The organism is Streptomyces sp. NPDC087845 (genome assembly GCF_044742755.1).
GTDB lineage: Bacteria > Actinomycetota > Actinomycetes > Streptomycetales > Streptomycetaceae > Streptomyces.
On sequence record NZ_JBIUVC010000018.1, the window covers coordinates 1 to 113,447 of the forward strand.

The window sequence follows — 113,447 nt, forward strand, 5'->3', positions numbered from 1 at the left end:
GGTTGCTTTCCAGTTCTTCGCTTTCGCGTTTCCCTTTCCGGCGAGTCCGACTCTATCAGATCCTTTCGGGCCTGATTCCCAGTCAGCGGGATTTGTCTTCCCGGCCGTTGGGCCGTTCCGACGAGTGAGACTTTAGCGGAATCCTGGGCCCCGACGCTAATCGGGGTCGCGCTCCTTCGAACGCGGATTCCTCATTTCGCAAATACGCACAGAAAGTCGGGCGACAGATGTCGCTGACCAGACGTGGTTGTTGCGGAATGGCTGTCCGGGGACCGACCGGGGTCGGCGCTCACGTCGGACAACTCGGAGAACCTTACGGATGTGGGCGTGTCGTGTCAACCTCCGGCCGGGCAGCCGTCAGCCGTTGCCGGTGGCGAGTTCGCGGCTGCGGTCGCGGGCGGCTTCGAGGGCGGCGATGAGAGCGGCTCGTACGCCGTGGTTCTCCAGCTCGCGGATGGCGCTGATGGTGGTGCCGGCCGGGCTGGTGACGGCCTCGCGGAGCTTGACCGGGTGTTCGCCGCTGTCGCGGAGCATCACGGCGGCGCCGATGGCGGCCTGGACGATCAGTTCGTGGGCCTGGGCGCGGGGCAGGCCGAGCAGGATGCCCGCATCGGTCATCGCCTCGACGAGGAAGTAGAAGTACGCCGGGCCCGAGCCGGAGAGGGCGGTCGCCGCGTCCTGCTGGGACTCGGGCACGCGCAGGGTCTTGCCGACGCCGCCGAAGATCGCCTCGGCGGTGGCGAGGTGTTCGGTGGTGGCGTGGCTGCCCGCGGAGATGACGGACATGCCCTCGTCGACGAGGACGGGGGTGTTCGGCATGACGCGCACGACCGGGGTGCCCGCGGTGAGGCGGTCCTCGATGAAGGCGGTCGTGATGCCCGCGGCGGCGCTGATGACCAGGCGGTCGGCGGTGACGTGTGCGGCGAGCTCGTCGAGGAGCCGGCCCATGTCCTGGGGCTTGACCGCGAGGATGAGGATGCCGGCGCGCTTGGCGGCCTCGGCGTTGGTGACGGATTCGACGCCGTAGCGGCTGTGGAGTTCCTCGGCGCGCTCGGAGCGGCGGGTGGTGACCAGCAGGTCCGCCGGACGCCAGCCTGCCCGGATCATTCCGCTGAGCAGGGCCTCGCCGATCTTCCCGGTGCCGAGGACTGCAACTGTCTGGGTCATGCGGTTCACCCTCCGGGCGGTGCTCTCGGTGCGTCGTGCTGACGGTGCTCGGTGCTCGTGTCCGTCATCCTCGCACCGGGGCCGGTCAGGCGGTACGTCGGCGGAGCGTGGCCGCACCGAGGGCGAGGACGAGGAGCGCGCAGCCCGCGACGACCAGGATGTCCCGGACGAAGTCGCCGGTGACGTCGGTGTGGTGGAGGACCTCGTTCATGCCGTCGACCGCGTACGACATGGGCAGGACGTTCGAGATCGCTTCGAGTGCGGGTGCCATCCGGTCGCGTGCGATGAACAGTCCGCAGAGCAGGAGCTGCGGGAAGATCACGGCCGGCATGAACTGGACGGCCTGGAACTCGGATGCGGCGAAGGCGGAGACGAAGAGGCCCAGTGCCGTGCCGAGCAGCGCGTCGAGCAGGGCGACGAGGAGCAGCAGCCACGGGGAGCCGGTGACGTCCAGGCCGAGTACCCGGACCGAGAGCGCGGTGGCCAGGAGGGACTGGACGACGGCGACGGCGCCGAAGGCGAGGGCGTAGCCGCCGATCAGGTCGCCCTTGCCGAGCGGCATGGCGAGAAGGCGTTCGAGGGTGCCCGAGGTGCGTTCGCGCAAGGTGGCGATCGAGGTCACCAGGAACATCGTGATCAGCGGGAAGATGCCGAGGAGCGAGGCGCCGATGGCGTCGAAGGTGCGGGGGCTGCCGTCGAACACGTACCGGAGCAGCGTGATCATCACGACCGGGATCAGGAGGAGCAGCGCGACGGTGCGCGGGTCGTGGGTCAGCTGGCGCAGGACGCGGGCGGCGGTGGCGAGGGTGCGGGCCGGGCTCAGGGGTGGCGCGGCGGCCGGGCGGGAGAGGGGGGCGGGGGTCGCGTGCGTGTTCGGGGAGTCGGGGGTCGCGTGCGTGCTCATCGGGCGGGCTCCTGACGGACGGCGGCCTGGTCGACGGCCTGGTCGACCAGGTGGAGGAATGCCTCTTCGACGGTCGTGGCGCGGGTGGCGGTGCGCAGGGCCTCGGGAGTGTCGTCGGCGAGGATCTCGCCCCCGCGGATGAGGAGCAGGCGGTGGCAGCGCTCGGCCTCGTCCATGACGTGCGAGGAGACGAGGAGTGTGGTGCCGCGGTCGGCCGCGAGGGAGTGGAAGAGGTTCCACAGGTCGCGGCGGAGCACCGGGTCCAGGCCGACGGTCGGTTCGTCGAGGACCAGCAGCTCGGGGGTGCCGAGCAGAGCCACGGCGAGGGAGACCCGGGTGAGCTGGCCGCCGGAGAGGGTGCCGGTGAGGGCGTCGGCGTGGTCGGCCAGGTCGACCTCGGTGATCGCGCGGGTGACGGCGGCCCGGCGTGCGTCGCGGAGTCGGCGGCCCGGTCGGAGGATCGCCGCGAAGTAGTCGAGGTTCTGCCGGACCGTCAGGTCGGTGTAGACGGACGGTGCCTGGGTCACGTACCCGATCCGTGGGCGGAGGGTGGGGTGGCCCGCGGGGCTGCCGAGCACGTCGAGGGTGCCGGTGACCTTGGCCTGGGTGCCCACGACGGCTCGCATCAGGGTGGATTTGCCGCAGCCGGAGGGGCCCAGGAGGCCGGTGATTCTGCCGGGTTCGACGGTGAAGTCGAGGTCGCGCAGGACGGTGCGGTTGCCTCGTACGACGGTGAGGCCGCGGGCCTCGACGGCGGGGCCCGAGGAATTCATCATGCGATGAATTTTGGTGCCGGCGTGTTCCTCCGTCAAGGGGCGCGGGTGGCGGGGGGCGTGATCGGACGGGGGCGTTCCACCTCTTTGCGCTTCCGTGACCCTCAGTCGGTTCCGGATCCGGGCCGGGTATTCAACTTCCGTAAAGGACAATGAATTTCACCGTCCCTCGGTATCCGCGCATCTCCCTGTCCATGACGTGTCCGTCAGTCGATGGAGGTGCTTCCTGTGCGTCATTTTCCGAACTGCCGCCCGAGCTTCCGGCCCTTTCCGGTTTCGCGGGCCGACCTGGCCGCTTCGCTCGTCGTCTTCCTGGTCGCCCTGCCGCTGTGCGTAGGGGTGGCCGTCGCCTCCGGCGTGCCGGCCGAACTGGGGCTGATCACCGGGATAGTCGGCGGGCTCGTCGCGGGCCTGCTCCCAGGCAGCAGTCTGCAGGTCAGTGGGCCCGCCGCCGGACTGACCGTGCTCGTCTACGAGGCGGTGCACAGCTATGGGGTCGGCACCTTGGGGGTGCTGGTGCTGGCCGCCGGGCTGGTGCAGGCAGGGCTGGGGGTACTGCGGCTCGGGCGGTGGTTCCGGGCCGTGTCCGTGGCCGTGGTGCAGGGGATGCTCGCCGGGATCGGCCTGGTGCTGGTCGTGGGGCAGCTGTACGTCCTCGCCGACGTGACGGCGCCCGGGACCATGGGGCAGAAGCTCGGCGGGCTGCCGCGGCTGGCGCTCGGTACGGGAGTGACGGGCAGTGCGGTCGCCGTCGGGGCCGGGGCGCTCCTCGTGCTCACGCTGTGGCCGAAGTGGCGGCGGGCCGCCCGGCTGGTGCCCGCGCCCCTGGTGGCGGTGGGCCTGGCGGCCGGGGCGGCCTGGCTGCTCGACCTGCCCGTACGGCGGGTCGCGGTGAGCGGGCTGCTGGACGCCGTGCGGCCACCGGGGCCCGGGGACTGGGCACGGCTCACGGAAGTGGGCGTCGTCGGCACCGTCGTCGCGTTCGCGCTGATCGCGTCGGCCGAATCGCTGTTCAGCGCGGCGGCCGTGGACCGGCTGCACGACGGCAGGCGGACGGACTACGACAAGGAGCTGATCGCGCAGGGGGCCGGCAACGCGGTGTGCGGGCTGCTCGGCGCGCTGCCGATGACCGCGGTGATCGTGCGCAGCGCGGCGAATGTCCGGGCCGGGGCGAAAACGAAGGCGTCGCGGGTGCTGCACGGGGTGTGGCTGCTGCTCTTCACGGCTGTGCTGCCGGGCGTGCTCGGGGTGATTCCGGTGGCGGCGCTGGCGGCGGTACTGCTGCATGCGGGCCTCAAGCTCGTTCCCGTACGGGCACTGGTGCCGCTGTGGCGTGAGCATCGCGGGGAGGCGGTGGTGCTGGCGGTGACGGCGGGGACGATCGTGGCGACGAGTCTCTTCGAGGGGGTGCTGGTGGGGTTGTTGCTGGCCGTCGCCAAGACCGCCTGGGACATCTCCCATGTGCACATCGAGACGCAGGAGCAGGCGCACGAGCAGGGTGGCGACGCGGTGTTGCGGGTGCGGGTCGCGGGCCACGCCACATTCCTGCGGCTGCCGAAACTGCTGGACGCTCTGGACGGCCTGCCGCACGACCGGGTCGTGGTGCTCGACCTCAGCGGGCTGCACCACACCGACCACGCGTGCGCCGCGGCCTTGGAGGGCTGGGCCGCGGAACGTGAGGCACGCGAGGCGCTTCGGCGTGCGGATCGGGAGCGGGACGGGGGCGAGGGCGGGGCCGGAGCCGGGCCGGGACGGATCACCACGCTCAGGCCGACCACGTAACCCACCGCGGCCGTGCCGGGGGTGTTTGCGGGGCGGCCGCGCTCGTGGAGCTCGTGGAGCTCGTGGAGGTCTACTTGCGCTTGGGGCGCTTGCCCTTCGTGGCCCTGCGGGCGGCCGGGTTCCCGGTGCGGGCCGACCGGCGCTTCGCGTAGCGGGCCAGAGCCGTCTCGTACTCCGTGCGGCGCAGCTGCTCGCCCGGTGCCTCCTTGAACGTGCGGAGGAAGTACGCGATCAGCGAGCCGACGAAGCCGATCGTCTTGAGGCCGCGCAGGTTCGCCTCGCGCACCGGATCGGCCGGGCGGCGGCTGAATCCTTCCCATGTCTTGCGGAAGGCGACGGCACTGCAGATGGCGAACATCAGGACGACCAGGATCCCGACGAGGTTGCCGACGTCGGCGATCTCCAGCCCCTGGAAGGCGAAGCGGAGGACGAAGCAGGCGGCGACCGCGGCGGCGAGGGAGCCGATCGCGGCCCCGGCGCGTCGCAGCCCGTAGCCCCCGTCGTGGTCGACCCAGGTCGTACCGAAGAAGAGCAGGGGCTCGGGCTGCGGACCGGGCGTGGTGGAGCCGGGCGGGTCGCTGCCGGACGGATCGCCGGCGCCGGGGGCTTCGCTGTTCTCGCTCACGAAGTCGATTATCCCCGGGCGGGTCAAGGACCCGGTCGCGGTCCCGCCACGGCTCCGGTCACCGCCGCGGCTCCCGTCACCTCGCCGTGCCGGTCACCTCGCCGTGCCGGTCACCTCGCCGTGCCGGTCAGTCGCAGCGCGGGGCGATGTAGCCGTCGCTGCCCGTGTGGACGTAGACGTCCGCCACGAACTGGCCGTTGGCGATGTTGTCCCAGACGTTCGAGGTGCCGTACGGGCCGGTGACCCGCTCCCCCGGCTTCTGGCAGTAGACCGGAACCTTCATCCCGTACGGCAGTGTCCTGACGATGCCGTACTTGGTGCCCGGCCCCGTGCGGACGTTGACGCGGTAGCCCGGTGCGATGGGGTACCTGGTGACGTCGTCGGAACCGGCGAGCGCGGCGACGCCCTCGGCCGCGTCAGCGGTGTGCGTGGCGCTGTCGGTGTGCTCTTCCATGGCCATGGAGGCCCTCCCCCGTTGAGAGACGGTGTGTACGACGCGCAGGCTACAAGCCCCCTCCGTATCGCACGCACCATCGACTAGGCTCCGTGCGTCGCGCTTGCGGACGAACACACGGGGGTGGGCGATGCCGCCGCTGCGAGGTACCGGAGCCAATCCGGAAGCGGAGCATCCGGAGTACGCCGGTCAGTACCGCCTTGAGGCATGTCTCGGCGCGGGCGGCATGGGTGTCGTGCACCTGGCGCGATCCACGTCGGGGCTGCAGCTCGCCGTCAAGGTGGTGCATCGGCATTACTCCCAGGACCCCGAGTTCAGGGCCCGTTTCCGGCAGGAGGTCGGGGCCGCGAGGCGGGTCAGCGGAGCCTTCACGGCATCGGTCGTCGATGCCGACCCGGACGCGGCACGACCGTGGATGGCCACCCTGTACGTACCCGGCCCCACACTCTCCGACCAGGTGAAGCGGAACGGGCCGCTGGCTCCCGCCGAACTCCGCAGGCTGACGGCGGGACTTGCCGAGGCACTGCGCGACATCCACCGGGCCGGGGTCATCCACCGCGACCTCAAGCCGAGCAATGTGCTGCTCTCCGACTCCGGGCCCAAGGTCATCGACTTCGGGATCTCCCGGCCGTACGACAGCGATCTGCGCACCGAGACGGGCAAGCTGATCGGCTCGCCGCCGTACATGGCTCCCGAGCAGTTCCAGCGGCCGCGCGAGGTCGGGCCCGCCGCGGATGTGTTCGCCCTGGGCGCCGTGCTCGTCCACGCGGCGACCGGCCGGGGCCCCTTCGACTCGGACAGCCCGTACGTCGTGGCCTACCAGGTGGTGCACGACGAGGCGGATCTGGCGGGCGTGCCGACGGATCTCGCGCCGCTGATCGGGCAGTGCCTGGCGAAGGACCCGGCGGAGCGGCCCACTCCGGACGACGTCATGGCGGCGCTGCGCCCTCCTTCGTACGACGCCGCCGCGTTCATACCGTCGCAGCGGAGGCCGGGCGCCGTCGAGGCCGAAGCCGCGGCGGTGCCGGGGGCCGGGCGGAAGCCTGGGACGGGCACGGAGCCGGAGCCGGAGCCGGGAATCGCGGCTCGGGCGGATGCGGACACGCATGTGCGCGCGGGTGCGGTGGCGGGGGCCGGGCGGGCGACCGCGGACCGGCGCGGCAAGCGGCGGTGGGCGGCAGCCGCTGCCGCGCTGCTCGTCATGGGCGCCGGTGGTGTGTGGGCGGCCGGTGTGGTGGGCGATTCGGGTGAGCCGGGAGGCTCCGGTGGGTCGGGCGGTTCCGGTGGGCCGGGCGGGGCGAAGGGTCCGGTGGAAGCGGTCGCGCCGTGGCGTACGGCACTCCTGTCGTCGGGCACCTCGACGCCGGCCTGCTTCTCGGCGGGCGGTGGCGGCGAAGGAGCGTCCGGCCGGTCCGGTGCGCTGTACTGCACCGCGTCCGGTATCGGTGCCGCCCGGTTGGACCCCGCGGACGGCCGGGTGCTGTGGTCCCGCCGCGGCGCCGCCGGGAAGGCCCCGCCGGCCGGCGTGGTGTCGGTCTCCGGCGACCTGGTGCAGACGGCGGTGCCGGGCGGGAAGCTCCGGGCGTACGACCCCGCCAAGGGCGAGCAGGTCTGGCAGGCGGATCTCTCCCCGTACCTCGGCACCCCCTTCGCCGCGGGTGGCACGCTGCTGCTGGTCGCCGAGGACGGCACGACCGAAGCGCTCGACGCGGGGACCGGCGTCTCCCGCTGGCGGCATGCGCTCGCCGGGCACCGGCGCCCGGACTTCGCGCTGTACGACGACGCCTCGGGGCTGGCCTACGCGTTCGAGCACTCGGCCTACGGGTCCACCACGCTGGTCACGGCCGTCGACCCGGCGACCGGGCGGGTGGCCTGGCAGCGGCGGCTGGACGGGATGCTCACCCCGGTGGGGACCTCGGACGGTGCACTCGTCCTGACGTCCATGAACGGGGACACCCAGACCGTCGGGCTCGTCCGCTACGACCCGGAGCGGGGGCGCGTCGCCCGGGTGGCGCTGCCGTTCCGGATGAACGAACCGGAGGTCGTGGTGGGCGGGGACACCGCCTATCTGCTGGCGCACGGCGGGACGCTGGTCGCCGTCGACACGCGTCCGGCCGGCGGCGAAGCCGTTCTCTGGCAGCTGGAGACCGCTGCCGGACGGACGTCGGCACCCGTCCTCGCCGGTGGAAACCGGCTGTACTTCTCGGCGGCGGACGGGCGGCTGCTCGCCGTGGACACGGCGCGCGGAAAGCTGCTGGGGCAGACGAGTCCCCGGCTCCGGGACGGGAAGCTCACGTACGCCTCGACGCTCCCCGCCCCTGTCGCCGCGGGCCGGACCGTCTTCGGGACCGCGCCCGACGGGTCCGTGTTCGCCGTCGACGGGCAGGACCCCGCTCACTGGTGAGAGCGGGGTCCGCCCGGGGCTCCTCGGCCGGGGGCCCGGGGCTCCTCGCTCAGGTCCGCCCGGGACCTCTCGGCCGGTTCCGCCCAGGGCTTCCCGCCCGGGGCCGCCCGGCGCTCCTCGCCCGGGTCGTCCCGTTCGGCCGCTGGTCACGCGTGGTTCGGCCGAGCGGCCGGGCCCGGTTCAGCCGAGCTTGGACACGTCCCGCACCGCGCCCCGGTCCGCGCTCGTCGCCATCGCCGCGTACGCGCGCAGCGCCGCGCTGACCTTGCGGTCGCGGTTCTTCGGCGCGTAGACGCCGTTCAGCGCCTCACGGCGGGCGGTCAGCTCGGCCTCGGGGACGAGCAGCTCGATCGAACGGTTCGGGATGTCGATCCTGATCCGGTCACCGTCCTCGACCAGCGCGATCGTGCCGCCCGACGCGGCCTCCGGCGAGGCGTGGCCGATGGACAGTCCCGACGTACCGCCGGAGAAGCGGCCGTCGGTCACCAGGGCGCAGCTCTTGCCGAGGCCGCGGCCCTTGAGGAAGGACGTGGGGTAGAGCATCTCCTGCATGCCGGGGCCGCCGCGCGGGCCCTCGTAGCGGATGACGACGACGTCGCCCTCCTTGATCTCCTTGCGGAGGATCTTGTCGACGGCCTCCTCCTGCGACTCGCAGACGACCGCCGGGCCCTCGAAGGTCCAGATCGACTCGTCGACGCCCGCCGTCTTCACGACGCAGCCGTCCACGGCGAGGTTCCCCTTGAGGACCGCGAGGCCGCCGTCCTTGGAGTACGCGTGCGCCACGTCGCGGATGCAGCCGCCGGCCGCGTCCAGGTCGAGGGTCTCCCAGCGCTCGGACTGCGAGAAGGCGGTCGCGGAACGGACGCATCCGGGGGCCGCGTGCCACAGCTCGACGGCCTCCGGGGACGGGGAGCCGCCGCGGACGTCCCAGTTCTTCAGCCACTCGGCGAGGGAGCCGGAGTGCACCGCGTGCACGCCTTCGTCGAGCAGGCCGCCGCGGTGCAGCTCGCCGAGGATGGCGGGGATGCCGCCGGCCCGGTGCACGTCCTCCATGTAGTACGTGCCGCCGGGGGCCACGTTGGGCGCGACCTTCGACAGGCAGGGGACGCGGCGCGAGACCTCGTTGATGTCGTCGAGGTCGTAGGAGAGCTCGGCCTCCTGCGCCGCGGCGAGCAGGTGCAGGATCGTGTTGGTCGAGCCGCCCATGGCGATGTCGAGCGCCATGGCGTTGTCGAACGCGGCGCGGGTGCCGATGGAGCGCGGCAGGACCGTCGCGTCGTCCTGCTCGTAGTAGCGCCTGGTGATCTCGACGACCGTGCGGCCGGCCTCCTCGTACAGCGCCTTGCGGGCGGTGTGCGTGGCGAGGACGGAGCCGTTGCCGGGCAGGGAGAGGCCGAGGACCTCGGTCAGGCAGTTCATCGAGTTGGCGGTGAACATGCCGGAACAGCTGCCGCAGGTGGGACAGGCGTTCTCCTCGATGCGGAGGATGTCCTCGTCCGAGACCTTCTCGTTGACGGCGTCGCTGATCGCGTTGATCAGGTCGAGCTTGCGGACCGTGCCGTCGACGAGGGTGGCCTTGCCGGCCTCCATCGGGCCGCCGGAGACGAAGACCGTGGGGATGTTGAGGCGCATCGCGGCCATCAGCATGCCGGGGGTGATCTTGTCGCAGTTGGAGATGCAGATCAGCGCGTCCGCGCAGTGCGCCTCGACCATGTACTCGACGGAGTCGGCGATCAGGTCGCGGGAGGGGAGGCTGTACAGCATCCCGGCGTGGCCCATCGCGATGCCGTCGTCGACGGCGATCGTGTTGAACTCGCGCGGCACGGCGCCCGCGGCCTTGACGGCGTCGGAGACGATCCGGCCGACCGGGGCCAGGTGGGTGTGGCCGGGGACGAACTCGGTGAAGGAGTTGGCGACCGCGATGATCGGCTTGCCGATGTCCTCGCTCGCTACGCCCGACGCCCGCATAAGGGCGCGGGCGCCCGCCATGTTGCGGCCGTGGGTGACAGTGCGGGACCTCAGCTGGGGCATCGTCTCTCGCTCCTTCGACATAGAAGACTGTCTCCGAGCCTACGCCTCCGGCTCCAAGATCTGGACACCGTGTCCGGTATGCGGGACGGGGTGCTCGCTGGGTGGGCCGGGCGGAGGGCGGGCACGGGCAGTGCCGCGCGGGGGCTGCGCGGGGGCGGGGCGACGGGGCGGTCAGGGTTCCGTCAGGTAGCGCTGCAACGTCGGTGCCACCATCTCGACGATCTTCTCGGGGGGCGCCGAGGCCAGTGGTTCCGCTCGCACGACGTAGCGCAGCATCGCGATCCCGAGCATGTGCGAGGCGGCCAGTTCCGCGCGGAACGTCGCGTCCGGTACGTCCAGTGCCTCCGCGACGCGTTCCAGGAGGCGGCGCAGGACGAAGCCGCGGAGGACGTTCGCCGCCGCCTCGTGCGTCAGCGCGGAGCGCATGACCGCCAGCAGGGGGGCCCTGGACGCCGGATTCTCCCATACGGCGATGAAGTAGCCGGCCAGCCGCTCCCCCAGGCCGTCCGTGCCGCCGCCGAGAACGGCCGGGATCACCAGGGCCGGCTCGAAGGAGAGCTCGACGGCCGCCGCGAAGACCTCGTCCTTCGTACCGAAGTAGTGGTGGACGAGTGCGGAGTCGACGCCCGCCGCCTTGGCGATGCCCCTGATCGACGTCTTGTCGTAGCCGCGCTCCGCGAACTCGGTGCGGGCCGCCTCCAGGATCCGGGCGCGGGCGTCGGGGCCGGTGGTCCCGGCCTTGCGGGAGGGGCGGCCGCGGCGCCTGGGTGCGGGGTCCGCGGGGGCCTCGTCGTCGGTGCGGCCGCCGGTCACGGACGCGGTGCCCCGGCGGAGGACGACGCCAGGTGGAGCCGGGTGAAGGCCAGCGCCTCCGCCAGGTCGGCCTCGCGTTCGGCGGTGGACATGGCGCGACGGGTGTTGACCTCGATGACGACATGGCCGTCGAAGCCGGTACGGGCCAGGTGTTCCAGGAGTTCGGCGCAGGGCTGGTCGCCGCGGCCGGGCACCAGGTGCTCGTCCTTGTTGGAGCCCTTGCCGTCGGCGAGGTGGATGTGGGCGAGCCGGTCGCCCATCCGGTCCACCATCGCCATGCCGTCCGTGCGGGCCGTCGCGGTGTGCGAGAGGTCCACGGTGAAGTGCCGGTAGTCGTCGTTGGTGACGTCCCAGTCGGGGGCGTACGCCAGCATCTCGCGGTCCCGGTAGCGCCAGGGGTACATGTTCTCGACGGCGAACCGCACATCGGTCTCGTCCGCCATGCGCCAGATCCCGGTGACGAAGTCGCGCGCGTAGTTGCGCTGCCAACGGAACGGCGGGTGGACGACGACGGTCGTCGCCCCGAGCTTCTCCGCGGCGGCACGGGCCCGCTGGAGCTTCACCCACGGATCGGTGGACCAGACGCGCTGGGTGATCAGCAGACAGGGCGCGTGGACGGCGAGGATCGGCACCTGGTGATGGTCCGAGAGCCGTCTCAGGGCCTCGATGTCCTGGCTGACGGGGTCGGTCCACACCATGATCTCGACACCGTCGTAACCAAGACGCGCGGCGATCTCGAAGGCCGTCGACGTCGACTCCGGGTAGACGGAAGCCGTCGACAGGGCGACCTTCGCATCCGGGATGCGCACCACTGGTTCTGCCACTGGGACAGCGTACGGGCAGTGGTACGCCCCGCCGAGAGCCCCGGGCGGAAAGTGAGAAGGGCCATGGCGGGCTTCCGGCCACCTCCGCGGGGCGGTCCGGGGCGGAATGCCCCCTCGGCGGGGCTGCTTGCGCGCGGCACGGGCGCTCCCCGGCTGCCGCATCGGCCGCAGCCGGTTCAGAGGCTGCTTCCGCGCGGCACGGGCGCTCCCCCTGCGCGGGTGCCTCCCCCTCGCGCGCTCAGCGCGACGCGGCCCGCTCCGTGGGCTCCGCCGGCAGATGGTCCAGACGGCGCAGGATGACGCCCTCGCGCAGCGCCCAGGGGCAGATCTCCAGTTCGTCGACCCCGAACAGATCCATGGCCCCCTCCGCGACCAGCGCCCCGGCCAGCAGCTGCGCGGCCCGGCCCTCGGAGACGCCGGGCAGGGTGACCCGCTGCTCGACGGTCATCGCGGCCAGCTTCGGCACCCACTCCTCCAGCGCCTTGCGGGTGAGGCCGCGCTGCACGTACAGGCCGTCGGTGGAGCGTGCGGCGCCCGCGATCCTGGCGAGCTGCTTGAAGGTCTTGGAGGTACCGACGACATGGTCGGGGCGCCCGAGGCGGGTGAACTCCCCGACGCTCCGGGCGATCCGGGCCCGGACATGGCGGCGCAGCGCCTTCACGTCCGCCGGGTCCGGCGGATCGCCCGGCAGCCACCCGGCGGTCAGCCGGCCGGCCCCGAGCGGCAGCGACACCGCCGCGTCCGGCTCCTCGTCCATGCCGTACGCGACCTCCAGCGAGCCGCCCCCGATGTCCAGCACCAGCAGCCGCCCCGCCGACCAGCCGAACCAGCGGCGGGCGGCGAGGAAGGTGAGCCGGGCCTCCTCCGCGCCGCTGAGGACGGCGAGGTCGATGCCCGTCTCGTCGCGCACCCGGGCCAGCACCTGGTCGGCGTTGTCGGCCTCCCGCACGGCGGACGTGGCGAAGGGCAGGACGTCCTCGCACCCCTTGTCCTCGGCGGCCTGGAGCGCATCGGCGAGCGTCTCCACGAGCCGGTCCACACCGTGGGGGCCGATCGCACCGTCCTCGTCGAGGAGTTCGGCCAGGCGCAGCTCGGCCTTGTGCGAGTGCGCGGGCAGCGGCCGGGCGCCCGGGTGCGCATCCACCACCAGCAGATGCACTGTGTTCGAACCCACGTCGAGGACTCCGAGTCTCATACCCGGAACGCTACCGGGGCGGCGGACTTACCCTTGGCGCGTGCCAAAGACGAAAAAGGCGAAGCCGGGCAAAATCACGAAGAAGCAGAGAACGAAGCAGGAGATGCAGCAACAGGAAGCGAACGGACCGATCCGGTCCGAAGACGAAACGGGAATCGACTTCGCACGCGCCTGGGTCGAGTTCCCCGACCCCGCGGACGACGAGCAGGTCTTCCGCTGCGACCTGACCTGGCTGACCTCCAGGTGGACCTGCATCTTCGGCAGCGGCTGCCAGGGCATCCAGGCGGGGCGTGCGGACGACGGGTGCTGCACGCTGGGCGCGCACTTCTCGGACGAGGACGACGAGGAGCGGGTGGCGGGCCACGTCGAGCGGCTGACTCCCGAGCTGTGGCAGTTCCACGACGTCGGTACGGAGACGGGCTGGGTCGAGGTCGACGAAGACGGGGAACGCCAGACGCGGCGCTGGCAGGGTTCGTGCATCTTCCAGAACCGTCCCGGGTTCGCGGCGGGCGCGGGCTGCTCGCTGCACATCCTGGCGCTGCGGGAGGGCAAGGAGCCCCTGGAGACCAAGCCGGACGTCTGCTGGCAGCTGCCGATCCGGCGTACGTACGACTGGATCGACCGGCCCGACGACACGCGCGTGCTCCAGGTCTCGATCGGCGAGTACGACCGCAGGGGCTGGGGTCCGGGCGGTCACGACCTGCACTGGTGGTGCACGTCGGCGACGTCCGCGCACGGGGCCGGGGAGCCGGTGTACGTCTCGTACCGGCCGGAACTCGTCGAGCTGATGGGCAAGAAGGGGTACGACCGGCTGGTCGAGCTGTGCGAGGAGCGCCTGTCCTCGCTGCTGCCGATGGCACCGCACCCGGCGGATCCGGCGTGACGGCTGCGGCGGCGTGACGGCTACCGCGGCGGGGTGGCTGCCGCGGTGTGACGGCTGCCGCGGCGGGGTGACGGCTGCCGCGGCGGGGTGGCTGCCGCGGCGGGGTGGCTGCCGCGGCGGGGTGGCGGCGCCCGCCCCGCGCGGGGAGACCCTCCTGCACGTCGCCCGTCGGCGCGGGACGCGGCACCGGCCGGGCGCCCCGTGGCCGCCGGGCGCCGCCGGGCGGCGCCGGGCGCCGCCGGTCCTGCGGACGTTCTGCTCCGGCCTTCAGCCCCTCGGTGGGGAACCGCCCGTACCCGCGCCCGGGTCGGTGGGCGTCGACGGGCCGGTCGGGTCCGGGGACGGTGTCGGACCGGTCGGCGTCGGCGCGGGGTCAGTGGAGCCCGTCGGGTCGGGGGTCGGGTCGGCCGGCCGGGTGGGGCCCGGCGAGGACGACGGCTGCGACGGTACGGACGGACCCGAAGGGGCGGGCGGACCCGAATGCCCCGGGCCGCCGGGGGACGGTGCCGCCGCCCCGGGCCCCCGGACCGCCACGACCGACCCCGACGGGGCCAGGGCGATGCGCGCGCTCCAGGGACCGGCGGGTTCCCGCAGACGGTCCACGAGGACGCGGATCGTGGTGCTCCCGCCCGCGGCGAGCGTTCCCGAGGTGCTGCTGAGGCGCAGCCAGGACGTGTCCGCCCGGGCCGACCACGCGACCGGTGCGCCGCCCGGGGCGGTCAGGCGGACCAGTGCCGTGCCGCCGGACGAGCGGGCCTCGACGGCGAGCCCGCCGATGCCGCCCCGCACCGGCCCGAAGCTGATCACCTCGGCCGAGACGTCCGGGCCGCGGCCGTCCTCGAAGGGGGCGCCGGGCTGGGGACGGGCGTTGCCCGCGTTCTCGTAATGGCCGTCCGGGGCGCCGTCGGGGCCGTGGCCCGTGTCCGTCTCCGTCTCCGTCGCGGTGACCGAGGAGCCCTCGTGGCCCTCGCCGGTCTGCGGCGCGCCGCGGTAGGCGGTCCACAGCGCGATCACCGGGGCCGCGACGACCGTCGCCACCACCGTCGTCGTCACGACCCTGGCGCGCAGCCGGTCCCGGCGCGCGGCGCGGTCCTTCGGGTCCATGGGGAAGCCTGCCCGGTCGAAGCGCGGGCCGCCGGACCGGTTCCGCCGGGCGTGCGCCATCGCGACGTACGCGGACGGCCGGGGCGCCGCGACGACCGGCAGCGCGGCGGCCGGGTTGACGGCCGCGCCCGGCCACGGGCCCTGGGCGCCGGCCCGCTCGGCGGCCCGGCGGCAGCGGGGGCAGTCGTCGACATGGCGGACGAGTTCGCGGCGCAGGGTGGCGGAGAGCAGGACGCGGCGGTCACCGGTGAGCCGGGCGATGGTGGGGCAGTTGCCGGTCTCGACGACGGCGAGGGCGGCGCGGGTGCGTTCCACTTCGCAGGCCGCGGCGGCCAGGAGCTCGCGGGCGGTCGCGGGTTCGAGGCCCAGGACGGAGGCGACGGCGCGCGGGGCGAGACGGTGGCGCACGGCGAGTTCGAGCGCCTCGCGCTGTTCGGGGGTGGTGCCCGCGGCCTCCGGCCAGGCCAGCTGGGCGAGTTCGCGGCGGTGCGCCTCGGCGGCGGCCCCGGGCTCATGGGTGGGGGCGGGGGGCCGGCCCGCCGGGGCGCCGCCCGGCGTGAAGCCGGCCGACGGCTTGACGACGGCGGCGGGGGGCGTACGGCGTCCCGCGCGCGCCCCCTGGGTGGCCGGCCCGCTCGGCTGCTTGCCCGGAGGACCGCCCGCCGCCCGCTTCTTCTCCCGTTCCCGCTGGGCCGGCTGGTGTCCCGGCTGCTTGGCCTGCTGCCCTGCCGGCAGCTTCCCCCCGGCCTTGCGGCGGTGCGCCCGACGGCCCTGCCCCTGCTCGGCGAGCCTGCGCAGACACATCCATCTGGCCAGCGCGTACAGCCAGGATTTACGTTCCTCCTCGCCCTCCGGGCACCGGCCGTCCTGCCGTTCCGCGATCGCGAGCACACCGCCGAGCGCCTCGGTGGCGGCCTCGTGGTCGCAGAGCACGGAGAGGCAGTAGGTGAAGAGGCCGTCGAGGTGCGGCTCGTCACGTGCGGGAGGCTGCCGCGGCGAAGGCTGCGTCGAGGAGTGGGGCGCACGGCGCCGCGTCCGGTGTGCGCCGGTGGTGTGCGTGGGGTGCTCCAGTCTGCTGCTCGTCACCCGGCGACCGTAGGCAGCGCAGAGCACGCCTTTAGCGCCCCTCCAACACATTTAATCCTTACGGGTGAACGTATCGCTCAAAAGGGGACAGGAATCCCGGATTCACAGGGTCGGAATCCCTGGTTCCGGCGGATGTGTCCGGTCCGTCGGCGGACGTCGGCGCGCGCCGGGCGCCGCCCGCGGACCGCGCCCGGCGGCACTGTCGGTCCCCACCTATACGGTTGCGCCATGGCTGCCCGTACGAAATCCGCGAAGGACCGGCCGTCCTACCGCTGCACCGAATGCGGCTGGACGACCGCCAAGTGGCTCGGCCGCTGCCCCGAATGCCAGGCGTGGGGGACGGTCGAGGAGTTCGGCGGCGCCCCCGCCGTGCGGACCACCGCGGCCGGCCGGGTCAGCAGCGCCGCGCTCCCCATCGGCCAGGTCGACAGCCGGCAGGCCACCGCCCGGTCGACCGGCGTCGGCGAGCTGGACCGGGTGCTCGGCGGCGGTCTCGTCCCCGGTGCCGTCGTGCTGCTCGCGGGCGAGCCGGGCGTCGGGAAGTCGACGCTGCTGCTGGACGTGGCCGCCAAGGCGGCGAGCGACGACCACCGCACGCTCTACGTCACCGCCGAGGAGTCCGCCAGCCAGGTACGCCTGCGCGCCGACCGGATCCGGGCGATCAACGACCATCTGTATCTCGCCGCCGAGACCGACCTGTCCGCGGTCCTCGGCCATCTGGACGCCGTCAAGCCGTCGCTCCTGGTCCTCGACTCCGTGCAGACCGTCGCCTCGCCCGAGATCGACGGGGCGCCCGGCGGCATGGCACAGGTCCGGGAGGTCGCTGGCGCCCTCATCCGGGCCTCCAAGGAGCGCGGCATGTCGACGCTCCTGGTCGGCCATGTCACCAAGGACGGGGCGATCGCCGGGCCGCGGCTGCTGGAGCATCTCGTCGATGTGGTGCTGTCCTTCGAGGGCGACCGCCACGCCCGCCTCCGGCTCGTACGGGGAGTCAAGAACAGGTACGGCGCGACCGACGAGGTCGGCTGTTTCGAGCTGCACGACGAGGGCATCACCGGCCTCGCCGACCCGTCCGGGCTGTTCCTCACCCGGCGCGACGAGCCCGTGCCCGGCACCTGCCTGACCGTCACCCTGGAGGGCAAGCGCCCGCTCGTCGCCGAGGTGCAGGCGCTGACGGTCGATTCCCAGATCCCTTCGCCCCGGCGCACCACCTCGGGGCTGGAGACGTCCCGGGTGTCGATGATGCTGGCCGTTCTGGAGCAGCGCGGCCGGATCAGCTCGCTCGGCAAGCGGGACATCTACAGCGCGACCGTCGGCGGGGTGAAGCTCTCCGAGCCCGCCGCGGATCTCGCGGTCGCGCTGGCACTGGCCAGCGCCGCCAGTGACACACCCCTGCCCAAGAACCTGGTGGCGATCGGCGAGGTGGGCCTCGCGGGCGAGGTCAGACGGGTCACGGGGGTCCAGCGCAGGCTGGCCGAGGCGCACCGTCTGGGCTTCACGCACGCGCTGGTTCCGGCCGACCCGGGGAAGATCCCGGCCGGTATGAAGGTCACAGAAGTCGCCAACATGGGCGATGCTCTGAGCGTGCTCCCGCGCCGGTCTCGCGCACAGGCCCCACAGGAGGAGAGCGCGCGCCGGTAGACTTTGCCCTGGTCTCGCCCGTCCGTACGAACGGTATGAGTGACGTAAGGGCACCGCAAACCTGTGACCGGAGGAGTGCAGTGGCAGCCAGCGACCGGGCAGCATCGCCCGGAAAGTCCGGCCAAGGCACCGGTAACGAGGCGCTGATGCGCGCCTCGTTGAGCGCCGTCGCGCCCGGAATGGCGCTGCGGGACGGCCTGGAGCGCATTCTCCGCGGCAACACCGGCGGACTGATCGTGCTCGGCATGGACAAGACCGTGGAGTCGATGTGCACCGGCGGATTCGTGCTGGACGTGGAGTTCACCGCGACGCGCCTGCGTGAGCTGGCCAAGCTCGACGGGGCGCTGATCCTCGACAAGGACATGACCAAGATCCTGCGGGCCGGCGTGCAGCTGGTCCCGGACGCCTCCATCCCCACCGAGGAGACCGGCACCCGCCACCGCACGGCGGACCGGGTCTCCAAGCAGTGCAACTTCCCGGTCGTCTCCGTCTCCCAGTCGATGCGTCTGATCGCGCTGTACGTGGACGGGGAGCGCCGGGTCCTGGAGGAGTCCGCCGCGATCCTCTCCCGCGCCAATCAGGCGCTCGCCACCCTGGAGCGGTACAAGCTCCGGCTCGACGAGGTCGCGGGCACGCTCTCGGCGCTGGAGATCGAGGACCTGGTGACGGTCCGGGACGTGACGGCCGTCGCGCAGCGGCTGGAGATGGTCCGCCGGATCGCGACCGAGATCGCGGAGTACGTGGTGGAGCTGGGCACCGACGGCCGGCTTCTCTCCCTCCAGCTCGACGAGTTGATCGCGGGCGTCGAGCCGGAGCGTGAGCTGGTCGTGCGCGACTACGTGCCGGAGCCGACCGCCAAGCGGTCCCGCACGGTCGCCGAGGCGCTGACCGAACTGGACGCGCTCTCCCACACCGAACTGCTCGAACTCCCGGTGGTGGCAAGGGCGCTGGGGTACAGCGGCTCGCCGGAAACACTGGATTCGGCGGTCTCGCCGCGCGGCTTCAGGCTGCTGGCGAAGGTGCCCCGGCTGCCCGGGGCGATCATCGACCGGCTGGTGGAGCACTTCGGTGGCCTGCAGAAGCTCCTCGCCGCCAGCGTGGACGACCTCCAGACGGTCGACGGGGTCGGCGAGGCGCGGGCGCGGAGCGTACGCGAGGGCCTGTCGCGGCTGGCCGAGTCGTCGATTCTCGAACGCTACGTGTAGCCGTACCGCGCGGGGCCCGGGAGACCGGGCCCCGCGGCGTTTCCGGGACCGCCCTCGGCCCCCCGCCCGCCGGCCCGCCCCCTCGGCCCTTCGCGATTCGCCCCTCCGTGACGCGGCCCTTCGCGACTCGGCCCTTCGCGGGTCAGCCGTCCGTGACTCAGCCCTTCGCGATTCGACCCCTCACGACTCGGCCCCTCACCGCTCGGCCCTTCGCGGCTCAGTCCTTCGCGAGGACGAACGAGGCCCGCTGCACCGGCTCGCCCGGCGCCTTCGCCTCGACCAGGTACGTACCGGGCCCGGCGGTTCCCGACGGCGGCGTCGCGCATTTCGGGACGCTCTTCTTCCGGTCCCACTCCACGGTGTGGACGACGGTCGCACCCGCGGGGACCTTCAGCAGCAGGCTGCCGGCGTTGCGCGGGCAGTCCTTGGAGGACCACACCTGGTTGTCGTCGCCCCCCGCCTCGGTGATGGTGAGCACCGCGCTCTTCGGCCCGAAGTCGGCCTTGCAGGTGGTGGACGAGGTGTTCCTGGCGACCAACCGGAACTTCGGCTTCTCGCCGGGGCTGTAGCTGAGCTCGGTCTTCAGGCTCAACTGGAGTGCGTCGGCGGCGCAGTTGGGGAGCGGCGAGTCCGCCGGGACCTGCTGACCGGTCGCCGCACCGGCGCCGCTCGCGCCACCTGCTCCGGCGCCCGTACCGCTGCCGGTGTCCGTACCGTCGCTGCCACCGCTCGCGCCGCCGGAGCCCGCGCCCGTACCGGTGGCGTCTCCGTCGCTCCCGCCCGAGTCGTCCGACTCGTCGCGCCCGCCCGGCTGTTGGCCGATGGCCGGGCCGGACGGGGTGGGGCCGGGGGTGATCTCGCGCACGGGACCCGATCCGCCGGGCCGGGAGTCGTCCGTGTTCGCCTTGCCACCGCCGGAGGTGACGGCCCATACGATCAGCAACACGAGCAGCGCGACCAGCGTCGCCGCTACCGCCCTCCGTCGCCAGTAGATGGTGGAGGGAAGCGGCCCGATCGGATTACGCAAAGATCCCACAGCGCAAACTGTACGAGAGATCGGCGCCGACTCCCGCCCCACCCGCCGCCCGAACCCGAAGTTTTGCGGATCATCATCCCGGTTCGGCCTGTTCGGGCCCGTACTTCCGCCGGATCGGGCCCCTGGACCGCCGAAGATGACCACTGGATTTCGTTGACTACCCTCTGTCACATGGATAGTTCAGCTACTGCGCCGCTCTACCGGGACATCACCGACTTCGCTCATGACATGCCGTCATGGGTGCAACACGTGGCCGAGACATGGACGGAGCTCGGTCTCCTGGTCTTCGGCGTTCTTTTCATCACCGGGTGGTGGCGTGCCCGCCGGGCGGACGAGGCCGCCCTGGCGCTGGCGGTGCTCGCGCCCCTCGCGACGGCCTTCGCCTATGTGGGCAGCGAGGTGCTCAAGTCGATGGTGGACGAGGAGCGGCCGTGCCGGACGGTCGTCGGGGCGGCGGCCTCGCTGGTGCCGTGTCCGCCGACGGGCGACTGGTCGTTCCCCAGCAACCACTCCGCGATCGCCGGAGCGGCAGCCGTCGCCCTGGCGATCGCCCGGCCCCGGCTGGCCTGGCTCACCGTGCCCCTGGCCCTGCTGATGGCCTTCTCCCGGGTCTTCGTCGGGGTGCACTACCCGCACGACGTGGCGGTCGGCCTGCTGCTGGGTGCCGCGGTGTCGGCCGCGGCGGTCGCCGTGCTGTACCGGCCGACCCGGTCGCTCGCCCAAACGGTACGGGGCAGCGGGGCGCCGGTGGCGGCCCTGGTGTCGGGGCCGGGGCCGAGTACGGGGACGGCGGTCCGGTCCCGGCGGCGGAGCGGGGGATCCCGGCGGCGGCACGGACGGCACTGACGCCCCCGGGGGGAGCCCCCTTGGGCCGGTTGCCGGATTCCGGGGGGACAGACGGGTGGCATTATCACTCCAAGGGCCCCCAGGAGGAGCGACACCACCGTGCGCGGAGCCCTCGTCTGCGCTTCCGTGCCAGGATCGTGGGTGCGATGACTGCCATGACTGCGACACAGACGCCCCCCGCCTCCCTCCATGCTCCCGTCATCGGGTGGTTCGAACAGCACGCCCGCGATCTGCCCTGGCGCCGTCCCGAAGCGGGCGCCTGGGGTGTGATGGTGAGCGAGTTCATGCTGCAGCAGACCCCCGTCAGCCGGGTCCTTCCGGTGTACGAACAGTGGATGGCCCGCTGGCCGCGCCCGGCGGACCTGGCTGCCGAGCCGCCCGGTGAGGCGGTCCGTGCCTGGGGCCGGCTCGGCTACCCGCGCCGCGCGCTCCGCCTGCACGGAGCCGCGCAGGCAATAACGGAACGGCACGGCGGCGACGTACCGAGCGAGCACGGTCAGCTGCTCGCCCTGCCCGGGATCGGTGAGTACACCGCGGCGGCGGTGGCCTCGTTCGCGTACGGGCAGCGCCATGCCGTACTCGACACGAACGTCCGCCGGGTGTTCGCCCGGGCCGCGACCGGCATCCAGTACCCGCCGAACGCGACCACCGCCGCCGAGCGCAAGCTCGCCCGCGCGCTGCTCCCCGAGGAGGACGAGCGGGCCGCCCGCTGGGCCGCCGCGACGATGGAGCTCGGCGCCCTCGTCTGCACCGCCAAGAACGAGGACTGCACCCAGTGTCCGATCGCCGGGCAGTGTGCCTGGCGGCTGGCCGGGAAGCCCGCCCACCAGGGGCCCCCGCGGCGTGGTCAGACCTACGCCGGCACCGACCGGCAGGTGCGCGGGCGGCTGCTCGCCGTGCTGCGCGACGCCGTGACGCCGGTGCCGCAGTCGGCACTGGACGCGGTGTGGGACGAGCCGGTGCAACGGGCTCGCGCACTGGACGGACTGGTCGCGGACGGCCTCGTCGAACCGCTGGCCGACGGCCATTACCGGCTGCCGCTGAGCTGACCCCGCGGCTCCTGGCTCCGCCGCTGTTACACAACTGATGGACAGCCGTGCGTCGGCGTATGGCTGCTCCGCACAGCCCCGTGACAACAGCTCCGTACCGTCATCGACGTCAGCCCGACCGATCGATGGCTGGCGGCGGTTCTACGGGGTTCTACGGGGACGGAGGCGGTTGGAATGGCGCAGGGCGAGGTGCTCGAATTCGAGGAGTACGTACGCACTCGGCAGGAGGCACTGCTGCGCAGTGCACGCCGACTGGTTCCGGACCCGGTGGACGCGCAGGACCTGCTGCAGACCGCCCTGGTCCGTACGTACGGCCGCTGGGACGGCATCGCCGACAAGTCCCTCGCCGACGCCTATCTGCGTCGCGTCATGATCAACACCCGGACCGAGTGGTGGCGGGCCCGCAAGCTGGACGAGGTCCCCACCGAGCAGCTGCCCGACGCGAGCGTCGAGGACGGCAGCGAGCAGCGCGCCGACCGCGCCCTGCTGATGGACGTGCTGGGCGTCCTGGCTCCCAAGCAGCGCAGCGTCGTCGTGCTGCGACACTGGGAGCAGATGAGCACGGAGGAGACGGCGGCGGCGCTCGGCATGTCGACCGGTACGGTGAAGAGCACGCTGCACCGCGCGCTGGCGCGCTTGCGCGAGGAGCTGGAGAGCCGTGAGGCGGCGAGCACGGAGGCCCGGCTCCGCGAGGAGCAGGGACCGACCGCGGCCGGCCGTGTTCCGGCCGTCGGCGCCCCGGCGCGTACGCGGGCGACGGCGCGGGTACGGGCGCAGGCGGGTGGGCGTATGGACGAACGGGGGCGGGAGCGGTGCGCGGCCTGACAGCCAGCGGTGACAGCGGCAGCGGCGACGACCGCGGCGGCGGAAGGGACGACGGCGGCCGCGAGGCCGCCGGAGGGCGTGGCCGGGCCCTGACCGGCTGGGCGGCGAGCACCACGACTCTGGTCGGGCTCGCCGCCTTCGGGCTGCTCGCGGCCGGCTGCGCCACCGGCGGGACCGGCACCCGTGACGAGGGCCCGGCGGGCACCGAGCCGGCCGCCCAGGTCACGCCGAGCGTCCATCCGCCGTCCACGGCGAAGCCCACGCCCCGGGTCGATCCCGTGTCGCTGCTCAAGGGCGACCCCAAGGTCGGCGAGCGGGTCAGGACGGACCTGAAGCCCTGCAGCGGTTCCGAGTACCCGGTGGACTCCTCGTACGGCACCCTGACCGGCGCCTCCTCGCCCGACGTCGTGGTCAACGTGATGACCTGCGGCGACTCGGTGGGCGTCGGCACCTATGTGTACCGCCCGCGGAGCAACGGCACGTACGAGAACGTGTTCGCCATCGAGCAGCCCGCGGTGTACGGCACCATCGACCGCGGTGATCTGGTGGTGACGGCCCAGGTGTACGGGAAGAAGGACTCGGTCGCGTACCCCTCCGGCGAGGAAGTGATCACCTACCACTGGGCGAACAACCGGTTCAGCGAGCACGACCGGGTGCACAACGACTTCAACCGAGCCGTCGGTGACGGAGAGGCCGGTCTTCCGGGATCCGCTCAGCCGGCGGAGAACTGAGAGCAGTCCGATGGCCGAGACCCACGTCCTGTTCGTCGAGGACGACGACGTCATCCGCGAGGCCACCCAGCTGGCGCTGGAGCGCGACGGCTTCGCGGTGACCGCGATGCCCGACGGCCTGTCGGGCCTGGAGGCGTTCCGGGCCGACCGTCCCGACATCGCCCTGCTCGATGTGATGGTGCCGGGCCTCGACGGGGTCAGCCTCTGCCGCCGTATCCGCGACGAGTCGACCGTCCCCGTGATCATGCTGTCGGCACGGGCCGACTCGATCGATGTGGTGCTCGGCCTGGAGGCCGGTGCCGACGACTACGTCACCAAGCCCTTCGACGGGGCGGTCCTGGTCGCCCGGATCCGCGCCGTGCTGCGGCGCTTCGGCCATGCGTCGGGCGGGCAGCCGGGCAACGGGGAGCCGGAGCCGCAGCACGTCGGCGGGGTGCTGGCCTTCGGCGACCTGGAGGTCGACACCGAGGGCATGGAGGTCCACCGGGCCGGCGAACAGGTGGCGCTGACCCCGACCGAGATGCGGCTGCTGCTGGAGTTCTCCGCCGCGCCCGGCACGGTGCTCTCCCGCGACAAGCTCCTGGAGCGGGTCTGGGACTACGGGTGGGGCGGTGACACCCGGGTCGTGGATGTCCATGTGCAGCGCCTGCGCACCAAGATCGGCCAGGACCGGATCGAGACGGTCCGCGGCTTCGGCTACAAACTCAGGCCATGAAGCGGCTCGCCCTGCGGACGGGTGTCCGCTGGAAGATCAGCATCGCCATCGCCGCGGTCGGTGCGCTGACCGCGGTCGCGCTCAGCTTCGTCGTCCACAACGCCGCCCGGGTCTCGATGCTGGAGAACGCGCGCGAGGTCCAGCTGGAACGGCTGAAGTACGCGCAGCTGCTGTACGAGGCGAAGAAGACGCAGAAGGCCGATCCCCGGTTCGGCGCCAAGCTCAACGACCCGACGATGCCGCGCAGCCTGCGCGCGGAGACCAGCCGGAACCGGCGTGCCACGCATGTCCAGGAGCTCAAGAACGGGGTGCCCGACGTGTGGGCGGCCGTGCCGGTCGGCAACGGCAATGTCCTCTCGCTGCACACCCCTTTCGCCGACCGCACCGCCACGGTGATGGGGGACCTCGACCGGGCACTGATCATCGGCTCGGTCTCGGTGGTGTTCGGCGGCTGTGCGCTGGGCGTGCTGATCGGCGGGCAGCTGTCGCGCCGGCTGCGCAAGGCGGCTGCCGCGGCGGGCAGGGTCGCGCAGGGCCAGACGGATGTACGGGTACGGGAGGCCGTCGGCGGCGTGGTCCAGGACGAGACCGACGAGCTGGCCCGCGCGGTGGACGCGCTGACGGACGCGCTGCACGAACGGATCGAGGCGGAGCGCCGGGTCACCGCGGACATCGCGCACGAGCTGCGTACGCCGGTGACGGGTCTGCTGACGGCGGCCGAGCTGCTGCCTCCGGGCCGCCCCACCGAGCTCGTACGGGACCGGGCGCAGGCGATGCGCACCCTGGTCGAGGACGTGCTGGAGGTGGCGCGGCTGGACAGCGCGTCGGAACGGGCCGAGCTGCAGGAGATCGCGCTGGGCGAGTTCGTCAGCCGGCGGGTCGCGCTGCTGGACCCGGATGTGCGGGTGCAGGTCGTGCACGAGTCCTGGGTCAGCACCGATCCGCGCCGGCTGGAGCGGATCCTCGGCAATCTGCTGGGCAATGCCGCCAAGCACGGTGCCACGCCGGTGGAGGTCACGGTCGAGGGCCGGGTGGTGCGGATCCGCGATCACGGTGCCGGGTTCCCGGCGGCGCTGCTGCGTGAGGGCCCGAGCCGGTTCCGTACCGGAAGCAGCGACCGGGCCGGGCACGGGCACGGTCTCGGACTGACGATCGCCGCCGGTCAGGCCCGGGTCCTGGGGGCCCGGCTGACCTTCCGCAACGCGGGGCCCGACGGGGCGGCGAAGGGCACGGGCGGGGCGATCGCCGTGCTGTGGCTGCCCGAGCACGCGCCGACGAACACCGGCAGCTTCCCTGTCCTGCGCCTGTCCGAACAGCGCACACCGGACAGCGGCGACGGGGAGAGCGCGGGGACCGGCCGCAGACGGACCGGCGGCTGAACCGGATACAGGAGGAGGCTCCCGGGGCGCGCCCCGGGAGCCTCCTCGTACGCGGGCTCGTGCACAGCCCGTACGCCGTCGGCGCGGTGAGCCGCTCGCACGCGGGCCCGTCCGTACGAGCAGCTCGTGCGCGGGCCCGTACGCCGTGGGCCACTCGGTACGCGGGCTCGTCCGTACGCCGCTCGTACGCGGGCTCGTACGCCGTGGGCCACTCGGTACGCCAGCCCGTACGCCGTGCGCCGCTCCTGCGCCGCTCGTGTGCCGTGAACGGTCAGACGGTCTCGGACTGCCTGGCCTCACCGGCCGCGGCCGGTGTCTCCGTGCTGTCCGGTGACGTGACCTCCGGGGCCGCTCCCCGCAGCGGGACCTCCTTGACGAACACCGATGCGAGCAGGGCCACGACGCCCACCGAGGCGCCCACCAGGAACGCGATGTGCGTACCGGACGACACCGCGAACTGGTACGCCTCACGCACCGCGTCCGGCAGCTTCGCCAGGCTCGCCGCGTCCAGCTGCGCGGACTTCGCCGTGGCTCCCCCGCCACCGCGGGCCGCCATCTCGTCCTGCACCCGCCCGGTGAACAGCGCCCCCATGATCGCGACGCCGAAGGAGCTGCCGAGCGTGCGGAAGAGGGTGGTCGCGGAGGAGGCGACTCCCATGTCCCTCATGTCCACGCTGTTCTGCGCGACGAGCATCGTGATCTGCATCAGGAAGCCCATGCCCGCGCCGAGCACCGCCATGTAGATGCCCGAGGTGAGGCGGGTGGTGCCGGTGTCCATCTGCGAGAGCAGGAACAGACCGGTCACCATCAGGGCCGAGCCCACGACGGGGAAGATCTTGTACCTGCCGGTGCTGGTGGTGACCCGTCCGGCGATCAGCGACACGGCCATCATCGACAGCAGCATCGGCAGGAGCAGCAGCCCCGAGTTGGTCGCCGACGCACCCTGGACGGACTGCTGGTACAGCGGCAGGAAGAGCACCGCGCCGAACATCACGAAGCCCGACATGAAACCGACGACGGACATCAGGGTGAAGTTGCGGTTGCGGAAGATGTGCAGCGGGATGATCGGTTCTGCGGCCTTCGTCTCGACGAAGAGGAAACCGACGAGCGCGGCGGCACCGATCGCGATGAGCTCCATGATCACGGCGGAGTTCCAGTCGTACTCCGAACCGCCCCAGGTGGTGACCAGCACGATCGCGGTGATGCCGAGGGTCAGCAGCCCGGCGCCGAGGTAGTCGACCTTCGCCTCGGTGCGCCCCCGCTTCGGCAGGTGCAGCACGGCGGTGACCATGGCCAGGGCGATCGCGCCCAGCGGCAGGTTGATGTAGAAGCTCCAGCGCCAGCCGAGGTGGTCGGTGATGGTGCCGCCGACCAGCGGTCCGCCGATCATGGCGACGGCCATGACACCGGCCATCATGCCCTGGTACTTGCCGCGCTCACGGGGCGGCACCAGGTCGCCGATGATCGCCATGACGCCGACCATCAGTCCGCCCGCACCGAGCCCCTGGACCGCCCGGAAGCCGATCAGCTGGCCCATGTCCTGGGCCATTCCGCTCAGCACCGAGCCGATCAGGAAGAGCACGATGGACGTGAGGAACACGCCCTTGCGCCCGTACATGTCACCGAGCTTGCCCCAGATGGGGGTGGAGGCCGCAGTGGCCAGCGTGTACGCGGTGACGACCCAGGACAGGTGCTCCAGGCCGCCGAGGTCACCGACGATCGTCGGCATGGCCGTACCGACGATCAGGTTGTCCAGCATGGCGAGCAGCATCGTGATCATCAGGGCCAGCATCACCACCCGTACGCTGCGCTGCTGCTTCCCGGGTATTCCGGCGGGCAGGTCGCCCGCCTCCCCGCCTGCTGCCTTCTTCACATCGGACATTGGTCCCCACTCCCCTGTTCCCCGGTGCACACCGGGGACTTACTTGCCGCCCGGCTAGTTGACTACACTGGGCAAAGTAGACGGGTAACTAGCCGGTCGTCAAGTAAGCTTCGAGGAGAGCGTCATGGGCAGCACGCCGCAGCCACGCCGGGGCAACACGCGCCAGCGGATCCAGGACGTCGCCCTGGAGCTCTTCGCCGAACAGGGCTACGAGAAGACCTCCCTGCGCGAAATCTCCGAGCGGCTGGATGTCACCAAGGCCGCGCTGTATTACCACTTCAAGACCAAGGAAGACATCCTGGTCAGCATCTTCGACGACCGGAACCGGCCGATCGAGGAGCTGATCGCATGGGGCAGGGAGCAGCCCCGCACCCTGGAGACGAAGCAGGAGCTCCTGCACCGCTACAGCGAGGCCCTGGCATCGACCGCCCCGCTCTTCCGGTTCATGCAGGAGAACCAGGCGACCGTACGGGATCTCAGCATCGGGGGCACCATCAAGGACCGCCTCCTCGCCGTGATCGACCTGATCAAGGAACCCGAGGCACCCCTGACCGACCAGGTGCGCTGCGTCACCGCGCTCTTCGCGATGCACGCCGGCATGTTCGCCCTCAAGGACCTCGAAGGCGACCCCGAGGACAAGCGCAAGGCCGTCCTCGAAGTCGCCTGCGAGCTGGTCACCCGGGCGCACAGCCCGGGTTCCGGGGAGTAGCGGGGGCCCGCCCGTCCGGGTCAGACCCGGACGCCCTCCTTGTACAGGAACGAGACCGGGTTGACCGCGGAACCGTAGTCGGCGGTGTGGCGGATCTCGAAGTGCAGGTGCGGACCGCTGGAGTTGCCGGTGTTGCCGGAGAGGGCGATCTTCTCGCCCGTCTTCACGGTCTCGCCGATGCGTACGTCGATCCGCGACAGGTGGGCGTACTGCGAGTACATGCCGTTGGCATGCTTGATCACAACGGCGTTGCCGTACGCGGGACCGTCGCCGCCGCCGTTCGGCCCGGCCTTCACGACGGTGCCGCTGTGCGCGGCCGCGACCCTGGTGCCGATCGGCACGGCGAAGTCCTGGCCGGAGTGCTTGTGGGCCCAGCGGCTGCCGTCGTTGCCGAAGCTCGCGCTCAGCTCGTAGCGGTTCACCGGGGCCGCCCAGCCGGCGGCCTTCTTCGCGGCCGCCTTCTCGGCCGCGGCGCGTTCCGCCTTGGCCGCCTCGGCCGCCTTGCCCTGCACGGCCGCCTGCTCGGCGACCGATCGGGCCGCGACGCTGTCGATCAGGCTCGCGGTGCCGGAGACGCCCGTCGTGCCGGCCGCGAACGCAGCACCCGCGCCGAGAACCATCGATGTCCCCAGGCCGGCTGCCACCACGGCGCCACGGACACGGGACAGCGACGGGCGGCGGGAGTGCTGGAACGAAACGCGCTTCGACATAAGCGAAAATCCTCCGGAGATGACTGGACCCGGCGCTCCGGCCGGGCTGGCCATCCCTTGGTAACCCGCACCCCCCGCCGTGCTCAAACACCCCATCTACGAACAAAAGCCGTATCAAGCACCTCGGGAATTCACTGCCGACGGCTTCGCCCACTCGACATCCCGACGCGTCGAAACTCTTTTTTCGGACAGGTTTAACCCCAGTTACAAACCGGTCGAACCGTACTGAACCTAGTAATTCAGGCTCCTCTCTCCACGCCCTCGAAAGCCACACCCCACGCCGGGGCCGGGGCCCCTGACGCGACCACGGCACCCTCCCCTATCACCCCTAGTAGGCCCCGGAAGGGCTGTGTGCCTTGTCACCGCCGCCGGGACGAAAGGCCGTCCGATTCGGGACCTTCGGCCCGCGACCTGGCTACGCTGACACGGCGACCAGCTCAGCTCCCGGGGGGACAGGCCATGGCCAGTGACACCGCAGGCACCAGCGACATGGACGGCATCGAACTCGCCGACGCCGTCGAGTCGATCCGCAACCAGCTCATCGACGCCGCAGGCCGCGCGACCGGCCGCCCCGTGGCCTTCGAGGTCGGCGACATCCAGATGGAGTTCACCCTCGAACTCCGCAAGGAGGTCAAGGGCGGCACCAAGGTGAAGGCCTGGGTGGTCGAAGCGGGCGCCGATGCCTCCCGCGCGACCGGCCGCACGCACAAGGTCGCCTTCACCCTGAAACCGCGCGACGCCACGACCGGCGAGCCCTGGCGGATCGGCCACGAGGACGAGGGCAGCACAGCGCACTTCGGCCGCGGGGCGACGCGGCCGTGAGCACCGCACCACCCACGGCCGCCGTGCCGCCCGCGGCACGCACGGTCGTGGTCCTCGGCACCGGGGCCGGGGCCGCCCAGGGCAGCGGAGCCCTGCTCACCGACCGGCTCGTGCTGACCTGTGCCCACGTGGTGAAGGGCGGCGGCCGGGCCGCCGTCGCCCACCCCGGCCTTCCGGACCGCACACCGGCCACGGTCGCCTGGATCGACCACGACCTCGACGCCGCGCTCCTGCTGACCGCGGTCCCGGTGCTCCCGGTCGCCCCCGTACGGCTCGGCGTCCTCCACAGCGACCAGGCGCTCCCCGGCTGCGAGATCATCGGCTTCCCCGACATCCAGCGGTACGGCCCCGAGCAGCGTCTGGAGGCCGACCAGTACACGGCCACCGCCCTGCCCATGGCCGGCCACCTGCGCGGTCTGCTCGTCTGCGAGCTGGACGGCCCGCCCGCCGCCCGGACGGACCACGAGCCCCCGGCCCTGCGGGGCATGTCCGGCGGCCCGGTCTTCGCCGGGAACGTCCTGCTCGGCATCGCCCGGCAGATCCCCCGGCAGCGCGGCGGCCGGCGCGTGGAGTGCGTACCGCTCGCCCCGCTCCTCGCCGCGCCGCCGTTCGAGCTCGTCTACCGGCAGTCCGGCACGGCGCTGCGCCACGAGCGGGTCCACGGCCACTTCCCCAGGGACATGCGGTACGAGGAGGAGTACGCGACCGCGGTCGGTGCCGCGTACCGGCGTACGAAGATCTTCGGGCTGGACGAGCTGGGCCGGCGCGATTCCGAGTGGGATCTGGACACCGCGTATCTGAGCCTGGAGGCCCAGCAGAACCCCACCGGCCCGGCCCCGCAGACCCTCCGGTCGCCCCAGCGGATCGACGCGCTGCTCTCCGACCGCCCCCGGGTACTGCTGCGCGGCGACGCGGGCGCCGGGAAGACCACGCTGCTGTGGTGGCTGGCCGCACACGCCTCGGCGCGCACGCTGGGTTCGCGGCTGGCCGCGCTCAACGGCCTGGTGCCGTTCGTCGTCCCGCTGCGCACGCTGCGCGCCCAGGGCGGCACGTTCCCCGCCCCCGCGCAGCTGCCCGCGGCGGCCCGGCTGGTGATCGACGAGGCCCCGGAGGGCTGGGTCGGCCGGGTCCTGGAGTCCGGCCGGGCACTGCTGCTGGTCGACGGACTGGACGAGGTCCCGCAGGACGACCGCGAGCAGGCGCACGACTGGCTGTCCCGTCTCCTCGACCGGTACCCGGGCATCCGCTGCGTGGCGACGGTGCGCCCGCTCGCCGTCGAGCCGGACTGGCTGATGTCGCAGGGCTTCGAGGAGCTGCGGCTGCTGCCCATGCGGAACGAGGACGTCGAGGCATTCGTCGCCGCCTGGCACCGGGCCGCCCGGCTGGACGACGACGACCACGAGACCCTCGAACGCCTCGAACGGGATCTGACCCAGCAGTTCGCCCAGAACACCGCGCTGCGCAATCTGGCCCGTACCCCGCTGCTCTGCGCGGTGATCTGCGCCCTGCACCGACGCCGTCAGGGCATCCTGCCGGAGACCCGCTGGAGCCTGTACGACTCGGCGCTCACCATGCTCCTGGGCGACCGCGACAAACAGCGCAGGATCGAGGCCCCCGAAGGCATCACGATGAATGTGGAGGAGCAGGCCCAGCTCCTCCAGCGCATCGCGATCTGGCTGGTGCGGGGCGGCCAGTCGGAGCTCCAGCGCCCCCAGGCGCTGCGCCAGCTGGAACGGGCCCTGCCGGGCATGGAGCAGGTACGGCAGCAGGGTTCGGCCGAGGACGTCCTGACGCATCTCCTCAACCGCAGCGGGGTCCTCCAGGAACGCGCCGACGGCGTCTACCAGTTCGCCCACCGCACCTTCCAGGACTTCCTCGCCGCCAAGGAGTTCGTCGAGGGCGACCAGTTGAACGAACTGCTCGGCCGGGCGGGCGCGCAGCAGTGGCACGACGTCATCCTGCTGGCGGCCGGCCACTGCGGCCGCCGCGAACACCCCGCTCTGGTCAACGGGTTGCTGGACGTGGAGCCGGGACCGGCCGACACCGTCTACCGGGAGGAGATCACGGTGCTGGCCGCGCTCTGCGCCCAGCACGCGACCTGGCTGGACGAGACGACACGCGCCAGGGTCCGCACCGCCGTGGACGCGCTGTTCCCGCCGAGGTCCGACCGGGACGTACGGCTGCTCTCCCGCCTGGGGCCGGCCGCCCTGGACCACCTCCCCGACCCGGCGTCCGCCGCGGTCACCCCGGAGGACGCCCGCACCGTCGCGGAACTGATCAACGAGATCGGCGGCGCGAAGGCCGTGCCGTACGCCCGCCGATGGGCCCTGGCCCATCAGCACCTCAGCTATGCCTTCCGGGAGAACTGGCACAGATACCCGGTGGCCGCGTACGCCGAACAGGTCCTCGCCACCTTCGACCTGGAGTACCACCTCCTGAAGATCACCTCCAGGGAGCAGCTGGCCGCCCTGCGCCATCTGCCGGAGGCCCGCAATCTGCGGATCACCGGCGGGTTCACCTCGTCCGAACTCCAGGCGGCGCTGCGCGGCAGGCAGTGGACCGACCTCGCCATCGGGGAGAACCCCTGTGTGACGGACCTGTCGTTCCTGACGGGCTGCGGGGAACGGCTCATGGACCTCTTCCTCCACAACTGCCCGGCCGTGCGGGACCTCGGCCCGCTCGCCGGGCTCCGTGCACTGAGGTCGCTCCAGCTGGACATGAGCCATCTGCCGGACGCCGCGCTCTCCGTGCTGGCTTCCGCTTCGGGCCGGCTGAGCTACCTGGACCTCAGGAACGTGACGGCCGAGCAGCTGCCCCGGCTGCCCCCGCTGCCCCGGGTACGCTCGCTGAGCATCCGCGGCGCGGTCCCGCTGGAGATCGACTCGCTCGACGGCTGGTCACTCCTGGACAGCCTCCGGCTGGAATCCCTCACACCGGTGCGGCCCCTGCTCGCGACCCTGCGGCGGACCCCGAGGGTCACCGACGTCACCGTGCGCGTGGTGTCCCTGACGGAATTCGACAGCGAGGCGGCCGTCCCGTCCGTCAGGGAACTGGTGCTCCGCTGCGACACGGAACCCGTCGGCGGGTTCGAGCGGATCCCCCAGGTCTTCCCCTCGCTGAAGTCGTTCCTGTTCACCCCTCCCACGTACGGGGGGCACATCGATCTGACCCCGCTCGAAGTCCTGCCCGGACTCCGCGTCGCCATCACCGGCAGCCATCAGGTCGTCGGCGGCGAAGGGCTCGACGTACGCCGCTGACGACAGCACAGCGGCCCGGCGGACTCGCCGGACTCGCGGACCCGGCGGACCCGGCAAAAAGGGGCTGCCCCGGACCGTTTCCACGGTTCCGGGGCAGCCCCTGCGGATGCTCAGGCGCCAGGACGCGTCCTCACACGTCCTTCGACATGTTCGGTCCCGCGCCGCCCGCCGCCTGCTCGATCGGGGGGACGTCGGGCAGAGCCGACTTCTCCTCGCCGCGGAAGGTGAACGTCTTCTCCTCACCCTCGCCCTCGGTGCCGACGACGACGATGTGACCGGGGCGCAGCTCACCGAAGAGGATCTTCTCGGAGAGGATGTCCTCGATCTCGCGCTGGATCGTCCGGCGCAGCGGCCGGGCGCCCATCACGGGGTCGTAGCCCTTCTTCGCCAGGAGCGACTTGGCTTCCGAGCTCAGCTCGATGCCCATGTCGCGGTCCTTCAGGCGCTCGTCCACCTTGGCGAGCATGAGGTCGACGATCTGGATGATGTCTTCCTCGGTGAGCTGGTGGAAGACGACCGTGTCGTCGACACGGTTGAGGAACTCGGGGCGGAAGTGCTGCTTGAGCTCTTCGTTGACCTTGTTCTTCATCCGCTCGTAGCCGGTCTTGACGTCGCCCTGGGCGGCGAAGCCCAGGTTGAAGCCCTTGGAGATGTCCCGGGTCCCGAGGTTGGTCGTCATGATGATGACCGTGTTCTTGAAGTCCACGACCCGGCCCTGGGAGTCGGTCAGACGACCGTCTTCCAGAATCTGGAGCAGGGAATTGAAGATATCGGGGTGGGCCTTCTCGACCTCGTCGAAGAGAACGACGGAGAACGGCTTGCGGCGCACCTTCTCGGTGAGCTGGCCGCCCTCTTCGTAACCCACGTAACCGGGGGGAGAACCGAAGAGGCGGGAAACCGTGTGCTTCTCGCTGAACTCCGACATGTCGAGCGCGATCAGCGCGTCCTCGTCGCCGAAGAGGAATTCGGCGAGCGTCTTGGACAGCTCCGTCTTACCGACACCGGACGGACCGGCGAAGATGAACGAACCACCGGGGCGCTTCGGGTCCTTCAGACCGGCTCGCGTACGGCGGATCGCCTGCGAGAGGGCCTTGATGGCGTCCTTCTGGCCGATGACGCGCTTGTGGAGCTCGTCCTCCATGCGCAGCAGCCGGGAGGACTCCTCCTCCGTCAGCTTGAAGACCGGGATGCCGGTCGCGGTGGCCAGGACCTCGGCGATCAGCTCGCCGTCGACCTCGGCCACGACGTCCATGTCGCCGGCCTTCCACTCCTTCTCGCGCTTGGTCTTCGCGGCGAGGAGCTGCTTCTCCTTGTCGCGCAGGGACGCGGCCTTCTCGAAGTCCTGCGAGTCGATCGCGGACTCCTTGTCGCGGCGGACGCCCGCGATCTTCTCGTCGAACTCGCGGAGGTCCGGCGGCGCGGTCATCCGGCGGATGCGCATCCGGGAACCGGCCTCGTCGATCAGGTCGATCGCCTTGTCCGGCAGGAAGCGGTCCGAGATGTACCGGTCCGCCAGCGTCGCGGCCTGGACCAGCGCCTCGTCCGTGATGGAGACGCGGTGGTGGGCCTCGTAGCGGTCGCGCAGACCCTTGAGGATCTCGATGGTGTGCGGCAGCGACGGCTCCGCGACCTGGATGGGCTGGAAGCGGCGCTCCAGCGCGGCGTCCTTCTCCAGGTGCTTGCGGTACTCGTCGAGCGTCGTCGCACCGATGGTCTGCAGCTCGCCGCGGGCCAGCATCGGCTTGAGGATGCTGGCGGCGTCGATCGCGCCCTCGGCGGCGCCCGCACCCACCAGGGTGTGGAGCTCGTCGATGAACAGGATGATGTCGCCGCGGGTGCGGATCTCCTTGAGGACCTTCTTCAGGCGCTCCTCGAAGTCACCGCGGTAGCGGGAGCCGGCGACCAGCGCGCCGAGGTCGAGGGTGTAGAGGTGCTTGTCCTTGAGGGTCTCGGGCACCTCGCCCTTGACGATGGCCTGCGCCAGCCCCTCGACGACCGCCGTCTTGCCGACGCCGGGCTCGCCGATGAGAACCGGGTTGTTCTTGGTACGGCGGGACAGCACCTGCATGACCCGCTCGATCTCCTTCTCGCGCCCGATGACCGGGTCGAGCTTGGATTCGCGAGCGGCCTGGGTGAGATTCCGGCCGAACTGGTCGAGCACCAGGGAAGTGGAGGGCGTGCCTTCCGCGGGGCCACCCGCGGTTGCCGCCTCCTTGCCGCCCGAGTACCCGGAGAGCAGCTGGATGACCTGCTGCCGCACCCGGTTCAGGTCGGCACCCAGCTTCACGAGGACCTGGGCGGCGACACCCTCGCCCTCGCGGATCAGGCCGAGCAGGATGTGCTCGGTGCCGATGTAGTTGTGGCCGAGCTGGAGGGCCTCGCGGAGCGACAGCTCCAGGACCTTCTTGGCCCGGGGCGTGAAGGGGATGTGCCCGGACGGAGCCTGCTGGCCCTGACCGATGATCTCCTCAACCTGCTGGCGGACCGCCTCGAGCGAAATCCCGAGGCTCTCCAGGGCCTTAGCGGCGACACCCTCACCCTCGTGGATAAGGCCCAGGAGGATGTGCTCGGTGCCGATGTAGTTGTGGTTGAGCATCCGGGCTTCTTCCTGAGCCAGGACGACAACCCGCCGCGCGCGGTCGGTGAACCTCTCGAACATCGTTAATCGCTCCTCAGAGCGGTCAGGCAGTAAGGGGTCGGTCCCCTCCCTGTCCTTCCGCAGCTTAGTCCCGCAAGCGGGGACCGCTCATTCCAACTGCCGACACCGTCCTTGGCCTCCTGCCCCGAACGCCGACATCTGCTCCAACCCGATGGTGCGAGACGATGTTCCCGCAGGCCAGGCAGATACGCCTTTCGCCAGTACGCCGATGGCGAACGTGAGATGCCCGGGCCTGCGTGTCGCCCCTCCCCACTAGGGATGTCTTACCCGCAATTACAGACAGTCCATGCGGCGCGCGCCGGTTCCCTCCGCTACGGGCGAACATATTTGCGCTCCCGAATACGCCTCTACGCCCCCATCCCGGACACAATGCGCACCCGGTCGCGGACTCTACGTAACCCCTGGGGTGGCTCGGCCGTTCTCCCGGCATGGCCCTCACCGTCCCGCCCGCCCCGCCGTCGTTCGCCGACGACCGGAGGGGCCGCGACGAGTGCGCGGGGTGGGCGCGGTGGTACGAGCGCGAGCTCGGCTGGGCAACAGAGGGCACCGCGCCGGTGCGGTTGGTGACCGGGCTGCGGTTCGATGTCCTGGAGGTGCCCGCGGTGGCCGGCCGTGCGGCGCTGCGGCGGGTGGGTCGCAGCGGGCCGGTGGCACTGGCGGGCGCACGGATGAGCCTGCTGGTGGCGGCGGGAAGCGCCGACGAACTGCCCGGACTGCTCGACTGGCTGGAGTGGGGCGGGGTCGCCCTCTCACTGACCGCCGTCGGTACGGACGGCCGGATCACCGCGCCGGTGCCGCCCGGCGGGGTGCCGAGCCGGTCGGGGGCCGCCGTATGGCTGCGACCCCCCGGGCCGCGGCAGGAGGGGGAGCCGGAACTCCCGGCCCTCGTCGGCCTCGGGAGCAGGGGTGGGGGTGCTCCCGATCTTGTACGGCTCGTGGACGCGGTGGCGACGGAATGCCACCGGGTCCGGTTGATGCGCGCCCGGACGGGGCGGTCGACCGATGGGTCGACAGCTCAGCCGTTGGCCTTCTCGTAAGCCTCGCGGATCTCCGCGGGAACACGGCCGCGGTCATTCACATTGTGGCCGTTCTCGCGCGCCCACTTACGGATCTCCGCGGTGTCCTTGTTGCCACCCGCGACGGCGCGGCCCTTGCCACGGCCGGCCGCTGCACGGCCACCCGTACGCCGGCCACCCTTGGTGTACGGCTCAAGAAGACCACGGAGCTTGTCGGCGTTGCTCGTGGTGAGGTCGATCTCGTACGTCTTGCCATCCAGAGCGAACGTGACGGTCTCGTCCGCCTCGCCACCGTCGAGGTCATCGACAAGAAGGACCTGAACCTTCTGTGCCACCGGATTTCCTTTCATCGAAAATGCAGTACGCGGAAAGGAAACCGCTTTTCTTCGAAAAACACAAACCCTCGGGAGAGGTTCAGGATCGCAAGAAGACGGGAAACATGCGCGATTCGGACATAGAGCTACGGCTTCTTGTGTCGGTCACAGGTGCAGAAGCATCCGGCTGTTGCCCAAGGTGTTCGGCTTCACCCGTTCGAGACCCAGGAACTCCGCTACACCCTCGTCATAGGAACGCAGCAGCTCGCTGTAGACATCTCCGTCGACCGGCGTCTCTCCGATCTCCACGAAGCCGTGCTTCGCGAAGAAGTCGACTTCGAAGGTGAGACAGAAAACCCGCCGTACGCCCAGCCAGCGGGCGGTCTGCAACAACTTGTCCAGTACTTGATGTCCGACTCCGGCCCCCCTGATGCTGTGGTCGACCGCGAGAGTGCGCACTTCGGCCAGGTCTTCCCACATCACATGCAGTGCGCCGCAGCCGATGACCCGGGCGTCCTCGTCACGTTCCGCGATCCAGAACTCCTGGATGTCCTCGTAAAGCGTCACCGTCGCTTTGTCGAGCAGGATGCCTTCACGTACGTACCCGTCGAGGAGACGGCGGACCGAGGGCACATCGCTGGTCCTGGCACGGCGGACAGTGATGGCCACGTTTATAACCGACGGTTCGGTACGGAAATCGGTATGCGGAAGCTCTGAGGACATACCCAGACGCTATCGCCCGGCCTCCGGGCCCGCGCCATCGACCGGATCTCCGGCCTGTTCACCGGCCGGTCCGTCCGCGCCTTCGTCGACCAGCCCGTCCGCTCCTTCATCGGCCGCCTCCCGCGCCGGGGGCCCGGCGGCTCCGGGCAGATCGGGCCGGACGATCCGCATCGCGTCCCGGAGGGCCTCGCGCTGCTCGGGGGACATCATGCCGAAGAACGCGACAAGAGCCGCGGCGGGGTTGTCACTGCGCGACCAGGCCTCGTTCATCAGTGCGGCCGAGTAGGCGGCGCGGGTGGAGACCGCCGTATATCGATATGCGCGGCCGTCGACTTCCCTGCGGACCCAGCCCTTCTGATGGAGATTGTCCATTACCGTCATGACGGTGGTGTAGGCGATGGAGCGTTCCTGCTGGAGGTCCTCAAGGACTTCGCGCACGGTGACCGGACGGTTCCATTGCCAGACCCGTGTCATCACGGCGTCTTCCAGATCTCCCAATTGGCGGGGCACAATGTCACTTTAGTGCCAGATGCCGGGAATGCTCGGTTATTTACGCAGCGAAAGGGCGCACGACTCCCGGGGAGTCGTGCGCCCTTTGCGTGCTGCGGGATGCGGAGGGTCAGACGCCGCCGGTCCGCGGGGCCTGCTGGACCGACTCGGCGCGGCCGAGCGCCGTGTCCACGGCCGCGTCCTCCTTGGCCTTGTTGGGACCGCCCTGGCTCTTGACGATCGTCACGACGAGGCCGATGAAGAAGGCGGCCATCACCACGGGGGGTACGAGCGCGGATACGTAGTCCATGGCGTCCAGAGTAGCGAGGCCGGTACGGACTTCCACGCACCCCCTCCACGTTGCGGCCGGCTATCCCGCGGCGCGCTGCTGCGGCGGCGGGGCCGGGCGGCGGCGGGGCGGGAAGACCTCGGAGGGCTTGGGTGCCGGGCGTCCGGGTGGCGGGGTCGGCCGGGGCGGGGCCACCGGCGTCTTCGGCCGTTCGGGTTCGGCCTCGTCGGCCGACCGGCCACCGGGCAGGGCGAGAAGCCTGCTGCGGGGCGCGGGGGCCGCCGCCGGTACGGCACGTCCGGCGAGGCGGGCCCGCACCGACCGCTCCGCGAGCACCTGGCAGCGCTCTAGGAGGGCCGCGGCCACCGGCCTGTGGCGCAGGGCGCGCAGCGCGGCGAGGTCGTCGGGACGGGGGTCGTATCCGCCCGCCAGGGCGTCCTGGAGCAGCTCCAGGTAGCCGCTGACGGAGCCGGGCAGGGCGTTGCGGTAGCGGACGAGGTCGGCGAGGAGGAACGTGCGCAGCCGTCCCGCCTCGCCGACCGCCTCGTCCACGGCGCCCGCCAGTCGCAAGCAGTCCTGGACGTCCTCGTCGGGCAGGGGCGTGGGGTGAAGGGCGATGGCGAGGGCGCGTCGGAGCACACGCAGCTCATCCGCGCTGAACGCCATACCGCCGCGTGATCCGTAAGGCGTGGGCATGACGCGACCATACGTGCTAAATGGACAAAATCCGCTTAACGGGTCGTCTCGGCGCGGCGGCAACCACCGGTCCGCCGCGCCGTTCCCGCAGGTACGCCCCGTATCCACTACATCCGGGAGACGTTCCGCTCGTACACCAGGCGAAGGCCGATGAGGGTGAGCCAGGGTTCGTGCTCGTCGATCACGGAGGACTCGCCCAACACCATCGGCGCAAGGCCGCCCGTCGCGATGACGGTGACGTCGTCGGGGTCGGCGGCGAGCTCCTTCTTCATCCGCGCGACGACGCCGTCGACCTGGCCGGCGAAGCCGTAGATGATGCCCGACTGCATCGCCTCGACCGTGTTCTTGCCGATCACGCTGCGCGGCCGGGCCAGCTCGATCTTGCGGAGCTGGGCGCCCTTGACACCGAGCGCCTCGACCGAGATCTCGATGCCGGGGGCGATGACACCTCCGGTGTACTCGCCCCGGGCGGAGACCGCGTCGAAGGTGGTGGCCGTACCGAAGTCGACGACGATCGCCGGACCGCCGTACAGGTCGACGGCGGCGGCCGCGTTGATGATGCGGTCCGTGCCGACCTCCTTCGGGTTGTCCATCAGGATCGGCACCCCGGTCTTGATGCCCGGCTCGACGAGGACCGCGGGGACGTCGCCGTAGTAGCGGCGGGTCACCTCGCGCAGCTCGTGCAGGACGGCCGGGACCGTGGAGCAGATCGCGATGCCCTCGATGCCGTCGCCCAGCTCCATGCCCAGCAGCGGGTGCATGCCCATCAGGCCCTGGAGCAGCACGGCGAGCTCGTCGGCGGTGCGGCGGGGATCGGTGGAGATCCGCCAGTGCTCGACGATCTCCTCGCCGTCGAACAGGCCGAGGACGGTGTGGGTGTTGCCGACGTCGATGGTGAGCAGCATCAGGCGTCGGCCCCGTCGGTGTTGCGGAAGTCCAGGCCGATGTCGAGGATCGGCGAGGAGTGGGTGAGCGCGCCGACGGCCAGGTAGTCGACGCCCGCCTCCGCGTAGGCGCGTGCGGTGTCCAGGGAGAGCCGGCCGGAGGACTCCAGGACCGCGCGGCCGCCGACCAGGGCGACCGCCTCGGCGGTCTGCAGCGGGGTGAAGTTGTCCAGCAGGATCAGATCGGCGCCCGCGTCGATGACCTCGCGGACCTGCTGCAGGGTGTCGACCTCGACCTCGATCGGTACGTCCGGGAACTCGTCGCGCACCCGCTTGAAGGCCTCGGCCACGCCGCCGGCCGCGACCACGTGGTTGTCCTTGACCAGCGCCGCGTCCGACAGCGACATGCGGTGGTTGACACCGCCGCCGCAGCGCACCGCGTACTTCTCCATGGCGCGCAGGCCGGGGGTGGTCTTGCGGGTGTCGCGGACCCTGGCCTTCGTGCCTTCGAGGACATCGGCCCAGGCGCGGGTGGCGGTCGCGATGCCGGAGAGCCGGCAGAGCAGGTTGAGCGCGCTGCGCTCACCGGTGAGCAGGTCGCGGGTGCGGGTGGTGACGGTCAGCAGCTTCTGGCCGGGGGCGACGCGGTCGCCGTCCTCGACATGGCGCTCGACCGCGAACTCGTCCGTGCAGACGATGGACAGGACGGCCTCGGCGACGCGCAGACCGGCCACGACGCCCGCCTCGCGGGCGGTGAAGTCGCCGGTGGCCACGGCGTCCTCGGCGACGGTCGCGACGGTCGTGACGTCGACACCGCCGTCGAGGTCCTCCTCGATGGCGACGTGCGCGACGTCCTCGACCTGGACCGGGTCCAGTCCCGCGTCGGCCAGCAGCTGGGCGAGGTCGGGGTCGAGGCCGCACTCCAGGGGGTTGAGCTCGTAGAACTCGTCCGCGCCGCAGCCGCAGCCGTCCCCGCAGCCGCCCTCGGACGGTGCGGGCGCGCCGATCTGGATCAGCGGTACGTCCACGGGTGTGGGGCGCGGATTCTCTTCGGGCGTGCTCACGGTTACGGCTCCTCGGTGACGTCGGCGGGGTGGATCGGGGGTGCTGTTGCTGCGCAGTCTGGTGCCTGGGCCGGGCGTACGGGCCCGAATGCCTCGGTCTCCGTCCGACGGAGGACCGGTTGACGCTCCGGGGTGAGCCGGACGACGAGGTGGCGGCGCCAGTTCTCGTCGTCGCGCTCGGGCCGGTCCTCGCGCCAGTGGCAGCCGCGGGTCTCCTCGCGTCGGCGGGCGGCGGCGACCAGGACGCGCGAGACGAGCAGCAGATTGGTGGCCTCCCACGCCTCGACGCCGGGCACCGCGACCTTGGGCTCGGCCGTCCCGGCGGCCTCGGCGGCGCGGTTGTGCAGGGCCTCCAGCTCGTCGGCGGCGGCGGCCAGGCTCTCGGCGGAGCGGAGGACTCCGGCGCCCCTGGTCATGATCCGTTGGATCGCGCCGCGGGCTTCGGGGGCGAGCAGCGGTGAGGGGGCGGGAAGCGGGCCGTCCGTCGCGGCGTCCGCGCGGGGCCGGTCCTCGACGATGTCCGCCGCGATGCGCTCGGCGAAGACGAGGCCCTCCAGGAGGGAGTTGGACGCCAGCCGGTTCGCACCGTGCACGCCGGTGCAGGCGACCTCGCCGCAGGCGTACAGGCCGGGCACGGTCGTGCGTCCGCGCAGGTCGGTGCGGATGCCGCCGGAGGCGTAGTGCGCGGCGGGGGCGACCGGGATCGGCTCGGTGACCGGGTCGATGCCGTGGGCGCGGCAGGCCGCCAGGATCGTGGGGAAGCGCTGCTCCCACATCTCGGCGCCGAAGTGGCGGGCGTCGAGATACATGTGCTCGGTGCCGTGCAGCTGCATCTGGCGGGTGACGGCCTTGGCGACGATGTCGCGCGGGGCCAGTTCCGCCAGTTCGTGCTGCCCCACCATGAAGCGCGTGCCGGACGCGTCGACGAGATGGGCGCCCTCGCCCCGTACCGCTTCCGACACGAGGGGCTGCTGGCCCTCGGAGTCGGCGCCGAGGAAGAGGACCGTCGGGTGGAACTGGACGAATTCGAGGTCGGAGACCTCCGCACCGGCCCGCAGGGCCAGAGCCACGCCGTCCCCGGTGGAGACCGCCGGGTTGGTGGTGGCGGAGAAGACCTGGCCCATGCCGCCGGTCGCGAGGACCACCGCGGGGGCCCGGACCGCGCCGACGCCGTCGTGCTGGCCCTCGCCCATGACGTGCAGGGTGACGCCCGCGGTGCGGCCCTCCCCGTCGGTGAGGAGGTCGAGGACGAGGGCGTTCTCGACGGTGTGCAGGGCGGCCTCGCGGACCGCCTCGACCAGGGCGCGGGAGATCTCGGCGCCCGTCGCGTCCCCGCCCGCGTGGGCGATGCGGCGGCGGTGGTGGCCGCCCTCGCGGGTCAGCGCGATGTCGCCGCTGTCGGTGGTGTCGAAGTGGGCGCCGGTCCCGATCAGCCGGCGTACGGCGTCGGGGCCCTCGGTGACCAGGGTCCGTACCGCTGCCTCGTCGCACAGGCCCGCGCCCGCGACCAGGGTGTCGTCCAGGTGCTGCTCGGGGGTGTCGCCCTCGCCGAGGGCCGCGGCGATGCCGCCCTGCGCCCAGCGGGTGGAGCCGTCGTCGAGGCGGGCCTTGGTGACGACGACGGTGGCGAGACCCGCGGCGGCGCAGCGCAGCGCGGTGGTGAGACCGGCCACGCCGGATCCGACGACCACGACGTCGGCGTCGATGGACCAGCCGGGGGCGGGGGCGGTCAGCCGTATTCCGGTCACGTGGTGGCTCCGAAGGTCAGCGGGATGTTGTCGATGAGGCGGGTCCTGCCGACCTTCGCGGCGACGGCGAGGATCGCGTCACCGGTGGTGCGGTCGTCGGGGATCTCGGTGAAGTCGGCCGGGTCCACGAGCGCCAGGTAGTCCAGGGCGAGCGGCGGCTGTTCGCGGGCCGCGTCGTCGAGGATCAGCCGGGCGGCGGCGCGCACCGCCGCGGGCCCGTCGACGGGGCGGGCCAGGGCCACCGCCTGGGTGTCGGCGGCCGCGCGGGTCTCGCCGAGCGCGGTGAGCGCGGCGGCCCGGCCGGTGGTCGCCGCGGTGGCCTGCGCGCGGGCGTGCAACGCCTGCTGGGCGGCGAGCCTGTCGCGCGCCGCGAACAGGGCCCGGGACAGAGCGAGGGCGGTGCGCCGCTCCCCGGCGTCCAGGAAGCGGTTGCGGCTGGAGAGCGCGAGGCCGTCCGGTTCGCGGACCGTCTCCGCGCCGACGATCTCGACGGGGAAGTTCAGATCGCGCACCATGCGGCGGATCAGCGCCAGCTGCTGGGCGTCCTTCTGCCCGTAGAACGCGGCGTCGGGGCGGGTGAGGTGCAGGAGCTTGGCGACGACGGTGAGCATCCCGTCGAAGTGCCCGGGGCGGGACGCCCCTTCGAGCCGCTCGCCCATGGGGCCCGCCGAGATCCGGACCTGCGGTTCGCCGCCGGGGTAGACCTCCTCGACGGAGGGCGCGAAGACCGCGTCCGCCCCGGCGGCGCCCGCCACGGCGAGGTCGGCTTCGAGGGTGCGGGGGTAGCGCTCCAGGTCGGCGGCCTCGCCGAACTGGAGCGGGTTGACGAAGACGGTCACGACGACCTGGCCGTCCGGGCCCGCGGCGGCCCGCGCGGTACGGATCAGGGTGGCGTGGCCCTCGTGCAGGGCGCCCATGGTCATGACGACGGCCCGCGGCCCCTTGAGGGGGGCGAACGCGGCGAGCTCGCCGGCCGTACGCAGCAGGGCGGCGGCAGGGGCGGCGCCGGAGGTGTGCGGCGGGGCGGCGGGGCGTGCGGCGCCGGGGGTGTGCGGCGTGCCGGGTTCGTGCGAGGCGCCGGGGGTGTGCGGCGTGCCGGGTTCGTGCGAGGCGCTGGGGGTGTGCGGTGTGCCGGGCGCACCGGTTGTGTCGGTCATCGGGGCTCCTGTGATCCGGTGCCGCCCGTGGTGCCGGCGCTGTCGGCCAGGACGCCGAGCAGGTCCTCGGCCAGCTCCGGCTTGAGCATGCCGTGGGCGAGCGCCCGGTCGGCGGTGGCGCGGGCCATCGCGAGATAGCCGGCCACGGCCTGCGGTGCGTGCCGGCGCAGCTCGCTTATGTGCGCGGCGACCGTGCCCGCGTCACCGCGGGCCACGGGGCCGGTCAGGGCGGCGTCGCCCGAGCGCAGGGCGTTGTCGAGTGCCGCGCCGAGAAGGGGGCCGAGCATCCGGTCGGGGGCGGCGACCCCGGCCGTGCGCAGCAGCTCCATCGACTGGGCGACCAGGGTGACCAGGTGGTTCGCGCCGAGGGCGAGCGCCGCGTGGTAGAGCGGACGGGACTCCTCCGCGATCCATTCCGGCTCGCCGCCCATCTCGATGACCAACGCCTCGGCGGCGAGCCGCAGCTCCTCGGGAGCGGTCACGCCGAAGGAGCAGCCGGCCAGCCGCTGGACGTCGACGGAGGTGCCGGTGAACGTCATCACCGGGTGCAGGGCGAGCGGCAGGGCGCCGGCCCGCAGGGCCGGGTCCAGCACCCGCGTCCCGTACCGCCCCGACGTGTGGACGAGCAGTTGTCCCGGCCGCACCGCACCCGTCTCGGCGAGGCCCTCGACCAGGCCGGGCAGGGCGTCGTCCGGAACGGTCAGCAGCACCAGTTCGGCACGCGCGAACACTTCGGCGGGCGGCACCAGCGGTACGTCGGGGAGCAGGGCGGCCGCCCGGCGCACCGACGCGTCGGAGACACCCGACACAGCGACCGGCCGGTGCCCGGCGAGCTGCAGGGACGCGGCGAGAGCGGGGCCGACGCGGCCCGCGCCCACGACGCCGACGGTGAGCCGGGCGGGGCGGTCCCTCGCGTCGAGGGGCTCCTTGGGGGTTGTTGCATTCACGCGGCGATGGCCTTCCGTTCCAGTCCGCGGGGGGTACCGGACGATTTCTCTGCATGCTACGCCAGCGTTTCGTCCGGACTCCCGGCTTGTCCACAGCCTGTGGGAAAAGTCCGCGCGGAACGCGGCCCGGCGTCCCGGCGGGCCCGAAAATCGTGCGGGCCCCGGCTGCGCTCTGCGTGATGATCGTCCCATGACAGACAGGGCGGGCACGGATCAGCAGGCACGGCACCCGGAGGAGGACGCGCAGGAAAAGTCGCAGTCGCAGTCGCAGTCGCAGTCGCAGTCGCAGTCGCAGTCGCAGTCGCAGGGGAACGCGCAGGGGAACGCGCAGGCGCAGGAGAACACTCAGGAGAACGCGCGGGCGCAGGACGACGCGCAGCGGCTGCGCAGGTGGAACGCCTGGCGGGCGGCCGAGCGGGTCCTGTCCAGGCCGCCCATGCACCTCCCGCTCGGTGAACGGCTGGCCGCGCTGGCGGCAGGGGCCGGGGCGGTCACCGACCTCGGCCGCCCCGCGGACATCTACGGCAACGGCGTCGTCGCCGAGCTGGAGCGGCGGGTCGCGGACCTGCTGGGCATGGAGGCCGCCGCGTTCTTCCCGACCGGGACGATGGCGCAGCAGGTCGCGCTGCGGTGCTGGGCCGGGCGGACCGGCAATTCCACCGTGGCACTGCATCCGCTGGCCCACCCCGAGATGCACGAGCGCGGCGCGCTGGAGGCGGTGAGCGGGCTGCGTACCGTCCATCCGACGTCCGAGCCCCGGCTGCCCACGGCCCAGGAGATCCGCGACTTCGCCGAGCCGTTCGGCACGATGATGCTGGAGCTGCCGTTGCGCGACGCCGGTTTCGTCCTGCCGACGTGGGAGGAGCTGGAGGCCGTGGTGGCGGCCGCCCGGGAACGCGATGCGGTGGTGCATCTCGACGGCGCGCGGCTGTGGGAATGCGCCCCCCACTTCGGACGGGGGCTGCCGGAGATCGCGGCGCTCGCGGACAGTGTGTACGTCTCGTTCTACAAGACCCTCGGCGGGATCTCCGGGGCCGCACTGGCCGGTCCCGAGTCCCTGATCGAGGAGGCCCGCACCTGGCGCCACCGGTACGGCGGCCAGCTCTTCCAGCAGTTCCCGGCAGCACTCGCCGCCCTGATCGGCCTGGAGCAGGAGCTGCCGTCGCTGCCCTCGTACGTGGCCCACGCGAAGGTGGTGGCCGGGGCGCTGGCCGAAGGCTTCCGGGCGGCCGGCGCCGGGTGGTTCGGGGTGCATCCGGAACCGCCGCACACGCACCAGTTCCAGGTGTGGCTGCCGTACGGGGCGGACGTTCTGACGGAGGCGGCGGTGCGACAGGCGGAGGAGACGGGCGTGTCGCTCTTCAGGGACTGGCACCCCGCGGCCGCCGGGCCGCCCGGGGTGTCGTTCACCGAGGTCACGGTGGACCGGGAAGGGCTGAAGTGGACCGCGGAGGACGTACGGGAGGCGGTGGCGGAGTTCATGAACCGGGTGGTGGCTCAGGTCCGGTCGTCGGACTGACGTCCGTCGGGCCGGACGGACCCGTTCCCGCGGCGGGAGCGCCGGAAGTGGTCACGGACGGCCCGCAGCACCGACCGGTCGTGCCGGCCCGGCGGGGGCGGCGGCTGTTCCCCCCGCTGAGCTGCGCGGTAGCTGTCGAGCATGTGCTGCTGTAGGGCGTTCATGGCCTCAGCTTGGGCCGGTCCCCGCTCGTGCGGCCCGTCGATTGACGAGCACCGTCAAGTGGGGCGCGGCCTCCGCGCGCACCCCGCACCATGGAGGGGTGAGCGTGCACATCGACATCGCCGGGCTCGCGCCCGAGAACATCGTCTTCGAGACCTCCCCCCTCGCCGAGCTGGGGCTGGCCCTGCATGCCCTCTCCGAGCCCGGCCACCATCCGGGACTGCACGGCTGGGCGACGGCGACCGCCAGTGCGCTGGAGCCCGACCTCGCCGACCGGCTGCACGAGGCCGAGTTCCTGTGGCGCAACACGTTCTCGGACGTCTTCATGCCGTTCGCCGGAGTCCGTGGCGGCAACGGCAGGACGGGCGCGAACCTCGCCGAGGACCTGGACATCCTCGACCGGCTGGACGACGAGCGGTTCGTCGCCGCCGCCCTGGAGTTCACCTGCTCCAGCCTGTACGGGATCGGCGCGCCCTCCCCGCTCAGCGACGCGCTGATGCGGGCCCGCGCCCTGGAGATGGCGGCGGCACGCGGCCCCCAGCAGGCGGAGTTCGCCCAGCAGCTGCTGGCCGACCCCGCGCCCGTACGCCGCTGGATCCGCCGCCTGTTCGAGGACTGCGACCAGGCGTTCTTCGCCGACACCTGGCGCCGGGTGCAGGTCCAGCTGGTCGCCGACGTCCGGCACAAGACCGATCTGCTGCGGCGCAAGGGGCTCGGCGAGGCGATAGGCGCGGTGTCCACGGCGCTGTCGCTCGACGAGACGGGGACCCGGATCAGCGCCGACAAGCTGACCGAGGGCCGGGCCGACGCCACCGTCCCGGCGGTCGGCCGCCCCGGGCTCACCCTCGTCCCGTCCGCCTTCGGCTGGCCGCACCTGAACCTGCTGCACGCGCCCGGCTGGCGCCCGGTGATCCACTACCCGGTGCACCGCCCCGAGCTGCCTTCTCCCGCCTCCGTGGAACTGCTCCAGCTGCGCATGGAGGCGCTGGCCCACCCGATGCGGATGCGCCTGTGCCGCCACCTCGCCCGGTCCCCGTACACGACCGGCGAACTCGCCGATACGTACGGCATCACGGCGCCCGAGGTCTCCCGGCATCTCTCGGCGCTGAAGAAGGCGGGCCTGGTCATCACCCGGCGGCGCGGCCGGTACGTGCAGCACCAGCTGGACCTGACCGCGGTGGCACGGCTCGGCAGCGACTTCCTGGAGGGCATCCTGCGCTGAGCCGCGGCCGCCCCCGCCGACCCAGCCGGATCAGCCGATCAAGCCGGATCAGCCGCAGCCGATGCGCTTGATGCCGGAACACGTACGCCGCACCCGGTGCCGCGGCGCGCTGCCCACGCTCGCGCCTGTGCCCGCGCCCGCGTACGACAGGGCGGTCGGGGCCGGCCGTCCCGCGGGCCACCTCGGTCCGACGGGTCAGCCCGCCCCGCCGCCACCGGCCCTGACCAGCCCCGTCTCGTAGGCGAGAACGACGACCTGCACCCGGTCGCGCAGGCTCAGCTTGGTGAGGATGCGGCCCACATGCGTCTTCACGGTCGCCTCGGAGAGCACCAGGCGTGCCGCGATCTCGCCGTTCGACAGGCCCTGCGCGACCAGCAGCATCACCTCGCGTTCGCGTTCGGTGAGCTTGGCGATGCCCTTGTGCTGCGGTTCGCTGTTGCCGCTCGGCAGCATCGATGAGAAGCGGTCGAGCAGCCGGCGCGTGGTGGACGGGGCGACGACGGCGTCGCCGCTGTGCACGGAGCGGATGGCGGCGAGCAGTTCCGCGGGCGGCACGTCCTTGAGCATGAAGCCGCTGGCCCCGGCCTTCAGCCCGGAGAAGGCGTACTCGTCGAGGTCGAAGGTGGTCAGGATGAGCACCTTGGGCGCACCCGGCTGCGCGCAGATGCGACGGGTCGCCTCGACACCGTCCAGCCTCGGCATCCGGACGTCCATCAGCACCACGTCGACGGCGGTGGCGCGCAGGATCCCGATCGCCTCCGCGCCGTCGCCGGCCTCGGCGACGACCTCCATGTCCGGCTGGGCGGCGAGCACCATCCGGAAGCCGGTGCGCAGCAGCACCTGGTCGTCGACGAGCATCACGCGGATCGCCATGAGGGGTCCTGTCTCCTGTCTGTTCCTACGTCTGTACTGCGTCTCTGTACCGCACCGCGTCCCTGCGACACGTCTCTAGTGGGTCGGCTTGAGCGGCAGCAGCGCGCTGATCCGGAACCCGCCGCCGGGCCGCGGCCCGGCGTCCAGCGTGCCGCCGACCATGCCGACCCGCTCACGCATGCCGATCATTCCGTGGCCCGCGCCGTCGGCGCCACCGTCCTCGTACAGCTCGTGCGCCGCGCCCCGCCCGTCGTCCTCGACCAGCAGCCCGAGCCCGTCGTCGAAGTAGACCAGCCGCACACTGGCCCCGGCGTCCGGGCCGCCGTGCTTGCGGGTGTTGGTCAGGGCCTCCTGCACGATGCGGTACGCGGTCAGCTCGACCCCGCTGGGCAGCGGCCGGGGCGTGCCCTCGACCTTGAAGTCGACGGCCAGCCCGGTCTGCCTGACCTGCTCGACGAGGTCCTCGATCTGCTCGACGTCGGGCTGCGGAACGTACTCCCCGCTCTCCTGGGCATCGCCGGTCCGCAGCACCCCGAGCAGCCGCCGCATCTCGGCGAGGGCCTGCCTGCCGGTGCTGGAGATGGTCTCCAGGGCCTGCCGGGCCTGGTCGGGGGCCGCGTCCATGACGTACGCCGCGCCGTCGGCCTGCACCACCATCACCGAGACGTTGTGCGCGACGACGTCGTGGAGTTCGCGGGCGATACGGGCGCGCTCGGCGGCCACCGCGACCTTCGACTGCGCCTCGCGCTCCCGCTCCAGCCGGGCGGCACGCTCCTCCAACTGGCTGAAGTAGGCGCGCCGGGTCCGCATCGAGTCGCCGAGCACCCAGGCGAGCACGAACGGCACGGTCATCACGACGACGACGAAGATCTGCTCGGCCAAGCTGGCCTGCGGCGCGCTCGACGGCCAGCGCAGCTGGGAGATCCCGGCCGCGCTCAGGGCGCAGACCAGCGCGAGCCGGGACGCCCAGCGCTCCCCGACGGCGGCCACGGTGAAAACGATCACCAGCATCGCGAAGTCCGCGACACCGGGCACGACCCCGAGCACCAGCTGCGCGACACCCATCACGACGGTGAGCAGCAGCATCTTCTCCGGCGCGCGTCGGCGCAGCGCGACGGCGGTGCAGAGGCCGAGGACGATCGGCACGGCGGCCAGCCGTTCGCCGGTGCGGTCCGCGTTCGCCACCATGGACAGGCCGGAGAGCCCGAGGAGGAAGACAGCCCAGAAACTGTCGACGCCCGTCGGGTGTCTGCGGATGAAGTCGTAGAGGCGCTGCACGTAACCCAGCGTAGGGAAAGGCGGGAGGTGCCCGGGTCAGCCGAAGGGCCGATCCAGCTCCGGGGACCGTACTCCCCAAGGTGGAGACTTGGGAACGTGACGGATGAGTGGCGTGGGTGGCAGGAGGCGGCAGAGACCGCTTTGTACGGAGACGGGGGGTTCTACCGGAGCCCGGAAGGGCCGGCGGGCCACTTCCGCACCTCTGTCCACGCGTCCCCGCTGTTCGCCTCCGCCGTCGCCCGGCTGCTGGCCGGAACGGCGCGGGAGCTGGGCACCGACTCGGTCGACCTGGTCGACCTCGGGGCGGGGCGGGGCGAACTGCTGACGGGGGTGCTGGCGGCGCTGCCGGCCGTGGGCGCCGGCGGACTCACCGTACGGGCGTGCGCCGTGGAGCTCGCCGACCGCCCGGCCGGTCTGGACCCCCGGATCGAGTGGTGCGCCGAACCACCGCCGGGGACGCGCGGTCTGCTGTTCGCCAACGAGTGGCTGGACAACGTCCCGACCGAGGTCGCCGAGACCGACGCGGACGGCGTGGACCGGTACGTCCTCGTGCGGGCGGCGGACGGTACGGAACGGCTGGGCGAGCCGGTGGCCGGGGCCGACGCCGAGTGGCTGCGACGGTGGTGGCCGTCGGCCGGACCGGGCAGCCGCGCGGAGATCGGCCGCCCGCGCGACGAGGCCTGGGCACGAGCGGTGTCCACGCTGGACGGGGGGCTCGCGGTGGCGGTGGACTACGCCCATGCGCGGGAGGCGCGGCCCCTCTTCGGCACGTTGACCGGCTTCCGGTCCGGACGCGAGGTGCGGCCGGTGCCGGACGGCAGCTGCGACCTCACCTCGCACGTGGCCCTGGACGCGTGCGCCGCCGCGGCCGGGGCCGGAACGGTGCTGACCCAGCGCGAGGCCCTGCGCACCCTCGGCGTCGACGGCGAGCGCCCGCCCCTGTCCCTGGCCTCGACCGACCCGGCCGGCTACATACGGGCCCTCGCCTCGGCCGGCGAGGCGGCAGAACTGACGGCCCGGGGCGGCCTGGGCGACTTCGGCTGGCTGATGCACCGCAGGGCCTGAAACCCCGGACCCGCCGGCGCCCGAGGTCCGGGGCCCGGAACAGAGCCCCGGGCGCTCAGGGAATACTGGCCGTATGACGGAGACGACAGTCGGCATCGGCGGCGCGGCGGAGAGCACCGACATGGTGCTCAACATCGGCCCCCAGCACCCCTCCACCCACGGCGTGCTCCGTCTGCGCATCGTCCTCGACGGCGAACGCATTCAGCACGCCGAACCGGTCATCGGCTACATGCACCGGGGCGCGGAGAAGCTGTTCGAGGCCCGCGACTACCGGCAGATCGTGATGCTCGCCAACCGCCACGACTGGCTGTCGGCGTTCTCCAACGAGCTGGGCGTCGTGATGGCCGTGGAGCGCATGCTCGGCATGGAGGTCCCGGAGCGCGCGGTCTGGACGCGCACCCTGCTCGCCGAGCTGAACCGGGTCCTGAACCATCTGATGTTCCTCGGCTCGTACCCGCTCGAACTCGGCGGGATCACCCCGGTGTTCTACGCCTTCCGGGAGCGCGAGGAGCTCCAGGCGGTGATGGAGGAGGTCTCGGGCGGCCGGATGCACTACATGTTCAACCGGGTCGGCGGCCTCAAGGAGGACCTCCCCGCGGGCTGGCTCGGCCGCGCCCGGGACGCCGTCGCCTCCGTCCGGTCCCGGATGGACGTGTACGACGACCTGGTGCTCGGCAACGAGATCTTCCGGGGCCGCACCCGCGGCGTGGGCGTGCTGTCCGCGCAGACCGTGCACGCGTACGGGGTGTCCGGACCGATCGCCCGCGCCTCGGGGGTGGACTTCGATCTGCGGCGCGACGAGCCGTATCTCGCGTACGGAGAGCTCCAGGACACCCTCAAGGTCGTCACCCGCACCGACGGCGACTGCCTGGCCCGCTTCGAATGCCTGCTGGAGCAGACGCACAACGCCCTGGACCTGGCGGACGCCTGCCTGGACCGGATGGCCGGCCTGGCACCCGGTCCGATCAACCAGCGGCTGCCCAAGGTGCTGAAGGCGCCCGAGGGCCACACCTACGCCTGGACCGAGAACCCGCTCGGCATCAACGGCTACTACCTGGTGTCCAAGGGCGAGAAGACCCCGTACCGGCTGAAGCTCCGCTCCGCGTCGTACAACAACATCCAGGCGCTCACCGAGCTGCTGCCCGGCACGCTGGTCGCCGACATGGTGGCGATCCTGGGATCGCTCTTCTTCGTCGTCGGCGACATCGACAAGTAGCGGCCACCCGCTCCGCTACGAGATCGCGCTGCGCAGCTCCACCACGTCCAGCTGCTCGGTCTCGTCGTGCGCGGTCAGGTCGATGACCTTGCCGACGGCCCGGTTCCCGGCCGTGCCCGTGCGGTGCGCGGCCAGCGCCTCCTCGCCCACCACGTCCGCGAGGTCCTCGTTCTGCACGGACTCGATCGCGGCGCGCGCCTTCTGCGTACCGAAGAAGTCGAAGCTGCCCTGCGGCACCGGATGGCGGCGGGACGCCGCGTACGGAGCGACCGGGCTGGCGGCCGGCACGGTGGGCGCCGCGGGCAGCGCGGCGGACGGCCGGGACGCCGGAAGGGCGGCCGTCGGGCGCAGGTGCTGCGCCCCGGACGCGTCCGCGGCCGCCGCGTGCTTCCCCTGCCGTTCCTCCGCCTCCCGGGCCCGCTCCGCGAGATCCCGCTTCCTGGCCTGTTCGGCGGTACGGCGCGCCTCCTGCAGCGCCCCGTTGCGCGACAGGTCCTCCAGCGCCTGGGCGGCACGCAGATAGGCGGCCGGCGTCGGTGTGCTGCGGGCGGCGGGCAGTTCCCGCGGAGCCGCGGCTTCGAGCGCGAGCTGCCTGCGGCCCTCCAGCGCGCTGGCCCGCTCGGTCTCGGCGTTGGCGTAGCGCCGCAGCAGCGCGGCGTGCTCCCCGCGCAGACTGGCGAGCTCCACGCGCTTGCGGCGCAGCTTCGTCTCCAGCCGGGCCCGCAGCTCCCGCGCCTCCTCCAGGTCGGCCTCCAGCGAGGCCGTGCGCTCCTCGGCCCGCCATTCGTCACCGGCGCGGGCGCGCGTCAGCTCCGCGACACGACGGCCCGCTTCCCGGTCCCAGCTGCGCATCAGATACGCGCCGGTCACGGCGGCGGCCGCCGCGGCGGCCGCGAGACCGCGCAGGACCAGGGGCTCGGCGAGCAGCCAGGCGCCCCCGGCACAGAGGACCGAGACTCCGGCGACGGCCGAAGGCGGAAGGATTCTGTGCAGAGGTGGCGAATGGCGATGACGTCCACGTGGCATGGCCTGAAATTTACCGTGTGTAGGAGGCACTTGGGGAGCCGCCCGCCAATCTGTTCCCGGCCGGTTACCTGGCGGTCCCCCATCCCCCCGATATCTACTTCTTGATGAGGCCCTTCGACTGCAGATAGTCCTTGGCCGCATCGGCGGGCTTTGCGCGCTCGGCGTCGACCTTGCGGTTCAGTTCCGCCAGATCCTCGGTGGTGAGAGCCTTGGTGAGCTTGCCGAGCGCGTCGGCAATGTCCTGGGAACCGGCGTCCTTGGCATTGACGACCGGCAGAACGTTGTCCGCGTTCTGGAGCTTCTTGTCGTCCTCCAGGAACACCAGGCCGTAGCTGTCCAGCACCGCGTCCGTGGTGGTGGTGAGGACCAGTTGGTCCTTGCCGTCCTTGACGGCCTGCTTGGACTGCGGCGTACCGACTCCCTTGGGGTCGATTCCGGTGACATTGATGCCGTACGTCTTCTTCAGGCCCGGCGCGCAGAACGGCCGCACCTCGCACTCGTCACCCGCCGCGATCTTCACTCCGGCCTTCGACCTGCCGAGATCCGAAAGCGTCTTGAGCTTGTTCTCGGCGGCGAATTCCTTGGTCACCGCGAAGGCGTTCTGGTCGACGGCCGCGCCGGCCGGGAGCACCTTCAGTCCGCGCGGCGTGGCGAGCTTCTCCAGCGCGGCGACCGTGGCGGCGGCGTCACTGGAGGCGACCGGCTTCTTCTCCGCCTGCTTCCCGCCGTTCACCTTGGCGTTGAGGAATTCGGCGATCGTCGCGGCATATTCGGGGACGACATCGATCTCGCCCTTCTCCAAGGACGGTTCGTACAGTTCCCGGTTGGCCACCGTGGTGACCGAGGTGCTGTATCCGGCGTCGCCCAGGACCTGTGCGTACAGCTCCGCGAGCACCTTGGACTCGGTGAAGGACGCCGCGCCGACGACGAGCGAACCCTTCTTCCCGGAGCCGCCGCCGGAGGACGCCGAGCCCCCCTTGTCCTTCTCCAGGCTGTCGCCGCCGCAGGCGGCGAGCGAGCCCGCCAGCGCGACCATGCCGATGACCGCGCCCGCTATGCGCGAGGTCTTGCTCATGAGTTGTCTCCGTCCACAGCAACAGGGGCTGTTCGAGATGGGATCGAGGGGGTCGAGAGAGGGCGAGGGGGCGAGGGGCGTGCGCGGACGCGCACCCGACGGGCGGCCGTGCGGCCGTGGCGGACGGTCGTGGTGGCCGTCATGCCGTCCCGCGGCGGCGCAGCGGAGACAGCAGCCGGTCCAGGCCCACCAGCACCGCCTCCACCAGCAGGGCGAGTACGGCGACCAGCAACGCCCCCGCGACCACCTGCGGAGTGTTGTACGTGTTGAAGCCGGCGGTGATGATCCGGCCGAGGCCGCCCTGACCGACCATCGCGGCGATCGTCGCCGTGGCGACCACCTGGACCGCGGCCGAGCGCAGCCCGGTCATGATCATCGGGTAGGCGAGCGGAAGCTCGACCCGTACGAAGAGCTGGCCCCCGGACATCCCCATGCCCCGCGCCGCCTCGGTCACGGCCCGGTCGACCTCCGTCATCCCGACATAGGCGTTGGTGAGCAGCGGCGGCACGGCGAACAGCACCAGCGCGGTGATCGTCGGCACGTATCCGGCGTTGCGCAGCGGCGACACCATGAAGAGGGCCAGCACCGCGAAGACCGGGACCGCCCGCCCCGCATTGGAGATGTTGACGGCCAGCGCACCCCCCTTCCCGATGTGCCCGAGGTACAGGGCGACCGGCAGCGCGACCGCGCAGGCCAGAGCGAGCGCGACGCCGCTGACGTAGAGGTGCTCGGCGAGCCGGTGGGCCGCCCCTGCCTCCCCCGTCCAGTTGGCGCCGTCGGTGAGCCAGGCCCATGCCTCGCCGAGAACTCCCATGGTTCAGACCACCTTCGCCGTGGCGCCCGGGGCGGCGTCCGCGGCCGCGCCCTCGCCCGTGTCAGTGGTGCGTATGCGGGTCCAGGGGGTCAGCAGCCGCTGGAGGCCCAGCAGCAGCAGATCGGCGACGACCGCGAGCAGTACGCACAGGACCGAGGCGGTGAGCACCTGGGCCTTGAAGAAGCTGGGCAGGGCATCCGCTATGAGGTTGCCCAGACCGCCTTGGCCGATGATCGAACCGACCGTCGTCAGCGCGATCGTCGAGACCGTGGCGATCCGCACACCGGCCATCAACGCGGGCATGGCCAGCGGGAGTTCGACCTCCCAGAGCAGCCGGGCCGGCCCGTATCCCATCCCCTTGGCGGCTTCCTTCGCCTCCTGCGGAACGGCTTCGAGGCCCGCCAGGACGTTCCGCACGAGGATGGTCAGCGAATACAGCACCAGGCCGGTGACCACCAGCGCCGCGGAGAGGCCGAACAGCGGCAGCAGCAGCGAGAACATCGCGAGGGACGGCACGGTGTAGAGCACCGTCGTCAGCCCGAGCACCGGTCCGGCGAGGCGACGGCCCCGGCGGGCGAGCAGCGCCAGCGGAAAGGCCACGGCGAGTCCGATCAGCACCGAGACCGCGGTGATCCAGATGTGCTGGACCGTCGCGTCGGTCAACTCCTGACTCCGGGAACGGAGATACTCCCCGCAGATCCAGTCGTTCGTCACCATGCAGTTCTGTGCGGCAGCCATCCGTCCCCCACCTCCCGATTACCGCTCGTACCGATGTCTGGCGACCCTATCCCCGACCACTGACAATCGCCGAGGCCGTTGTATTCCAGCAACATGTCCTTCACAGAACACGCGCGACAATGGGGAACCATGATCCGTTTCGAGCACGTCACCAAGCGGTACGCGGACGGCACCACCGCCGTCGACGATCTTTCCTTCGAAGTCGCCGAGGGTGAACTGGTCACGCTCGTCGGACCGTCGGGCTGCGGCAAGACGACCACCATGAAGATGGTGAACCGGCTGATCGAACCGACCGAGGGCCGGATATTCCTCGACGGGGACGACATATCCGCCATCGACCCCGTCCAACTGCGCCGCCGCATCGGCTATGTGATCCAGCAGGTGGGCCTCTTCCCGCACCGTACGATCCTGGAGAACACCGCGACCGTCCCCCATCTCCTCGGCTGGAAACGGGGAAAGGGCCGTGAGCGCGCGGCAGAACTCCTGGACCTTGTCGGACTCGATCCTTCCGTTTATGGCGACCGCTATCCGGAACAGCTCTCCGGTGGTCAGCGTCAACGTGTGGGCGTGGCAAGGGCGCTGGCCGCCGACCCGCCGGTGCTGCTGATGGACGAGCCTTTCGGCGCGGTCGACCCGGTCGTACGGGAACGGCTGCAGAACGAATTCCTGAAACTCCAGGAACAGGTCCGCAAAACCGTGTTGTTCGTCACGCACGACATCGAGGAAGCGGTCCGGCTCGGTGACCGCATCGCCGTCTACGGGCAGGGTTCGATCGAGCAGTTCGACTCCCCGGCGACCGTGCTCGGTGCGCCTGCCACCCCCTACGTCGCGGACTTCGTGGGGGCCGACCGCGGCCTCAAGCGGCTCTCCGTGACCCCCATCGAGGAGGGCGACCTCGACCAGCCTCCGGTCGTCCACCTCGACGACTCCCTGGCGAGGGCGACCGAGCGGCTGCGGGCCGAGGGGGCGCGCTGGGCCGTCGTCCTGGACGGCGAGGACAATCTGCACGGCTGGATCCCGGCCGACGGAGCCGCCGCCGGGACCGGCACCGAGGACACGGTGCGCGCCCACGCCCGCAGGATGGAGGCGTGGCTGCCCGTCGGCGCCCCGCTCAAGCAGGCGTTCGCCACCATGCTCCAGCACGACGCCGGCTGGATCGCCGTCATCGACAAGGAGAGCACCGGCCACTTCCTCGGCGTACTCACCCCGGCCCGGCTCCATGAGGCGCTGCGCCGCTCCATCGACGCGGACGCCCAGGACGTCCCACGGGCCGAGGTGGCCGTCGAGACGGTGGACAGCGTCGCCAAGTCCACCGCGCGATGAACCGGAGACGGCCCGGTCCCGGCCCCGGCAGGGCCGGGAACCGGGACCGCGACCGCGACCGGGCCCGGCTCAGTTCTCGCTGAGGCGGCTGCTCATCCAGTCCAGTGCCGAAGGGATCTCCCGCCGCCAGGTGTTGAAGTTGTGCCCGCCGCTGTCGAGCACGATGGACGAGACCTGGGCGGGCGGCTTCACCTTGTCGATGAACCGCATCGTGGAACGGTAGTTCCCCTCGCCCTGCTTGGAGGTCGTGACCAGGAAGGACGAATCGCGCCGCGGCAGATTGTCCAGGCTCCACATCAGATTGGAGCGGTCACGCGCGCTCTGGTCGCCGTGGAAGAGGTCGCCGGTCGTCGGATCCTCGGCCGCCTTGTAGTACGCGGAGAGCCCGGCGCTCGCGGCGAACCGGTCCGGGTGGTGGAGCCCGATCTTCAGCGCACAGTAGCCGCCGGTCGAATTGCCCATGATGCCCCAGTTGCGAGCCTGCGCGCCGACCCGGTACATGTCCGAGACCGCCCGCGGCAGGTCGTCGGCGAAGAACGTCTCGGTCTGCGGCCCGCCCTTCACATCCACGCACTCGGTGTCCCGCGGCGGCGCCACCGTCGGCCGCAGCATCACCAGGATCATCGGCTGCGACCGGCCGGCCTTCACCCGGTCGTACGCCGTCCGCGGGTACCGGAGGCCCTTCAGAAGATTCTCCGCGACGCCCGGGTAGCCGGTGAGGACGACCACCGCGGGGAACTTCCGGTGCGCGAACGCCGGCTGGAAGTACTCCGGCGGCAGATACACGTACGCCGAGCTCTCTATCTTCGACTGCCGCCCCGATATCACGACCTTGTCGATCCGGCCGCCCTTCGCCGGCAGCGAACTGCGCACCCCCTCCGGCCGCTGCACCCCGACCCGGACGATGTTCTTGGCGGCCGGTGTTCCGGCCGCGTGGTCCGTGACCACGCCCAGCTCCTGCTTCTGCCCGAACAGGTCGGCCCAGGAACCGTAGAAGAGGAAGGAGTTGTTGGCCACCAGAGCGACGGACACGAAGACCGTCAGCTGAGTCGCCAGCAGCAGACCGACCCTGCCGAACACCGAGGACGCGCTGCGCCGGGCCAGCCGCGGCCAGAGCCAGACCGTGGCGGCGAAGAACGCCACGGCCAGCGCGATGGCCAGCGCCAAGAACGTCTTGCTGGTAAGACCCATGGGGGGTGAGCTTTCTTGTCTGGAATTTTCCGGCCGGCGGGTGAACCCCCGCTGCGGAAGCCTCGTCCTACAAGTCGCACATCGTCCGAAAGGCCACCGGCCGAAGGACTCAGGAATCTCTCGCGGAACCACGGGAAGCGATGTCTGTCACGCTAGATGGGGATAAATCGGGATCGGTTCCGAGTCCCGTACGTAAGTTCGTACGCGGGCCCCGCGCCGAATCCGTACCGACGCTGGTCGGTACCGCCTGCACCGTCGTCGGTCTGATCGATGTCGCCGCGGGTGTCTTCCCGCGCTTCCGGAACAGCCGGATGCACACCCTCGCCGAGGTGCTCCCCGGCGCCCTGGGACCGTTCGCCGCCGCCCTCTCCCTGAGCGCGGGCGTCCTGCTGCTGCTCCTCGCGCACGGCCTCAAGCGGCACAAGCGGCGCGCCTGGCGGGCGGCCGTGGTCCTGCTGCCGGCCGGCGCGCTGGCGCAGTTCGCCTACCGGCACTCGGTCATCGGCACGCTCGTCTCGCTCGCGCTCTGCCTGCTGCTGGTCCGCCACCGCGGTGAATTCGCCGCGCTCCCCGATCCCAGGAGCCGCTGGCGCGCCCTGGCCAACTTCGTGCTCCTCGGCGCGGGGTCGCTGGGGCTGGGCCTGATCATCGTCAGCGTCCACCCCGGCCGTGTCGTCGGGAACCCCAGCATCGTCGACCGCCTCCAGCACGTGCTGTACGGGCTGTTCGGCTTCGAGGGCCCCGTCGAGTACGCCGGAGTCACCTCCTGGACCGTGGCGTACTCGCTCGGCGCCCTCGGTCTGCTGACCGCCGTCACCACCATCTACCTCGCCTTCCGCCCCGAGCACCCGGCCGCCCGCCTCACCGAGGACGACGAGGCCCGGCTGCGCACCCTGCTGGAGAAGCACGGCGGCCGCGACTCGCTCGGCCACTTCGCGCTCCGCCGTGACAAGGCCGTCGTCTTCTCCCCCAGCGGCAAGGCCGCCGTCTGCTACCGCGTCGTGTCGGGGGTGATGCTGGCGAGCGGCGACCCGATCGGTGACGTGGAGGCCTGGCCCGGCGCCATCGAGCGCTTCATGGACGAGGCCAAGGCCCACTCCTGGACCCCCGCCGTGATGGGCTGCAGCGAGACCGGCGGCGAGGTCTGGACCCGCGAGACCGGACTCGACGCACTGGAGCTGGGCGACGAGGCGGTGGTGGATGTCGCGGATTTCTCGCTCGCCGGGCGCGCGATGCGCAACGTACGCCAGATGGTGAAGCGCATTGAACGTCTTGGCTACGAGACCCGGGTCCGGCGCGTCCGCGACATCGGCGAGGCCGAACTGGACCGCATCCGGCTCGCCGCCGACGACTGGCGCGGCACCGACACCGAGCGCGGCTTCTCCATGGCACTCGGCCGGATCGGCGACCCCGCCGACGGGGACTGCGTCGTCGCCACCGCCCACAAGGCCGACGAGCACAGCGCCGACTCCCCGTACGGCGACCTGAAGGCCGTGCTCCACTTCGTCCCGTGGGGCAGCGACGGCATGTCCCTGGACCTGATGCGCCGCGACCGCTCCGCCGACCCCGGCATGAACGAGCTGCTGATCGTCGCCGCCCTCCAGGCGTCCTCCCGGCTCTCCGTCGAGCGCGTCTCGCTGAACTTCGCGATGTTCCGCTCGGCGCTCGCCCGCGGCGAGAAGCTCGGCGCGGGACCGGTGCTGCGGACCTGGCGCGGACTGCTGATCTTTCTGTCGCGCTGGTTCCAGATCGAGTCGCTGTACAAGTTCAACGCCAAGTTCCGGCCACGCTGGGAGCCCCGCTTCGTGGTCTACCGCGCCGCCCGCGACCTGCCCCGCATCTCCCTCGCGGCCATGCAGGCGGAGGGCTTCGTGAACCTCGCGCTGCCCCGTCCCCTCGCCCGCCGGTTCCCGCGCCGCAGGCCCCGTCCCTGCGCCCACACCCCGGCGCCGGGCCAGGAGCACCACGCCCGCGCGGCATAGCAGCACGCCGTACGGGCCTACGCTGGTCGCATGAGTACGTTGCGTGGACGAGGCACGGTCCAAGGCCTGCCGGAGTGGGACCGCTGTGCGGTCATGGGTGTCGTCAATGTGACGCCGGACTCCTTCTCCGACGGGGGCCGCTGGTTCGACACCACGGCCGCCATCAAACACGGCCTCGACCTGGTCGCCGAGGGCGCCGACCTGATCGATGTCGGCGGCGAGTCGACCCGCCCCGGCGCCAGCCGGGTGGACGCGTCGGAGGAGCTGCGGCGCGTGGTCCCGGTGGTCAGGGGGCTGGCGTCCGAAGGGGTCGCGGTCTCCGTCGACACCATGCGGGCCCGGGTCGCCGAGGAGTCGGTCGCGGCCGGAGCCGCCATGGTCAACGACGTGAGCGGCGGCCTCGCCGACCCGGACATGGTCCGCGTCGTCGCGGCGGCCGGCGCGCCGTTCGTCGTGATGCACTGGCGCGGCTTCAGCGAGTCCATGAACAGCCGGGCGGTGTACCAGGACGTCGTCGCCGAAGTCGTCGCGGAGCTCCGGGAGCGGATGGACGTCGTGATCGCGGGCGGTGTCGCCCCGGAACGGATCGTGATCGACCCCGGTCTCGGCTTCGCCAAGGACGCCGGCCACGACCTCGCCCTGGTCGCCCACCTCGACGAGCTGCGTGCCCTGGGCCGCCCGCTGCTGGTCGCCGCCTCCCGCAAGCGCTTCCTCGGCCATGTGCTGGCCGGCGAGGGCGCCGCGCCCCCACCCGCCCGCGAACGCGACGCCGCCACCGCGGCGGTCTCCGCGCTCTCCGCCCACGCCGGCGCCTGGGCCGTACGGGTCCACGAGGTCCGGGCCACAGCCGACGCCGTGCGGGTCGTGCGCGCCGTCGAGGGAGCCGCGTGAGCGGGCGCGACGAGCACGCGGAGGCGGCCGCCGACATCGCGGCCGTCGAACAGGCCAACACCGCCTTCTACGAGGCGATGGAGCGGGGCGACTTCGAAGAGCTCTCCGGGCTCTGGCTGCCCGGCGAGGACCTCACCGTCTCCTGCGTCCACCCCGGCTGGCCGGTGCTCACCGGGCGCGGCGAGGTGCTGCGGAGTTACGCCCTGATCATGGCGAACACCGAGTACATCCAGTTCTTCCTGACCGATGTCGGGGTCGCGATGACCGGCGACACCGCCCTGGTGACCTGCACCGAGAACATCCTCAGCGGCGGCCCCGCGGAGGACGGCAACGCACTCGGGCCGCTGGTCGGCCAACTCGTCGTGGCCACCAATGTGTTCCGGCGCACCCCGAACGGCTGGAAGCTCTGGTCCCACCACGGCTCGCCCGTCCTCACCGAGACCGACGACGAGGACGACGAAGAGACCCCCTCCTGACCCCCTCCTGGCTCTCCCCCGGCCCCCTCCTCGCTTCTCCCCCGGCCCCCTGCTGGTTTCTCTCCCGCCCCTCTCCCGGCTCTCTCCCCGCTCCCTCCGGCTCCCCCTGACCGAAGCGTCCGGCCGTCAGGGGGGTTGGAATCCGGTTACGCGGGTAAAAGCGGCTACCAGTCCCGAGAGGCCCTGTCCATAGCCCCCGCGGGCGGGCACTGTCGGTGCTCGCAGGTAGATTCGAGAGAGAGCACCCGGCCGTCCGCACGCGGCCCCGTGTCTCTCCGCCCAACGACAGCAGGAGTGATTCGCGTGGATCGTGTCGCGCTGCGCGGCCTCAAGGCCCGTGGACACCATGGCGTCTTCCCCCGGGAACGGGAAGAGGGGCAGACGTTCATCGTGGACCTGGTGCTCGGCCTCGACACCCGCCCCGCGGCAGCCGCCGACGACCTGACGAAAACCGTGCACTACGGCGTCGTCGCCGAGGAGGTCGTCGAGGTGGTGCAGGGGGAACCGGTCGATCTGATCGAAACGCTCGCGGAGCGCATCGCCCAGAAGTGCCTCAAGCACGAAGGAGTCGAGGAGGTGGAGGTCGTGGTGCACAAGCCGGACGCGCCGATCACGGTCCCCTTCGACGATGTGACCATCACCATCACCCGGAGCCGAGTATGAGTGCATTTTCCAGCGAGGGGCAGAGCGACCCGACCGTACAGCCGGTGCCCGCCTCCGTGGTCGAGCAGGTGGACGCCGCGGACATCACCCTCTCCAACCCCAAACGCGCCGTGATCTCCCTGGGCTCCAATCTCGGCAACCGCCTGGAGACCCTCCAGGGCGCCATAGACGCCCTGGAGGACACACCCGGCCTGCGGGTCAAAGCGGTCTCCCCGGTGTACGAGACGGAGCCCTGGGGCGTCGCCCCCGGCTCCCAGCCCTCGTACTTCAACGCGGTGATCGTGGTGAAGACGACGCTCCCCCCGTCCTCGCTCCTGGAGCGCGGCCAGGCCGTCGAAGAGGCCTTCGACCGGGTCCGCGACGAACGCTGGGGCCCGCGCACCATCGACGTCGACATCGTGACGTACGCGGATATCGTCTCCGACGACCCGGCGCTCACCCTCCCCCACCCCCGGGCCCACGAGCGGGCCTTCGTCCTCGCCCCGTGGCACGACGTCGACCCCGAGGCCCAGCTGCCCGGCGCCGGCCCCGTCACGGACCTGCTGGCCGGCGTGGGCCGGGAGGGCGTGCTGCCCCGGGCCGATCTGGAACTCCGGCTGCCCGAGTAGTCGTTAGGCTCAAGGACACGGACCGGTGGCACCACGGATGAATGCCACCACGGGCCACTGACGGCACGGACACACCGGCGGCGAAGGGCGGATCACTCGGTGAAGCAACTACGGCTCGGGGTACTGATCGGCCTCTTCGCCGCGGCCGGGGTGCTCTCCTGGGGCGCGTCCCGCCTCTGGGACTCCCTGGGCAGTCTGCCGAGCGTTCCCCTCGCCGCGCCGATCGTGCTCGCGGTGATCGCCGCCGTCCTGCTCGCGACGGCCCTCTCCATCCGTTCCCGGCTGCGCGCCCAACGCGAGCGCCGGCCCGGGGCCAAGGGCGTCGAGCCCCTGATGGCGGCCCGAGCCGTCGTCTTCGGCCAGGCCAGCGCGCTGGTCGTCTCCCTGGTCTCCGGCATGTACGGCGGCATCGGCGTCTTCCTGCTCGGCTCCCTCGACATCCCGGCCCGCCGCGACCAGGCGATCTACGCGGGCTTCGCGGTCCTCGCCGGCATCGCGGTGGTCGCCGCGGCCCTCTGGCTGGAACGCATCTGCAAGCTCCCGGACGACGAGGACAACGACAAGAGCTCGGCCGCCGCGTAGCGCGGCCGCCGAGCTCTCCTCCCACCGCTGCTGCGGAGCTTCAGCGCGCCATGATCATGCTCATGGCCTCGGCGCGCGTCGCCGAGGCACGCAGCTGCCCGCGTACCGCTGAGGTCAGCGTCTTCGCCCCGGGCTTGCGGATCCCGCGCATCGACATGCACATGTGCTCGCACTCGACGACGACGATGACCCCGCGCGGCTCCAGGATCTCCATGAGGGAATCGGCGATCTGCGTGGTGAGCCGCTCCTGGACCTGCGGGCGCCGGGCGAAGACATCGACGAGCCGGGCCAGCTTCGACAGGCCGGTGATCTTGCCCGTGGTCGCCGGGATGTACCCGACATGCGCGACGCCCCTGAACGGCACCAGGTGGTGCTCACAGGTGCTGAACACCTCGATGTCCTTGACCAGCACCATCTCGTCGTGGCCGAGGTCGAACGTGGTCGTCAGAACGTCCTCGGGCTCCTGGTAGAGGCCCGCGAATATCTCCTTGTACGCCCTTGCCACCCGCCCCGGCGTCTCGCGCAGTCCCTCGCGGTCCGGGTCCTCGCCCACGGCGAGAAGGAGTTCGCGTACGGCGGCCTCGGCCCGCTTCTCGTCGAACTCGCCGATCGAACCCTGGCCGTCCAACGTCACCGGGTCGGTCATCTGTGCCTCGTTCCCTTGAGCTGTCACCCGCGCACACTTCCGCACGGACGTACGAAAAAGCCGCGCCCCCACAGGCTAGAACCTGCGGAGGCGCGGCATCCATTCCGGACCCGGTACGACTCCCGTGACAGGGGCCACACCGGGCGGCGCGAGACTCAGCTCTCGGGATGGTCCTCCGGGAGCGCCTCGGTGGCCGGGACGGTGTCCGTGGGAACGACCGAGCCGTTCGCCGCGGCGGCGCCGTTGGTGAGGGCGAGCTCCTTCGGCGAGAGCACCGGCGGCCGCGTCGACGGGGTGCGTCGGGCGGAACCGGTCCATGCCGGACGGGACGGGCGCTTCACGATCGGGGCGAAGATCTCCGCGATCTCCTCCTTGCCGAGCGTCTCCTTCTCCAGGAGCTGGAGAACGAGGGCGTCCAGCACGTCGCGGTTCTCGACGAGGATCTCCCACGCGTCGTTGTGCGCGGTCTCGATGAGCTTCTTGACCTCTTCGTCGACGAGGGCCGCGACCTCTTCCGAGTAGTCGCGCTGGTGCCCCATCTCACGGCCCACGAACGGCTCGGTGTTGTCGCCGCCGAACTTGATCGCGCCGAGCCGCTCCGTCATGCCGTACTGCGTGACCATCGCGCGGGCCGTTGCGGTGGCCTTCTCGATGTCGTTCGCCGCACCGGTGGTCGGGTCGTGGAAGACCAGCTCCTCGGCCGCGCGCCCACCCAGCATGTAGGCCAGCTGGTCGAGCATCTCGTTGCGCGTCGTGGAGTACTTGTCCTCCTCCGGGAGCACCATCGTGTAACCGAGGGCGCGGCCGCGGGAGAGGATCGTGATCTTGTGAACCGGGTCCGACTGGGGGGAAGCCGCCGCGACCAGGGCGTGTCCGCCCTCGTGGTACGCGGTGATCTTCTTCTCCTTCTCGGACATGATCCGGGTCCGCTTCTGCGGGCCCGCCACGACGCGGTCGATGGCCTCGTCGAGCATCTTGTTGTCGATCAGCTTCAGGTTGCCGCGCGCCGTGAGGAGCGCCGCTTCGTTCAGCACGTTCGACAGGTCGGCACCGGTGAAGCCGGGCGTACGACGGGCGACGGCGCCGAGGTCGACGTCCTTCGCGACCGGCTTGCCCTTCTGGTGCACCTTGAGGATTTCGAGACGGCCCTGCATGTCCGGCCGGTCGACCGCGATCTGCCGGTCGAAACGGCCCGGGCGCAGCAGCGCCGGGTCGAGGATGTCCGGCCGGTTCGTGGCGGCGATCAGGATGACGCCGCCCTTCACGTCGAAGCCGTCCATCTCGACGAGCAGCTGGTTCAGCGTCTGCTCGCGCTCGTCGTGACCGCCGCCCATGCCGGCGCCGCGGTGCCGTCCGACGGCGTCGATCTCGTCGACGAAGACGATCGCCGGGGCGTTCGCCTTGGCCTGCTCGAAGAGGTCGCGGACACGGCTGGCACCGACACCGACGAACATCTCGACGAAGTCGGAGCCGGAGATCGAGTAGAACGGGACGCCCGCCTCGCCCGCGACGGCGCGTGCGAGGAGCGTCTTGCCCGTGCCGGGAGGCCCGTACAGCAGGACACCCTTGGGGATCTTGGCGCCGACGGCCTGGAACTTCGCCGGCTCCTGGAGGAACTCCTTGATCTCCTGGAGCTCCTCGACGGCCTCGTCCGACCCCGCCACATCGGCGAACGTCGTCTTCGGGGTGTCCTTGGTGATCAGCTTGGCCTTGGACTTCCCGAACTGCATGACCCGGGAGCCGCCGCCCTGCATCTGGTTCATCAGGAACAGGAAGACGACCACGATCAGGACGAAGGGCAGCAGCGAAAGGAGGATCGAGATGAACGGGGACTGCTTCGAGGGCGAGACGGTGTAGCCCTTGTCGATCTTGCCGCTCTCGAACTTCTGCTGCAGCGTGTCGGCCAGCTGGACACCCTGGTCGCCGATGTAGCTCGCCTGGAACTTGCTGCCGGACTCGCCCGAGAGCTTCTGGCCCTTCTTCAACTCGATCTTGATGATCTGTTCGTCACCGGTGGTCAGCTTGGCCTGCGCCACCTGGTCCTTGCTGATCGCCTGGATCACCTTGCCGGTGTCCACCGATTCGTAGCCGCCCGACGAGCCGACGACCTGCATCAACACGACCACGGCGAGGACGGCCAGCACGATCCACATGACCGGCCCACGGAAGTATCGCTTCACGTCCATCCATACGGGGCGATGACGCCCCGTCCCTCCTGCCCGTAGGTAAATGCTGCTGTGAGAAAAGACTGTTCTTCGGACGGTACCCCAGCATTGTCACCCGCGACCGCCGGGGACGTCTGTCAAAACCTGCCTTCGAAGGCTCAACGGCGGGAATCCGGTGAAAGGTTCCCCGCCGCCCGTCCCGGTCGGGCCGGCCGCCCCGGACTCCGGAGGTGCCGGAGGCGGTCAGCCGCCGTAGACGTGCGGGGCGAGCGTGCCGACGAAGGGGAGGTTGCGGTACTTCTCCGCGTAGTCCAGCCCGTATCCGACGACGAACTCGTTGGGGATGTCGAATCCGACCCACTTGCAGTCGAGCGCGACCTTCGCCGCGTCCGGCTTGCGCAGCAGGGTGCAGATCTCCAGGGACGCGGGCTCGCGCGAGCCGAGGTTCGACATCAGCCAGGACAGGGTCAGGCCCGAGTCGATGATGTCCTCGACGATCAGGACGTGCTTGCCCTTGATGTCGGTGTCCAGGTCCTTGAGGATCCGGACGACTCCGGAGGACTGGGTGCCCGCGCCGTACGACGAGACGGCCATCCAGTCCATGGTGACGGGGGTGGACAGCGCGCGCGCCAGGTCCGCCATCACCATGACTGCGCCCTTGAGGACGCCGACGATGAGCAGGTCCTTGCCCGCGTACTCCGCGTCGATCTTCGCGGCCAGCTCGACGAGCTTCGCGTCGATCTCTTCCTTGGTGAGGAGCACCGACTGAAGGTCGGTGCTCATGTCCTTCTCGTTCACCCGCGTCTCTTTCTCTGCCTGCCCGGTCCGGGGTGGTGCCCCGTACCTGCGCGGCCGCTCGCCTGCATTGTCAGCCGCTCGTGCTTCAGCTCTGCCGAATCACCAGTCTGCCACCCTGCCGCCTGGCTTCTACCCGGCCGGGCAGGTTGATGGCCCGCTGGCCGCGCCAGCCGGTGATCAGACGGTCGACTTCCTCGATGTGCCGGGCGAAGAGGGAACCGGCCGGGGAGCCCGCCTCCATGGCGGCCCGGCGCAGTACCCGGCGGCGTACGGCGGGCGGCAGCGCGTACAGCTTGGCGCACTCCAGCCGGCCCGCGTCGTCCCGCACGGCGCGGTCGGCCTCGGCGGCCCAGGTGTCCAGGGCGTCGGCGTCGTCGCGGGAGAGCTGCGCCGTGCGGGCCAGGGCCTCGACGACCCCCTTGCCCAGCGCCTTCTCCAGGGCGGGCAGGCCCTCGTGGCGCAGTCGGGAGCGGGTGTAGGCGGGGTCGGTGTTGTGCGGGTCGTCCCAGACGGGCAGCGACTGGACGAGGCAGGCCTTGCGGGCGGTCTGCCGGTCGAGCTGGAGGAAGGGCCTGCGGTAGCGGCCGGCCGGCCCCGACGCGGCGGCCATGCCGGAGAGCGAGCGGATGCCGGAACCGCGGGCCAGGCCCAGCAGCACCGTTTCCGCCTGGTCGTCACGGGTGTGGCCGAGCAGGACGGCGGCGGCGCCGTGCCGCTCGGCGGCCGCGTCGAGGGCGGCGTAGCGGGCGTCGCGGGCCGCGGCCTCGGGGCCGCCCTCCTGGCCGACCCGCACGGCGACGGACTCGACCGGGTCGAGGTGCATGTCGGTGAGGCGGTCGACGACCTCGGCCGCCCGGGTGTCGGAGCCGTCCTGGAGGCCGTGGTCGACGGTGATGCCGCCGGCCCGGACGTCGAGTTTGCGGGCTTCGAAGGCGAGGGCGGAGGCGAGTGCCATGGAATCGGCGCCGCCGGAGCATGCCACCAGCACCAGCGGGGTATCGGGGCGTTCGGGGAGTGCGGCGCGCTGCCTGCCCGCACCGGCTTCGGCGAACTGGAGGTGCGGGGTGCGCCGGGTGTGGTCGGCGCTCCGGGTGTGTTCGGTGAGTACGTCGTGGAGTACGCGGCGGACCGCCAGGCGTATCGCCGCGACCGCAGGATGGGGACCCATGTCCGGTGCCCTTCGTGAAGTTTCGGGGAGGTGCCTCGGAGTGCCGGGACAGGAAGAGTGCCGTCACTCAGAGTGCGTCGATGGTGACAGAGGCAAGCCGTCCATCGAGCATTGCACGCCTTCCCATGCCCCTACGGTCCCTCGGATGGGTGATTACCGGCGCGTTCTCGTCCTGTCGTACGCCGTCCGGCCCGTCGTGATCATGACTCTGCCTTACGGTGCACCCTCGCGATCCAGTCCGCCGGCTTCGCAATCTCCGCCTTGGTGGGGAGGGTGTTCGGCGAGGTCCAGACCCGGTTGAAGCCGTCCATGCCGACCTCGTCGACCACGGCGCGGACGAACCGTTCGCCGTCCCGGTACTGGCGCAGTTTGGCATCGAGCCCGAGGAGCTTGCGCAGTGCCTGGTCGAGGCGGCTCGCACCGCGGGCCCTGCGCTGCTGGAACTTCTCCCGGATCTCGCCGACGGAGGAGACGACCTCCGGGCCGACGCCGTCCATCACGTAGTCGGCGTGCCCTTCGAGCAGGGACATCACGGCGGTGAGCCGGCCGAGGATCTCGCGCTGGGCGGGGGTCTGGACGAGTTCGACCAGGCTGCGGCCGCCGTCCTCGCCGTCCTCGCCCTCGGGGCGGCCGCCGGCCAGGGACTGCGCCGCCTCGCGGAGCCGCTCCAGCACGGTCCCCGGGTCGACGTCGGTCTCTTCCAGGAATGACTGGATCTCGCCCTGAAGATGGTCCCGGAGCCAGGGCACTCCGGTGAACTGGGTGCGGTGGGTCTCTTCGTGGAGGGCGACCCAGAGCCGGAAGTCGTGTGGGTCGACGTCCAGTTCGCGCTCGACGTGGACGATGTTCGGCGCCACGAGCAGCAGCCTGCCGCCGCCGTCGGCCGAGGCCGGGAGTTCACGGGTGGCCGGGGCGAACGTCTCGTACTGGCCGAGGACCCGGGAGGCGAGGAACGACAGCAGCATCCCCACCTCGACCCCGGTCACCTTGCCGCCGACCGCGCCGAGCACGGCGCCCCCGGGGCCGTTCCCGCGCCGCTCCTGCATCTTTCCCAGCAGGGGGCGCAGCAGTTCGCGGAAGCCCGCGACGTTGGCCTTGATCCAGCCCGCCCGGTCCACGATCAGGACCGGGGTGTCCTCCGGATCGGCCCCGTCGGGGATCATCCGGGTGAAGGAACGGACGTGCTCCTCCGAGGCCTTGGCATGCCGGCGCAGCTCCGCAACGACTTCGCGGGCCTCCTCCCGGCTGATCTCGGGCCCCGGCCGCACAAGTCGGGTCGCGGTCGCCACCGCGAGATTCCAGTCGACCATCTCGGCACCACCGATGCTCGTCATGCGTCAACCGTACGTGCTCGGGTCCGTCCGCGGTGAGGTGTCGACCGGCTCATCGGGCACCGGCGGCGAGGCCGGTGGCGAGGGCGTCGAGGGAGGACTGGGCCTCGGACGGGGAGGTCGTGCCGGATGCCAGGAAGGCGAAGGCGAGCAGCCGGCCCTGCCGGTCGACGACCGTACCGGCGAGGGAGTTCACTCCGGTGAGGGTGCCGGTCTTGGCGCGGATCAGGCCGGTGCCCGCGGACTTCTCGGTGTAACGGCCGCTGAGGGTGCCGCTGAATCCGGCCACCGGAAGGCCGGTGAGGACGGGGCGCAGCTCGGGGTGGTCCGGGTCGGCGGCGCGGGCGAGGAGGCCGGCCAGCAGTCCGGCGGTGACCTTGTCCTTGCGGTTCAGCCCGCTGCCGTCGGCGAAGTCCGCGCCCTTCAGCGGCAGGTGGAGCTTCCTGAGCTGTGCGGTGACGGCCCGTCGGCCGCCCGCGAAGTCGGCCGGTTCGCCCGCGGCCAGGGCGGTCTGGCGGGCGAGCGCCTCGGCGATGTCGTTGTCGCTGTTGGTCAGGGCCCGTTCGACCAGGGCGGAGAGCGGGACGGACAGGTGCCTGGCGACCGGCCGGGACCCGCCGGCCGGCCGGCCGCTCACCGGGTCCGGCCCGGTGGCGATCCCGGCGTCGTCGAGCAGTGCGGCGAAGGTCCGGGCGGTGTCGCCGGCCGGGTCGTCGCTGCGCGGGGCGGGTCCGCTGTCGGAGCTGTCGAGCCTGCCCTCGTCGGTCATCAGGGCGCTGACGGGCGCGATGTTCTCGTTGGGGCCGATCGGGTGCTGTGCGGGGCCGGAGTAGCGGGAGGTGTCGTACGCGAGGCGGACCTTCTTCACTCCCCGGCCCTTCAGGGCGCGGGCGGTGTCGGCGGCCAGCGCGCGCAGGGCGGCCTTGTCGAGGGTGGGGTCGCCGCCGCCGACCAGGGTGACGCTGCGGGAGTCGGGGGACGCCTGGACCGTCGTGGCGATGCGGTGGCCGGGGCCGAGCGCGCTCAGGGCGGCGACCGAGGTGGCGATCTTGACGGTGGAGGCGGGCGTCATGGGCGTGTCGGAACCCTGGCCGTACAGCCGCTCACCGGTGGCGGTGTCGATGACGACGGCGGTCCGCACGGTGCCCAGGGCGGAGGCCTTCAGCAGCGGGCCGAGGGTGGTGCGGAGGTCGGCCGCCGCGCCGTCCGGGTTGCCGCGGGCGTCCGGGGCGGCGTTGTCGACCGCGGCGGAGAGGGGGGCGAGGACGGGCCGGGCGCTGGGCGCGGGTTCCGGCCCGGACGGCGTGCCGGAACCGTGATCTGCGCCACCTGTACGGTTGCGGGCGGCGGCCCAGTCCTGCTCGGCCTTACGCTGACCCGAGTCCCAGGGGCCGGCGGCAAGGACGACGCCGGCCGCGAGCACCAGGCCCAGGCCTGCGGAGACAGCCGCGAACTGCCGGTCGCTCAGCCCCCTCCACCTGATCACGCCGCCCGGCCGGGTGAGCCTGCTCAGCTTGTCCAGCGGGTTGACCGACGGTCTTTTCACCGGCTCGTCCACCGTTGACCAGCCCCTTTCGCGAGCACACATCTGCGTGGGGGACACTTAATCACCAGTCGTATGTGTTGATCATGGAGGAGCCACCCGTGGAGTTCGACGTCACCATCGAGATCCCGAAGGGTTCGCGGAACAAGTACGAGGTGGACCACGAGACCGGTCGGATCCGCCTGGACCGTCGACTCTTCACCTCGACCAGCTACCCGGCGGACTACGGCTTCGTCGAGAACACCCTCGGCGAGGACGGCGACCCGCTGGACGCGCTGGTCATCCTGGACGAGCCGACCTTCCCCGGCTGCCTCATCAAGTGCCGCGCCATCGGCATGTTCCGGATGACGGACGAGGCCGGCGGCGACGACAAGCTGCTGTGCGTCCCGGCCTCCGACCCCCGGGTGGAGCACCTGCGCGACATCCACCACGTGTCGGAGTTCGACCGCCTGGAGATCCAGCACTTCTTCGAGGTCTACAAGGACCTGGAGCCCGGCAAGTCCGTCGAGGGCGCCGACTGGGTCGGCCGCGCCGAGGCCGAGGCCGAGATCGAGGCCTCCTACAAGCGTCTTGCGGCGCAGGGCGGCGCGCACTGACCACCCACGGGTCGCGGCCGGATTCCGGCCGAGGTACGTCGCACGGTTCCGTTTAGGGTTCCGTGCCGGAGCCGGGCGGCACTCCCCACGCGGGGGTGCCGCCCGTTTCGCATGCCCGCCCGTTCCGTGCTCCCGCCCGTTCCGTGCTCCCGCCCGTTCTGTGGCCCCGCCCGTTCCGTGGTCCCGCCTGTTCCGTGATCCCGCCCGCTTCGCATCCGCGCCCTTGTCCGTGGCCATACTGGGCAGAAGCGCAACCGAGGACGCGCAGCCGATGAGGAGCGAGGTCGAGTGGTGGCGGAACAGGGCGGTCCGGAGGACCAGAAGCCCCAGTCCGACGAGGCGCGCAGCGCCTTCGTCCCGCCGGCCGGGGTGGAACGGCGGACGACTGCGTCCGAGGACGACCAGCCGACCTCGGAATTCGCGATCCCGCCCGGCCTGACGACCGAGCCCCAGGGGCCGGGCCCGGCTTCCGCTTCGGGGTCCGGAGCCGGTTCCGGTACGGCCTCCGGCGCGGACACGACCGGCTCCGCCTTCGCCCTGCCGAGCACCTACAGCGCCCAGCACTCGCCGCCCGCCTTCACCCCCGCGCACGGCAGCCCGATGATCCGGCTGACCAAGGAGGCCCCTTGGCAGGACCGGATGCGCACGATGCTGCGGATGCCGGTCGCCGAGCGCCCCGCGCCCGAGCCGGTGCAGAAGCACGACGAGGCGGGGCCCGCGGTGCCACGCGTGCTCGACCTGACCCTGCGCATCGGGGAGCTGCTGCTCGCCGGCGGCGAGGGGGCCGAGGACGTCGAGGCGGCGATGTTCGCGGTCACCCGTAGTTACGGACTGGACCGCTGCGAGCCCACGGTCACCTTCACCCTGCTGTCGATCTCGCACCAGCCCTCGCTGGTCGACGACCCGGTGACGGCGAGCCGCACCGTACGCCGCCGTGGCACCGACTACACCCGGCTGGCCGCCGTCTTCCGGCTCATCGACGACATCACCACCGAGGATGTCGAGGTCTCGCTGGAGGATGCCTACCGGCGCCTGGCGGAGATCCGGCGCAACCGGCATCCGTACTCCGGCTGGGTGCTGACGCTGGCCGGCGGCGGGCTCGCGGGGGCGGCGTCGGTGCTGGTCGGCGGCGGCGCGCTGGTGTTCGTGGTGGCCGCGATCGGCGCGATGCTCGGCGACCGGCTCGCCTGGCTCTGCGCCGGGCGGGGGCTGCCGGAGTTCTACCAGTTCGTGGTGGCGGCGATGCCGCCCGCCGCGATGGGTGTGGCGCTGACCCTCACCCACTGGTCGGACGTACGGCCGTCCGCGGTGATCACCGGTGGGCTGTTCGCGCTGCTGCCGGGGCGGGCCCTGGTGGCGGGTGTGCAGGACGGGCTGACCGGCTACTACATCACCGCCGCGGCACGCCTGCTCGAAGTCATGTACCTCTTCATCGGCATCGTCGTCGGTGTGCTGCTCGTGCTCTACATGGGGCTTCAGCTGGGCGCCCAGCTGAACCCCGAGGCCCGGTTCGTCGCCCATGACCGGCCGGTGGTGCAGATCCTGGCCTCGATGGCGCTCTGTCTCGCCTTCGCGATCCTGCTCCAGCAGGACCGGTCCACGGTGCTCGCGGTGACCCTCAACGGCGGGGTCGCCTGGGTGATCTACGGGGCGATGGCCAGGACCGGCAACATCTCGCCGGTGCTCGCGACAGCGACGGCGGCCGGGCTGGTGGGCCTGTTCGGGCAGCTGTTCTCGCGCTACCGGTACACCTCGTCGCTGCCGTTCATCACGGCGGCGATCGGTCCGCTGCTGCCCGGTTCGGCCACGTACTTCGGTCTGCTGGGCGTGGCGCAGGGCAATGTGAACGCCGGGCTCGCCTCGCTGTCGACCGCGGTGGCGACGGCGCTGGCCATCGCGATCGGGGTGAACCTGGGGAGCGAGATCTCCCGGCTGTTCATGCGGGTGCCGGGGGCGGTCGGCGGGGCGAACCGCCGCGCGGCCAAACGGACGCGCGGCTTCTGAGACCGCCGCCGGTACGGCTCCGGATCGGCGCTCAGTCGTCAGTGCTGGGTGAGCACTTGGCCCGATCGCTCGGTCTGAGCGCTTCGTTCAGCGCTCGGTTTCAGCGCTCGGTCGGCAGCGCTCGGTCTCAGCGCTTGGCGTGGCGGCCGCGCTGCACCGGGGCCGGGCCGCCGTCGGCGGACGGGCCGGAGCCCTCGCCGCCGCCCGCCGCCGCTTCCTTCTTCGACTTGGAGCGGGCCCGCAGGAACTCGATCGCGATCGGCACCACCGAGATGAGCACGATCAGGACGAGCATCGCCTCGATGTTCTGGTGGACGAAGTCGATCTTCCCGAGCGCGGCCCCGAGCAGCGTGACGCCGACGCCCCAGAGGATGCCGCCGATGATGTTGAACGTGATGAACGAGCGGTAGTTCATCCGGCTCACACCGGCGATGATCGGCGTGAACGTGCGCACGATGGGCACGAAGCGGGCCAGGATCAGCGACTTCGGTCCGTACTTCTCGAAGAACTCGTGGGCCTTCTCGACGTTCTCCTGCTTGAAGAGGCGGGAGTCCGGGCGCTTGAAGAGCGAGGGGCCGACCTTGCGGCCGAAGAGATATCCGACCTGGTCGCCGATGATCGCCGCGAGCCCGACCAGGAGGCAGACCAGCCACAACGGGGTCTTCAGCTGGCCCGTGGTCACCAGCAGCCCTGTGGTGAAGAGCAGCGAGTCGCCGGGGAGGAAGAAGCCGATCAGCAGTCCGGACTCGGCGAAGACGATGAGGAGGACACCGGGGAGTCCGAACGTGTTGATCAGATAGTCCGGGTCCAGCCAGCTCGGTCCGAGCGCAAGCGTATTCAAGGGTCCGGGCTCCTGGATCGATCGATGGCGGCTGCGTGGCCGCCCAAAGCTATCAACGCAGGATGATGTCCCCGGGTTCCAGTACCCTGCGCGAAAGTGCGCACCGGGCCAACCGGGACAAAGCTCTCTCCAGGAGGTATCACACGATGAACATTGAGGATTTCGGCGGCGGGCAGACGGACCACTCGGATGTCCTGGTCGTCACCACGAACGACATCCCGGGCTACCAGGTGACCCGGGTGGTCGGTGAGGTGTTCGGCCTGACCGTGCGTTCCCGCCACATAGGCAGCCAGATCGGCGCCGGGCTGAAGTCCATGATCGGCGGCGAGCTGAAGGGGCTGACCAAGACGCTCGTCCAGACCCGGAACCAGGCGATGGAGCGGCTGGTCGAACAGGCGAGAGCCCGGGGCGCCAACGCGGTGCTGATGATGCGCTTCGACGTGACCGAGGCGGCCGACGTGGGCACCGAGGTGTGCGCGTACGGTACGGCGGCCGTGATCAGCAAGATCTGAGCGACGGCCGGTACGGGGGCGGGGGCGCGCCCCGCCCCCGTACCGGTCATGCCCGGCGCTCGGCGTTGGCGTCGATCGCGTCCCGCAGGTGTTCGGCCAGGCCCGGCCGCATCGAGTCGTAGTACGCGCGGAACCGCGCGTCGGACACGTACATCCCGCCGAGGCACCGGTGGAACTCGGGGGTGCACTCGTAGAACCACTTGGAGATGTGGAGCCGGTGGGCCTCGGCCAGATCCATCGCCCGTTCTCCGGCGGCCGGTTCACCGGCCTCCATCAGCGCCTCGTAGGCGGCACTCCAGTCGGCGACCTCCGCCTGCAACCGCTTCCAGTCGTCCTTGGTGTACCGGGCGGCCCGGCGCTGCGACTCGGCGTAGGCGGCGGTGCCGCCCCAGCGGCGTTCGGCCTCCTCCGCGTGCTCCTCGGGGTCCTTGCCCCCGAAGACCTCGAACTTCTCCTCGGGCGTGAGGTTGATGCCCATCTTCCGTGCCTCCATGGCTGTTTCGACGGCGGCGGCCATCTTTCGCAGTTCGGCGATCCGGTCGGACAGCAGCCGGTGCTGGCGGCGCAGATGTTCCTGCGGTTCCGCGTCCGGGTCGTCGAGCAGTACGGCGATCTCGTCGAGCGGGAAGCCGAGCTCCCGGTAGAACAGGATCTGCTGCAGCCGGTCGAGGTCGCCGTCGTCGTAGCGACGGTGACCCGCGTGGCTGCGCCCGCCGGGCGACAGCAGTCCGATGCCGTCGTAGTGGTGCAGGGTGCGCACCGTGACCCCGGCGAATCCGGCGACCTGTCCCACGGAGTAGTCCACGGCTCCCCGCTCCCTTCTCCGTTCTGGGTACCTACTGAGCCTGAGTCCTCACGTGACGTGAGGTGCAAGCCCGAGACGCCGTCACCTCAGTGCCATTTGAAGGGTTATGCGGCTTTTGCGTCTATAGGGTGAGCCGATGGCCACAGATTCTTCCGCCCTCGCCGGGTCCGCTCCCGGATCCACCCCCGTGCACCGGCTGCTGCCCGTCATCGTGCCCGCACTGGCCGTCGGGGTCGCCTCGGCCCTCGTCCTGCTGGGTGTCAGCCTCCTCGCGGAGAAGGTGCAGGACGTGCTCTGGGGCACACTTCCGGACGCGCTCTCCGTCGGCCGCTACTCCACGCTCTGGATGATCGTGATGCTCACCGCGAGCGGGCTGGTGGCCGGGCTGCTCATCCGGGCGGTGCCCGGCCACGCCGGTCCCGATCCCGCGACCACCGGGCTGGTCGATCCACCGCTCGCGCCGGGTGTCGTTCCCGGGCTGCTGCTCGTCACGGTGCTCACCCTGGCGGGCGGGATCAGCCTCGGCCCGGAGAACCCGGTCACGGCCGCCAACATCGCACTGGCCTTCTGGCTCGGCCGCCGCCTCGCGCCCGGCACGACGGCGGAGCTGTGGGCCTCCCTGGCCGCGGCCGGCACCATCGGCGCACTCTTCGGCACCCCCGTCGCCGCCGCGCTGATCCTCTCCGAGACCCTCGCCTCCCGCGCCGGACCGGGCGCGCTGTGGGACCGGCTCTTCGGCCCGCTCGCGGCGGGTACCGCCGGGGCGCTCACCATGACGCTGCTGGCCCATCCCAGCTTCGACCTGCCACTGCCCGCCTACACCCGTCCGCACTGGGGCGACCTGCTCTCCTCGGTCGTCATCGCCCTCGCGGGTGCGGCGCTCGGCCTGCTCGCGGTGTACGCCTTCCCGTACGCGCACCGGTTCTTCCGGGCCCTGCGGCGCCCGGTCCTCGCCCTGACCCTCGGCGGGCTGCTGCTGGGTCTGCTGGGCGCCCTGGGCGGTCACCTCACCCTGTTCAAGGGGCTCGACGAGGTGAAGGAACTCGCCGCCGACCCGAGCGGCTGGCCGGCCGGGCAGTTCGCGGTCATGGCCGTGGTGAAGACGGCCGCGCTGCTGATCGCGGCGACCTGCGGCTTCCGGGGCGGGCGGATCTTCCCGGCCGTCTTCGCGGGGGTCGCACTGGGGCTGTGCGCCCATGCCCTGGTCACGTCGGTGCCGGTGGCGCTCGCGGTGACCTGCGCGGTGCTGGGGGTGCTGCTGGCCGTCACCCGGCAGGGCTGGCTGAGCCTGTTCACCGCCGCGGTGCTGGTGGGCGACGCGGCCGTGCTCCCGATCCTGTGCGTCGCCTCGCTGCCGGCCTGGCTGCTGGTGACCGGGCGGCCGCAGATGCAACTGCGCGAGGACGGTACGCCGCTGAGGTGAGTCCGGTCCGGGCCCGTTGCCCGGCGCGACCGCTCGACGCGCTGGATGCACCGTATTTCCGTAAGGTCCCATCCATATGGGTATCTCCGGAAGCATCCGGAGACGTTCAGTCAGGCCCTGCCGGAGGTTTCCGCCATGCCCACGCCCGTCAACGTCGCCGTCATCTACTACTCCTCGACCGGCACCGTCGCCGCGATGGCCAAGGCCATCGCGCAGGACGCCGAGAAGGCCGGTGCGGAGGTACGGCTGCGCAAGGCCGGTGAGCTCGCCCCGCAGGCGGCCATCGACTCCAAACCGGCCTGGGCCGCCAACGCGAAAGCGACCGCGGACATCGCCGAGGCGTCGAAGGACGACATGGTCTGGGCGGACGCCGTGATCTTCGGTACGCCGACCCGGTTCGGCAATGTCGCCGCCCAGCTCAAGCAGTTCCTCGACACCCTCGGCGGCCTCTGGCAGGCGGGCCGTCTCGCCGACAAGGTCTACAGCGGCTTCACCTCCACCAGCACCACGCACGGCGGTCAGGAATCCACCCTGCTCGCGCTCTACCACACGATCCATCACTTCGGCGGCATCCTCGTGGCGCCCGGCTACACGGACCCCTCGAAGTTCGTCGACGGCAATCCGTACGGCACTTCGCACGTGGCGGGTCAGGGCGACATCCCGGTCGGTGTGCAGACCCTGACCGCTGCCCGGGTCCAGGCCGAACGGGTCGTGAAGTTCACCCGGGCCATCAAGGACGGCCTCGCCGCCGAGAACTGAACCACCGCACGCCGACAGGACCGTCGCGGGTCGCCACGACCGCCGAGAGCCGAGAAGAGCTGTCCGCCGATGCCTCTCCACAAGGGTTCGCCCCAGGGTACGGAACCGTCCGAGAAACGCCGCAGGCTCGCCCTCAACCCGTTCTTCGGGGAGGCCGACCCGACCGCCGGCATGGAGTCGGCGCCGCCCCGGCACCGGCTGCCCGACGGGCCGATGCCGCCCTCGACCGCGTACGGCCTGGTCCATGACGAGCTGATGCTCGACGGCAATGCTCGGCTCAACCTCGCCACCTTCGTCACCACCTGGATGGAGCCCCAGGCCGGGGTGCTGATGGGCGAGTGCAGCGACAAGAACATGATCGACAAGGACGAGTACCCGCGCACCGCCGAGCTGGAACGGCGCTGTGTGGCGATGCTCGCCGATCTCTGGAACGCCCCCGATCCCGCAAGCACCGTGGGGTGTTCGACGACCGGCTCCAGCGAGGCGTGCATGCTCTCGGGGCTGGCGCTGAAACGGCGTTGGGCGGCCAGCAACGCCGACCGCTACCCGGCGAGCGCCCGGCCGAACCTGGTCATGGGCATCAATGTGCAGGTCTGCTGGGACAAGTTCTGCAACTTCTGGGAAGTCGAACCGCGGCTGGTCCCGATGGAGGGCGACCGCTTCCACCTCGACCCGCAGGCCGCGGCCGACCTCTGCGACGAGAACACCATCGGCGTCGTCGGCATCCTCGGCTCCACCTTCGACGGTTCGTACGAGCCGATCGCGGAGCTCTGCGCGGCACTGGACGCCCTCCAGGAACGCACCGGCCTCGACATCCCCGTCCATGTGGACGGGGCGTCGGGCGCGATGGTGGCCCCGTTCCTGGACGAGGACCTGGTGTGGGACTTCCGGCTGCCCCGGGTCTCCTCCATCAACACCTCCGGGCACAAGTACGGCCTCGTCTACCCGGGCGTCGGCTGGGCCCTGTGGCGCTCGCCCGCCCAGCTGCCCGAGGAACTGGTCTTCCGGGTCAACTACCTGGGCGGCGACATGCCGACCTTCGCGCTGAACTTCTCCCGGCCCGGCGCACAGGTGGTGGCGCAGTACTACACCTTCCTGCGGCTGGGCCGGGACGGCTACCGGGCCGTCCAGCAGGCGTCCCGGGACGTGGCCCGGGGGCTGGCCGGACGGATCGAGGGGCTCGGGGACTTCCGGCTCCTCACCCGGGGCGACCAGCTGCCCGTCTTCGCGCTGACGACCGCGCCGGATGTGGACGCGTACGACGTCTTCGACGTGTCCAGGCGGCTGCGCGAGCAGGGCTGGCGGGTGCCCGCGTACGCCTTCCCCGCCAACCGGCAGGACCTGTCGGTGCTGCGCGTGGTGTGCCGCAACGGCTTCTCGTCGGACCTCGCCGAGCTGCTCCTGGAGGACCTCCGGCTGATCCTCCCCGGCCTGCGCCGCCAGCCGCACCCGTTGAGCCGGGACAAGCAGGCGGCGACGTCCTTCCACCACTGAGGGCCGGCGGGAACGCTCAGCGGCCGATCCGGGCGAACCTCCTTACCGCCAGCGGGAAGAACACCGCGATCAGCGCCAGCGGCCAGGCCACCGCGAGCAGTTCGGCGTGGTCGGACGCCCAGGAGCCGCCGGCCCCGCCCGGGTTGCCGAACAGCCGGCGCACCGCCGTGGCCGTGGCCGACATCGGGTTCCATTCGACGACCGCGCCCAGCCATCCCGGCATCGACTCCGGGGCGGCGAAGGCATTGGAGAGGAAGCCGACCGGCCAGACCAGGATCTGCACCGCCTGCACCAGCTCCGGCTTCCCGGCCACCAGCGCCAGGTGGATGCCGATCCACAGCATCGCGAACCGCAGCAGCAGCAGAAGCCCCACCGCCCCCAGGGCCGCGGCCGGCCCGTGGTGCCGGCGCCAGCCGACCGCGTATCCGACGCCGGTCATCACGGCGAGCCCGGCCGCCGACTGGAGCATGTCCGCGGCGCTCCGGCCGACCAGCACCGAACCGGAGACCATCGGCATGGCACGGAACCGGTCCACGACCCCCTTGTTCAGGTCCTGGGTGACCGCGAGCATGGTCGACTCCAGGCCGAAGGCCATGGTGAGCGCGAGCATGCCGGGCACCAGGAACTCGGTGTGGTCGCCGTCGACGCCCTGCCCGCCGCCGACCAGGTAGTTGAACATCAGCAGCAGCATCACGGGGAAGACCAGGCCGACGACGATCCGCACCGGCTGCCGCGCCCAGTGCGCCAGTTCGCGCCGCGTCATCGTCCAGGAGTCGGAAACCGCCCAGCTCATCGTGCTCATGCCGGCACCTCCGCGGGCTCCGGCCTCCGGTCGGTCAACGCGAGGAAGACCTCGTCCAGCGTCGGGCGCCGCACCGCGATGTCCTCCGCCTCGATGCCCGCCTCCTCCAGCGCCCGTACGGTCCGGGTCAGGGTCGCCATCCGGTCCGGCGCCGGTGCCCCGATCAGCCTCCGGTCCGGGTCGACCACCGCTCCGCCGCCCAGCAGCCGGGCGGCGGCGGCCAGTTGGGCCCCGTCCCGGACGACGACATCGATGCGGTCCCCGGCCACCATCGCCTTCAGCTCGTCGGCCGTCCCCTCGGCGGCCACGCGTCCCGCGTCGATCACCGAGATCCGGTCGGCGAGCTGATCGGCCTCCTCCAGGTACTGCGTGGTCAGCAGTACGGTCGTACCGCCGTCCACCAGTGAACGCACCGCCGCCCACACCTCGGCCCGGCCGCGCGGGTCGAGCCCGGTGGTGGGCTCGTCCAGGAAGAGCACCTCCGGGTCGGTGATCAGCGAGGCGGCCAGATCGAGCCGCCGCCGCATGCCGCCGCTGTACTCCTTGACCGGCTTCCGGCCGGTGTCCGCGAGCCCGAAGCGGGCCAGCAGTTCGTCCGCCCGGACACCCGCCCGGCGCGCGCCCAGGTGGTACAGGCGGCCGAACATCTCCAGGTTCTGCCGGCCCCCGAGCTCCTCGTCGACCGCCGCGTACTGCCCGAGCAGCCCGATGCGGCGCCGGACCTCGCCGGCCCGGTCCCGTACGTCGAACCCCGCCACCTCGACCCGCCCCTCGTCGTGCCGCAGCAGCGTCGACAGGATGCGTACGGCCGTGGTCTTGCCCGCCCCGTTGGGGCCGAGCACGGCATGGACGGTGGAGCGGGCGACCGTGAGGTCCAGGCCGCCCAGCGCGCGCTTCTCCCCGTATCGCTTGTGCACACCTTCGACAACGATCGCGTCCGCCAAAATCACCACACCCTCCCATAGTCAAATTTGACTAGCGAGGTCGAAGGTAACCGCGACACCCTCATTCGTCAAACTTGATTACTCGTCGTCGCCGGGATCGCGGACACCCGTCGCGTAAGGGTTCTCCTGCCCCTCGGCGAGCACGCCGACGAAGGGCTCGCCCTCCCCCGCGAAGCTGTAGGCCCCACCCTCGATGCGCGCGATCAGCTCACGCGTCCACTGCGCCCCGGCATCCGCCGAGTGGACCCACATGTTCATGATCTCGCCGATGTGGCCGAGGGACTCGGGCCCGGCCTCCGGCGTGTAGTACTCGGTGACCGAGGCCCGCCAGGCCGCGAGACCGGCGACCCGCTCCTGGAGCAGCCCGATCACCTCGGACCGCTCCAGGTCGACCATCCCGCCGAGCCCCGCCGACAGCACGTCCAGCTTCTGGTCGTACGAGGTGAGCGCCGCGCGCAGGAGGGCGAGGTACTCCTCGTTGCCGCCCTCGGTGATCTCGTACTCGGTACGGGGCGGGCCGCCCGCCGTGCTCGGGGCCGTCTCGTGGGCGACCAGCAGCCCCTGCTTCGCCATCTGCTTCAGTGCGTGGTAGATCGACCCCGGCTTGGCGTTGGACCACTCATGGGCACCCCAGTACTCCAGGTCGTTGCGGACCTGATAGCCGTGCGCCCGGCCGTGCTGACGCACGGCACAGAGGACCAGCAGCCGAATCGCGGACATGTCACGCACCCTTTCTATTCAACTTTGATCAGCGTAGCCCCCGGCCTCGGCGACCAGCTCGAACGCGGTACGGCCGTCCAGGGACTCCCGGATGATGTCGGCGTGCCCGGCGTGCCGGGCGTGCTCCTCGACGAGATGGACCAGCATCCAGCGCATCGAGACCCGCCCGTCCTTCGGGAACCAGGGCGCGTCGGGCAGCGGGAAGGTGTCGTCCAGGCTGGGCACCGAGCGGATGAACTTCTCGACCTTGGCCGCGACGCCCTCCCAGAACTCCAGCATCTGTTCCACGGTCTCGTCACCGATGAGCCGGAAGGTGTCCGCCCAGGCCTCCTGGACCTGCGAGGTGTCACCCGTACGCTGCTGAGCCATCCACAGCCAGTGCTGCTCGGCCCGGGCCACGTGCTTGAGCAGCCCGGAGAGGGAGAGTTCACTGGCGCTGGGCCGGCTCGCCGCCTGCTCCTCCGTCAGACCGATCAGCGAGCGCCGGATCGCGCCGCGCTGCGCTTCGACGAAGGAGAGGAGCGCGCCGCGCTCGTCGCCGTGGGCTTCTGCGGGAACGTGAGTGACCATGGTGACCGTCCTCGGTGGCTGTGCCGGTTTCTTCCTGACACCGCCCAAACTATGGACTCTTGCGGTCAGTTCCCGTCCTCGACTCCGGGCGGACCGGCGGCGGAGCCGTCAGCCACGGCAGAGACGTCAGCGACAGCGGAGACGTCGGCCACGGCAGAGACGTCAGCGACAGCGGAGCCGTCAGCCACGGCAGAGACGTCAGCAGACGCGCCGGAAGAGGAACGCGCTAGAAGGGGAACGCGCTCCGGCCGTGCTGGATGGAGATCCACTTCTGCGTGGTGAAGGCGTCCACGGTCGCCTCACCGTTCAGCCGGCCGATCCCGGAGGACTTCTCACCGCCGAAGGCCACCAGCGGATCGTCCTGGACGGTGGAGTCGTTGACGTGGAACATCCCGCTGACGACGCGCCGCGCGAACCGCACCCCGCGTTCGGCGCTGCGGGTGTGCACGGCGCCGCTCAGCCCGTACGGGGTGTCGTTGGCGATCCGTACGGCTTCGTCCTCGCCGTCGAACGGCACCAGCAGCGCCACCGGGCCGAATATCTCCTGGGCCAGCAGCGGGGAGCCCGCGGGGAGCCCGGTGAGCACGGTCGGCTCCACGAGGTTGCCGCGGGTCCGGCCCCGCAGGAGAGCGGTGGCCCCCTCGGCGAGCGCCTGGTCGACCAGGGCGGTCAGGGCGTCGGCCTGGAAGGTGTTGATGACCGGGCCGATCTGGACCTCCGGGTCACGCGGGTCCCCGGTCCTCAGCGCGGCCACCCTGGCGGTGAACTTCTCGGTGAACTCACGCTCGACGCCGCGGTCCACCAGGATGCGGTTGGCGGCCATGCAGACCTGCCCCTGGTACACGAAGCGGCTGAAGACGGCCGCGTCGACCGCGTAGTCGATGTCGGCGTCCTCCAGCACCACCAGGGCGCTGTTGCCGCTGAGTTCGAGGACCGTCCGCTTGAAGTGCCCCGCCGCCCTCGCACCGACGTGGCGGCCGACCCGGTCCGTGCCCGCGAAGGAGATCACCTTCGGTACGGGGTGCTCGATGAACGCGTCCCCTATTTCGGCGACGTCGGTGATCACGACGTTGAGCAGTCCGGCGGGCAGCCCGGCGTCCTCGAAGATCTTCGCGATGAGCCCGCCGCCGACGACCGGGGCGTTCTGGTTGGGCTTGACGACGACCGCGTTGCCGAGCGCGAGGGCCGGGGCGACGGACTTCATCGTCACCAGGAAGGGGAAGTTGAAGGGGCTGATCACCCCTATGACGCCGACGGGCTGCCGGTAGAGGCGGTTCTCCTTGCCGTCCACCGAGGAGGGCAGGATGCGCCCCCCGGGGCGCAGCGCCTGATGGATCGCGTCGCGCAGGAACTCCTGGCCGACACGGACCTCGTACTCCGCCTTGAGGCGGGTGCCGCCCAGCTCGTCGACGATCGCCTCGACGATGTCGTCGTGCAGTTCCTCGGTGATGCGCAGGGCGCGCTCCAGGACACCGCGGCGCTCGTACGGGCCGGTGGTGGCCCAGGACCGCTGGGCGCGTTCGGCGGCGCGGTAGGCCAGATCGACCTCCTGCGCGGTCGCGATGGTGATCGCGGCGAGTTTCTCCCCGTTGTAGGGATTGAAATCGATGATGTCCCACGAGCCGGTTCCGGTCCGCCACTCACCGTCGATGTACTGGTCGGCCAGCTCGTAGAAGAAGGACATGCGATCCCTTAACTCAGGTGCAGACTCCCGTCGAATCGTCATCGTACTGATGAATCAAGTCAGTTGGAGCAGACCACGGAGCAGATCGCGGCTCTCCTCGGGGCCGGGGCTGTCCTCGTGCAGCCGCGTCATGGCCCTTTCGTACTGAGCGACTTCTTCAGCCTTGTCCAGATAGAGCGCACTTGTCAGCTGCTCCAAATAGACAATGTCCGACAGATCGGATTCCGGGAATCGGAGCATCGTAAAAGATCCGCTCTCTCCGGCATGCCCGCCAAAACTGAAGGGCATCACTTGAAGAGTGATGTTGGGCTGCTCCGACATCTCGATCAGATGCCGTAGTTGTCCGCGCATGACTTCACGGTCGCCGTAGGGCCGGCGCAGCGCCGCCTCGTCCAGTACGGCGTGGAAACGGGGTGCCCGTTCGGACACGAGAGCCTTCTGGCGCTCCAGCCGCAGCGCCACGCGGCGGTCGATCTCGGCGGCGGGCGCGTCGCCCATGCCCCGGGTGACGACCGCGTGAGCGTAGGACTCGGTCTGCAACAAGCCGTGGATGAACTGGACTTCGTACACCCGGATGAGCGATGCCGCTCCCTCCAGACCGATGTACGTCTGGAACCAACCGGGCAGTACATCTCCGTAACTGTGCCACCAGCCCGCCACATTGGCCTCGCGGGCCAGACCGAGCAGGGCGTCGCGCTCCGCCTCGTCCGTGACTCCGTAGAGCGTGAGCAGGTCCTCGACGTCCCTGGCCTTGAAGCTCACCCGTCCCAACTCCATGCGGCTGATCTTCGATTCGGAAGCCCGGATGGAGTAGCCGGCCGCCTCACGCGTGATCCCGCGCGAGTCGCGCAGCCGCCTGAGCTGCGAGCCCAGCAGGATGCGTCGCACCACAGATCCACTCGACTCGCCTGCCGCCACTGGTCCGGCCCTCCCCATCGCTTCCTGGACACCGGGGCTCCCCCTGAACCCCAAGTGCCGGATTCTGCCACCAAAACGCTTCAGCCCGTACTCATTCGATTACGGAAATGAGAAGGCTCCCGTAAAGCTACGAAAATACCCGCTGGAAGAAATGACCAAGAACCGGCACGGGTTCGGACAGGTCCGGCGCGTGCACGTGCATCTGCCCTTGCATCTGCCCTGCGCATTCGGAACCATGGTCCTCGCGCACCTGCGTGCTCGTTCGTGTTGTGCCGCTGTACCCCGCAGTACCGATACAGCCGCGAATCCCGGGGAGTGCCTCGCATGGGGACGAATGGATCGACGATGCTCGAGCCGTTACGGCAGGGGCTTCCCCCCATCGATCCCTCAGCCGTCTCCGGGTCGGCCACCTGCACTCTTCCCGCCCAGTACGAAGCCGTGGGCGGGGCACGGCGGTTCACCAGGACGACGCTGAACGGATGGGGGCTGGACGAGCGCTTCGACGACGTCGCGCTGGTCGTCTCCGAACTCGTCACCAACGCCCTGCGGCACGCCCTGCCCGCGGACGCGGTGCCGGAACTCCAGGAATCACCCGTACGGCTGCACTTGATGCGTTGGAGCTCGCGCCTGGTGTGCGCCGTGCGCGACCCCAGCCAGGAGAGCCCCATCGCCTCCGAGGCCGCCGACTCCGCGGAGTCGGGTCGCGGCCTCTTCCTGGTGGAGTCCTTCAGCGACTCCTGGGGCTGGCACCCCTCCCCCGTACTGGGGCCGGAGGGCGCGAACGGCGCGGCGGCACCGCGCGGCAAGGTGGTCTGGGCCCTGTTCCGACTGTCCGACTGCGCGTGATCCGCGCGGCCCGCGTGATCCCTGTGATCCGCGCGGCCGGCGGGCCGGGCGGGTGCGGGCGGTGGGACCGGGCGGGTGCCGGGCGCTGGGACCGGGCGGTGGGACCGGGCGGATGTCGGCCTGTGAGGCCGGGCAGGTGCCGGTCGGTGCCAGTCGGTGAGGCCGGGCGAACGACTGTCCGTGAGGCCGGGCGAACGACTGTCCGCGAGGCTGGGCGGATGACTGCCGGTGAGGCCGGGCAGGCGGGTTGGACGCCGGCCGGCCCGCTGGGTGTGATCAGCCGCCCGCTATGAGGTGGTCGAACTCCCCGTCCTTCACGCCGAGCAGCAGCGCCTCTATCTCGGCCGGCGTATAGACCAGGGCCGGCCCGTCGGGGTGGCGCGAATTCCGCATCGCCACATCACCGTCGGGCAGTTTCGCGAACTCCACGCAGGATCCCTGGGAGTTGCTGTGTCTGCTCTTCTGCCAGACGACTCCGCGAAGCTCTGTGGCCGCCATGCCGTTGTACACGTGGTGCACAGGACGCTCCCCGAGTTGCAAGGTGCAAGTGTCAACTGTCTCGGATCATAGCTCTGTTCAAATTTCCCTGCATGAGCAGATGCATGCGCCGATGCACGTGCACGCGGGGTGTTCCCGTGATTACAGCTTTGCGATTACAGCATTGGACGCAGGGATAGACGTACGGGTTGTCTGTCCGGCTCCATTCGACTGCCCCTACCCCGAGTCGACCGCCCCATCCGGGGGCTGCGCGCGCTGGTAGCTTGGCGCGGTCTTTCGTCGACAAGGGGGAATTGCGCATGCGCAAAGTCATACGCACCGGCGCCGTCGCCGTCGCCGGACTCGTCACCGCCGTCGCACTGACCGGCTGCAGCAGTGACAGCGAGAAGAGCGACCCGGGCAACGGCGCCGACGCCGGGAAGACCAGCCGGGCTCCCGACGGCGGCGGCGACAGTGACAGCGGCGGCGGTGACTCGGGGGCCGACGGCGCGGCGCTGGAAGGCGGTTGGGCCGGCAAGACCGACGGCAAGGCGGTGGTCCTGTCCGTCGCGTCCGGCAAGGCCGTGCTCGTCACCGAGCAGCAGGCCTGCACGGGCACCGTGAACGATACGGGCAAGGTGACGCTGACGCTGAAGTGCGCCGACGGCGACACCCGGCGCACCACGGGGTCCGTCGAGTCCAACGACGGCAAGACCGCCGTCGTGTCCTGGGACAGCGGGACGAAGGACACCCTGGCCAAGACCGCGCCGGGGGCGATCCCGTCGAGTCTGCCGGACCTGCCGGACCTGCCGACTTCCTGACGGCCCACCCGAGCCGTCTCCGTCACCTCACTCCTCTTTATCCCAGGGCGGGTTCGGGTTCGGATTCTGCTTCGGGCCGACGTCCGGGTCCGGTCTCGGTTTCAGGTCCGGTCTCGGCTTTGGTTTCGGCGTGCCGTCCAGCCCCCGGGAGAACTCCTCCAGGGCTTCGAGGAGGAGGCCTGACCCGTGCCGTACGAACGGGTCCGCGTCCCCTTCCTCCGTCCGCCGGCGCGCGTCCCACTGCGCCAGGGCCTCGCGCGCCTCCGCCCAGTCCGGTACACGGCGCTCCCGCACCTCCTTCGCGCCCTGTTCGGTGGCCCGGCGCAACGCCTCGGCCAGGCGCGCGGCGGCCGGTACGGGGGTGGCGGCGGCGCACGGGAGGTGGGCCTCCAGCAGCATCGCCACCCGGCCGAACTGGGCGAGGGCATGCTGGGTGTCGTCGGCGGCGGCGCGGGAGAGACCGCGGTTGCGCACCGGTTCGTGCTGGGCGGTGGCCAGCGCCTCCTGCCAGGCGACGCGGGCCTCACGGGTTTCGAGCAGGGCGGAGCGGACATCGTCGTGGCCGCGCTCGGCCGGATCGGCGTACTGGTCGACGACCGCGGCCGCGTACCGCCCGTCCGCCTTCAGCCAGTCGCCGAGCCTGCCGCGAAGCCTCGGGGTCTCCCAGGCCGGGTAGGCGGCGTAGGAGATCATCGCGAGGAGGCCGCCGACGAGGGTGAGGACGACTCGTTCGAGTACGGTCTGCGACCAGTTGTCGCCCGCCATGCCGAGCAGGAAGACGACGTACGCGGAGACGCACGCCTGGCCGACCACGTACCCCGTGCGCATCAGCAGGTACATCAGCAGGGCACAGAGCACGGAGAGCATCGCGGCGAGGGTCACGCCGGGGTGGGTGGTCCGGACGATCGCGGTGGCGAGCGAGACGCCGACGATCGTGCCGCCGAAGCGGGCCACGGAGCGCCCGTACGTCTGGGAGAACTCCGGCCGCATCACCATCACCGCCGCCATGGGCGCCCAGTAGCCGTGGCCGAAGGGCAGCGCGGTGCCGATGAGATAGCCGACGGCGGCGACGACGGAGACCCGGACGGCGTGCCGCAGGATCGGTGAAGCGGGGCGCAGTTCGGCGCGCATGACCCCGGCGACGACGGGGACCAGTCGCAGGAGGGTGGGCCGGCGGCGGTGCGTGGCGGCGGGCGTCCCCTCCTCGGCGCCCTTGATGGCCTCCGCGGCCGCCTCGGCCTCGGCCTGCTCCTCCTTCGTCCCCTCGCCCTCGGCCGTCTCGATGACGTCGGAGAGCAGTGCGCCGAGCCGGTCGGCGGCGCGGCCGGGCGGGCCGGTGAGGAGGGTGCCGGTGTCGGGGGTCCTCAGCACCGCGACGGTGGCCGGGGAGAGCTTCACCGGGTCGCCGTTGCGGATCGCGCGGGCCGCCGAGTCGAGCACGGATCCGGCGGCGGCGAGCAGTTCGCGTACCCGGTCCCGCTCCGGCCCTTCGGACGGAACGCCCATCGCCGGGTCCGCGAGCGAGGCCAGCACCGGCCTGATCCGCTCGGCGACACCGCGGGAGCCACGCAGTTCGGGTGGCCGGCGGCGGGCCTGACGGGGGGTGACGGCGGCCGCGCTGCGGGCCGTCATCAGCGGCACCGGGTCGAAGGCGGCGAGCGGGTCGTGGCGCAGCCGCCGGGCGTAGTCGGCCTCCGCGGCCAGGGCGTCGGCGAGGGCGTCGCGCTGGGCCCCCCATCTGCGCACCGGGAACAGCACGATCAGCGCCGCCTGCACCACACCGCCGAACAGGATCATCACCGCGTGCACGGCCGAGTTCGCGACGGAGGTGGGCAGGGTGACCGTCACCAGCATGATCGCCACGTTGGACGACGCGATGATGCCGCCCGTCGGTCCGGCCGCCCAGGCCAGGCCCGCGAGGAACGTCCAGAGCACCAGCAGGGCCAGGAACAGCGGCATGCGGGAGCCGGTGAGATAGCCGAGAAACGTCGATACGGCGAGACTCGCCCCGGAGACCAGGGCGAGGACGGGCCGGGGGCGCCAACTGCGCTGGAACGTGGCGATGGCCGCCTGGAACGCGCCGAACGCGGAGCTCGCGGCGACGACGGGCCCGAAGAGCGCGAGGCTGATCCCGAGAACGAGGGCGAGCCCGGCCGCACCGCGGATCGCGATGAGCGGTTCGAGACGCCTCCGCTCGATCCTCAGCCCCGAGCGGGCCGTCTCCTTCAGCGCCCGGAGCCAGCTCATGCCCAGAGCCTAGCCGGAATTACCGATAAGCCCGAATTGTCGGAATACGGAAGGTTCCCGGATTCCCTTCCGGATTCCCTTCGGGGTTTCCTTCGGGGTTTCCTTCGGGGTTTCCTTCGGGGTTTCCTTCGGGGTTTCCTTCGGGGTTCTATACGGGGTTTTATTCGGGGTTCTGGCGGTTTCCGCGCCCACCGCGGATCTCCGGTCCGGTCCCGCCCATCCTCGCCCGGTCCGCGGCGGCCGTTCCGTGGGTCCAGCCGTCGAGGTCGGTGGCACCCCGGACGCGCGTGGTCGTGGTCTCGGGGAACATCCGCTCGGCGGTGTCCGTGACGGCCATGTCGCGGGCGGCGAGGACCGGCAGCAGACGGGGCGCCGCCGCGCCTGCCCCGGCTCCGGTGCCGGCTGCGGATTCCGTCTCGGCTTCGGCGGCCGCGGTGACGCGGGCGGTGTCGGCGGCGAGCCGGCTGCCCAGCCGCTGGGCGTACGCCATCAGGAAGGACTGCCGGAACGTCTTGGTCCGCTTGCGTCCGCCGGCCCGCTGGCCCGCCTCCGCCTTCGTCATCGCCACCGTGCCCTGGACCAACAGGGAGGTGTACAGCAGTTCCACGGCCTCCAGGTCCGCTTCGAAGCCGACCACCGTGGAGAAGGCCAGGTCGCTGTTCCACACCGCACGGCAGCGGTTCGCGGAGGCGACCGCGTCGAGCAGGATCGCCTTCGCCGTCTCGTACGGGGCGTCGACCCCGATCCGGCAGGCGCCCGGCGCCTCCTTGCTGTGGGTACGGGCGGCGAGAAGGGCCTCGTCGATGGAGTGCCGGGCCATCAGCTCCTGCGCCTTGGTGGTGAGGGCCTCCGCCTCCTCGGGGAAGCCGGTCGCCTCCGCCTTGGCGAGCAGGGCGCGGATCCGGGTCAGCATCCGGGGTTCGTCGTGCGCGGGCGGCAGGTGGAGCCCGTGCGGGGACGCGCCGGGGGGCGGTCCGACCGGTTCGATGGCGGGGAGCCGGAGCAGCAGCCGGTACAGGCCGAGGAGGGCGGAGGCGTAGGAGAACCGGTCCGGCCGGTTCCGGGGCGGCGCGGCGGGGAACGCGTCGAGCTGCGACCGCCAGCGGGGCGGCAACGACTCGTACCGCCCGGTCTCCGAGACGATCAGCCCGGCGGCGAGGCCGACCGCGGTCTCGCCGAGGTCGCGACGGACGATCCGTACGACGTCGGCGGGCTGCCAGCCGCGCTCCCAGGCCCGGCGGACGAACTCCTCGCCGCGCCGGACCAGTTCCGCGTCGGCCGCCGGGTCGGCGGCCAGGAGGGAGGCTCCGGTGTCGAGACCGGTGTCTCCGTCCGAGTAGAGGGCTGCCGCGAATGCCTGGTCGATCACCGGTTCCATGAGGTCAGGGTAGGCAGGACGGTGCGGCGGGGTAGGGCTGGCCCCACCCCGAGGACGGGCCCCGGTGGGCGTGATCGCGAGGCGCGGAAACGATTCGATCGAGGACATGACTTCCCCGCACGCCTCCACCGGGCCCGCCGCGTCCGCCGCGTCCGTCGTACCGGCTGCAACCGTCGCGCCTGCCGCGTCCGCGACAAGCGCGAGTGCCGCCGACGCCGTACGGCTTCGCTCCGTGCGCCGTGCCTACGGTGAGGTCGACGCCCTCGGCGGCATCGACCTCACCGTCCGCGCCGGCACCTTCACCGCCGTCATGGGTCCGTCCGGCTCCGGCAAGTCCACGCTGCTGCACTGCGCGGCCGGGCTCGACCGGCCGACGTCCGGCACCGTCGAGGTGGGCGGGGTGGAGCTGACCGGGCTGAGCGAGCGTCGGCTGACGCTGCTGCGCCGGGACCGGATCGGCTTCGTCTTCCAGGCGTTCAACCTGGTCCCCTCGCTGACCGCCGCCCAGAATGTCGCCCTGCCGCTGCGGCTCGCGGGCCGCCGCCCGTCCCGTACCGAGGTACGGGAATCCCTGGCCCGGGTCGGCCTGGCCGACCGGGCGGGGCACCGGCCCGCCGAGATGTCCGGCGGCCAGCAGCAGCGGGTGGCCCTGGCACGGGCCCTGATCACCCGGCCCGCGGTGCTCTTCGGCGACGAGCCGACCGGCGCGCTGGACACCGCGACGAGCCGGGGGGTGCTGGTGATGCTGCGGGAGTTGGTGGACCGGGAGGGGCAGACGGTCGTGATGGTCACCCACGACCCGGTGGCCGCGGCGTATGCGGACCGGGTGGTCTTCCTGGTCGACGGGCGGGTGGCGGACGATCTGACCGGGCTGTCGGCCGAGCGGATCGCGGCCTGGATGGCGACGGGGCGTACGGGGCGTCCTACGGGGTGCCCGAGGGGTACGGAAGAACACAGGGAACCCGCCGGAGGAACCGCCGGGACCCGCCGGACGAGCGCGGAGACGGGTGTCGAACCCGGCACGGACGGCATGGACGACGCGGGTGGCGCGGGCGGCACGGGCTGCGCGGGGGTGGCGTCGTGCTGATTGTTGCTCTGGCCTCCCTGCGCACCCGCTGGACCACGCTCGTCGGCACCTTCGTCGCGCTCGCGCTGGGCGTGGGGCTGATCGCGGTCATGGGGCTCGGCCTCGCCTCGGCCTTCGGTGCCCCGGACCGGGCGCCGCAGCGGTTCGCCGGATCGCCGGTGGTGGTGATGGGCGACGACACCCTGACCGTGGAGGTGCGGCGCGGGCCGTCCACAGGCCAGGTCAGCCGCAGGCTCGTCCATCCACACCCTGTGGATATCGAACTCCTGCGCGACCTCCGGGCGCTCGGCCCGGTGACGCGGGACGACGGGAAGGGTGCGCGGGGCGGCCCGGACGCCGTGGGTGTGGACGCGCCCGTCACCGAGGTGCGCCGGGTCGTCGGCGACCGCGCCCTGGTCCTCACCGGGGGCGACCGCCGCCGCGCCGACCCGGCGACGGAGCGGGACGCCGAGGGGCTGGTCACCGTGAACGCCCTGCTCGGCACGGCGGGCGGCATCACCGCCTTCGTCGCCGTCTTCGTCGTTTCGTCGGCCTTCGCCTTCGCGGTGGCGCTGCGCCGACGCGAATTCGGGCTGCTGCGTACGGCGGGCGCCACGCCGGGCCAGTTGCGGCGGCTCCTGCTGACCGAGGCCGCCGTGGTCGGCACCCTCGCCTCGGCCACCGGGTGCGCGCTGGGCCGCCTGGGTGCGCCGTTGCTGGCCGGGCTGCTGGTCGACGGGGGAATGGCACCGTCCTGGTTCACCGTCCGCCCGGCCACCTGGCCGCTCCACGCCGCTTTCTGGACCGGGCTCGTCGTGGCCTTCGCGGGGGTCTGGGTGGCGTCGCGGCGGGCCGGCAGGATCGGCCCTGCCGAAGCGCTGCGCGAGGCCGATGTCGATACGGGCGTGCTGCCGCCGGCCCGCCGCCTGCTGGGCTTCGCCCTGCTGGCCGGGGCCGCGTTCCTGATGGCGAAGTCCCTCGCCACGGACCCGTCCGCGCTGCTGAAGCGGAAGACGTACACCACCCAGCCGATGGTCCTGATCACGGCCGCGGCCCTGCTCGCGCCGCTGCTGGTACGCCCGCTGGCCCGGCTGGTCCGGCTGCCGGGGGCGACCGGAATGCTGGTGACCGCGAACGCGTCGGCGTCGCTGCGGCGTACGGCCGCGGTGGCCGCTCCGGTGCTGATCACCGTGGCACTGGCGGGTTCGGTGGCCGGCTCCGCGACGACGGTGTCGGCGGCGAAGGCAGCCGAGGTACGCGCGCACACCCGGGCCGATCTGGTCGTGACGGGCAAGGAGTTGAGGGTCCGGCCGGTGCACGGCGCGACGCTGTCCGCGTCCGCCTCGACAGCCGTCTACGTACGCGAGGAGGGGACCGCTCTTCTCCGGTCCGAGGCCCGCGCCGTGGACGACACGAAGGCTCTGGCGACGGTCGGGCGGCTGCCGGTGGTGGCGGGCGACATCCGGGATCTGGACGACCGCTCGATCGTGGTGAACGAGGAGTGGGAGCAGCACACGGTGGGCGCGAAGGTACGGGTGTGGCTCGGCGACGGGCGGCGGGCCGCGTTGCGGATCGCGGCGGTGCTGGCGCGCGGAACGGGGAACAACGGGGTCTATGTCACCAGCGCGAACGCGCCGGCGGCTCCGGTGGACCGGATCGACGTACTCCTCGCGCCGGGCGTGGACCGTGCGGCCGTCACCGCGCGGTTGCGCGCCACCGGCGGCACGGTGCGGCCGACGGAGCGGTGGCTGGCCGCGACCCATCCGCGCACGAGCCCGCAGACCCGGCTCGGCCTGGTGGTGATCCTGGGTATCGCGCTGGTGTACACGGCGATCGCTCTCGCCAACACGATGCTGATGGCGGGGTCCGTACGGTCCTGCGAACTGAACGCGCTCCGGCTGGCCGGGGCCACCCGGCCACGGGTCCTCGCGGTGGTGGCCGGGGAGGCCCTGTTCGCGGTGGGGATCGGGGCGCTGCTCGGGCTGACCGTGACCGCGGTGGACCTGGTGGGCCTCGGAGTCGCGCTGGCCTCGCTGTCCGCACCGGTGGCGGTGTCGGTGCAGTGGCCGCTGATGGGCGGCGCGGCCGGAGTGTGCACGGTGGTCGCGGTGGGGGCGGCGCTCCTGCCGAGGGCGGTGCGGTGCCGCTCGACGCCGGTGAACTGAACCACCGGAACCGGCGACGGCCTCGGCAGTGGCGCCGCACCCGCCGCACGGGGCCGCCGGACCGATTGCGCCGGTCCAGCGACCCCGGCCCTCGAATCCGTTCTGCATATGGACCAATCGGCCCGGAGCGGCGCGTGCCCGCGCGGGTGACCGGGCACCCATGTCCCGTCCGGCCCGCACGCCCCTCGAACCGCCCCTCGAACCGCCCGTCAGATCCCCCTCTGGAGCTCCGCATGGAACCATCCACCGGCGCACGGCACTGCCCGTTCGACTATGCCGAGGCCCTCGAATTCGACCCGGTACTCAGGCACTTGATGACCGAAGAACCCGTCTCCCGCATCCGGCTGCCGCACGGCGACGGTGATGCGTGGCTCGTCACCGGCTACGACGACGTACGCACGGTGACCACCGACCGGCGCTTCAGCCGGAGCGCCATCATCGGCCGGAATTTCCCGCGCATGACCCCCGAGCCGATCGTTCAGGACGAAGCGATCAACGTGATGGACCCGCCGGGCAGCAGCCGGCTGCGCAGCCTGATCTCCAAGGGCTTCGCGCCGCGCCACATGGAGCGCATGAAGGTGCGCACCCAGCATGTCGTGGACGAGCTGCTGGACCGCATGGAGGAGCACGGCGCACCCGCCGACCTCTTCGAGCATCTGGCGGCACCGCTGCCCCTGACCACCATCTGCGAGGTCCTCGACATCCCCGAGGCCGACCGCGCACAACTGCGCGCCCATGCCCGGACCATGATGGACACCACCGTCGAGAACCGGGACAACGCGGTACGGGCCAAGGCCGATCTCCGTGCCTACTTCCAGACGTTGACGGCCGAGCGGCGCGCGAACCCGGGCGACGACCTGATCAGCGCCCTGGCCACGGCGCGCGACGGGGACGAGATCCTCAACGCCCAGGAACTGACCGTGATGGCCATGGTCCTGCTCATCACCGGCCAGGACACCACCACGTACGAGATCGGCAACATCTCCTACACGCTGCTCACCAGGCCGGACGAGCTCGCCATGCTCCGCGAGCGCCCCGAGATGCTCCCGCAGGCCATGGAGGAACTGCTGCGTTTCATCCCCTTCCGCAAGGGTGTCGGCATCCCCCGGGTCGCCACCGAGGACGTGGAACTGAGCGGCGTGATGATCCGGGCGGGGGACATTGTGCACGTCTCCTATCTGACGGCCAATCGCGACGGCCGGAAGTTCGACCGGCCCGACGAGCTGGATCTGGAGCGCGAGGGTCCGTCCCACATGACGTTCGGCTGGGGCGGCCACCACTGTCTCGGCGCCCCGCTCGCCGCCACGGAGCTCCAGGTGGCCATCGGGACCCTGCTGAAACGCTTCCCCGCACTGAAGCTGGCGACGCCGGCCGAGGACGTACGTTGGAACAAGACGTCGATCTGGCGCTATCCCCTCGAACTGCCCGTCACCTGGTGACACCACACCCGCCACCGGATGACCCGGGGGCAACGCACCCCTGCGCGACAGACCGTGCGGACCGTGCCAGTCATCGATGATGCGTCGCGACAGGGCGCCCGGCAACCCGGAACCATCCCCGGGCGGCAGGGCGCCCTGTCGTACGCCGTCGCGTCGGCTCGACATGCGGCCCTGATCCGTCTGCCGTAACGTAATCCCGACGGCCACCCAGCCGTGGCGGATCAGCATCCGCCCACGAACGGCTAGAACTCAGTCTTCGACGGTCGGCCCGTCCGCGCCCGTACCAGGGGTATCGATCCCGGCGCGGGAATCCACCAGAGCCCGGTCTCGCGCGGCACCGCGCGAGACGGAGCCGCGGTGGCCACTCCCGCGTCGGCGGACACCCCGTGACCGTTTCGGGCCCGGCCGTGTGGACCAAGTCCGCTAGGAGGAGTTCCATGGCGGTTCTCTGCAAGCCGGCAATCGAGGTTCCCGAGTACATCATCACCAACGAGGAAACCCTTGAGCTGGCTCAACGGTTGCACGGCGACCATCCGCAGATCGACCTGGTCCTTCGCTTGATCGAACACACCGGGGTGCAGAAACGGCACCTGATCCAACCGATCGACAAGGTGCTGCAACATCCGGGCTTCGACGCCCGCAGCATCACGTACGAGGAACACACCAAGGCCCGCGTGCCGGCGGTGGTACGCCGGGCACTCGACGAGGCCGAACTGGAGCCGCAGCAGATCGACTTGATCATCTACGTCTCCTGCACCGGCTTCATGATGCCTCCGCCGACCGCGTGGCTCATCGGCAAGATGGGCTTCCGGCCGGAGACGCGGCAGCTGCCGATCGCCCAACTCGGCTGCGCGGCGGGCGGTGCGGCCGTCAACCGGGCCCACGACTTCTGCACGGCATACCCCGACGCCAACGTGCTGGTCGTCGCCTGCGAATTCTGCTCGCTCTGCTACCAGCCCACCGACCTGGGTGTCGGGTCCCTGCTGTCCAACGGCCTGTTCGGCGACGGCATAGCCGCCGTCGTGCTCCGGGGCAACGGTGGCACCGGGGTCCGTCTGGAGCGCAACGGCTCGTTCATCATCCCGGACACCGAGGACTGGATCTCCTACGCGGTCCGCTCCACCGGGTTCCACTTCCAGCTCGACAAGCGGGTGCCCGGAACCATGGAGCCCCTCGCCCCGGCCCTGAACGCCGTCGCGGAGGACTACCAGTGGAACGCCAGCAAGCTGGACTTCTACATCATCCACGCGGGCGGCCCGCGCATCCTGGACGACCTGAGCCGCTTCCTCGACGTACCGCCCGAAGCGTTCCGCTTCAGCCGGGCCACGCTCACCGAGTACGGCAACATCGCCAGTGCGGTGGTGCTCGACGCCCTTGGCCGGATGTTCGACGAGGCATCGGCCCTCGACGGTCACCGCGGTCTGATGGCCGGCTTCGGCCCCGGCATCACCGCCGAGATCTCCCTCGGCACCTGGACGACTGACTCCGAGTCCTGACACTCCGGCCTCCAGCCCGTCCGGCGTTCGAGAACGGAGCGCGTCCGGAGGCAGCATTCCCCGGTCACGGAAGGGGCGGGGAGGGGCGGGCGGGCGGGCAGGAGAGTCGCGGAGCGGATAGGGGCCGGGAGGGCAGGCGTGAAACCCCGCGCAGCGGCCCACCCCCACACCGCCCGCCCCTCCCCGCGACTCCCCTCTTCCCGTGCTCCTGGCCCTTTCCCGTGACTCTCCGCTTCCCGTGCCCCTCCCCCTTCCGCCCTCGCCCCTTCCCATGACCCGTCCTTTCCCATGACCCGCTCCTTCCGCCTCCGCCCTCGCCCCTTCCCATGACCCGTCCTTTCCCATGACCCGCCCCTTCCGTCCCGCCTCCTGTCAGTGGCGGATGCCAGACTCGACGGCATGACCGAACGTTGGGCTCTGGCCACCACAGAGACCGGCGGTGCCCTCCTCGCCCCGCTGGACTCCACCGGCCTGCCCGCCGCCCCGGTCCTGACCGAGCCCGACCTCGTGGAAGCCGTCCGCTCCCGCCCGGACGTCACACGCTGGGTCTGGCGGTCCACCGCGGAGATCTACCCGCGCCTGCTGGCCGCCGGCGTCCCCGTGGCCCGTTGTTACGACATCGAGGTCGCCGAATCCCTCCTCCTCGCCCACGAGGGCCGTCTCGGCGAGCCCCGCTCCGCAGCCGCCGCCCACGCCCGCCTGCGCAACGCTCCCGTGCCGTCCGATCCTCCGCCCCGTTCCGCCGAGCCCGGCTCGCAGTCCTCCCTCTTCGAGCCGTCGAAGGGCACGGACCTGCCCTTCGACGACCTGCTCCAGGTGTACGCCGAGCAGCTCCGTCGCCACGACGCCACCGCACACCCCGGGCGGATGCACCTGCTGACGGCCGCCGAATCGGCCGGCATGCTGGTCGCCGCCGAGATGAACCGGTCCGGCCTCCCCTGGCGAGCGGATGTGCACCGGGAGGTGCTCCAGGAACTGCTCGGCGAGCGCTACGCGGGCGGCGGTGAGCCCCGGAGGCTGGCCGAGCTGACCGACCAGGTGTCGGCCGCCTTCGGCAGACGGGTCCGCCCCGACCTCCCCGCCGACGTGGTGAAGGCGTTCGCGCAGGCCGGCATCAAGGTGAAGTCCACCCGGCGCTGGGAGCTGGAGGAGCTGGACCATCCGGCGGTGGAACCCCTCATCCAGTACAAGAAGCTGTACCGGATCTGGACGGCGCACGGCTGGAGCTGGCTCCAGGACTGGGTGCGCGACGGCCGCTTCCGCCCCGAGTACCAGCCCGGCGGCACGGTCAGCGGCCGCTGGACGACCAACGGCGGAGGGGCCCTGCAGATCCCCAAGGTGATACGGCGGGCGGTCGTCGCCGACGAGGGCTGGCGCCTCGTCGTCGCGGACGCCGCCCAGATGGAGCCCAGGGTCCTGGCCGCGATCTCCCGCGACCGCGGGCTGATGGAGGTGGCGGGCCATGACGGCGATCTCTACACAGCCCTGTCGGACCGGGCCTTCCAGGGCGACCGGGAGCACGCCAAGCTCGCCCTGCTGGGCGCGGTCTACGGCCAGACCTCGGGCGACGGCCTCAAGAACCTGGCCGCCCTGCGCCGGAGATTTCCCCTGGCCGTGGCCTATGTCGACGACGCGGCGAAGGCGGGCGAGGAGGGGCGCCTCGTACGGACGTGGCTGGGGCGGACGAGTCCGCCCGCCGCCGGGAGCCGGGACGACGACGAGGCCGGCATCCCGCAGGAGAGCACCGAACAGACCGCCGGCGACGGCGAGTTCACCCCCGGTTACGCATCGTCGGACGCACGGGCGCGGGGCCGCTTCACCCGTAACTTCGTGGTGCAGGGCAGCGCCGCGGACTGGGCGCTGCTGCTCCTGGCCGCCCTCCGCCAAGCGATCGGCTCCGCCGGTCTCCGGGCCGAACTGGTCTTCTTCCAGCACGACGAGGTGATCGTGCACTGCCCGCAGGAGGAGGCCGAGGCGGTCGTGGAGGCGATCCGGGCGGCCGCTGATCTGGCCGGGCGGACCGCATTCGGTGAGACACCGGTACGTTTCCCGTTCACGACGGCGGTGGTGGAGCGCTACTCGGACGCGAAGTAGCCCGCCCCCGCCACGCCTTGGTCACCCTCCGGAGCCGGCCCCTCCGCCTGTACGTTGTTCGCCCTCGCCGGGTCCCGGAGCAGGCCGCGAAGGCTGTCCCGGTGCCTGCCCTTCCCCGAACCCGGCCAGCCCGTGGTCATAGTGCGCCGGACGCAGATGCTGATGTCGGTGGCGGGCATTGAGCAGATGAATGACGAACGCTGCGATCGCGATCATCGCGAGGACGACCACGACAGTGACCAGAGTGTCCATGCCGTACCGGCCCCCTTCGATGCGCAGGCCGACAGAACCGGCTCACCGGGAGCCGTACACATCCAGGCTACTCCGCGGCCCGGCAACCGCCCCTCGGACGGCGGACCGTTCGCGTCCCGGCGCCACGACGGGGAAGGGCCCGGACCGGGAGGTGTCCTCCGACCCGGGCCGAGCGCGGCGCACACCCCGCGAGGGGCACGCCCCGGGCACACCTGGGGCACACCCGGGGTGTGCCCGGGGCAAGCCCGCGCAGCGGTGGTGCGCCTGCGCGGTGCTGCGTGGCTACCCGCGTTCCCACAGTGCGGGGACGTTCGGCGGTTCCCAGCCGGCCATGGCCGAGTGCGCCTGCAGACAGCGGTACGCGACCCCGCCGTACGTGACGCGGTCCCCCGCGTTGTAGAGCGTTCCGGCCGCCCAGCTGCCGCCCGGTTCGGTGGGCGGGTCGGTGGGCGGATCGGTCGGATCCGTGGGGCCCTGGGCGATGTCGAGGACGAAGTCGAAGGTCCCTTCCTTCACCGAACCGACGTCCCGGACGTTCATCAGGAGTGCCGGGTCGAAGATGCTGTCCGTGTTGTTGCGCGGCTCGTCCGGGAAGTACAGCTGAGTGGTCAGGATGCCCGAGCCCGGCGCCTGGGCCTTGACGTGGATGTGCCGCGTACGGCCCGGGTACAGCCCCGGGACGATCGTGGTCAGGCTGAAGGCGCCCGACTGATCGGTGAACTGGTGGCCGCGGAAGGCGAATCCGTTCATGTCGTACGCGCCGTTGGTGTCGGCCTGCCAGAAGTCGAGGAGCACTCCGGGGACGGGTTTGCAGGCCCGCCCGAAGACATAGCCGCTGACGGTCAGCCGGACGCCCGGGGTGCCGGAGGTCACCAGGCTCGTGCGGAGCGGGGAGTTGGGCTTGAAGTAGGGCCCCTCGATCTGCTCGTGGGTCGGGCCGTCGCCGTCGTCGCAGTTCGGGGTGGGGGCCGGCGGCCGGCCACCGGAACCGGCGTCGCGGGCCAGCGCGACCCCGCCGCCGGCGAGCAGCGGGACGGCGCCGACGACGAGGGCGGCCTTGAGAAGGGTCTTGCGGCTGATCCGGCGGTCGTCGCCGGAGCCTTCGGTCGCTTCTGGAGTCATGGCTGATTCCTCGGGACGGGGGAAGGGACACGTGCATGACGCAGAGAAGGCGGGGAGCGGTGGTGCGCGCCGCCCGGCCGGGAGGCCGGAGCGCGAGCCGGGCGGGCGCGGTAACGGCGGGTCCGCTGCGCGCGGCGCCGGGCCGGTGGAGCTGATGTGCCTGCTGGAGCTGATGTGTCTGCTGGAACCCGTTGGAGCTGCTAGAGCTGCTGCCAGAGTGCGGGCGCGTTCGGCGGCGTCCAGCCGGGCTGCGCCAGATGCCCCTGGAGGCAGCGGTAGCCGGCCGGGCCATACGTCACGACATCGCCCGCCGCGTACGTCGTGCCGGCCGCCCAGCTGCCGCCCGGATCGGTCGGCGGGTCCGTCGGGTCGGTCGGGGTGCCGTTGGTGACCAGGGTGAGCCCGTACGCCTGGAGCGCCGGGTTCACCGGCTGGAAGTACGTCGTACCGCCCTGGGAGCAGTTGCCGGAACCGCCGGAGGTGACGCCCTGCGCCTGGCTGCCGGAGATGAACGAACCACCGGAGTCGCCCGGTTCGGCGCACACATTGGTGCGGGTGACCCCGGAGACGGTGCCCTCCTGGTAGGTGACGCTGGTGTTGCGCTGCTGGACCGTGCCGCAGTGCCAGCCGGTCGTCGAACCGGAGCGGCAGACCGACGCTCCCTCCAGCGCCTCGGTGGACCCGGTGACCGTCACATCGCCGTTGCCGTACCCGTTCACCAGCGCACGCGGCGTCCAGTTGGCGTTCGTGGCGACCCAGGAGTAGTCGCGGCCGGGGAAGGTGGAGCCCTGGAAGGAGCCCTGGGCCTGCTGGTTGTAGCCGCTGGTACTGACCCCGGGCGTTCCGCAGTGACCGGCGCTGACGAAACCGGACTGGCTGCTGCCGCGCTTCACGGGGAAGCCGATGGAACAGCGCCCCGAGCCGTTCATGTAGTACGCGTCACCACCCCTCAGGTCCGTGAACGTACGGGGTTCTTCGCTGGATTGACGTACTGTCACCATCTCGCTCGGCACTGCCGAAGCAGCGAGGAAGGCATCGGCCGTCGAGGCGCGGGCGGCCTGCACGACCACGCGGTTGGTGGCCACGTCGACGTACCAAACGGGTATGCCCTTGGGGGCCTTGCGCAGCGCCACCCGGTCCAACGCGGCCTTTGCGGCGTCGAGTTCGGCCAGACTGTGTGCGGCGACGACGGCCCGCGCACCCGCCCGCCCGATCCGGGCGGCGTCCGCGGCATCGGTGGTGGCGACGGTCAGGGTGGCGTCGTCGCCGCTCAGCCGGGCCCCCGCGAAGTCCGCGCCGAGGGAGCGCTTCAGCCCGGCGACGACGGCTGCCGCCCGGGACTCACGGCCGATCCTGTCGCGCGCCTCGGCCGCGGTCAGTCCGAGATCGCGGCGCATGGCCGCCAGCAGACCGGGCGAGAGCTGGTCGGTGCCTGCGGTGGTGGGGGTGGCGAGGCGGGGAGCGGGATCGGCGGACGCGCTGCCGGTCAGGCCGGCCAGCGCGAGGACACCGACGGCCACAGTGGCGGTACACGCGGCCAGGGCACGTCTGCGGAGGGCGGATCTCTCCACGGAACTCTCCTTGACTTCGGGGGAATTGCCGCCAAGGTAGCCGCGTACACGTCACCCTCAGGAGATCCCGTTCTCCCCCTCACTTCGCGTTATGGGGCCGTACGCATAGGTTCGGCCCATGCGAACAGGTGAGCTGCTGGGGGCCGGACGGTCCGCCGATGTGTACGCGCTCGACGAGAAGTGGGTGCTGCGCCGCTACCGCGACGGCATGGACGCCACCCCTGAATGGGCGGTCATGTGCTATCTCAGCGCCCACGGCTACCCGGTCCCCCGCCTCGGCCCCCGCGACGCCGCGACGCCCCGCCACGACCTGGTGCTGCAACGTCTGACCGGCCCGACGATGCTGCGGGCCCTGTTGTCCGGCGACCTCTCCGCGGCCGAGGCGGGCGCCCTGCTGGCCGGTCTCCTCGCCGAACTGCACACCGTCCCGGCCCGGCTCTCCCCGCGCCCCGAGGACCGGATCCTCCATCTCGACCTGCACCCGGACAACGTGATGCTGACGCCCGGGGGCCCGGTGGTGATCGACTGGAGCAACACCGGGGAGGGCGCGCCGGCCGTGGACCGGGCCATGTCGTCCCTGATCCTCGCCCAGGTCGCGGTCGATCCCCGGTCCCCCGCGTCGGCGGGCGCCCGCGCCCTGCTGGACGCCCTGGTGCCGCACCTCTCCGCCTCCGGCGGCATCCCCGCCCGCCACCTCGCCGAAGCCGCCTCGCACCGCACGGCCAACCCGACGACGAGCCCGCACGAGATGGCCCTCGTCCCCCGGGCGGCGTCGCTGATCACCGAGCTGACGGCCTGATCCTCCGGCCCACCACTCCCATCCCGCCCCGCCCGCCCATTCGCTCCCCGCCCCGCCCGGCCCGGACCGTAACCGGCGTGCGGCTGCTCACCTCCTCCGCCACGAGCCCCCACAGGATCGCGGCGGGGACCGAGTCATACGGTCCCCGCCGGGCGGATACAGAGGGTGACGGCCGTCATGGGCCGGTGCCGCGACCGCTTCACGGGGCAACACGCGGCCGCCCCGCCCCCGGTCGGGGGGGGGCGGGGCGGCCGGTTCCGCGTCTTGGGCGGACAGGTCAGACGCGGAACCGGACGGTGCCGAACGGACCGAACGGACCAGCCAGACCGGACAGACCGAACGGGGAGTTCAAACCGTTCAGGTCGCACCGTCAGGGTGCAGGACGACCTTGGTCCAGCCGTCGTCGCGATTGTCGAAGTGCTCGTAGCCCTGTGCCGCTTCCGCGAGCGGGAGCTCGTGCGAGACGATCCAGGACGGCTTGGCCTTGCCCAGCTGGATCAGGTTGCACAGCTGCCGGTTGTAGGCCTTGACGTTGGCCTGGCCGGTGCCCATCGACTGGCCCTTGAACCAGTACATGCCGTAGTCGAAGGCGATCTCTCCTTCGTCCTTGTAGAGCTGGTCCGGGCTGCCGGGGTCCTGCGGTACGAAGACGCCGACCACACCGATGGTGCCGGTGAACTTCACCGACTGCACCAGGTTGTTCAGCGTCAGGTTCGGCTGCTCGTGCCCCTGGGCGTCGTGCGCCTGGTAGCCCACGCACTCACACCCGCAGTCCGCGCCCAGACCGTTGGTGTGGTCGTTGATCTGGTCGATCGGCGAACCCTTGGAGTCGTCGATCGGGATGGCGCCGATCTCCTCGGCCAGCCGCAGCCGGTCCGGATGACGGTCGACGACCATCACCTTGGCGGCACTCTTGAGGTTCGCCGACAGTGCGGCCATCAGGCCGACCGGCCCGGCGCCGTAGATGACGACGGTCTCGCCCGGACGCACCCTCGCGAGCTCGGTGCAGTGCCAGCCGGTCGGAAAGACATCGGACAGCATCACGTAGTCGGTCTGCTTCTCCCACGCTTCTTCCGGCAGCACCAGGCAGTTGGAATCCCCGTACGGAACCCGCAGATACTCGGCCTGCCCTCCGTTGTACGGGCCCATTCCCGCGAAGCCGTACGCGGCGCCGGCCATCCTCGGGTCCGTCGGCGTGGTCAGGCAGAACGCCGTCAGTCCGTTGTCGCAGTTGCGGCAGAACCCGCAGCTGATGTTGAACGGCAGGCAGACCAGATCGCCCACTCTCACCCGGTCCACGCCGTTACCGACCTCGATCACCTCACCCATGTTCTCGTGCCCCAGGACGCGCCCCGTCTCCATGTCGGTGCGCCCCTCGTACATGTGCAGATCCGATCCGCAGATGTTCGTCGAGGTGACCTTGACCAGCACGTCCGTCGGCCGCTCGATCCTCGCGTCCGGCACGTCCTTGACGCTCACCGACCGCGGCCCGTCATACACCAGTGCCTTCATGGGATTGCCTCCACATTCCTCATCCCGGACTCCTCATTCCGGATTCCTCATTCCGGCCTCGCCCAGGCCCCTGCGGGCCTTATCCCGAAAAACCCTTGAACCGGAATGCATATAAGGAAGATTCATTGACCGCATACGGGAATGGGTTCATTTGATTGCACGCGGGTTCACCGATCGCACGAGGGGCGGCACTCCACGCCACTTCAACCCTCCCACCGGGGCGTGGCGTGTCAAACGCAGAGCTCCGCCGCCGGAATGCGACGGCGAATGCGGCGCCCTCGGCCCGCAGGGCTCCTGAGGCGTTCCTTGAGCGTGGATCCCGGACGGACCGCCTCGCACCGATTCCTCTGGCCGCCTCTGCCCAGGAGTTGGCGGGCGGCGGCCAGGCGGTCGCCGGGGCGCCCCGCTGTGCTGACGTTCGACACCGTGACGATCCTCGGCAGTTGCGCGGCCGGAGTGCTGACCGACCGGGCCGGCGGCCGGGGTGTCGGACAGCGACCAGGGCAGAAACGGTGCGATCATCTGCCGACGCACATCAGGGCACGTCACGGACCTATGGGCGGCGTCCACGGGGCCCGGTGGACACCGCGCAGCTGCTCGCGTATGTCCGCTTCCAGACGGTCCGCTTCGTCCAGGAGACCGTAGAAGTCCCGGGTAGTCCGATCGATCCGGTCCTGAATGGGCTCCCTGTCGCCCTCGCCGTCCTTGACCTCCGACGTGCCCACATAGCGCCCGGGGGTAAGCACGTGGTTCAGTGCGCGGATCTCCTCCAGCCCGACGGATCGGCAGAATCCCCCCACGTCCCGGTACGACGCGGCATCCGCTGTGCCGCGCCAGGCGTGATACGTCCCGATGACGGCAGCAAGGTCGTCCTCCGCCAGCACGCGCTCCGCACGGCCGACCAGCGTCCCCAGGTTGCGCGCGTCGATGAACAGCACTTCTCGGCGGCGGTCGGCCAGCCTCGCCGTCCCCTGCGACGACTTGTCCCTGGCCAGCAACCAGACGCACGCCGGAATCTGCGTGTGCGGGAACAGCTGGGCCGGCAGGGCCACCATGCAAGCGACCAGATCACTCTCCACCAACGCTGCCCTGATACTGCCCTCGCCCAGCTGATTCGAGGTCATCGAGCCGTTCGACAGCACGACGCCGCCACAACCGCGGTCACCCAGCTTGGAAATGACATGCTGCAGCCAGGCGTAGTTGGCATTGGACTGCGGCGGAACCCCGAACCTCCACCGCGGGTCGCGCTCGTCCCGCGCCCACCCGCCCATGCGGAACGGCGGATTGGCCACAACGTAGTCGGCCTTGAGATCGGGCAGCCGATCCTCCGCCAAGGTGTCGGACCAGCTGTCGCCCACGGCTGCCGGGTCCATTCCGTGAACAGTGAAATTCATCTTCGCCAGCTGCCACGTGCGCTGATTCAACTCCTGACCCCAGATCCGGAGATCCCGGCCAGGACGACCGCCGTGTGTCTCGATGAACTTCCGGGCCTGGATCAGCAGTCCACCTGTCCCGCAGCAAGGGTCGTGGATCCGCCCCTCGCGCGGCGCCACCATCCCGACCAACAACCGAGCCACACTCGCCGGGGTGTGGAACTCTCCATCGCGTCTGCCTTCGGCACGGGCGAACCGTGCGACGAAGTACTCGTACAGCTCGCCCATGACGTCACGCGGCGGACGGCTTCCCGCTCCGGCGACACGGTCGTCGCCGAGCAGCGCGAACAGTCCCCTCAGCGGGCGATCCAGGTCGACGCCGGGCATGGCGAAGACCGTCGGAAAGGCACCGGTCAGGTCCCGGCTCTCTCGCATCACGGCTCGTACGGCCTCATCGAGAACCTCACCGGCATCGCACTCCGGGTCGCGCAGACGCTCAGCGATCGCGTCCCAGCGTGCGACCGGCGGAACCCAGTAGACGCCTTCCGAGGCGTACTCGTACGGGTCGTCGAGAATCAACTGCCGATGGTTCTCGGGAACGTCCGCGAGATCAGGGCTCCCGATGATCTGCCGCCGCCGCTGTTCGAAGGCGAAGGACACATAGCGCAGGCAGAGCAGGGCGAGCACGAATTCCTTGTACTGCGCCGCGTCCACAGCACCGCGCAGCGCGTCCGTGGCCTTCCACAGGAGATCGGCGGCCGTTTCGGCCGCTGCCTTCTTACGATGCTGCATGTGCCGGATCCCCCGTCCCCTTCAAAGCCGAACCGACCGACGGGGCGTGCAGGACCTCGGCCAACTCGGCGGCGATCAGAGCCTCAAGGGCCCGGTTCTCCGAAACCGCCGCACAGGCCCGTTCGTGAAGCGGCCCCGCAATCCTGGCGAAGGACCGCCGCACAGCGGAATCCGGCCATGGCACGTTCCAACGGGAGAATGCCTTCAGGCGCATCTCACGCGCCTGGGCCCCCTGCGCCGTCGACACCAACTCATGACTCCTGGACCTGAGCGCGTGCAGCATCCACATCCTGTCCGTCTCGTCGGCGGTGCGAAGCGCGAGAAGACCTCGGCCGGGAACCACCGGAATGCCGGACACGACGGTCTTCACCTCGCCGGGCCTCGGGGCGATCAAGAGCACGCCAGGCGCGCACACCGCATCGGGATGCGTCCACGTGCGCTGGCTGGTCCGGTCGACGTGCGGGAGCGGACTCTGCAGCACTTCGCTCGGCGCCGCCCAGGCGACACCCTCCGTGCCGGCGGTCTCGGGGGACTTCTCCCTCAGGACTCCGTTGATCACATCGCTCACGTCGGACACCGCACACCTGGAAAGGCCCCCGCCGCCCTGCTCGCTTCTCGTGAAGTGCAGGTCCGCGAGTTCGACGGCGCACCCGGCGATCCTTGCGTTGATCGCGATCCGCTGCTCGACCAGGCTCATGGTGCGCAAGAGCCGGTTGCGGGGCTCCGGGGGCGGCAACGGCACGTTCAACTGCCGCAGGGTGGAAATGCTGAGCGTCGAGTGTGCGGAACCTGCCGAATGCGCCGCGCACCAGTCCCGAGCCTCGGGCATCCTCAGCCACCAGAGGAGCCACCTTCCGATCCCGTGGGCGCGGCCCTCGTCGGTGAAAGTGATGATGCCGACCGACCGCGCGGCGTTCCACCCCGCCAGTTCCTCGCCGACCACCGCGGCGTCACCGATCCGGCCCACCAGAACGACCACGAGATCGCCTGGAGTGAGCGCAGTCCTGATATGGCGTTCGTGCACCTCCCCGGAGATCCTCATGGGGTTGCTCCGGTCCACGGTCCCTCCAGTGATGTCGCCGGCCCGCAAGAGGGCCACACCCCCCGGTTCATGCGGTCCGGGGCTCACCACGCCATACGTCACCGAGGCAACGCCCGGTAGGTCGCCCAGCGGATACACGGAACCGATCGACGACGAGAGCCGGGCATCGTCACGCTGAGGAGCCGCTTCGTTTCTCATGGTTCCCCCAGAACGGAACGAAGCCGGCGGTTGATGTGCGCGGCTTCGTCGAAACGGTCATAGAGCTCTCTCCGCACTTCTTCTCCCCGGTTCCGGTCCCCGGCCGGGCCTCTGGCACGCACCGAGGTCTCGGACCGCGAGCGGACATAGCGGCTGGGCGTCAGGTCGTAGTCACACTCCGCGATCTCGTCACGCAGCACGGTCCTGCACCACTCGGGTTCCTCGACCGGCGTGTCAGCCTCTCCCCCGGCAACCGCTCCATCCGCGACGCGGTCGCCACGCCACGCCGAAATCGTTCGGTCGCCACGCCACGCCGAAAACGTTCGGCAGATCCGCGTCACGTCTTCCACCGTGAGGTGACGTTGTGCCCCGTCCGTACGTCTTCCCAGCCGCCTCGCGTCCACGAAGAGGACCTCGCCGCGACGCGATGTCCTTCCCCAGCCGGGGTGCCGGTTCTTGTCCTTGCTGAGGAGCCACAGGTTTGCGGCCACGCGGGTGTGCGGAAACAGCCGCGCAGGCAGCGCGACCACACCCCCGAGTACATCGGCCTCCACCATGCGTCGGCGGATCTCCTGTTCCGCTCCGCCCATGCCTTTGGCCGTCGCGCCTTCCGCCAACAGGACAACGGCCCGTCCCTGCGGGGAGAGTTCACTCAGAATGTGCTGGATCCAGGCAAAGTTCGCGTTGCCCTTGGGGGGCATGCCGAAGGTCCAGCGGATGTCTCCGACCAACTCCTCGTAGCCCCAGTTCTTCATGTTGAAGGGGGGGTTGGCGAGAACGACATCGGGCGACAGGCCCGTGGGCCCGGCCAGCAGGCTGTTGGTGGGGCCCGTTCCGAAGTCCCCGCGCAGCGAGTTGAGGACGCTGTTCATCGCCGACACCTGACGGGCCCCGGCGTCGATGTCACGGCCGTACACTCGCGGAACGTCGTTCAGAGAGCCTTCGGCGCGTACCAACCGCACCGCCTCGACGAGGAGCCCGCCCGACCCGCAGACGGGGTCGAGGACACTCTCGTCGGCGCGCGGGGCGGCCAGACCCGCCATGAGTCCGGCGACGCTCCGCGGTGTGCAGTAATCCCCGCCTCGGCCCAACTGGTGCGAGTAGCGGTCGAGGCATGCGTCGAACATGCCTTCCACACTCTCGGCCTCGGCCACCGCGGTGATCAAGGCTGCCAGCCGGAAATCGGCCTCGCCGGACAGCCCGGGTGTACGGATGGAACTGCGAGTCCCCAACTGGACGAACGTCTCGACGCCGGCCGTCGCCCAGACTTCGCTCAGCACCGACTCCGTGGCACCGAAGCGGCCGTTCCCCCTTGCCTCGGCTGCCGCCCGGGTCAGAAAATCCCACGGCGACCTGGTCAGCAGCCGTGGCTCCCAGGCAGCGCGCAGGAAGATCACTTGCAGTGCGAGCCGGTAGGCGGCCGACGGCGCGGTGAGTTCGCCCAGCTCGTCGATGGCACGCCACACACGCCTGAACACGAGCGGATGAACCGGTCCCCCGCGTCCCCTCACAGCAGCCTCATCGAGCTGACGACGCCGAGCCCCAGCGTCAGCGAGACACCGAACGCCATGGCTCCGCCCTGGACCGCTCCCACGATGCGACCACCCCCCGCGAACTGCAGAATTCCGGCCAGCAACCCAACGATCACTGATGCCAAAACCAGCACCGTCAACACCAGCATCTTGTACTGCACGCCCGGAACTCCCCTCGTCCCACATCGATCTGATGGAGCGAAGCTAACAACCGGGCACCGCGCTCGCTCGCAGCATGCCATTTGGTTTTTGATCCTCACCACATACGGATCCCCGTCTCTCCCCGCACCAACCGCTCCACCCGCCCTCCTGCCCCGCCATCGGATCGGGCGGGGAGGATGCGCTCGCCTTCGACTGGCACCCCGCCAGTCCCGTGAACGTGGCTCCCGTCACCGAGCCGTCGCAACACAGGCGCGGGAAATCGGGCGGCAGTGCGGCCGCACTCAGCCGAGGAAAAGCAAAAGCCCCAGGTCACGGCGAGTGAGTCCTGAGGCTTCTACAGAGCCGCCTTCGGGATTCGAACCCGAGACCTACGCATTACGAGACCGTGAGCGTTCATGCTGCGTGGTGCCTGGTCGTGCCGCCGGGTGACGTTTCGGCTGATCAGAGCACGTGCGGCTGGTTGGACTGTGCTCCCCCGTATTGCCTCGTCCAAAGGCGTCCGGCCACCGGCTGGCCACCGGAGGGGCCACCGATGACGACAGCTAGGGCTGCGACACGGGTTGTAGGTCCTCGACAGTGCCTCCTGCGCCTGACCCGCTCCCTGCGAAATCGCCCCCACAAACGTTCCCACCATAGTCGGCGCAGAACGCCTCCCTGGGGAGTGGTCACCGACCCGCGGTTCGCGCCCGCCGACTACTCAGCACCACCGTCGGCTTCTGCCAGCCCCCGGCTCGGGCCAAGGATTCGTCCTCCAGCCTCGCCCAGAGGCACAGCACCTGAACACCGGCACCCCTCGAACTCGGTCTGGAATGGCCGGGCCGCCGCTGGAGCAACGCCAGAACTCTAGTCACCGTGCGTGATGCCGCACCAGTGCGGTGGCGCTGCCTTGAGGACAGGCGGTGCCATCTGCCTGGAATACCTCACTGGCCGTTTCGATTGCTTCTCTTGTACCGATCACGGGAGGGGGACGGTGATGGCCGAGCTGATGTTGTTCCGGCGAGACGCAGGCGGGCGGGACGTCGAACTGCCCGGTTCGACGGTGGCGCTGGAGGTCGAACTGCAGCGGCGAGTCGAGGCCGGCCTGGAGGCGATGCTCGGCATCCGGTTCTTGGCGTCGGAGTACCCGACCGGTCCGTGGCACCGGGGCCGGATCGACACGCTCGGGCTGGACGAGAACGGCAGCCCGGTGGTGATCGAGTTCAAAAAAGGCTCCGACAGCGGGGTGCTGTCGCAGGCCGTCTCGTACCTGTCTTGGCTGGAGTCGGCGCACCACGAGTTCGAGGCGCTCGTGCGGAAGGTGCTGGGCGCGGAGGCCGCCGGGTCGATCGACTGGCGTCGACCGCGGATGGTCTGCATCGCGGCTAGCTTCTCCCACCACGACCGTGTGGCCGTGCAGCGACTGCCCGAGCGGATCGACCTGGTGCGCTACCGGATCTTCGAGGGCGGCCTGCTGAGCTTGCTGCTCGTCGACTCCTCGCCCGGCTTCCCGACCGCCGCTTCCTCCCGGCGAACTCGGGTGCGGGAGACCACGGTCGACGTCGCGGCGGCGGTCCCGGTGGCTCCTTCGCCGACGGATGCCGGCCTGGTACCGCAGTGCCTGCGGGACCTGTACGCGGAGGTGGACGACGCGCTCACGGCATGGGGCGAGGTCGAGGTGGCACCGCTGCGCCACTACATCGCCTACCGGCGGCTGGTGAACGTAGCATCGGTGATCTTCCGCCCCAAGCACGAGGCGATCCTGGTCTATCTCAGACTCGACCCGGACACGGTCGAGTTGGAGGAGGGCTTCACCCGGGACATGCGCGGCATCGGGCACCTCGGGACCGGGGACCTGGAGGTACGCCTCGCTTCGGCAGCCGACCTGGAGAAGGCGGCCCCGTTGATCCGGCGGGCCTTCGAGGCGGCTTGACGCAAACAGAAGGGCGGCTGGAGCATCGGTTACTCGATACTCCAGCCGCCCTTTGGCGTCTGCGGGGCGCGGACCCCGGGCTCCCCGCTCTCATGCTCATGCCTCCGGACCGGCCAGCTCGAAGTCGTCCTTCGTCAGTTCGGCGCGCAGCCGCTCCTCGGCGACATCGGCGTAGTGCGCGGACAGCTCGACGCCCACGAAGCGGCGTCCCTCGCGCAGGGCCGCGACCCCCGTGGAGCCGCTGCCGGTGAACGGATCGAGCACGGTGCCGCCCTCGGGGCAGACCTGGACGAGCTGCTGCATGACCTCGACGGGCTTCTGGGTGATGTGGACTCGGCCCTTGCGGGGCTGGGAGGCGATGTAATGACCCGGCAGGTAGAGGTCGCGGGTGTTGTCGAGGGATCCCTTGACGCCCCAGACGATGAACTCCGAGTCCTGCTTCGGCCCGCCCTTGCGGGGCCGGCTGGAGGGCTTGATCCACGGGATGGTGCCACTCCAGGTCCACCCGGCCATCTGCAGGGCGTCCGAGGTGGTCGGTTCCTGGCGCCAGTCGGTGAAGACCATGGCGACCGCGTGCTCGGTCGAGGCCCGGTACGCCTCGGTGAGCAGTTCGGTCAGCCAGGATCGGTAGGAGCGCTGGTCGCGGTTCTCTCCGGGGAAGTTCTGCAGGTCGTGCGCACTGTTGCTGGTGACGTACTTGGCTCGCGCGGTGCGACCCGTGCGGTCCGAGCTGGTACGTCCGCCGGAGTTGTACGGCGGGTCTGTGATGACGGCGTTGACGCTCTCGTCCGGCAGGGTCTTCAGCACGGTGAGGGCATCGCCTCGGTGCAGCGTGTAGCTCATGTGCGGGGCCTCTTTCAGGGCACGGTGGGACTGAACCCGCTCCGGACGTCGCTCAACAGCGTTCGTTTCGAGCGGGGTTGCGCCGGACGTTAACCGCGAATTCCGGCCGCACCTAACGAGCCGTGTCTCTGTCCGGGGCCGGGCCCGAGAGCCGTTTGGTGCGGCCGGATTCCCGGTCTACTGTCTCGCCATGTCACCGGGGCAGAGCAACGCTCCACCCCTGCTGACCTGTGCTTATCCGTGTTGTCTCGTCCGAATGGGCAGCACGGCGGGCCCGTTAGCCCTTCGTCCGAGAAGCCGTGAGGAGAACCGGTGCTCTGCCTGAGATTACGAGCGCGGCTGGCTGCCGCGCTTGACCCAAAACCGGCGTCCGGGAGCTACCAACTCCCCTGACGCGGGCCCGCCCTGAGAGGCGGATTCACATCGGTGCGGTGCCGACGGCTTTGCACGAGAAGTCGGCACCGCGCCTCCTACGAACTACGAGGAGCCGCTGCGATGCAGCATGCCCTGACACCCCCACGCCCCGACCCAACACCGCTGTCCCTCGGCCACCGCCGAACCGGTGAACGGCAGCGGCGATGAAGAAGACCACCGGAGCCGTCGTCGGTCTCTTCGCATCCGGCCCGCTGCTGCTGGCCGTTCCCATCCTCGCCATCGGTGCGGGTTCGGCTTCGGCCTCCTGCTCGACCGGCGGTGCACAGTCTGTGGATACCGCTGCCGTTGCTTCACAGGTGAAGGCCATCCTGGACGGTGGCGACAAGGGCGCGGTCTCCGTCGCGGGGCTTGATGACCCTGCCGACCAGGTCCCCAACGCCAAGACGATCCAGGCCACCGGCGTCGCGATGAACATTCCGCCCCGGGGGCAAGTCGTGGCCCTGGCAACCGCGCTACAGGAAAGCGGCCTGCGGAACCTGACCTACGGCGACCGCGATTCGCTGGGACTGTTCCAGCAGCGGCCGTCGCAGGGATGGGGCACGGCGAACGAGATCCTCGATCCGGTGCACTCCTCGACCAAGTTCTACGAGGGGCTGCAGAAGGTCTCGGGC

The 113,447-nt window shown here is 71.2% G+C and carries 99 protein-coding genes (1 of these 99 running past the window's edge); 42 read left to right on the forward strand and 57 right to left on the reverse strand.

The window, feature by feature from the left end:
• Nucleotides 1-357 precede the first annotated feature (357 nt).
• The 3 genes from proC to ACIOMQ_RS33460 all read right to left on the reverse strand — a co-directional run bounded on the left by proC (nt 358) and on the right by ACIOMQ_RS33460 (nt 2,847).
• On the reverse strand, nt 358-1,167 hold the full coding sequence (gene proC, locus ACIOMQ_RS33450) for a pyrroline-5-carboxylate reductase (protein WP_362193675.1): 810 nt from the start codon (nt 1,165-1,167) through the stop codon (nt 358-360).
• 85 nt (nt 1,168-1,252) lie between these two features.
• Nucleotides 1,253-2,071 carry an ABC transporter permease gene (locus tag ACIOMQ_RS33455; RefSeq protein WP_362193672.1) on the reverse strand — a complete coding sequence of 273 codons (819 nt, stop codon included), beginning with the start codon at nt 2,069-2,071 and terminating at the stop codon, nt 1,253-1,255.
• The gene (locus tag ACIOMQ_RS33460; protein ID WP_402191577.1) at nt 2,068-2,847 is read right to left on the reverse strand and encodes an ABC transporter ATP-binding protein; all 780 of its coding nucleotides are present in this window, start codon (nt 2,845-2,847) and stop codon (nt 2,068-2,070) included. Before ACIOMQ_RS33460 ends, ACIOMQ_RS33455 begins: the two co-directional genes overlap by 4 nt.
• Before the next feature lie 225 nt (nt 2,848-3,072).
• Here ACIOMQ_RS33460 and ACIOMQ_RS33465 point away from each other — a divergent pair, with 225 nt between their 5' ends.
• Nucleotides 3,073-4,626: a SulP family inorganic anion transporter gene (locus ACIOMQ_RS33465; protein WP_402191579.1), complete on the forward strand. Its 1,554-nt coding sequence runs from the start codon at nt 3,073-3,075 to the stop codon at nt 4,624-4,626.
• A 70-nt stretch (nt 4,627-4,696) separates the two neighbouring features.
• Here ACIOMQ_RS33465 and ACIOMQ_RS33470 read toward each other — a convergent pair whose 3' ends face one another.
• Together ACIOMQ_RS33470 and ACIOMQ_RS33475 are read right to left on the reverse strand one after the other, a co-directional pair.
• Complete coding sequence (locus ACIOMQ_RS33470; protein WP_401262584.1) at nt 4,697-5,251, reverse strand: hypothetical protein; 555 nt, start codon at nt 5,249-5,251, stop codon at nt 4,697-4,699.
• Nucleotides 5,252-5,378: 127 nt separating this feature from the next.
• Nucleotides 5,379-5,711, reverse strand: coding sequence for an SH3 domain-containing protein (locus tag ACIOMQ_RS33475; RefSeq protein ID WP_401757319.1), 333 nt, complete (start codon nt 5,709-5,711; stop codon nt 5,379-5,381).
• Between the two features lie 124 nt (nt 5,712-5,835).
• Between ACIOMQ_RS33475 and ACIOMQ_RS33480 the strand changes: the two genes are divergently transcribed.
• Entirely contained in the window at nt 5,836-8,109 is a 2,274-nt protein-coding gene (locus ACIOMQ_RS33480; protein ID WP_402191582.1) for a serine/threonine-protein kinase, read from the forward strand.
• Nucleotides 8,110-8,289: 180 nt separating this feature from the next.
• On the opposite strand, the gene ilvD is transcribed toward ACIOMQ_RS33480, so the two are convergent.
• The 4 genes from ilvD to ACIOMQ_RS33500 form a co-directional block, all read right to left on the reverse strand.
• Nucleotides 8,290-10,140 (reverse strand): dihydroxy-acid dehydratase, encoded by a 1,851-nt coding sequence (gene ilvD / locus ACIOMQ_RS33485; RefSeq protein ID WP_402191584.1) that lies wholly within the window; start codon nt 10,138-10,140, stop codon nt 8,290-8,292.
• Nucleotides 10,141-10,311: 171 nt separating this feature from the next.
• Nucleotides 10,312-10,953 (reverse strand): TetR family transcriptional regulator, encoded by a 642-nt coding sequence (locus ACIOMQ_RS33490; RefSeq protein ID WP_362193654.1) that lies wholly within the window; start codon nt 10,951-10,953, stop codon nt 10,312-10,314.
• The gene (locus tag ACIOMQ_RS33495; RefSeq protein ID WP_389793311.1) at nt 10,950-11,777 is read right to left on the reverse strand and encodes a sugar phosphate isomerase/epimerase family protein; all 828 of its coding nucleotides are present in this window, start codon (nt 11,775-11,777) and stop codon (nt 10,950-10,952) included. Before ACIOMQ_RS33495 ends, ACIOMQ_RS33490 begins: the two co-directional genes overlap by 4 nt.
• Nucleotides 11,778-12,015: 238 nt before the next feature.
• The gene (locus ACIOMQ_RS33500; protein WP_402191586.1) at nt 12,016-12,972 is read right to left on the reverse strand and encodes a Ppx/GppA phosphatase family protein; all 957 of its coding nucleotides are present in this window, start codon (nt 12,970-12,972) and stop codon (nt 12,016-12,018) included.
• Between the two features lie 40 nt (nt 12,973-13,012).
• Here ACIOMQ_RS33500 and ACIOMQ_RS33505 point away from each other — a divergent pair, with 40 nt between their 5' ends.
• A complete protein-coding gene (locus ACIOMQ_RS33505) occupies nt 13,013-13,855 on the forward strand; it encodes a hypothetical protein (protein ID WP_402191588.1) in 843 nt (280 codons plus the stop codon).
• Nucleotides 13,856-14,122: 267 nt separating this feature from the next.
• On the opposite strand, the gene ACIOMQ_RS33510 is transcribed toward ACIOMQ_RS33505, so the two are convergent.
• On the reverse strand, nt 14,123-16,096 hold the full coding sequence (locus tag ACIOMQ_RS33510; protein WP_401757313.1) for a hypothetical protein: 1,974 nt from the start codon (nt 16,094-16,096) through the stop codon (nt 14,123-14,125).
• 177 nt (nt 16,097-16,273) lie between these two features.
• On the opposite strand from ACIOMQ_RS33510, the gene radA reads away from it, so the two are divergent.
• Nucleotides 16,274-17,686 carry a DNA repair protein RadA gene (gene radA, locus ACIOMQ_RS33515; RefSeq protein ID WP_401262568.1) on the forward strand — a complete coding sequence of 471 codons (1,413 nt, stop codon included), beginning with the start codon at nt 16,274-16,276 and terminating at the stop codon, nt 17,684-17,686.
• 80 nt (nt 17,687-17,766) lie between these two features.
• A complete protein-coding gene (gene disA, locus ACIOMQ_RS33520) occupies nt 17,767-18,891 on the forward strand; it encodes a DNA integrity scanning diadenylate cyclase DisA (protein WP_327368154.1) in 1,125 nt (374 codons plus the stop codon).
• Nucleotides 18,892-19,108: 217 nt separating this feature from the next.
• Here the strand turns inward: disA and ACIOMQ_RS33525 are convergent, their stop codons facing one another.
• Entirely contained in the window at nt 19,109-19,927 is an 819-nt protein-coding gene (locus ACIOMQ_RS33525) for a hypothetical protein (protein ID WP_362193633.1), read from the reverse strand.
• A 171-nt stretch (nt 19,928-20,098) separates the two neighbouring features.
• Between ACIOMQ_RS33525 and ACIOMQ_RS33530 the strand changes: the two genes are divergently transcribed.
• The 6 genes from ACIOMQ_RS33530 (at nt 20,099) to cseC (ending at nt 25,472) form a co-directional block, all read left to right on the forward strand.
• The gene (locus ACIOMQ_RS33530; RefSeq protein ID WP_402191591.1) at nt 20,099-20,773 is read left to right on the forward strand and encodes a phosphatase PAP2 family protein; all 675 of its coding nucleotides are present in this window, start codon (nt 20,099-20,101) and stop codon (nt 20,771-20,773) included.
• 146 nt (nt 20,774-20,919) lie between these two features.
• Nucleotides 20,920-21,822 carry an A/G-specific adenine glycosylase gene (locus ACIOMQ_RS33535; protein ID WP_362193627.1) on the forward strand — a complete coding sequence of 301 codons (903 nt, stop codon included), beginning with the start codon at nt 20,920-20,922 and terminating at the stop codon, nt 21,820-21,822.
• Between the two features lie 174 nt (nt 21,823-21,996).
• A complete protein-coding gene (locus ACIOMQ_RS33540; RefSeq protein ID WP_362193624.1) occupies nt 21,997-22,647 on the forward strand; it encodes a SigE family RNA polymerase sigma factor in 651 nt (216 codons plus the stop codon).
• On the forward strand, nt 22,635-23,378 hold the full coding sequence (locus ACIOMQ_RS33545) for a hypothetical protein (protein WP_362193621.1): 744 nt from the start codon (nt 22,635-22,637) through the stop codon (nt 23,376-23,378). The genes ACIOMQ_RS33540 and ACIOMQ_RS33545 overlap by 13 nt, the downstream gene beginning before the upstream one ends.
• 10 nt (nt 23,379-23,388) lie before the next feature.
• The gene (cseB, locus tag ACIOMQ_RS33550) at nt 23,389-24,093 is read left to right on the forward strand and encodes a two-component system response regulator CseB (protein WP_362193618.1); all 705 of its coding nucleotides are present in this window, start codon (nt 23,389-23,391) and stop codon (nt 24,091-24,093) included.
• Complete coding sequence (gene cseC / locus ACIOMQ_RS33555; protein ID WP_362193615.1) at nt 24,090-25,472, forward strand: two-component system sensor histidine kinase CseC; 1,383 nt, start codon at nt 24,090-24,092, stop codon at nt 25,470-25,472. The genes cseB and cseC overlap by 4 nt, the downstream gene beginning before the upstream one ends.
• Nucleotides 25,473-25,743: 271 nt before the next feature.
• Here the strand turns inward: cseC and ACIOMQ_RS33560 are convergent, their stop codons facing one another.
• On the reverse strand, nt 25,744-27,354 hold the full coding sequence (locus ACIOMQ_RS33560) for an MDR family MFS transporter (protein WP_362193612.1): 1,611 nt from the start codon (nt 27,352-27,354) through the stop codon (nt 25,744-25,746).
• A gap of 124 nt (nt 27,355-27,478) precedes the next feature.
• Between ACIOMQ_RS33560 and ACIOMQ_RS33565 the strand changes: the two genes are divergently transcribed.
• Nucleotides 27,479-28,063 carry a helix-turn-helix domain-containing protein gene (locus ACIOMQ_RS33565; protein WP_362193609.1) on the forward strand — a complete coding sequence of 195 codons (585 nt, stop codon included), beginning with the start codon at nt 27,479-27,481 and terminating at the stop codon, nt 28,061-28,063.
• 20 nt (nt 28,064-28,083) lie between these two features.
• Here ACIOMQ_RS33565 and ACIOMQ_RS33570 read toward each other — a convergent pair whose 3' ends face one another.
• Entirely contained in the window at nt 28,084-28,773 is a 690-nt protein-coding gene (locus tag ACIOMQ_RS33570) for a M23 family metallopeptidase (RefSeq protein ID WP_362193606.1), read from the reverse strand.
• Nucleotides 28,774-29,232: 459 nt separating this feature from the next.
• Here ACIOMQ_RS33570 and ACIOMQ_RS33575 point away from each other — a divergent pair, with 459 nt between their 5' ends.
• Together ACIOMQ_RS33575 and ACIOMQ_RS33580 are read left to right on the forward strand one after the other, a co-directional pair.
• Nucleotides 29,233-29,595 carry a trypco2 family protein gene (locus ACIOMQ_RS33575; RefSeq protein WP_402191595.1) on the forward strand — a complete coding sequence of 121 codons (363 nt, stop codon included), beginning with the start codon at nt 29,233-29,235 and terminating at the stop codon, nt 29,593-29,595.
• Nucleotides 29,592-32,852 (forward strand): NACHT domain-containing protein, encoded by a 3,261-nt coding sequence (locus tag ACIOMQ_RS33580; protein WP_402191598.1) that lies wholly within the window; start codon nt 29,592-29,594, stop codon nt 32,850-32,852. The genes ACIOMQ_RS33575 and ACIOMQ_RS33580 overlap by 4 nt, the downstream gene beginning before the upstream one ends.
• Before the next feature lie 130 nt (nt 32,853-32,982).
• Here ACIOMQ_RS33580 and ACIOMQ_RS33585 read toward each other — a convergent pair whose 3' ends face one another.
• Nucleotides 32,983-35,511 carry an ATP-dependent Clp protease ATP-binding subunit gene (locus tag ACIOMQ_RS33585; protein ID WP_362193597.1) on the reverse strand — a complete coding sequence of 843 codons (2,529 nt, stop codon included), beginning with the start codon at nt 35,509-35,511 and terminating at the stop codon, nt 32,983-32,985.
• 428 nt (nt 35,512-35,939) lie between these two features.
• Between ACIOMQ_RS33585 and ACIOMQ_RS33590 the strand changes: the two genes are divergently transcribed.
• Entirely contained in the window at nt 35,940-36,548 is a 609-nt protein-coding gene (locus ACIOMQ_RS33590) for an SCO3374 family protein (protein WP_362193594.1), read from the forward strand.
• On the opposite strand, the gene ACIOMQ_RS33595 is transcribed toward ACIOMQ_RS33590, so the two are convergent.
• From ACIOMQ_RS33595 to ACIOMQ_RS33640, 10 genes are all read right to left on the reverse strand, one after another.
• Nucleotides 36,527-36,862, reverse strand: a complete 336-nt coding sequence (locus ACIOMQ_RS33595) for an Lsr2 family protein (protein WP_362193591.1) — start codon at nt 36,860-36,862, stop codon at nt 36,527-36,529. The genes ACIOMQ_RS33590 and ACIOMQ_RS33595 overlap by 22 nt on opposite strands.
• Before the next feature lie 144 nt (nt 36,863-37,006).
• Nucleotides 37,007-37,564 (reverse strand): amino-acid N-acetyltransferase, encoded by a 558-nt coding sequence (locus ACIOMQ_RS33600; RefSeq protein WP_362193588.1) that lies wholly within the window; start codon nt 37,562-37,564, stop codon nt 37,007-37,009.
• Nucleotides 37,565-37,573: 9 nt separating this feature from the next.
• Nucleotides 37,574-38,074, reverse strand: coding sequence for a BlaI/MecI/CopY family transcriptional regulator (locus ACIOMQ_RS33605; RefSeq protein WP_362193585.1), 501 nt, complete (start codon nt 38,072-38,074; stop codon nt 37,574-37,576).
• A gap of 109 nt (nt 38,075-38,183) precedes the next feature.
• Nucleotides 38,184-38,363, reverse strand: a complete 180-nt coding sequence (locus ACIOMQ_RS33610; RefSeq protein ID WP_362193782.1) for a hypothetical protein — start codon at nt 38,361-38,363, stop codon at nt 38,184-38,186.
• A gap of 60 nt (nt 38,364-38,423) precedes the next feature.
• On the reverse strand, nt 38,424-39,008 hold the full coding sequence (locus ACIOMQ_RS33615; protein ID WP_401757332.1) for a hypothetical protein: 585 nt from the start codon (nt 39,006-39,008) through the stop codon (nt 38,424-38,426).
• 137 nt (nt 39,009-39,145) lie between these two features.
• The gene (locus ACIOMQ_RS33620) at nt 39,146-39,943 is read right to left on the reverse strand and encodes a type III pantothenate kinase (RefSeq protein ID WP_362193582.1); all 798 of its coding nucleotides are present in this window, start codon (nt 39,941-39,943) and stop codon (nt 39,146-39,148) included.
• Complete coding sequence (gene nadC / locus ACIOMQ_RS33625; protein WP_402191600.1) at nt 39,943-40,986, reverse strand: carboxylating nicotinate-nucleotide diphosphorylase; 1,044 nt, start codon at nt 40,984-40,986, stop codon at nt 39,943-39,945. The genes ACIOMQ_RS33620 and nadC overlap by 1 nt, the downstream gene beginning before the upstream one ends.
• Before the next feature lie 2 nt (nt 40,987-40,988).
• On the reverse strand, nt 40,989-42,734 hold the full coding sequence (locus ACIOMQ_RS33630) for an L-aspartate oxidase (RefSeq protein WP_402127977.1): 1,746 nt from the start codon (nt 42,732-42,734) through the stop codon (nt 40,989-40,991).
• Nucleotides 42,731-43,891 (reverse strand): pantoate--beta-alanine ligase, encoded by a 1,161-nt coding sequence (gene panC / locus ACIOMQ_RS33635; RefSeq protein ID WP_402191603.1) that lies wholly within the window; start codon nt 43,889-43,891, stop codon nt 42,731-42,733. Before panC ends, ACIOMQ_RS33630 begins: the two co-directional genes overlap by 4 nt.
• Nucleotides 43,888-44,838 (reverse strand): Rossmann-like and DUF2520 domain-containing protein, encoded by a 951-nt coding sequence (locus ACIOMQ_RS33640; RefSeq protein WP_401262540.1) that lies wholly within the window; start codon nt 44,836-44,838, stop codon nt 43,888-43,890. Before ACIOMQ_RS33640 ends, panC begins: the two co-directional genes overlap by 4 nt.
• A 190-nt stretch (nt 44,839-45,028) precedes the next feature.
• On the opposite strand from ACIOMQ_RS33640, the gene ACIOMQ_RS33645 reads away from it, so the two are divergent.
• Entirely contained in the window at nt 45,029-46,357 is a 1,329-nt protein-coding gene (locus ACIOMQ_RS33645; protein WP_402191606.1) for a threonine aldolase family protein, read from the forward strand.
• Here the strand turns inward: ACIOMQ_RS33645 and ACIOMQ_RS33650 are convergent.
• Nucleotides 46,336-46,521 carry a hypothetical protein gene (locus tag ACIOMQ_RS33650; RefSeq protein WP_362193563.1) on the reverse strand — a complete coding sequence of 62 codons (186 nt, stop codon included), beginning with the start codon at nt 46,519-46,521 and terminating at the stop codon, nt 46,336-46,338. The genes ACIOMQ_RS33645 and ACIOMQ_RS33650 overlap by 22 nt on opposite strands.
• A gap of 104 nt (nt 46,522-46,625) precedes the next feature.
• On the opposite strand from ACIOMQ_RS33650, the gene ACIOMQ_RS33655 reads away from it, so the two are divergent.
• Nucleotides 46,626-47,741 (forward strand): DUF5937 family protein, encoded by a 1,116-nt coding sequence (locus tag ACIOMQ_RS33655; protein WP_401757330.1) that lies wholly within the window; start codon nt 46,626-46,628, stop codon nt 47,739-47,741.
• 195 nt (nt 47,742-47,936) lie between these two features.
• On the opposite strand, the gene ACIOMQ_RS33660 is transcribed toward ACIOMQ_RS33655, so the two are convergent.
• Nucleotides 47,937-48,614 (reverse strand): response regulator transcription factor, encoded by a 678-nt coding sequence (locus ACIOMQ_RS33660; protein WP_362193560.1) that lies wholly within the window; start codon nt 48,612-48,614, stop codon nt 47,937-47,939.
• Nucleotides 48,615-48,689: 75 nt separating this feature from the next.
• On the reverse strand, nt 48,690-49,892 hold the full coding sequence (locus ACIOMQ_RS33665; RefSeq protein ID WP_362193557.1) for a sensor histidine kinase: 1,203 nt from the start codon (nt 49,890-49,892) through the stop codon (nt 48,690-48,692).
• A 96-nt stretch (nt 49,893-49,988) separates the two neighbouring features.
• Between ACIOMQ_RS33665 and ACIOMQ_RS33670 the strand changes: the two genes are divergently transcribed.
• Together ACIOMQ_RS33670 and ACIOMQ_RS33675 are read left to right on the forward strand one after the other, a co-directional pair.
• Complete coding sequence (locus ACIOMQ_RS33670; RefSeq protein ID WP_402191610.1) at nt 49,989-50,957, forward strand: SAM-dependent methyltransferase; 969 nt, start codon at nt 49,989-49,991, stop codon at nt 50,955-50,957.
• Nucleotides 50,958-51,030: 73 nt separating this feature from the next.
• A complete protein-coding gene (locus ACIOMQ_RS33675; protein WP_362193551.1) occupies nt 51,031-52,173 on the forward strand; it encodes an NADH-quinone oxidoreductase subunit D in 1,143 nt (380 codons plus the stop codon).
• A gap of 15 nt (nt 52,174-52,188) precedes the next feature.
• On the opposite strand, the gene ACIOMQ_RS33680 is transcribed toward ACIOMQ_RS33675, so the two are convergent.
• From ACIOMQ_RS33680 to ACIOMQ_RS33695, 4 genes are all read right to left on the reverse strand, one after another.
• Nucleotides 52,189-53,199 carry a hypothetical protein gene (locus ACIOMQ_RS33680; protein WP_362193548.1) on the reverse strand — a complete coding sequence of 337 codons (1,011 nt, stop codon included), beginning with the start codon at nt 53,197-53,199 and terminating at the stop codon, nt 52,189-52,191.
• A 94-nt stretch (nt 53,200-53,293) separates the two neighbouring features.
• Entirely contained in the window at nt 53,294-54,274 is a 981-nt protein-coding gene (locus tag ACIOMQ_RS33685; protein ID WP_401262533.1) for an ABC transporter substrate-binding protein, read from the reverse strand.
• A 139-nt stretch (nt 54,275-54,413) separates the two neighbouring features.
• Complete coding sequence (locus ACIOMQ_RS33690) at nt 54,414-55,088, reverse strand: ABC transporter permease (RefSeq protein ID WP_401262531.1); 675 nt, start codon at nt 55,086-55,088, stop codon at nt 54,414-54,416.
• Nucleotides 55,089-55,091: 3 nt separating this feature from the next.
• Nucleotides 55,092-55,826, reverse strand: a complete 735-nt coding sequence (locus ACIOMQ_RS33695) for an ABC transporter permease (protein WP_402191612.1) — start codon at nt 55,824-55,826, stop codon at nt 55,092-55,094.
• Nucleotides 55,827-55,955: 129 nt separating this feature from the next.
• Between ACIOMQ_RS33695 and ACIOMQ_RS33700 the strand changes: the two genes are divergently transcribed.
• On the forward strand, nt 55,956-57,149 hold the full coding sequence (locus tag ACIOMQ_RS33700) for an ABC transporter ATP-binding protein (RefSeq protein ID WP_402191615.1): 1,194 nt from the start codon (nt 55,956-55,958) through the stop codon (nt 57,147-57,149).
• A gap of 69 nt (nt 57,150-57,218) precedes the next feature.
• On the opposite strand, the gene ACIOMQ_RS33705 is transcribed toward ACIOMQ_RS33700, so the two are convergent.
• Entirely contained in the window at nt 57,219-58,340 is a 1,122-nt protein-coding gene (locus tag ACIOMQ_RS33705; RefSeq protein ID WP_401262527.1) for an alpha/beta hydrolase, read from the reverse strand.
• Nucleotides 58,341-58,480: 140 nt separating this feature from the next.
• On the opposite strand from ACIOMQ_RS33705, the gene ACIOMQ_RS33710 reads away from it, so the two are divergent.
• From ACIOMQ_RS33710 to ACIOMQ_RS33735, 6 genes are all read left to right on the forward strand, one after another.
• Nucleotides 58,481-60,322 carry a phosphatidylglycerol lysyltransferase domain-containing protein gene (locus ACIOMQ_RS33710; protein ID WP_362193530.1) on the forward strand — a complete coding sequence of 614 codons (1,842 nt, stop codon included), beginning with the start codon at nt 58,481-58,483 and terminating at the stop codon, nt 60,320-60,322.
• 93 nt (nt 60,323-60,415) lie between these two features.
• Nucleotides 60,416-61,213, forward strand: coding sequence for a dihydropteroate synthase (gene folP / locus ACIOMQ_RS33715; protein WP_362193773.1), 798 nt, complete (start codon nt 60,416-60,418; stop codon nt 61,211-61,213).
• Nucleotides 61,210-61,689, forward strand: coding sequence for a nuclear transport factor 2 family protein (locus ACIOMQ_RS33720; RefSeq protein WP_402127972.1), 480 nt, complete (start codon nt 61,210-61,212; stop codon nt 61,687-61,689). Before folP ends, ACIOMQ_RS33720 begins: the two co-directional genes overlap by 4 nt.
• A gap of 303 nt (nt 61,690-61,992) precedes the next feature.
• Nucleotides 61,993-62,352: a dihydroneopterin aldolase gene (gene folB / locus ACIOMQ_RS33725; RefSeq protein WP_362193525.1), complete on the forward strand. Its 360-nt coding sequence runs from the start codon at nt 61,993-61,995 to the stop codon at nt 62,350-62,352.
• Nucleotides 62,349-62,960, forward strand: coding sequence for a 2-amino-4-hydroxy-6-hydroxymethyldihydropteridine diphosphokinase (folK, locus tag ACIOMQ_RS33730; RefSeq protein ID WP_402191618.1), 612 nt, complete (start codon nt 62,349-62,351; stop codon nt 62,958-62,960). The genes folB and folK overlap by 4 nt, the downstream gene beginning before the upstream one ends.
• A 99-nt stretch (nt 62,961-63,059) precedes the next feature.
• The gene (locus ACIOMQ_RS33735; protein ID WP_362193519.1) at nt 63,060-63,542 is read left to right on the forward strand and encodes a DUF3180 domain-containing protein; all 483 of its coding nucleotides are present in this window, start codon (nt 63,060-63,062) and stop codon (nt 63,540-63,542) included.
• Nucleotides 63,543-63,582: 40 nt separating this feature from the next.
• On the opposite strand, the gene folE is transcribed toward ACIOMQ_RS33735, so the two are convergent.
• The 6 genes from folE to dacB all read right to left on the reverse strand — a co-directional run bounded on the left by folE (nt 63,583) and on the right by dacB (nt 71,238).
• Entirely contained in the window at nt 63,583-64,188 is a 606-nt protein-coding gene (gene folE / locus ACIOMQ_RS33740; RefSeq protein WP_362193516.1) for a GTP cyclohydrolase I FolE, read from the reverse strand.
• Nucleotides 64,189-64,343: 155 nt separating this feature from the next.
• Nucleotides 64,344-66,374 carry an ATP-dependent zinc metalloprotease FtsH gene (ftsH, locus tag ACIOMQ_RS33745; RefSeq protein WP_362193513.1) on the reverse strand — a complete coding sequence of 677 codons (2,031 nt, stop codon included), beginning with the start codon at nt 66,372-66,374 and terminating at the stop codon, nt 64,344-64,346.
• Between the two features lie 222 nt (nt 66,375-66,596).
• A complete protein-coding gene (gene hpt, locus ACIOMQ_RS33750; RefSeq protein ID WP_358858782.1) occupies nt 66,597-67,136 on the reverse strand; it encodes a hypoxanthine phosphoribosyltransferase in 540 nt (179 codons plus the stop codon).
• A 100-nt stretch (nt 67,137-67,236) separates the two neighbouring features.
• Nucleotides 67,237-68,319 carry a tRNA lysidine(34) synthetase TilS gene (gene tilS / locus ACIOMQ_RS33755; RefSeq protein ID WP_362193510.1) on the reverse strand — a complete coding sequence of 361 codons (1,083 nt, stop codon included), beginning with the start codon at nt 68,317-68,319 and terminating at the stop codon, nt 67,237-67,239.
• Between the two features lie 200 nt (nt 68,320-68,519).
• Nucleotides 68,520-69,653, reverse strand: coding sequence for a zinc-dependent metalloprotease (locus ACIOMQ_RS33760; RefSeq protein ID WP_362193509.1), 1,134 nt, complete (start codon nt 69,651-69,653; stop codon nt 68,520-68,522).
• A 49-nt stretch (nt 69,654-69,702) separates the two neighbouring features.
• The gene (gene dacB, locus ACIOMQ_RS33765; protein ID WP_401757328.1) at nt 69,703-71,238 is read right to left on the reverse strand and encodes a D-alanyl-D-alanine carboxypeptidase/D-alanyl-D-alanine-endopeptidase; all 1,536 of its coding nucleotides are present in this window, start codon (nt 71,236-71,238) and stop codon (nt 69,703-69,705) included.
• A gap of 56 nt (nt 71,239-71,294) precedes the next feature.
• Here dacB and ACIOMQ_RS33770 point away from each other — a divergent pair, with 56 nt between their 5' ends.
• A complete protein-coding gene (locus tag ACIOMQ_RS33770) occupies nt 71,295-71,789 on the forward strand; it encodes an inorganic diphosphatase (RefSeq protein ID WP_362193503.1) in 495 nt (164 codons plus the stop codon).
• A gap of 288 nt (nt 71,790-72,077) precedes the next feature.
• Nucleotides 72,078-73,793, forward strand: a complete 1,716-nt coding sequence (locus tag ACIOMQ_RS33775) for a threonine/serine exporter family protein (RefSeq protein WP_362193500.1) — start codon at nt 72,078-72,080, stop codon at nt 73,791-73,793.
• A 127-nt stretch (nt 73,794-73,920) separates the two neighbouring features.
• Here the strand turns inward: ACIOMQ_RS33775 and ACIOMQ_RS33780 are convergent, their stop codons facing one another.
• Nucleotides 73,921-74,634: a VTT domain-containing protein gene (locus ACIOMQ_RS33780; protein ID WP_362193498.1), complete on the reverse strand. Its 714-nt coding sequence runs from the start codon at nt 74,632-74,634 to the stop codon at nt 73,921-73,923.
• A gap of 146 nt (nt 74,635-74,780) precedes the next feature.
• Here ACIOMQ_RS33780 and ACIOMQ_RS33785 point away from each other — a divergent pair, with 146 nt between their 5' ends.
• Nucleotides 74,781-75,146, forward strand: a complete 366-nt coding sequence (locus ACIOMQ_RS33785; protein WP_362193495.1) for a YbjQ family protein — start codon at nt 74,781-74,783, stop codon at nt 75,144-75,146.
• A gap of 46 nt (nt 75,147-75,192) precedes the next feature.
• Here ACIOMQ_RS33785 and ACIOMQ_RS33790 read toward each other — a convergent pair whose 3' ends face one another.
• On the reverse strand, nt 75,193-75,951 hold the full coding sequence (locus tag ACIOMQ_RS33790) for a MerR family transcriptional regulator (RefSeq protein ID WP_402191621.1): 759 nt from the start codon (nt 75,949-75,951) through the stop codon (nt 75,193-75,195).
• Nucleotides 75,952-76,087: 136 nt separating this feature from the next.
• Between ACIOMQ_RS33790 and ACIOMQ_RS33795 the strand changes: the two genes are divergently transcribed.
• The 3 genes from ACIOMQ_RS33795 (at nt 76,088) to ACIOMQ_RS33805 (ending at nt 79,627) form a co-directional block, all read left to right on the forward strand.
• Nucleotides 76,088-77,374 carry an ion channel protein gene (locus ACIOMQ_RS33795; protein ID WP_362193489.1) on the forward strand — a complete coding sequence of 429 codons (1,287 nt, stop codon included), beginning with the start codon at nt 76,088-76,090 and terminating at the stop codon, nt 77,372-77,374.
• Nucleotides 77,375-77,509: 135 nt separating this feature from the next.
• Nucleotides 77,510-78,133 (forward strand): NAD(P)H:quinone oxidoreductase, encoded by a 624-nt coding sequence (gene wrbA, locus ACIOMQ_RS33800; RefSeq protein ID WP_362193486.1) that lies wholly within the window; start codon nt 77,510-77,512, stop codon nt 78,131-78,133.
• 69 nt (nt 78,134-78,202) lie between these two features.
• Nucleotides 78,203-79,627: a glutamate decarboxylase gene (locus ACIOMQ_RS33805; RefSeq protein ID WP_401757299.1), complete on the forward strand. Its 1,425-nt coding sequence runs from the start codon at nt 78,203-78,205 to the stop codon at nt 79,625-79,627.
• 16 nt (nt 79,628-79,643) lie between these two features.
• Here the strand turns inward: ACIOMQ_RS33805 and ACIOMQ_RS33810 are convergent, their stop codons facing one another.
• The 6 genes from ACIOMQ_RS33810 to ACIOMQ_RS33835 form a co-directional block, all read right to left on the reverse strand.
• Complete coding sequence (locus ACIOMQ_RS33810) at nt 79,644-80,429, reverse strand: ABC transporter permease (RefSeq protein WP_401943890.1); 786 nt, start codon at nt 80,427-80,429, stop codon at nt 79,644-79,646.
• Nucleotides 80,426-81,373, reverse strand: a complete 948-nt coding sequence (locus ACIOMQ_RS33815; protein WP_401262680.1) for an ATP-binding cassette domain-containing protein — start codon at nt 81,371-81,373, stop codon at nt 80,426-80,428. The genes ACIOMQ_RS33810 and ACIOMQ_RS33815 overlap by 4 nt, the downstream gene beginning before the upstream one ends.
• A gap of 78 nt (nt 81,374-81,451) precedes the next feature.
• Nucleotides 81,452-82,093 (reverse strand): PadR family transcriptional regulator, encoded by a 642-nt coding sequence (locus ACIOMQ_RS33820; protein ID WP_362193477.1) that lies wholly within the window; start codon nt 82,091-82,093, stop codon nt 81,452-81,454.
• 18 nt (nt 82,094-82,111) lie between these two features.
• Nucleotides 82,112-82,663, reverse strand: a complete 552-nt coding sequence (locus ACIOMQ_RS33825; protein ID WP_402191624.1) for a DinB family protein — start codon at nt 82,661-82,663, stop codon at nt 82,112-82,114.
• Nucleotides 82,664-82,889: 226 nt separating this feature from the next.
• Nucleotides 82,890-84,347, reverse strand: a complete 1,458-nt coding sequence (locus ACIOMQ_RS33830; protein WP_362193471.1) for an aldehyde dehydrogenase family protein — start codon at nt 84,345-84,347, stop codon at nt 82,890-82,892.
• 54 nt (nt 84,348-84,401) lie between these two features.
• Nucleotides 84,402-85,283: a helix-turn-helix domain-containing protein gene (locus ACIOMQ_RS33835; RefSeq protein WP_401262677.1), complete on the reverse strand. Its 882-nt coding sequence runs from the start codon at nt 85,281-85,283 to the stop codon at nt 84,402-84,404.
• 327 nt (nt 85,284-85,610) lie between these two features.
• On the opposite strand from ACIOMQ_RS33835, the gene ACIOMQ_RS33840 reads away from it, so the two are divergent.
• Nucleotides 85,611-86,111: an ATP-binding protein gene (locus ACIOMQ_RS33840; RefSeq protein ID WP_362193468.1), complete on the forward strand. Its 501-nt coding sequence runs from the start codon at nt 85,611-85,613 to the stop codon at nt 86,109-86,111.
• A gap of 276 nt (nt 86,112-86,387) precedes the next feature.
• Here the strand turns inward: ACIOMQ_RS33840 and ACIOMQ_RS33845 are convergent, their stop codons facing one another.
• Nucleotides 86,388-86,630 (reverse strand): DUF397 domain-containing protein, encoded by a 243-nt coding sequence (locus ACIOMQ_RS33845; protein ID WP_037690973.1) that lies wholly within the window; start codon nt 86,628-86,630, stop codon nt 86,388-86,390.
• Between the two features lie 278 nt (nt 86,631-86,908).
• Between ACIOMQ_RS33845 and ACIOMQ_RS33850 the strand changes: the two genes are divergently transcribed.
• Nucleotides 86,909-87,409, forward strand: a complete 501-nt coding sequence (locus tag ACIOMQ_RS33850; protein WP_402191626.1) for a hypothetical protein — start codon at nt 86,909-86,911, stop codon at nt 87,407-87,409.
• Between the two features lie 27 nt (nt 87,410-87,436).
• Here the strand turns inward: ACIOMQ_RS33850 and ACIOMQ_RS33855 are convergent, their stop codons facing one another.
• Together ACIOMQ_RS33855 and ACIOMQ_RS33860 are read right to left on the reverse strand one after the other, a co-directional pair.
• Nucleotides 87,437-89,656 (reverse strand): FUSC family protein, encoded by a 2,220-nt coding sequence (locus tag ACIOMQ_RS33855; RefSeq protein WP_402191628.1) that lies wholly within the window; start codon nt 89,654-89,656, stop codon nt 87,437-87,439.
• Between the two features lie 160 nt (nt 89,657-89,816).
• Nucleotides 89,817-91,034 (reverse strand): DUF2786 domain-containing protein, encoded by a 1,218-nt coding sequence (locus tag ACIOMQ_RS33860; RefSeq protein WP_401757295.1) that lies wholly within the window; start codon nt 91,032-91,034, stop codon nt 89,817-89,819.
• Between the two features lie 106 nt (nt 91,035-91,140).
• Here ACIOMQ_RS33860 and ACIOMQ_RS33865 point away from each other — a divergent pair, with 106 nt between their 5' ends.
• The 5 genes from ACIOMQ_RS33865 to ACIOMQ_RS33885 all read left to right on the forward strand — a co-directional run bounded on the left by ACIOMQ_RS33865 (nt 91,141) and on the right by ACIOMQ_RS33885 (nt 99,294).
• Entirely contained in the window at nt 91,141-92,121 is a 981-nt protein-coding gene (locus tag ACIOMQ_RS33865; RefSeq protein WP_401757293.1) for an ABC transporter ATP-binding protein, read from the forward strand.
• Nucleotides 92,115-94,265 (forward strand): FtsX-like permease family protein, encoded by a 2,151-nt coding sequence (locus tag ACIOMQ_RS33870; RefSeq protein WP_402191630.1) that lies wholly within the window; start codon nt 92,115-92,117, stop codon nt 94,263-94,265. Before ACIOMQ_RS33865 ends, ACIOMQ_RS33870 begins: the two co-directional genes overlap by 7 nt.
• A 233-nt stretch (nt 94,266-94,498) precedes the next feature.
• Nucleotides 94,499-95,704: a cytochrome P450 gene (locus ACIOMQ_RS33875; RefSeq protein ID WP_362193453.1), complete on the forward strand. Its 1,206-nt coding sequence runs from the start codon at nt 94,499-94,501 to the stop codon at nt 95,702-95,704.
• 437 nt (nt 95,705-96,141) lie between these two features.
• Entirely contained in the window at nt 96,142-97,200 is a 1,059-nt protein-coding gene (locus ACIOMQ_RS33880) for a type III polyketide synthase (protein WP_362193450.1), read from the forward strand.
• 399 nt (nt 97,201-97,599) lie between these two features.
• Nucleotides 97,600-99,294, forward strand: coding sequence for a bifunctional 3'-5' exonuclease/DNA polymerase (locus ACIOMQ_RS33885; RefSeq protein WP_362193447.1), 1,695 nt, complete (start codon nt 97,600-97,602; stop codon nt 99,292-99,294).
• Nucleotides 99,295-99,828: 534 nt separating this feature from the next.
• Here the strand turns inward: ACIOMQ_RS33885 and ACIOMQ_RS33890 are convergent.
• Both ACIOMQ_RS33890 and ACIOMQ_RS33895 read right to left on the reverse strand, forming a co-directional pair.
• Nucleotides 99,829-100,668, reverse strand: coding sequence for a carbohydrate-binding protein (locus ACIOMQ_RS33890; protein WP_401757285.1), 840 nt, complete (start codon nt 100,666-100,668; stop codon nt 99,829-99,831).
• Nucleotides 100,669-100,868: 200 nt separating this feature from the next.
• Entirely contained in the window at nt 100,869-102,239 is a 1,371-nt protein-coding gene (locus tag ACIOMQ_RS33895) for an alpha-lytic protease prodomain-containing protein (RefSeq protein ID WP_402191632.1), read from the reverse strand.
• Nucleotides 102,240-102,357: 118 nt separating this feature from the next.
• Between ACIOMQ_RS33895 and ACIOMQ_RS33900 the strand changes: the two genes are divergently transcribed.
• Nucleotides 102,358-103,038, forward strand: a complete 681-nt coding sequence (locus ACIOMQ_RS33900; RefSeq protein WP_402191634.1) for a phosphotransferase — start codon at nt 102,358-102,360, stop codon at nt 103,036-103,038.
• Between the two features lie 357 nt (nt 103,039-103,395).
• Here the strand turns inward: ACIOMQ_RS33900 and ACIOMQ_RS33905 are convergent, their stop codons facing one another.
• The 5 genes from ACIOMQ_RS33905 to ACIOMQ_RS33925 form a co-directional block, all read right to left on the reverse strand.
• On the reverse strand, nt 103,396-104,550 hold the full coding sequence (locus ACIOMQ_RS33905; protein ID WP_362193435.1) for a glutathione-independent formaldehyde dehydrogenase: 1,155 nt from the start codon (nt 104,548-104,550) through the stop codon (nt 103,396-103,398).
• Nucleotides 104,551-105,095: 545 nt separating this feature from the next.
• Nucleotides 105,096-106,715: an N-6 DNA methylase gene (locus tag ACIOMQ_RS33910; RefSeq protein ID WP_402191637.1), complete on the reverse strand. Its 1,620-nt coding sequence runs from the start codon at nt 106,713-106,715 to the stop codon at nt 105,096-105,098.
• On the reverse strand, nt 106,702-107,895 hold the full coding sequence (locus ACIOMQ_RS33915) for a hypothetical protein (protein WP_401262472.1): 1,194 nt from the start codon (nt 107,893-107,895) through the stop codon (nt 106,702-106,704). Before ACIOMQ_RS33915 ends, ACIOMQ_RS33910 begins: the two co-directional genes overlap by 14 nt.
• A 56-nt stretch (nt 107,896-107,951) precedes the next feature.
• Entirely contained in the window at nt 107,952-109,352 is a 1,401-nt protein-coding gene (locus ACIOMQ_RS33920; RefSeq protein WP_402191640.1) for an N-6 DNA methylase, read from the reverse strand.
• Between the two features lie 110 nt (nt 109,353-109,462).
• Nucleotides 109,463-109,648: a hypothetical protein gene (locus ACIOMQ_RS33925; protein ID WP_362193423.1), complete on the reverse strand. Its 186-nt coding sequence runs from the start codon at nt 109,646-109,648 to the stop codon at nt 109,463-109,465.
• A gap of 974 nt (nt 109,649-110,622) precedes the next feature.
• On the opposite strand from ACIOMQ_RS33925, the gene ACIOMQ_RS33930 reads away from it, so the two are divergent.
• On the forward strand, nt 110,623-111,558 hold the full coding sequence (locus ACIOMQ_RS33930; protein WP_402191642.1) for a DUF5655 domain-containing protein: 936 nt from the start codon (nt 110,623-110,625) through the stop codon (nt 111,556-111,558).
• A 96-nt stretch (nt 111,559-111,654) separates the two neighbouring features.
• Here ACIOMQ_RS33930 and ACIOMQ_RS33935 read toward each other — a convergent pair whose 3' ends face one another.
• Entirely contained in the window at nt 111,655-112,401 is a 747-nt protein-coding gene (locus ACIOMQ_RS33935) for a site-specific DNA-methyltransferase (RefSeq protein ID WP_200717926.1), read from the reverse strand.
• A gap of 578 nt (nt 112,402-112,979) precedes the next feature.
• On the opposite strand from ACIOMQ_RS33935, the gene ACIOMQ_RS33940 reads away from it, so the two are divergent.
• Nucleotides 112,980-113,447 carry the start of a C40 family peptidase gene (locus ACIOMQ_RS33940; protein ID WP_402191646.1) on the forward strand. It continues 678 nt past the right edge of the window, so only the first 468 of its 1,146 coding nucleotides appear in the window; it begins with the start codon at nt 112,980-112,982; its stop codon lies beyond the right edge, outside the window.

What these genes read in the sequence shown, in the direction of transcription:
- ACIOMQ_RS33710 (WP_362193530.1), top strand. Translation starts at nt 58,481, where the DNA reads ATGTCTGTCACGCTAGATGGGGATAAATCGGGATCGGTTCCGAGTCCC.
- ACIOMQ_RS33650 (WP_362193563.1), bottom strand. Translation starts at nt 46,521, where the DNA reads ATGAACGCCCTACAGCAGCACATGCTCGACAGCTACCGCGCAGCTCAG.
- ACIOMQ_RS33880 (WP_362193450.1), top strand. Translation starts at nt 96,142, where the DNA reads ATGGCGGTTCTCTGCAAGCCGGCAATCGAGGTTCCCGAGTACATCATC.
- ACIOMQ_RS33825 (WP_402191624.1), bottom strand. Translation starts at nt 82,663, where the DNA reads ATGGTCACTCACGTTCCCGCAGAAGCCCACGGCGACGAGCGCGGCGCG.
- ACIOMQ_RS33935 (WP_200717926.1), bottom strand. Translation starts at nt 112,401, where the DNA reads ATGAGCTACACGCTGCACCGAGGCGATGCCCTCACCGTGCTGAAGACC.
- ACIOMQ_RS33610 (WP_362193782.1), bottom strand. Translation starts at nt 38,363, where the DNA reads ATGGACTACGTATCCGCGCTCGTACCCCCCGTGGTGATGGCCGCCTTC.
- ACIOMQ_RS33560 (WP_362193612.1), bottom strand. Translation starts at nt 27,354, where the DNA reads ATGTCCGATGTGAAGAAGGCAGCAGGCGGGGAGGCGGGCGACCTGCCC.
- ACIOMQ_RS33510 (WP_401757313.1), bottom strand. Translation starts at nt 16,096, where the DNA reads ATGTGTTGGAGGGGCGCTAAAGGCGTGCTCTGCGCTGCCTACGGTCGC.
- ACIOMQ_RS33910 (WP_402191637.1), bottom strand. Translation starts at nt 106,715, where the DNA reads ATGCAGCATCGTAAGAAGGCAGCGGCCGAAACGGCCGCCGATCTCCTG.
- ACIOMQ_RS33830 (WP_362193471.1), bottom strand. Translation starts at nt 84,347, where the DNA reads ATGTCCTTCTTCTACGAGCTGGCCGACCAGTACATCGACGGTGAGTGG.
- ACIOMQ_RS33600 (WP_362193588.1), bottom strand. Translation starts at nt 37,564, where the DNA reads ATGTCCTCAGAGCTTCCGCATACCGATTTCCGTACCGAACCGTCGGTT.
- ACIOMQ_RS33530 (WP_402191591.1), top strand. Translation starts at nt 20,099, where the DNA reads ATGGATAGTTCAGCTACTGCGCCGCTCTACCGGGACATCACCGACTTC.
- ACIOMQ_RS33805 (WP_401757299.1), top strand. Translation starts at nt 78,203, where the DNA reads ATGCCTCTCCACAAGGGTTCGCCCCAGGGTACGGAACCGTCCGAGAAA.
- ftsH (WP_362193513.1), bottom strand. Translation starts at nt 66,374, where the DNA reads ATGGACGTGAAGCGATACTTCCGTGGGCCGGTCATGTGGATCGTGCTG.
- proC (WP_362193675.1), bottom strand. Translation starts at nt 1,167, where the DNA reads ATGACCCAGACAGTTGCAGTCCTCGGCACCGGGAAGATCGGCGAGGCC.
- ACIOMQ_RS33645 (WP_402191606.1), top strand. Translation starts at nt 45,029, where the DNA reads ATGACAGACAGGGCGGGCACGGATCAGCAGGCACGGCACCCGGAGGAG.
- ACIOMQ_RS33840 (WP_362193468.1), top strand. Translation starts at nt 85,611, where the DNA reads ATGCTCGAGCCGTTACGGCAGGGGCTTCCCCCCATCGATCCCTCAGCC.
- ACIOMQ_RS33540 (WP_362193624.1), top strand. Translation starts at nt 21,997, where the DNA reads ATGGCGCAGGGCGAGGTGCTCGAATTCGAGGAGTACGTACGCACTCGG.
- ACIOMQ_RS33675 (WP_362193551.1), top strand. Translation starts at nt 51,031, where the DNA reads ATGACGGAGACGACAGTCGGCATCGGCGGCGCGGCGGAGAGCACCGAC.
- ACIOMQ_RS33855 (WP_402191628.1), bottom strand. Translation starts at nt 89,656, where the DNA reads ATGAGCTGGCTCCGGGCGCTGAAGGAGACGGCCCGCTCGGGGCTGAGG.
- ACIOMQ_RS33795 (WP_362193489.1), top strand. Translation starts at nt 76,088, where the DNA reads ATGGCCACAGATTCTTCCGCCCTCGCCGGGTCCGCTCCCGGATCCACC.
- ACIOMQ_RS33900 (WP_402191634.1), top strand. Translation starts at nt 102,358, where the DNA reads ATGCGAACAGGTGAGCTGCTGGGGGCCGGACGGTCCGCCGATGTGTAC.
- ACIOMQ_RS33760 (WP_362193509.1), bottom strand. Translation starts at nt 69,653, where the DNA reads ATGACGAGCATCGGTGGTGCCGAGATGGTCGACTGGAATCTCGCGGTG.
- hpt (WP_358858782.1), bottom strand. Translation starts at nt 67,136, where the DNA reads ATGAGCACCGACCTTCAGTCGGTGCTCCTCACCAAGGAAGAGATCGAC.
- cseC (WP_362193615.1), top strand. Translation starts at nt 24,090, where the DNA reads ATGAAGCGGCTCGCCCTGCGGACGGGTGTCCGCTGGAAGATCAGCATC.
- ACIOMQ_RS33460 (WP_402191577.1), bottom strand. Translation starts at nt 2,847, where the DNA reads ATGATGAATTCCTCGGGCCCCGCCGTCGAGGCCCGCGGCCTCACCGTC.
- folE (WP_362193516.1), bottom strand. Translation starts at nt 64,188, where the DNA reads ATGACCGACCCGGTGACGTTGGACGGCCAGGGTTCGATCGGCGAGTTC.
- wrbA (WP_362193486.1), top strand. Translation starts at nt 77,510, where the DNA reads ATGCCCACGCCCGTCAACGTCGCCGTCATCTACTACTCCTCGACCGGC.
- folP (WP_362193773.1), top strand. Translation starts at nt 60,416, where the DNA reads ATGGGTGTCGTCAATGTGACGCCGGACTCCTTCTCCGACGGGGGCCGC.
- ACIOMQ_RS33890 (WP_401757285.1), bottom strand. Translation starts at nt 100,668, where the DNA reads ATGACTCCAGAAGCGACCGAAGGCTCCGGCGACGACCGCCGGATCAGC.
- ACIOMQ_RS33660 (WP_362193560.1), bottom strand. Translation starts at nt 48,614, where the DNA reads ATGGCGATCCGCGTGATGCTCGTCGACGACCAGGTGCTGCTGCGCACC.
- ACIOMQ_RS33500 (WP_402191586.1), bottom strand. Translation starts at nt 12,972, where the DNA reads ATGAGACTCGGAGTCCTCGACGTGGGTTCGAACACAGTGCATCTGCTG.
- ACIOMQ_RS33535 (WP_362193627.1), top strand. Translation starts at nt 20,920, where the DNA reads ATGACTGCCATGACTGCGACACAGACGCCCCCCGCCTCCCTCCATGCT.
- ACIOMQ_RS33705 (WP_401262527.1), bottom strand. Translation starts at nt 58,340, where the DNA reads ATGGGTCTTACCAGCAAGACGTTCTTGGCGCTGGCCATCGCGCTGGCC.
- panC (WP_402191603.1), bottom strand. Translation starts at nt 43,891, where the DNA reads ATGACCGACACAACCGGTGCGCCCGGCACACCGCACACCCCCAGCGCC.
- ACIOMQ_RS33590 (WP_362193594.1), top strand. Translation starts at nt 35,940, where the DNA reads ATGGCCCTCACCGTCCCGCCCGCCCCGCCGTCGTTCGCCGACGACCGG.
- ACIOMQ_RS33455 (WP_362193672.1), bottom strand. Translation starts at nt 2,071, where the DNA reads ATGAGCACGCACGCGACCCCCGACTCCCCGAACACGCACGCGACCCCC.
- ACIOMQ_RS33615 (WP_401757332.1), bottom strand. Translation starts at nt 39,008, where the DNA reads ATGGCGTTCAGCGCGGATGAGCTGCGTGTGCTCCGACGCGCCCTCGCC.
- folK (WP_402191618.1), top strand. Translation starts at nt 62,349, where the DNA reads ATGAGTGCATTTTCCAGCGAGGGGCAGAGCGACCCGACCGTACAGCCG.
- ACIOMQ_RS33690 (WP_401262531.1), bottom strand. Translation starts at nt 55,088, where the DNA reads ATGGGAGTTCTCGGCGAGGCATGGGCCTGGCTCACCGACGGCGCCAAC.
- ACIOMQ_RS33875 (WP_362193453.1), top strand. Translation starts at nt 94,499, where the DNA reads ATGGAACCATCCACCGGCGCACGGCACTGCCCGTTCGACTATGCCGAG.
- ACIOMQ_RS33700 (WP_402191615.1), top strand. Translation starts at nt 55,956, where the DNA reads ATGATCCGTTTCGAGCACGTCACCAAGCGGTACGCGGACGGCACCACC.
- ACIOMQ_RS33685 (WP_401262533.1), bottom strand. Translation starts at nt 54,274, where the DNA reads ATGAGCAAGACCTCGCGCATAGCGGGCGCGGTCATCGGCATGGTCGCG.
- ACIOMQ_RS33575 (WP_402191595.1), top strand. Translation starts at nt 29,233, where the DNA reads ATGGCCAGTGACACCGCAGGCACCAGCGACATGGACGGCATCGAACTC.
- ACIOMQ_RS33860 (WP_401757295.1), bottom strand. Translation starts at nt 91,034, where the DNA reads ATGGAACCGGTGATCGACCAGGCATTCGCGGCAGCCCTCTACTCGGAC.
- cseB (WP_362193618.1), top strand. Translation starts at nt 23,389, where the DNA reads ATGGCCGAGACCCACGTCCTGTTCGTCGAGGACGACGACGTCATCCGC.
- radA (WP_401262568.1), top strand. Translation starts at nt 16,274, where the DNA reads ATGGCTGCCCGTACGAAATCCGCGAAGGACCGGCCGTCCTACCGCTGC.
- ACIOMQ_RS33820 (WP_362193477.1), bottom strand. Translation starts at nt 82,093, where the DNA reads ATGTCCGCGATTCGGCTGCTGGTCCTCTGTGCCGTGCGTCAGCACGGC.
- ACIOMQ_RS33785 (WP_362193495.1), top strand. Translation starts at nt 74,781, where the DNA reads ATGAACATTGAGGATTTCGGCGGCGGGCAGACGGACCACTCGGATGTC.
- dacB (WP_401757328.1), bottom strand. Translation starts at nt 71,238, where the DNA reads ATGTGTGCTCGCGAAAGGGGCTGGTCAACGGTGGACGAGCCGGTGAAA.
- ilvD (WP_402191584.1), bottom strand. Translation starts at nt 10,140, where the DNA reads ATGCCCCAGCTGAGGTCCCGCACTGTCACCCACGGCCGCAACATGGCG.
- ACIOMQ_RS33565 (WP_362193609.1), top strand. Translation starts at nt 27,479, where the DNA reads ATGGGCAGCACGCCGCAGCCACGCCGGGGCAACACGCGCCAGCGGATC.
- ACIOMQ_RS33585 (WP_362193597.1), bottom strand. Translation starts at nt 35,511, where the DNA reads ATGTTCGAGAGGTTCACCGACCGCGCGCGGCGGGTTGTCGTCCTGGCT.
- tilS (WP_362193510.1), bottom strand. Translation starts at nt 68,319, where the DNA reads ATGGGTCCCCATCCTGCGGTCGCGGCGATACGCCTGGCGGTCCGCCGC.
- ACIOMQ_RS33570 (WP_362193606.1), bottom strand. Translation starts at nt 28,773, where the DNA reads ATGTCGAAGCGCGTTTCGTTCCAGCACTCCCGCCGCCCGTCGCTGTCC.
- ACIOMQ_RS33810 (WP_401943890.1), bottom strand. Translation starts at nt 80,429, where the DNA reads ATGAGCACGATGAGCTGGGCGGTTTCCGACTCCTGGACGATGACGCGG.
- ACIOMQ_RS33885 (WP_362193447.1), top strand. Translation starts at nt 97,600, where the DNA reads ATGACCGAACGTTGGGCTCTGGCCACCACAGAGACCGGCGGTGCCCTC.
- ACIOMQ_RS33480 (WP_402191582.1), top strand. Translation starts at nt 5,836, where the DNA reads ATGCCGCCGCTGCGAGGTACCGGAGCCAATCCGGAAGCGGAGCATCCG.
- ACIOMQ_RS33475 (WP_401757319.1), bottom strand. Translation starts at nt 5,711, where the DNA reads ATGGCCATGGAAGAGCACACCGACAGCGCCACGCACACCGCTGACGCG.
- ACIOMQ_RS33865 (WP_401757293.1), top strand. Translation starts at nt 91,141, where the DNA reads ATGACTTCCCCGCACGCCTCCACCGGGCCCGCCGCGTCCGCCGCGTCC.
- ACIOMQ_RS33695 (WP_402191612.1), bottom strand. Translation starts at nt 55,826, where the DNA reads ATGGCTGCCGCACAGAACTGCATGGTGACGAACGACTGGATCTGCGGG.
- ACIOMQ_RS33680 (WP_362193548.1), bottom strand. Translation starts at nt 53,199, where the DNA reads ATGCCACGTGGACGTCATCGCCATTCGCCACCTCTGCACAGAATCCTT.
- ACIOMQ_RS33850 (WP_402191626.1), top strand. Translation starts at nt 86,909, where the DNA reads ATGCGCAAAGTCATACGCACCGGCGCCGTCGCCGTCGCCGGACTCGTC.
- ACIOMQ_RS33835 (WP_401262677.1), bottom strand. Translation starts at nt 85,283, where the DNA reads ATGGGGAGGGCCGGACCAGTGGCGGCAGGCGAGTCGAGTGGATCTGTG.
- ACIOMQ_RS33930 (WP_402191642.1), top strand. Translation starts at nt 110,623, where the DNA reads ATGGCCGAGCTGATGTTGTTCCGGCGAGACGCAGGCGGGCGGGACGTC.
- ACIOMQ_RS33620 (WP_362193582.1), bottom strand. Translation starts at nt 39,943, where the DNA reads ATGCTGCTCACCATCGACGTCGGCAACACCCACACCGTCCTCGGCCTG.
- ACIOMQ_RS33905 (WP_362193435.1), bottom strand. Translation starts at nt 104,550, where the DNA reads ATGAAGGCACTGGTGTATGACGGGCCGCGGTCGGTGAGCGTCAAGGAC.